78 protein-coding genes, 1 pseudogene and 1 riboswitch (2 of these 80 cut by a window edge) are annotated in these 115,343 nt (G+C 67.3%); of the genes and pseudogenes, 65 read left to right on the forward strand and 14 right to left on the reverse strand.

What is annotated here, in order from left to right; all coding sequences use genetic code 11:
• The 8 genes from HGI30_RS07160 to HGI30_RS07195 all read left to right on the forward strand — a co-directional run.
• On the forward strand, positions 1-9,258 hold the 3' portion of the coding sequence (locus HGI30_RS07160; RefSeq protein ID WP_168906996.1) for a non-ribosomal peptide synthetase. Its footprint begins 3,117 nt before the window's first position; 9,258 of the gene's 12,375 nt are visible here — the last part of the coding sequence; its start codon lies off the left edge, out of view; its stop codon occupies positions 9,256-9,258.
• Between the two features lie 30 nt (positions 9,259-9,288).
• Entirely contained in the window at positions 9,289-10,149 is an 861-nt protein-coding gene (locus tag HGI30_RS07165) for a CPBP family glutamic-type intramembrane protease (RefSeq protein WP_168906997.1), read from the forward strand.
• Positions 10,146-10,952 carry a CPBP family intramembrane glutamic endopeptidase gene (locus HGI30_RS07170; RefSeq protein ID WP_168906998.1) on the forward strand — a complete coding sequence of 269 codons (807 nt, stop codon included), beginning with the start codon at positions 10,146-10,148 and terminating at the stop codon, positions 10,950-10,952. The genes HGI30_RS07165 and HGI30_RS07170 overlap by 4 nt, the downstream gene beginning before the upstream one ends.
• A complete protein-coding gene (locus HGI30_RS07175; RefSeq protein WP_168906999.1) occupies positions 10,949-11,752 on the forward strand; it encodes a CPBP family intramembrane glutamic endopeptidase in 804 nt (267 codons plus the stop codon). Before HGI30_RS07170 ends, HGI30_RS07175 begins: the two co-directional genes overlap by 4 nt.
• A 74-nt stretch (positions 11,753-11,826) precedes the next feature.
• On the forward strand, positions 11,827-22,347 hold the full coding sequence (locus tag HGI30_RS07180) for a non-ribosomal peptide synthetase (protein ID WP_168907000.1): 10,521 nt from the start codon (positions 11,827-11,829) through the stop codon (positions 22,345-22,347).
• The gene (locus tag HGI30_RS07185; protein ID WP_168907001.1) at positions 22,344-23,324 is read left to right on the forward strand and encodes a BtrH N-terminal domain-containing protein; all 981 of its coding nucleotides are present in this window, start codon (positions 22,344-22,346) and stop codon (positions 23,322-23,324) included. Before HGI30_RS07180 ends, HGI30_RS07185 begins: the two co-directional genes overlap by 4 nt.
• On the forward strand, positions 23,297-24,121 hold the full coding sequence (locus HGI30_RS07190) for a thioesterase II family protein (RefSeq protein ID WP_168907002.1): 825 nt from the start codon (positions 23,297-23,299) through the stop codon (positions 24,119-24,121). Before HGI30_RS07185 ends, HGI30_RS07190 begins: the two co-directional genes overlap by 28 nt.
• Entirely contained in the window at positions 24,118-25,368 is a 1,251-nt protein-coding gene (locus HGI30_RS07195) for an ACP S-malonyltransferase (protein ID WP_168907003.1), read from the forward strand. Before HGI30_RS07190 ends, HGI30_RS07195 begins: the two co-directional genes overlap by 4 nt.
• Before the next feature lie 128 nt (positions 25,369-25,496).
• On the opposite strand, the gene HGI30_RS07200 is transcribed toward HGI30_RS07195, so the two are convergent.
• Both HGI30_RS07200 and HGI30_RS07205 read right to left on the reverse strand, forming a co-directional pair.
• The gene (locus tag HGI30_RS07200) at positions 25,497-25,892 is read right to left on the reverse strand and encodes a cupredoxin domain-containing protein (protein ID WP_168907004.1); all 396 of its coding nucleotides are present in this window, start codon (positions 25,890-25,892) and stop codon (positions 25,497-25,499) included.
• Positions 25,893-26,057: 165 nt separating this feature from the next.
• On the reverse strand, positions 26,058-26,414 hold the full coding sequence (locus tag HGI30_RS07205) for a phage holin family protein (protein WP_168907005.1): 357 nt from the start codon (positions 26,412-26,414) through the stop codon (positions 26,058-26,060).
• A gap of 181 nt (positions 26,415-26,595) precedes the next feature.
• On the opposite strand from HGI30_RS07205, the gene HGI30_RS07210 reads away from it, so the two are divergent.
• The 4 genes from HGI30_RS07210 (at position 26,596) to HGI30_RS07225 (ending at position 31,601) form a co-directional block, all read left to right on the forward strand.
• Positions 26,596-28,956, forward strand: a complete 2,361-nt coding sequence (locus tag HGI30_RS07210) for an endonuclease MutS2 (protein ID WP_168907006.1) — start codon at positions 26,596-26,598, stop codon at positions 28,954-28,956.
• Positions 28,957-28,977: 21 nt separating this feature from the next.
• Positions 28,978-29,394 carry a DUF350 domain-containing protein gene (locus HGI30_RS07215; RefSeq protein WP_168907007.1) on the forward strand — a complete coding sequence of 139 codons (417 nt, stop codon included), beginning with the start codon at positions 28,978-28,980 and terminating at the stop codon, positions 29,392-29,394.
• Positions 29,395-29,527: 133 nt separating this feature from the next.
• Positions 29,528-30,115 carry a hypothetical protein gene (locus tag HGI30_RS07220; RefSeq protein WP_168907008.1) on the forward strand — a complete coding sequence of 196 codons (588 nt, stop codon included), beginning with the start codon at positions 29,528-29,530 and terminating at the stop codon, positions 30,113-30,115.
• A gap of 208 nt (positions 30,116-30,323) precedes the next feature.
• Positions 30,324-31,601, forward strand: a complete 1,278-nt coding sequence (locus tag HGI30_RS07225) for an MFS transporter (protein WP_168907009.1) — start codon at positions 30,324-30,326, stop codon at positions 31,599-31,601.
• Here the strand turns inward: HGI30_RS07225 and HGI30_RS07230 are convergent.
• Positions 31,551-32,672 (reverse strand): CotH kinase family protein, encoded by a 1,122-nt coding sequence (locus HGI30_RS07230; protein WP_168907010.1) that lies wholly within the window; start codon positions 32,670-32,672, stop codon positions 31,551-31,553. The two genes, HGI30_RS07225 and HGI30_RS07230, sit on opposite strands and share 51 nt — an antisense overlap.
• A 218-nt stretch (positions 32,673-32,890) precedes the next feature.
• Here HGI30_RS07230 and HGI30_RS07235 point away from each other — a divergent pair, with 218 nt between their 5' ends.
• From HGI30_RS07235 to HGI30_RS07310, 16 genes are all read left to right on the forward strand, one after another.
• Positions 32,891-33,571 carry a hypothetical protein gene (locus HGI30_RS07235; RefSeq protein WP_168907011.1) on the forward strand — a complete coding sequence of 227 codons (681 nt, stop codon included), beginning with the start codon at positions 32,891-32,893 and terminating at the stop codon, positions 33,569-33,571.
• Positions 33,572-33,720: 149 nt separating this feature from the next.
• Positions 33,721-33,945, forward strand: a complete 225-nt coding sequence (locus HGI30_RS07240; protein WP_168907012.1) for a hypothetical protein — start codon at positions 33,721-33,723, stop codon at positions 33,943-33,945.
• A gap of 28 nt (positions 33,946-33,973) precedes the next feature.
• A complete protein-coding gene (locus tag HGI30_RS07245) occupies positions 33,974-34,354 on the forward strand; it encodes a spore coat protein (protein ID WP_235680353.1) in 381 nt (126 codons plus the stop codon).
• Between the two features lie 222 nt (positions 34,355-34,576).
• On the forward strand, positions 34,577-35,068 hold the full coding sequence (locus HGI30_RS07250; RefSeq protein WP_168907013.1) for an Lrp/AsnC family transcriptional regulator: 492 nt from the start codon (positions 34,577-34,579) through the stop codon (positions 35,066-35,068).
• A 15-nt stretch (positions 35,069-35,083) separates the two neighbouring features.
• Positions 35,084-36,304 carry an aminotransferase class I/II-fold pyridoxal phosphate-dependent enzyme gene (locus tag HGI30_RS07255; protein ID WP_168907014.1) on the forward strand — a complete coding sequence of 407 codons (1,221 nt, stop codon included), beginning with the start codon at positions 35,084-35,086 and terminating at the stop codon, positions 36,302-36,304.
• Between the two features lie 144 nt (positions 36,305-36,448).
• Positions 36,449-36,679, forward strand: a complete 231-nt coding sequence (locus HGI30_RS07260) for an aspartyl-phosphate phosphatase Spo0E family protein (protein WP_168907015.1) — start codon at positions 36,449-36,451, stop codon at positions 36,677-36,679.
• Positions 36,680-37,860: 1,181 nt separating this feature from the next.
• Complete coding sequence (locus tag HGI30_RS07265) at positions 37,861-38,433, forward strand: cob(I)yrinic acid a,c-diamide adenosyltransferase (protein ID WP_168907016.1); 573 nt, start codon at positions 37,861-37,863, stop codon at positions 38,431-38,433.
• Positions 38,420-39,427, forward strand: a complete 1,008-nt coding sequence (locus HGI30_RS07270; protein WP_235680354.1) for an RluA family pseudouridine synthase — start codon at positions 38,420-38,422, stop codon at positions 39,425-39,427. The genes HGI30_RS07265 and HGI30_RS07270 overlap by 14 nt, the downstream gene beginning before the upstream one ends.
• A gap of 21 nt (positions 39,428-39,448) precedes the next feature.
• Entirely contained in the window at positions 39,449-39,823 is a 375-nt protein-coding gene (locus HGI30_RS07275; protein WP_168907018.1) for an arsenate reductase family protein, read from the forward strand.
• Entirely contained in the window at positions 39,816-41,027 is a 1,212-nt protein-coding gene (locus tag HGI30_RS07280) for an aminotransferase class I/II-fold pyridoxal phosphate-dependent enzyme (protein ID WP_168907019.1), read from the forward strand. Before HGI30_RS07275 ends, HGI30_RS07280 begins: the two co-directional genes overlap by 8 nt.
• A gap of 4 nt (positions 41,028-41,031) precedes the next feature.
• A complete protein-coding gene (locus HGI30_RS07285) occupies positions 41,032-41,961 on the forward strand; it encodes a 5'-3' exonuclease (RefSeq protein WP_168907020.1) in 930 nt (309 codons plus the stop codon).
• A gap of 45 nt (positions 41,962-42,006) precedes the next feature.
• Positions 42,007-42,504, forward strand: coding sequence for a hypothetical protein (locus HGI30_RS07290; RefSeq protein WP_168907021.1), 498 nt, complete (start codon positions 42,007-42,009; stop codon positions 42,502-42,504).
• A gap of 198 nt (positions 42,505-42,702) precedes the next feature.
• Positions 42,703-43,173: a GNAT family N-acetyltransferase gene (locus HGI30_RS07295; protein ID WP_235680355.1), complete on the forward strand. Its 471-nt coding sequence runs from the start codon at positions 42,703-42,705 to the stop codon at positions 43,171-43,173.
• Entirely contained in the window at positions 43,170-44,090 is a 921-nt protein-coding gene (gene hprK, locus HGI30_RS07300) for an HPr(Ser) kinase/phosphatase (RefSeq protein ID WP_168907022.1), read from the forward strand. The genes HGI30_RS07295 and hprK overlap by 4 nt, the downstream gene beginning before the upstream one ends.
• A gap of 170 nt (positions 44,091-44,260) precedes the next feature.
• Positions 44,261-49,075, forward strand: a complete 4,815-nt coding sequence (locus HGI30_RS07305) for a WIAG-tail domain (RefSeq protein ID WP_168907023.1) — start codon at positions 44,261-44,263, stop codon at positions 49,073-49,075.
• A 191-nt stretch (positions 49,076-49,266) separates the two neighbouring features.
• A complete protein-coding gene (locus tag HGI30_RS07310) occupies positions 49,267-50,514 on the forward strand; it encodes a DUF445 domain-containing protein (RefSeq protein WP_168907024.1) in 1,248 nt (415 codons plus the stop codon).
• Positions 50,515-50,666: 152 nt separating this feature from the next.
• Here HGI30_RS07310 and HGI30_RS07315 read toward each other — a convergent pair whose 3' ends face one another.
• Together HGI30_RS07315 and HGI30_RS07320 are read right to left on the reverse strand one after the other, a co-directional pair.
• Positions 50,667-51,002: a hypothetical protein gene (locus HGI30_RS07315; RefSeq protein ID WP_168909781.1), complete on the reverse strand. Its 336-nt coding sequence runs from the start codon at positions 51,000-51,002 to the stop codon at positions 50,667-50,669.
• A 75-nt stretch (positions 51,003-51,077) separates the two neighbouring features.
• Positions 51,078-51,374: a DUF3055 domain-containing protein gene (locus tag HGI30_RS07320; protein ID WP_168907025.1), complete on the reverse strand. Its 297-nt coding sequence runs from the start codon at positions 51,372-51,374 to the stop codon at positions 51,078-51,080.
• 275 nt (positions 51,375-51,649) lie between these two features.
• Here HGI30_RS07320 and HGI30_RS07325 point away from each other — a divergent pair, with 275 nt between their 5' ends.
• The 6 genes from HGI30_RS07325 (at position 51,650) to HGI30_RS07350 (ending at position 57,831) form a co-directional block, all read left to right on the forward strand.
• Positions 51,650-52,651 (forward strand): HRDC domain-containing protein, encoded by a 1,002-nt coding sequence (locus tag HGI30_RS07325; RefSeq protein WP_168907026.1) that lies wholly within the window; start codon positions 51,650-51,652, stop codon positions 52,649-52,651.
• 165 nt (positions 52,652-52,816) lie between these two features.
• Positions 52,817-53,278, forward strand: a complete 462-nt coding sequence (locus tag HGI30_RS07330) for a chemotaxis protein CheX (RefSeq protein ID WP_168907027.1) — start codon at positions 52,817-52,819, stop codon at positions 53,276-53,278.
• 95 nt (positions 53,279-53,373) lie between these two features.
• The gene (locus tag HGI30_RS07335; RefSeq protein WP_168907028.1) at positions 53,374-54,144 is read left to right on the forward strand and encodes an SDR family NAD(P)-dependent oxidoreductase; all 771 of its coding nucleotides are present in this window, start codon (positions 53,374-53,376) and stop codon (positions 54,142-54,144) included.
• 27 nt (positions 54,145-54,171) lie between these two features.
• Complete coding sequence (locus tag HGI30_RS07340) at positions 54,172-55,791, forward strand: DEAD/DEAH box helicase (protein ID WP_168907029.1); 1,620 nt, start codon at positions 54,172-54,174, stop codon at positions 55,789-55,791.
• 20 nt (positions 55,792-55,811) lie between these two features.
• Entirely contained in the window at positions 55,812-56,588 is a 777-nt protein-coding gene (locus tag HGI30_RS07345; RefSeq protein ID WP_168907030.1) for an ABC transporter ATP-binding protein, read from the forward strand.
• Positions 56,572-57,831 (forward strand): ABC transporter permease, encoded by a 1,260-nt coding sequence (locus HGI30_RS07350; protein ID WP_168907031.1) that lies wholly within the window; start codon positions 56,572-56,574, stop codon positions 57,829-57,831. Before HGI30_RS07345 ends, HGI30_RS07350 begins: the two co-directional genes overlap by 17 nt.
• A gap of 111 nt (positions 57,832-57,942) precedes the next feature.
• Here HGI30_RS07350 and HGI30_RS07355 read toward each other — a convergent pair whose 3' ends face one another.
• Positions 57,943-59,250, reverse strand: a complete 1,308-nt coding sequence (locus HGI30_RS07355) for an aminotransferase class I/II-fold pyridoxal phosphate-dependent enzyme (protein ID WP_168907032.1) — start codon at positions 59,248-59,250, stop codon at positions 57,943-57,945.
• Between the two features lie 200 nt (positions 59,251-59,450).
• Here HGI30_RS07355 and HGI30_RS07360 point away from each other — a divergent pair, with 200 nt between their 5' ends.
• The 3 genes from HGI30_RS07360 to HGI30_RS07370 all read left to right on the forward strand — a co-directional run bounded on the left by HGI30_RS07360 (position 59,451) and on the right by HGI30_RS07370 (position 73,427).
• Positions 59,451-60,236 carry a helix-turn-helix domain-containing protein gene (locus HGI30_RS07360; RefSeq protein WP_168907033.1) on the forward strand — a complete coding sequence of 262 codons (786 nt, stop codon included), beginning with the start codon at positions 59,451-59,453 and terminating at the stop codon, positions 60,234-60,236.
• 79 nt (positions 60,237-60,315) lie between these two features.
• A complete protein-coding gene (locus tag HGI30_RS07365; protein WP_235680356.1) occupies positions 60,316-68,769 on the forward strand; it encodes a glycoside hydrolase family 94 protein in 8,454 nt (2,817 codons plus the stop codon).
• 293 nt (positions 68,770-69,062) lie between these two features.
• The gene (locus tag HGI30_RS07370; protein ID WP_168907034.1) at positions 69,063-73,427 is read left to right on the forward strand and encodes a bifunctional 2',3'-cyclic-nucleotide 2'-phosphodiesterase/3'-nucleotidase; all 4,365 of its coding nucleotides are present in this window, start codon (positions 69,063-69,065) and stop codon (positions 73,425-73,427) included.
• Between the two features lie 452 nt (positions 73,428-73,879).
• On the opposite strand, the gene HGI30_RS07375 is transcribed toward HGI30_RS07370, so the two are convergent.
• Positions 73,880-74,494, reverse strand: coding sequence for a pyridoxamine 5'-phosphate oxidase family protein (locus tag HGI30_RS07375; RefSeq protein WP_168907035.1), 615 nt, complete (start codon positions 74,492-74,494; stop codon positions 73,880-73,882).
• 154 nt (positions 74,495-74,648) lie between these two features.
• On the opposite strand from HGI30_RS07375, the gene HGI30_RS07380 reads away from it, so the two are divergent.
• A complete protein-coding gene (locus tag HGI30_RS07380) occupies positions 74,649-76,352 on the forward strand; it encodes an aminotransferase-like domain-containing protein (protein ID WP_168907036.1) in 1,704 nt (567 codons plus the stop codon).
• Positions 76,353-76,365: 13 nt separating this feature from the next.
• Here the strand turns inward: HGI30_RS07380 and asd are convergent, their stop codons facing one another.
• Together asd and HGI30_RS07390 are read right to left on the reverse strand one after the other, a co-directional pair.
• Positions 76,366-77,151, reverse strand: a complete 786-nt coding sequence (gene asd, locus HGI30_RS07385; protein ID WP_168907037.1) for an archaetidylserine decarboxylase — start codon at positions 77,149-77,151, stop codon at positions 76,366-76,368.
• Between the two features lie 137 nt (positions 77,152-77,288).
• Positions 77,289-78,080 (reverse strand): TspO/MBR family protein, encoded by a 792-nt coding sequence (locus HGI30_RS07390; RefSeq protein WP_168907038.1) that lies wholly within the window; start codon positions 78,078-78,080, stop codon positions 77,289-77,291.
• Between the two features lie 215 nt (positions 78,081-78,295).
• Here HGI30_RS07390 and HGI30_RS07395 point away from each other — a divergent pair, with 215 nt between their 5' ends.
• Entirely contained in the window at positions 78,296-79,459 is a 1,164-nt protein-coding gene (locus tag HGI30_RS07395; protein ID WP_168907039.1) for a glycosyltransferase family 4 protein, read from the forward strand.
• A gap of 194 nt (positions 79,460-79,653) precedes the next feature.
• On the opposite strand, the gene HGI30_RS07400 is transcribed toward HGI30_RS07395, so the two are convergent.
• Positions 79,654-80,259: a DUF1349 domain-containing protein gene (locus tag HGI30_RS07400; RefSeq protein WP_168907040.1), complete on the reverse strand. Its 606-nt coding sequence runs from the start codon at positions 80,257-80,259 to the stop codon at positions 79,654-79,656.
• On the opposite strand from HGI30_RS07400, the gene HGI30_RS07405 reads away from it, so the two are divergent.
• Positions 80,259-80,546 (forward strand): HAD family hydrolase, encoded by a 288-nt coding sequence (locus HGI30_RS07405; protein WP_168907041.1) that lies wholly within the window; start codon positions 80,259-80,261, stop codon positions 80,544-80,546. The genes HGI30_RS07400 and HGI30_RS07405 overlap by 1 nt on opposite strands.
• Before the next feature lie 98 nt (positions 80,547-80,644).
• Here HGI30_RS07405 and HGI30_RS07410 read toward each other — a convergent pair whose 3' ends face one another.
• The 3 genes from HGI30_RS07410 to HGI30_RS07420 all read right to left on the reverse strand — a co-directional run bounded on the left by HGI30_RS07410 (position 80,645) and on the right by HGI30_RS07420 (position 82,858).
• Positions 80,645-81,259, reverse strand: coding sequence for a TetR/AcrR family transcriptional regulator (locus tag HGI30_RS07410; protein WP_168907042.1), 615 nt, complete (start codon positions 81,257-81,259; stop codon positions 80,645-80,647).
• A gap of 39 nt (positions 81,260-81,298) precedes the next feature.
• The gene (locus HGI30_RS07415) at positions 81,299-81,859 is read right to left on the reverse strand and encodes a hypothetical protein (RefSeq protein ID WP_168907043.1); all 561 of its coding nucleotides are present in this window, start codon (positions 81,857-81,859) and stop codon (positions 81,299-81,301) included.
• A gap of 216 nt (positions 81,860-82,075) precedes the next feature.
• On the reverse strand, positions 82,076-82,858 hold the full coding sequence (locus HGI30_RS07420; protein ID WP_168907044.1) for an NAD(P)/FAD-dependent oxidoreductase: 783 nt from the start codon (positions 82,856-82,858) through the stop codon (positions 82,076-82,078).
• A gap of 291 nt (positions 82,859-83,149) precedes the next feature.
• Here HGI30_RS07420 and HGI30_RS07425 point away from each other — a divergent pair, with 291 nt between their 5' ends.
• The 20 genes and pseudogenes from HGI30_RS07425 to HGI30_RS07520 all read left to right on the forward strand — a co-directional run bounded on the left by HGI30_RS07425 (position 83,150) and on the right by HGI30_RS07520 (position 107,854).
• A complete protein-coding gene (locus HGI30_RS07425; protein WP_168907045.1) occupies positions 83,150-83,314 on the forward strand; it encodes a hypothetical protein in 165 nt (54 codons plus the stop codon).
• 94 nt (positions 83,315-83,408) lie between these two features.
• Positions 83,409-83,512: riboswitch (TPP riboswitch) on the forward strand.
• Positions 83,513-83,882: 370 nt separating this feature from the next.
• Positions 83,883-85,643 (forward strand): phosphomethylpyrimidine synthase ThiC, encoded by a 1,761-nt coding sequence (gene thiC / locus HGI30_RS07430; protein ID WP_168907046.1) that lies wholly within the window; start codon positions 83,883-83,885, stop codon positions 85,641-85,643.
• 31 nt (positions 85,644-85,674) lie between these two features.
• Positions 85,675-86,880: a ThiF family adenylyltransferase gene (locus HGI30_RS07435; RefSeq protein ID WP_235680357.1), complete on the forward strand. Its 1,206-nt coding sequence runs from the start codon at positions 85,675-85,677 to the stop codon at positions 86,878-86,880.
• A gap of 157 nt (positions 86,881-87,037) precedes the next feature.
• A complete protein-coding gene (gene thiE, locus HGI30_RS07440) occupies positions 87,038-88,039 on the forward strand; it encodes a thiamine phosphate synthase (RefSeq protein ID WP_206110040.1) in 1,002 nt (333 codons plus the stop codon).
• A 100-nt stretch (positions 88,040-88,139) separates the two neighbouring features.
• Positions 88,140-88,871, forward strand: a pseudogene (locus HGI30_RS07445) (thiazole synthase); the annotation flags it as partial.
• Between the two features lie 323 nt (positions 88,872-89,194).
• Positions 89,195-90,469 carry a glycine oxidase ThiO gene (thiO, locus tag HGI30_RS07450; RefSeq protein ID WP_168907048.1) on the forward strand — a complete coding sequence of 425 codons (1,275 nt, stop codon included), beginning with the start codon at positions 89,195-89,197 and terminating at the stop codon, positions 90,467-90,469.
• Positions 90,466-91,338, forward strand: coding sequence for a bifunctional hydroxymethylpyrimidine kinase/phosphomethylpyrimidine kinase (gene thiD / locus HGI30_RS07455; RefSeq protein ID WP_168907049.1), 873 nt, complete (start codon positions 90,466-90,468; stop codon positions 91,336-91,338). The genes thiO and thiD overlap by 4 nt, the downstream gene beginning before the upstream one ends.
• A gap of 152 nt (positions 91,339-91,490) precedes the next feature.
• Positions 91,491-92,348, forward strand: coding sequence for a WIAG-tail domain (locus tag HGI30_RS07460; RefSeq protein WP_168907050.1), 858 nt, complete (start codon positions 91,491-91,493; stop codon positions 92,346-92,348).
• A gap of 467 nt (positions 92,349-92,815) precedes the next feature.
• On the forward strand, positions 92,816-93,727 hold the full coding sequence (locus HGI30_RS07465; RefSeq protein WP_235680358.1) for a glycosyltransferase family 2 protein: 912 nt from the start codon (positions 92,816-92,818) through the stop codon (positions 93,725-93,727).
• A 917-nt stretch (positions 93,728-94,644) separates the two neighbouring features.
• Complete coding sequence (locus HGI30_RS07470; RefSeq protein WP_168907051.1) at positions 94,645-95,562, forward strand: hypothetical protein; 918 nt, start codon at positions 94,645-94,647, stop codon at positions 95,560-95,562.
• 7 nt (positions 95,563-95,569) lie between these two features.
• Positions 95,570-96,460 (forward strand): sugar phosphate nucleotidyltransferase, encoded by an 891-nt coding sequence (locus tag HGI30_RS07475; RefSeq protein ID WP_168907052.1) that lies wholly within the window; start codon positions 95,570-95,572, stop codon positions 96,458-96,460.
• Between the two features lie 703 nt (positions 96,461-97,163).
• Positions 97,164-98,522 carry a glycosyltransferase family 2 protein gene (locus HGI30_RS07480; RefSeq protein ID WP_168907053.1) on the forward strand — a complete coding sequence of 453 codons (1,359 nt, stop codon included), beginning with the start codon at positions 97,164-97,166 and terminating at the stop codon, positions 98,520-98,522.
• 57 nt (positions 98,523-98,579) lie between these two features.
• The gene (locus tag HGI30_RS07485) at positions 98,580-98,942 is read left to right on the forward strand and encodes a hypothetical protein (protein ID WP_168907054.1); all 363 of its coding nucleotides are present in this window, start codon (positions 98,580-98,582) and stop codon (positions 98,940-98,942) included.
• Between the two features lie 499 nt (positions 98,943-99,441).
• Positions 99,442-100,533, forward strand: a complete 1,092-nt coding sequence (locus tag HGI30_RS07490) for a CgeB family protein (RefSeq protein WP_168907055.1) — start codon at positions 99,442-99,444, stop codon at positions 100,531-100,533.
• A gap of 56 nt (positions 100,534-100,589) precedes the next feature.
• Positions 100,590-101,771 carry a CgeB family protein gene (locus HGI30_RS07495; RefSeq protein ID WP_235680359.1) on the forward strand — a complete coding sequence of 394 codons (1,182 nt, stop codon included), beginning with the start codon at positions 100,590-100,592 and terminating at the stop codon, positions 101,769-101,771.
• A 40-nt stretch (positions 101,772-101,811) separates the two neighbouring features.
• On the forward strand, positions 101,812-103,419 hold the full coding sequence (locus tag HGI30_RS07500; RefSeq protein WP_168907056.1) for a glycosyltransferase family 4 protein: 1,608 nt from the start codon (positions 101,812-101,814) through the stop codon (positions 103,417-103,419).
• Positions 103,420-103,454: 35 nt separating this feature from the next.
• Entirely contained in the window at positions 103,455-104,549 is a 1,095-nt protein-coding gene (gene wecB, locus HGI30_RS07505; RefSeq protein ID WP_168907057.1) for a non-hydrolyzing UDP-N-acetylglucosamine 2-epimerase, read from the forward strand.
• A complete protein-coding gene (locus tag HGI30_RS07510) occupies positions 104,542-105,525 on the forward strand; it encodes a polysaccharide biosynthesis protein (protein ID WP_168907058.1) in 984 nt (327 codons plus the stop codon). Before wecB ends, HGI30_RS07510 begins: the two co-directional genes overlap by 8 nt.
• On the forward strand, positions 105,522-106,352 hold the full coding sequence (locus tag HGI30_RS07515; protein WP_168907059.1) for a dTDP-4-dehydrorhamnose reductase family protein: 831 nt from the start codon (positions 105,522-105,524) through the stop codon (positions 106,350-106,352). The genes HGI30_RS07510 and HGI30_RS07515 overlap by 4 nt, the downstream gene beginning before the upstream one ends.
• 344 nt (positions 106,353-106,696) lie before the next feature.
• Positions 106,697-107,854: an NAD-dependent epimerase/dehydratase family protein gene (locus tag HGI30_RS07520; RefSeq protein ID WP_168907060.1), complete on the forward strand. Its 1,158-nt coding sequence runs from the start codon at positions 106,697-106,699 to the stop codon at positions 107,852-107,854.
• A 584-nt stretch (positions 107,855-108,438) separates the two neighbouring features.
• Here HGI30_RS07520 and HGI30_RS07525 read toward each other — a convergent pair.
• Complete coding sequence (locus tag HGI30_RS07525; protein ID WP_168907061.1) at positions 108,439-109,233, reverse strand: TerC family protein; 795 nt, start codon at positions 109,231-109,233, stop codon at positions 108,439-108,441.
• Between the two features lie 180 nt (positions 109,234-109,413).
• Between HGI30_RS07525 and HGI30_RS07530 the strand changes: the two genes are divergently transcribed.
• The 5 genes from HGI30_RS07530 to HGI30_RS07550 form a co-directional block, all read left to right on the forward strand.
• Positions 109,414-111,231: a cache domain-containing sensor histidine kinase gene (locus HGI30_RS07530; RefSeq protein WP_168907062.1), complete on the forward strand. Its 1,818-nt coding sequence runs from the start codon at positions 109,414-109,416 to the stop codon at positions 111,229-111,231.
• 2 nt (positions 111,232-111,233) lie between these two features.
• Complete coding sequence (locus HGI30_RS07535) at positions 111,234-112,580, forward strand: response regulator (protein WP_168907063.1); 1,347 nt, start codon at positions 111,234-111,236, stop codon at positions 112,578-112,580.
• A 30-nt stretch (positions 112,581-112,610) separates the two neighbouring features.
• Positions 112,611-114,071: an ABC transporter substrate-binding protein gene (locus HGI30_RS07540; protein ID WP_168907064.1), complete on the forward strand. Its 1,461-nt coding sequence runs from the start codon at positions 112,611-112,613 to the stop codon at positions 114,069-114,071.
• 139 nt (positions 114,072-114,210) lie between these two features.
• The gene (locus HGI30_RS07545) at positions 114,211-114,966 is read left to right on the forward strand and encodes a VOC family protein (RefSeq protein ID WP_168907065.1); all 756 of its coding nucleotides are present in this window, start codon (positions 114,211-114,213) and stop codon (positions 114,964-114,966) included.
• A gap of 148 nt (positions 114,967-115,114) precedes the next feature.
• Positions 115,115-115,343: the 5' end (the start) of an AI-2E family transporter gene (locus HGI30_RS07550; RefSeq protein ID WP_168907066.1), read on the forward strand. The gene runs 791 nt beyond the window's last position; only the first 229 of its 1,020 coding nucleotides appear in the window; it begins with the start codon at positions 115,115-115,117; its stop codon lies off the right edge, out of view.

Consider the following 115,343-nt stretch of genomic DNA (forward strand, 5'->3'; position numbering starts at 1 on the left):
GAGGCGATCGCCGAGCTGGCCGGAGCCTCGCGCGAGGCGGGACGCAGCGCGCTGTTCGACACCGCCTTCACCCTTCAGAACCTGGAGCTGCCGCAGTTCCGGACCGACGAGCTGCGCCTGACGCCGGACGCGATTCCGACGGGCTCCTGCAAGTTCGATCTGTTCTGGGAATGCGAAGCGCATCCGGACGGCGTCGCGATCCGGCTCGAATACGCGGACGATCTGTTCGGCCCCGAAACGGCCCGACAGCTGCTCCGCCACTACGAAACGCTGGCCCGTCAAGCGGCCGCCGCTCCGGAACGCGCCGCCGCTTCGCTGGAGACGCTGATCGGCGATGAACGGGAGCAGACGCTGCGGAGCGGCGTGAGCCGATGGCCGGAGCAGGAGGCGGCTCCGCTGCAGGAGCTGATCCGCCGACAGGCGGAGGAAGGACCGGACCGGATCGCGCTCTCGTTCGCCGGCGGCAGCTGGAGCTACGGCGAGCTGTGGGACGCATCGGGCCGCCTGGCCGCCGGACTGGCCGAACTTGGCGCGGCCCGCGGCTCGCGGATTGCGATCGCGATGAAGCGCTCGCCGTTGCAGCTGGCCGCGCTGATCGCGGCGCTGCGGCTCGGCGGGGCGTACGTGCCGATCGACCCGAACTATCCCGCCGAGCGGGCCGCGTTCATGCTGCGCGACGCCGAGGTCGATGCGGCGGTGGCCGACGCGTCGGCGCTGGACCTGCTCGAGCAGGCGGCGGCAGCTTGCGGCCGACCGGTCAAGCGGCTCGACGCGGAGGCATGGATGCGGGAGCGGGGGGCTGCCGCGGAAGCAAGGGCCGAGGCGTTTGACGGGACGGGGGCCGCATCGACGGCTCATGCAGCCGCCGAAGATCAGGCGGAGCGGCGGGACTCTCTGTCCTCGCCGGACGATCTGGCGTACATCTTGTATACTTCAGGCTCCACGGGCACGCCCAAAGGCATCCGCACGACCCATCGCAACGTCGCGCGCGTCGTTTATCGTCCCGGCTATGTCGAGCTCGGCCCGGACGACGCGCTGCTGCAGCTGTCGAGCCTTGCGTTCGACGGATCGACGTTCGACATCTACGGCGCTTTGACCAACGGAGCGCGTCTCGTTCTGGCCGACGGTGACGAGGCGATGGATGCGCCTGCGCTTGTCCGCCGCCTGCGCGAGGATGGCGTGACCGTGCTGTTCGCGACGACCGCGCTGTTCAACACGCTGGCCGCTTACGGGCTGGACGGCCTTCCCCGGCTGAGGCGCGTGCTGTTCGGCGGAGAGCGGGCTTCCGTCCCTCATGCCCGGCTGGCGCTGGCGTCGCTCGGGCCGGGCTCGCTGCTGCACGTGTACGGACCGACCGAAACGACCGTGTTCGCCACCGCCTGGCCGGTGGCGGAGCTGGAGCCGGGAGCTTCGGCGCTGCCGATCGGCCGGCCGATCGACGGCACGGAGACGATGGTGCTCGATGCGTCGGGGCGGCTCGTCCCCGATCTCGTGCCGGGCGAGCTGCATGTCGCGGGCAGCGGCGTCGCCGAAGGATATGTCGGCCTGCCTCGCGAGACGGAGGAGCGCTTCCGCCCCCATCCGTACCGTCCGGGAGCGCGCATGTACCGCACGGGAGATCGGGTAAGAAGGCTGCATGACGGCAGCCTCGTCTTTCTCGACCGGCTGGATCAGCAGGTCAAGCTGCGCGGATTCCGCATCGAGCTCGGCGAGATCGAGGCGCGCGCGCTGGCAAGCGGACAGGTGCGGGAGGCGCATGCCGGCGTGGTCGGCGAAGGCGCGGAGGCGGCGCTGTGCGCCTATGTCGTGCCTTCCGCCGCCGGCCTGGACGAAGCGGCGCTGAGGAGCTGGCTGGCGCAAGGCCTGCCGGCCTTCATGCAGCCGGCGTTCATCGTCAGCCTGGAGCGCCTGCCGCTCGGGCCGACCGGCAAGGTCGACCGCAGGGCGCTGCCGGCCCCGGAGGCGGCTGCTTCGGCGGCTCGCGAGCGGCCTGCGACGGAGACGGAGCGGGAGCTCGCCGGGCTGTGGCAAAAGGTGCTCAAGCGGCCGGAACTAGGCGTGACGGACTCCTTTTTCGAGCTGGGAGGACATTCGCTGACCGCGGCCGCGCTGACCGGCGAGATCCATCGCCGCTTCGGCGTGCCGATGCCCGTCCGCGAGGTGTTCGCGCGGCCGACGGTGCGCGGCCAGGCGTCTTGGCTGGACCAGGCCGAGCGCGCCGGGCGCGAGCGGCTGCGGCCGGCGCCGCCGGCGGAGTCGTATCCGCTCAGTCCCGCTCAGGCGCGCCTCGCGCTGCTGGAGCGGCAGGAGGGCATCGGCCTTGCCTATCACGTGCCGCTGGCGCTGCGGCTTGGCGGCGCTCCTTCCGCAGAGGCGGTCCAGGCTGCGCTGCAAGCGCTGGTCGACCGCCACGAGCCGCTGCGCACGACGGTGCGGCTGAGCGGAGCGGAGCCGCGCGCTGTCGTGGCTCCGGCCGCAAAGGTCGAGCTGGGGCGGATGGACATCGCCGGCCCGGCGGGGCTGGCGGAGGCGATGAGCGCGTTCTTGAGGCCGCTGCCGCTGGACCGGGCTCCGCTGCTGGCTGCGTGCTACGTCGAAACGGAAGCGGAGGACGAGCGTTACCTGCTGCTGAACCTGCACCATATCGCGGCCGACGGCATCTCCGTCGGGCTGCTGCTGGAGGAGCTGGTCCGGCTGCTGGAAGGAGCGGCTCCCGAGCCGATCCCGGACGTCCAGCACAAGGATTACGCAATCTGGCTAGAAGCCGGAGGCGCCGAGCCTTCCGAGGCCGCCCTCGCCTGGTGGCGGGAGCAGCTTGCCGCGCCGCTGCCGCAGCCCGAGCTGCCGCTGGACCGGCCGCGCGGCGACAGGCGCTCGTTCGAGGGGCGCACGCTGGCCTTTGATTTTCCGAACGGCCTGACCGAAGCGCTGGAGAAGCTCGCCGGGAGCTGGAGCGTCACGATGAACAGCCTGCTGTTCACGCTGTACGGAGCGCTGCTCGCTCGCTGGAGCGGCGCCGAAGAGCGGGTGATCGGCACGCTCAGCGCCGGACGCGGCCATCCCGACACGGGGGCGATGGTCGGCATGTTCAACGGCTTCCTTCCGATCCGGACATCGTTCCCGCGCGGCCTGGCGCTGAAGCAGGCGGCGCAGGACATGCAGGAGCGTCTCTTGTCCGCCTACGAGCATCAGGAGGTGCCGTTCGAACGGCTGCTGGAGCTGGCCGGAGGGCCGTTCGATCCGGCGCGTAACGCGCTGTTCGACACGATGCTCATCCTGCACAGCCAGCTCGGCGGCGAGCCGTCCGTCCGTGGAGAGCGGTTCTCGCTCGAGCCCGTGCGGATCGGCGGCAGCCGCACCTCCAAGCTGGACCTCAAGCTGGATCTGTACGGCGACGGCCCGCACGGGCTGAGAGGCGAGCTCGAATACGCCTCCCGGCTGCTGCGGCCGTCTACCGTCCAGCGGCTGGCGGATACGTGGATCGAGCTGCTGCAGCGGGCGGCAGCGGAGCCGCAGGCTACGCTCGATGAGCTGCTGCGGCCGACCGCTGCGGAGCTGGCGCAGCTGGAAGCGTGGAACGGCACTGCGAAGGCTTATCCTGCGGCAAGCACGCTGCACGGCCTGTTCGCGGAGCAGGCGCTGCGGTCTCCGGACCGGCTCGCGGTCCACTCGTCCGAAGGCGGCTGGACGTACCGCGAGCTGGACCGCATCTCGTCGCGCATGGCGGATGCGCTTCGTTCCGCTGGCGCGGGACGCGACGGCATCGTCGCGATCGCGGCCCGCCGCTCCTTGGCGATGATGGCGGGAGTGATGGCGGTGCTGAAAGCCGGAGCCGCGTACTTGCCGCTGGACCCGGATCAGCCCCGGGAGCGGCTGGCGGACATCGTGGACGACAGCGGGTGCCGCCTGCTGCTTGCGGCGCGAGACGCCGACGGGACGCCGGCAGGTCCGGCCGTCGTCCGCCTGGAGCTGGAGGCGCTGGTCGAGCGGGCGCTGGCGGACGAAGCGGCGGCTCCCGGCGAGGCGCTCCCGCTGCCGGCAGGTCCGCAGCAGGCCGATCCGGACTCGCTGGCCTACGTCATCTATACGTCCGGCTCGACCGGCCGTCCGAAGGGCGTGCTCGTCGAGCATCGGGCGATCGTCAACCGGCTGCGGTGGATGCAGGATGCCTATCCGCTGACGGAGGACGATGTCATTTTGCAAAAGACGCCCGTCACGTTCGACGTGTCGGTGTGGGAGCTGTTCTGGTGGAGCCTTGCCGGAGCTTCGGTGCGCCTGCTGGAGCCGGGCGGGGAGAAGGATCCTGCCGCGCTGCTGCGGGTGATCCGCGAAGAAGGCGTGACGACGATGCACTTCGTGCCGTCGATGCTCGGCGCGTTCCTTCCCTATGCCGCCGACAGCGGGATCGACAAGCCGCTTGCCGGGCTGAAGGCGGTGTTCGCGAGCGGCGAGGCGCTGAAGCCGGCGCATGCCGCCCGGTTCGCCGAGCTTCGCGGGGAGGGCCGGGCGCTGCCGCTGCTGGTCAACCTTTACGGGCCGACGGAAGCGGCCGTCGACGTCAGCTATTATGATTGCGCCGGCTACGAGGGCGGTCCGCTGCCGATCGGCCGGCCGATCGCCAACATCGGGCTGCATGTGCTGGACGATCGCCTGCGGCCGCTGCCGCCGGGCGCCTCCGGGGAGCTGTGCATATCCGGGGTCGGACTGGCGCGCGGGTATCTGAACCGTCCGGAGCTGACGGCGGAGAAGTTCGCATCCCTGCCGGACGGCACGCGCCTCTATCGGACGGGAGACGAGGCGCGCTGGAACGCGGACGGCCAGCTGGAGTACCTGGGCCGCTTCGACCATCAGGTCAAGCTCCGCGGCCAGCGCATCGAATGCGGCGAGATCGAGCAGGCGGCGATGGCGGCGGCAGGCGTGCAGGACGCCGTGGCGATGCTCGTGGACGATCCGCTGGGCGAGCCGGCTTTATGCCTGTATGTCGCCAGCGGCTTGCCGGAGGCGCAGCGGACGGAGCTGGCCGCCCGGCTGCCGGGCGCGCTGGCGCGGCGGCTGCCGGACTACATGCTGCCCGCGCGCGTCGTCGCGCTGCCCGCTTTTCCGCTCACGCCGAGCGGCAAGACGGACCGCAAGCGGCTGCCTGCGCCGGACTGGACCGCAGGCGCGGACGCATGCGGCCGCCAGCCCGAGACGGCGTCCGAGCGCAAGCTCGCCGAGCTGTGGTCGGCGCTGCTCGGAGCGTCCGGCTTGACGGCGGAGGCGAATTTCTTCCGCTCCGGCGGCCATTCGCTGCGTGCGGCCCAATTGGCCGCGGCGGTCGAGCGGACGTTCGGGAAGCGCTTTTCGCTGAGGGAGGTGTTCGAGTTCCCTGTCCTGGAGGAGATGGCGGCACGGATCGATGCGGCTCCGTCCGCAGACGGTTCCCCGTCCCTTCCTTCCGCAGGAGAACGGCCGCATTATCCGCTGACGCCGGCCCAGAACCGGCTGTTCATCCTCCATCAGCTCGATCCGCAGAGCACCGCCTACAATCTGCCGCTCGGACTCGCGCTGGAAGGCGAGCTGGACGAGAAGCGCCTGCAGCTGGCGCTGCGGCGGCTGTCCCGTCGGCATGAAGCGCTGCGGACACGGTTCGGGTGGGAGGGCGGCAAGCCGGTTCAGATCATCGAGCCGGACGCCGTCATTCAGGCGGAGACGATGGATGGGCCGAGGGAGGAGGCGGCCGCGAGGTTCGTCCGTCCGTTCGACCTGAGCCGGGCTCCGCTGATGCGCGCCGCTCTCGTCCGCGACGGGCAGGGAGCCGCGCTGCTGCTGGATCTGCATCACATCGTCTCCGACGGCGTCAGCCTGAACGCGCTGGCCGCCGATTTTGCCGCCCTGTACGAAGGGCGGGAGCTGGCGCCGCTGCCGCTGCGGCTCGTCGACGCCGCCGTCTGGCAGGAGCGCTGGCTGGAGGAGCCGGAGCGGCAGCAGCAGGAAGCCTACTGGCGCTCCCGGCTCGCCGGTCCGCTGCCGGCGCTCGACCTGCCGCTCTCCGGACCGCGTCCGGAGCGGCCGGACGGCCGGGGCGGACACGTGCGGCTGCGGCTGCCGGACCCGCTCGTCGGCGCGGTGCGCCGGCTCGCCAGCGCGCTGGAAGCGACGCCCTACCACGTGCTGCTCGCCGCATACGCGGCGCTGCTGCACCGGATGACGCGCGAGGAGGACCTGATCGTCGGCACGCCGGCGAGCGGACGCTTCCATCCCGATCTGGAGCCGGTCGTCGGCATGTTCGTGCAGACGCTCCCGCTCCGCATCTGCGCGCCGGGAGAAGCGAGCTTCGGCCAGCTGGTCGACGAGGCGCGCCGTACCTCCGTCGAGGCGCTGGACCAGGGGCAGCTGCCGTTCGAGCTGCTCGCCGCCTCGCTTGGCGCGGGGCGCGATCCGGGCCGGAACCCGGTGTTCGACACGATGTTCGTCTGGCAGAGCATGGATCCGCCGGCCGGCGAGGCGGGCGGACTGCGCCTGGAGCCGTTCCGCCTGGAGCATCCGGCGTCCAAGCTGGACCTGACCTTCGAGCTGGCCGAGCGCGGCGGCGGCATCGAGCTGACGGTGGAGTACGCCTCCGCGCTGATGGACGCGGAGGCGGCGAGGCGCATGGCCGGCTGGTATGCGACGCTGCTCGATGCGGCGTGCGCCGATGCGGCCGGCCCGATCCGGGAGCTTCCGCTGCTGACGGCGGAGCAGGAGAGGGAGCAGGAGCTTCTTTTCCACCCCGGACGATGGGATCGGGCTTCGTCCCCACGAGAAGAGGCGACGCATCTCGATTCAACTGCCGGCGCTCTCCCGGAGCCCGCTACGCTGGACGCCGAGCTCACGCGGCAAGCCCGGCTGACGCCGGAGGCGGTCGCCGTCCGCAGCCGATCCGGCTCGCTCACCTACCGGGAGCTGGACGAGGCGTCGGAGCGGCTGGCAGGGGAGCTCCGGCAGCGCGGCATCGGGCGGGACTCGCTCGTCGCCGTCTGCATGGAGCGCTGCCCGGAGCTGATCGTGGCGATCTACGGCATCTTCAAGGCCGGAGCCGCCTATGTGCCGTTGGCGCCGTCCCTGCCGCCGGAGCGCCTGTCGTACATGCTGGACGACTGCGGAGCGGCGCTCGTGCTGACCGCTTCGGAGTCCGATCCGGCGCCGGCGGTGCGCGAGCTGCCCCGGCTCGGCGTGGCGGAAGCCGTGCGGAGCCGGCTGGACCGCGCTCCGCAGGCAGCCGGGCATGACGGAAGCAGCCTCGCTTACGTGCTGTACACCTCCGGCTCCACGGGACGGCCCAAGGGCGTCATGATCGAGCATCGCTCCGTCCTCAACCGGCTGCGCTGGATGCAGCGGGCCTATCCGCTTGCCGCGTCCGACGTCATCCTGCACAAAACGCCGATCACCTTCGACGTTTCGGTATGGGAGCTCATGTGGTGGAGCTTCGCCGGCGCGTCCGTCTTCCTGCTGGAGCCGGGCGGCGAGAAGGACCCGGCCGCGATCGCGCGGGCTGTCGCCGAAGCTGGCGTCACGACGATGCACTTCGTGCCGTCCATGCTCCATCTGTTCCTGGAGGACGCCGCCGTCCGCGCGGCGGCCGAGGAGGGCTCCCTCGCTCCGCTGCGCACGGTGTTCGCGAGCGGCGAGGCGCTGGCCGCCAGCCATGCCGACCGGTTCGAGGCGATTGTCGCGGGCCGCTCGGGGGCGGAGCTGGTCAATCTGTACGGTCCGACGGAGGCGACGGTCGACGTCAGCTTCTACAATTGCAGCCGTGAGGGGCGGAGGGGGAAATCCGTGCCGATCGGCCGCCCGATCGACCGGACGGCGCTGTACGTCTTGAGCGACGGCCTGCGGATGCAGCCGCCGGGCGTGCCGGGCGAGCTGTGCATCGCCGGCGTCGGCCTCGCGCGGGGCTATCTCGGCCGCGAAGAGCTGACGCGCCAGGCGTTCGTGCCCAATCCGTACCGGGACGGCGGCCGGCTGTACCGCACCGGCGACCTGGCCCGCTGGCTGCCGGACGGCCAGCTCGAGTACCTCGGTCGGCTGGACCATCAGGTCAAGCTTCGCGGCTACCGGATCGAGTGCGGCGAGATCGAGGCGGCCCTCCGTCGCGACGGCCGCATCGGCGAAGCGGTCGTGCTGAAGCGCAGCCGCTTCGGCGCCGAGGCCGCGGAGTATCTATGCGCTTATTACACGGCAGCCGCGCCGCTGGACGAATCGCAGCTGCGCGAGGCGCTGGCCCGCGAGCTGCCCGATTACATGATCCCGGCCGCCTTCGTCCGGCTGGAAGCGATGCCGCTCTCGCCGAGCGGCAAGACCGACCGCCGGGCGCTGCCTGATCCGCAGCCGGCCGCGCCGGCTTCAGGCCCGCATGCTTCGGCGCGAACGGAGACGGAGCGGCTGGTCGCGTCGCGGCTGAGCTCGCTGCTCGGCGGAGGCGAGGCGGACGCCGAGCGCAGCTTCTTCGAAGCCGGAGCGGACTCGCTGCTGCTGCTGCGGCTTCACCAGCAGCTGGATCAGCGCTGGCCTGGCGCGCTCCAAGTGGCCGATCTGTTCAGCTATCCGACGGTGCGCAAGCTGGCCGCCCGGATCGACAGCGCGGCCGGTCACGAGGAGCGCGTCTGGAGCTGGACCGGCATCCCGCTTCCGGGCGATGCTCCGCCGGCGGTCCGTTCCGGGCCCAGGGAGGGGCGGCTCGACATCGAGCTGGAGCCTTCCGTCGCCCGCGCCTTGGAGGCGATGGCCGCCGAGCGGGGCACCGGGCCCGACAGCGTCCTGCTCGGCCTGTTCCTGCTGGCTTGGAGCCAGGCCTCCGGCGCGAGCGCGGTCTCGGTCGCCTTGGCCGCAGGCGCCGGCCGCATCGCCGAGGCCGCCGTCGATTTCGCGGACGTGCCTGGCATGGAGCAGCTGCTCGATGCCGCCGCCGCAGCGCTATCCGCCGGCGGAGGCTGCCGGCCGGGCAACGTTCGCCGCCAGCGAGCGCCGGAGGCAGGCTGGACCGCCGCCCCGCTGTTCCGGGCCGGCGCCGCAGGCGCTTCGCTGCCGCCGGAGGGCGAGCTGCTGGACCGCTTCGACCACCAGCTGACCGTCTTGGCGACCGCTCCGGGAGAGCCGCTGCGCTGCGTCTGGACCTATGCGGCATGGTCCCATCCGGCGGAGCTTGCCGCCGGATGGGCCGCAGCCTATGCCGAGCTGCTGCGCGGCGCGGCAAGCCTGTATCAGGAAGCGGCGGCAGGACCGGCCGATTCCCACTAGCCACACACCCGAAAGGAGACCGTCTCCTCCATGAGAAAAACCGCGCTTGCGATTGTCCGCATCGCCCTCTATCTAGGCGTGTTCTACGCCATGCTGTACTTGCTCAACCATCTGTACAGGATCGACGCCGCCGCGCCGTTCGTCGAATTCCTCGGCCGCAATCCGGCGATGTTCATGGCGGTGCTGTTCGCCTCCATCACAGCCGTCTATGCGCTCGGCTTCGCAGCCGTCCGCCTCGGGACGCGCGGCCGCTCGCCTTCGCTGGCCGAAGCGGCGGGACTGCGCCGGCTCCCGGCGGGAGCGGCGCTGGCCTGCATCCTGATCGGAGCGCTCGGCTGCCTGTTCAGCATCGGCCTTATCGAGACGGAGGCGGTGGCGTCCCGCTTTCCGTCCATCCCGGCGCTGGTCGACGATCTGCTGCGCGGCGACCACCTGTTGCTCGCCATCCTCGGCGCGGGGCTCATCGCTCCGGCGTACGAGGAGCTGCTGTTCCGGGGCTTGATCCTCCGCGAGCTGAGAGGCTTCCTGCCGCTGGCGGCGGCGCTGCTCCTGCAGGCGCTCGCCTACGCGTATTTCCAGCCGAGCCTGGCGCTTTCGTTCATCGGCTTCGGCTCGGGGCTGCTGTACGGCATCCTGCGGCTCGCCCTGAACTCGCTGTGGGCGCCGATCCTCGTGCAGATCACGGCGATGAGCCTGATCTTCGCCGCGCGGCCGCTCGGCGCCTACGAGGCGGTCGGCGCGCTCGGCGACGCCGGCGCGCTCGGCATCGCCGTCGTCAGCCTGCTGCTGATGGTTGCGGCTGCGGGCTGGCTGTGGCGCCATTATGCCTCGCACCGACTGCCGGATGATTCGCGCCCGGCGGTCCGATCGGAAAGGACGGTCCACGGATGAAGCTCAACTGGAAAAACGGCCTGCTGCGGCCGCTCGTCATCATCGCGGTCTACTTCGCCTGGTTCTTCACGGTCACCAGGCTGTTCTTCGCCTACGTCTATCAGGATACCGAATGGTTCCGGACCAACACGCTCGTCACGATCCTCCTGAACGACATCGTCGGCCTGCCGCTCATGATCGCGGCAATCTGGCTGCTGTTCCGCCAGAACCTGTTCGCCGAGGCCAGGTTCCGCCGCATGCAAGGCCCTTCCGTCGCCATCTGCCTGTGGATCGGGCTCGGCGCGGGGCTGTTCACGGCGGCGTTCTCGCAGCTGCCTTTCATCCGCTCGTCGGACTACCAGTTCCAGACGCTGTTCGACTACATCAACCGCGCCGACTGGTATGTGTTCCTCGGCTTCCTGCTGCTCGGCAACGTCTACAAGGAGACGCTGTTCCGGGGCATGCTGCTGAACAGCTTCCGCCTGCTCATGCCGGTATGGGCCGCGATCGCCCTGCAGGGCGTGCTGTACGGCGCGCTGTTCTTCCTCGGCGACGTCCCGCTGTCGCTGTACGGCTTCCTGGGAGCCGTGCTGTTCGGCCTGCTGTACGTCTGGTTCGACTCGATCTGGGCGCCGATCGCCGCGCAGATCGCTTGCCAGGGGCTGCAATACGCGCTCTGGCGCTATGCGCCTGACCTTGGCGGCGAAGGGACGCTCGCCGCGATCATGGCGGCCGCGCTGGCGATGATCGTCTCCGGCGTGCTGCTCGCCTCCCGCAAGCGGCGCGTACCGCCGGCGCCGGCGGTACGGACGGCACGGGCATGAGGACGCTGCGCGCGCTTGGACTGGCGCTGCTGTACGTCGGGCTGTATGCGGGTATCTTGACCGCCGCCAGCGGGTATCTGTACGGCGAAGGCTCACCGCCTGGGCTGCGCGGGTGGCTGGAGGCCAATCCGAACGGCCTGCTGCTGCTCGTCAACCCCGTCGTGCTGCTTCTCTATCTGGTCCTGCTGCGGCTGCAGCGGGTCAGCGCCCGCGAGCTCGGCCTCGGCGCGCCGCCGAGGGGCTGGCTCGCTCTCGCGCTGGCCGGCGTCTGGCTGGGGCTGTTCATCGCTTCCTTCACGCGCCTGCCGCTCGTGCAGGAGGAGCTGCCCGCGATCGCCGGCCTCGCCTCCTTCGTCGCCGGCGGCAGCCTGCCCGTCTTTTTGCTGGGCAGCCTGCTGCTCGGCTCCCTGCTGGAGGAGCTGCTGTTCCGCGGCATGCTGCTGCGAGCGTTCCGCCTGCGCTTCGGTCCCTCCGTGTCCGTCCTGCTGCAGGCGCTGCTGTTCGGAGCGGTCTTCCTGAATGTGCAGACCGGACTGTTCGCGGCGCTCGGCGCGCTTGTGTACGGCCTGCTGCGGGCGGCGGGCGGATCGCTTTGGATCTCGCTGCTCGCGCATCTGCTCAGCACTTCGGCCGTTTATGCCGGGGGCAAGCTGCTCCAGGACGCGCCGTCCGGCCTGCTGCTTGCCGTCAGCAGCGCCAGCGCCGCAGCACTGGCGCTTCATCTGGCGGCGACGCTCGGCAGGCGCCGTCGCCCCAGCCGGCATCGGAGGGCCGCCGCCGAGGCGCAGGCTCGCGGCTGACGCCGCGCGAGCGCCGCGTCGGCCAGCTTCATTCGACCCAGTGACCGTGAGCCATGGAAAAGGGGGACAACCCGATGTTTCAACTGAGCAAGCTGACCGGCAAGCCGGTGCCGCCTGCGGGCGGACAAGCTCCGGCGCCTGCCGCCCGGGCCGCCGTGACGGATTCTTCCGCCACGCATGAGGTGGCGATCATCGGCTTCGCCGGCCGGATCGGCAGCGCCTCGCAGCCGGCCGAGCTGGCCGAACTGCTTGGCGGGGCGGAGGACCGCATCGGTCCGTTTCCGTCCGGCCGCCGGGACGATGCCGAGCCGTTCCTAAGGCATCTGGGCGTGGACCCGGACGAAGCGGAATTTTTCGAAGGCGCGTTCCTCGACGACATCGCCTCCTTCGATCCGGCGCTTTTCCGCCTGTCGCCGAAGGAGGCCGCCCTGATGAATCCGAACCAGCGGCTGTTCCTGATGGCCGCCTGGCAGGCGATCGAGCATGCGGGTTACGGCGGCGCTGGCCTGGCCGGCTCCCGTACCGGCGTATACGTCGGGTACAACGGCGACGCCCTGCACGACTACAAGCGCATGATCGAGGCGCTGTGCCCGGAGGAGCTCGGCTCCGCCGCGCCCGGCAACCTCAGCTCGATGATCGCCGGCCGCGTCGCCTACCTGCTCGACCTGCACGGCCCCGCCCTGCAGGTCGATACCGCCTGCTCCTCCTCGCTCGTCGCCTTGCACCTGGCCTGTCAGGCCATCCGCTCCGGCGAATGCGACGCCGCGGTCGCGGGCAGCGTCAAGATCAACCTGCTGCCTCTGGACCATGGCGTCCGGCTCGGCATGGAGGCCGGAGACGGACGCGCCAAGCCGTTTGACGACGCGGCCGACGGCACCGGCATGGGCGACGGAGCGGTTGCCCTGCTGCTCAAGCCGCTCGCCAAGGCGAAGCGGGACGGAGATTTCATCCATGGCGTCATCAAAGGCAGCGCGGTCGGACAGGACGGCAGCTCGGCGGGCATCACGGCGCCGAATGCGCTCGCGCAGGAGGACGTCATCGCGCGCGCCTGGCAGGACGCCGACGTCGATCCGGAGACGATCTCCTATATCGAGGCGCACGGCACCGGAACGTCGCTCGGCGATCCGATCGAGATCGACGGGCTGACGAGGGCGTTCCGCCGGCATACCGACAAGCGGCAGTTCTGCGCGATCGGCTCCGCCAAAAGCCAGATCGGCCATCTCGACCATGCCGCAGGTATCGCCGGCGTGCTGAGGGGCCTGCTCGCCCTGAAGCGGGGCATGCTGCCGCCGAACGTGCATTTTCGCCGTCCGAACCGCAGCATCGACTTCATCGGATCGCCGCTGTACGTGAACGTCGAGCCGAGTCCGTGGCCCAAGGGAGCCGGTCCGCGCCGCATGGGCGTCAGCGCCTTCGGCATGAGCGGCACCAACGCGCATGTCGTGCTCGAGGAGGCTCCGGCGCGCGAATCGGCGGCGGCGGAGACGGAGGCTCCGGCCCTGTTCGTGCTGTCGGCCCGCTCGCCGGAAGGCCTGGCCGCGTCCGCGGCCCGCATGCGGGAGTGGCTGAAGACGGACGAGGCGGCCGCGAGCCCGCTCGCGGCGATGTGCGCGACGGCTGCATGCGGGCGGTCCCATGGCCCGCATCGGCTGGCGATCGTCTGCCGGACGCGGCGGGAGCTGGCGCTTGCGCTGGAGGAAGCGCTGCACGCGGGTGCGGTCCCGCTCGGCGAAGCGGCCGCCCTGCAGCCCGGCTCCGCTGCGGCAAGCGAAGCCGCCTGGACGCCGGAGGGGGCTTGCTTCCGGCTGGCGGCAAGGGGACTGGCCGCCGGATCGGCGGCATACGCCGGCCGAGTTCAGCCCAACGCGGCCATGGCGCAGGAAGTTGACGCGGCGGAAGCTTCGCCCAGCCTGGACGCTGCGGCGCGGCTGTACGCGTCCGGCGGAGAGCCGGCCTGGACGAGGCTGCATCCGCCGGGCTCGTTGAAGCGCGCGCCGCTGCCGGGGGCTCCGTTCGAGCTGCGGCGCTGCTGGCTGCAGCCGTCGCGCCCCGCGCCGGGCGCGCACGCCGCTGCGGCCCGGCGGGACATCCCGTCCGCCGTGCCGCCCGAAGCGCTCGCGTCCGCGCTCGAGCTGCTGCCGCCGGAGCTGCGGCAGCAGCTCGAGCCTTTGCTTGGCCGACTGCAGCGTCTCGAAGACGGGGAGGAAGGGAAGCCGAACCGAGCCAGACGGGTTCGGCTGCTGGAAGGGGGCGGCCGCGCGGATTCGGCAGGCTTCGGGGGAATGCCTTTGCAGTCGGCCGAGGAGACCGGGACGTCAAGCACGGCCGAGCCGGACGAGGCGCTGCAGGCGGCCGCCGATGCCTGGGGCGAGGTGCTCGGATACGACGAGCTGAGTCCGGATGCCGGATTTTACGAGCTGGGCGGCGACTCGATCCTGGCGCTGCGCGCGGTCGGCCTGCTGTCCAAGCGGTTCGGCGCGGACATCGCCGTGCATGAGCTGCTGGCCGCGCCGGTGCTGGAGGCGTTCGCTTCCGTGCTGCGGCGGAAGCTGGCGTCGGCGAGCGCGGCGAGCCGCGAAGCGGCGGCAGGGCGAGTCGCCGACGCGTCGCCGCAGGCTGAGGCCGCGGAAGCGGACGTCGCCCCCGGCTTCGAGGCCGGTCGTGATGAGGCCGCCGAAGCGGGCGTCGCCTCCGGCTTCGATGCCGGTCGTGATGCGGACGGCCTCGCGCCGCTCATCCCGCGTACCGCCGAGCAGCCCCATTACGCGGTTTCCTCGTCGCAGCGCCAGATGTACCTGCAGCAGCAGGCGCAGCCGGACGACCGCAGCTACAACCTGCCGGAGCTGCTGCATCTGTCCGGCGATGTCGACGCCGACCGGCTCGAGTCCGCGATCCGCAGCCTGATCCGGCGCCATGAGCCGCTGCGCTCTTCCTTCGCCGTCGTGGACGGCGAGGTCCGGCAGTTCATCCACGGTGACGTTCCGTTCGGGCTTCAGCGGCTGTCATGCGCGGAGGACGAGCTCGACGGGACGCTGCGCTCGCTGTCCATGCCGTTTGCCCTCTCCCGCGCCCCGCAGCTGCGGGCGGCGCTCGTCTCGACCGGTCCGCGCGCTCAGGTGCTGTTCCTCGACCTGCATCACATCGCCTCCGACGGCATGTCCGCCGGCATCCTGCTGCAGGAGCTGCTGACGCTCTATTCCGGCGGCTCGCTGCCGCCGCTCCCGCTCCGCTACCGGGACTATGCCGAGTGGCAGCAGCGCACGCTCGCCTCCGAGCGGATGGACAGGCAGCGGGCCTGGTGGCGGGAAAGGCTGCAGGACGAGTGGCCGGTGCTGGAGCTGCCGGCGGACTTCGCCCGTCCGCCCGTCAAGGACGGCAGGGGAGCGACCTTCGAGCTCGACCTGGATGCCGGCCTGTCCGCCGCCGTCCGGCGGCATGCCGCCGCCAGCGGCTGCACGCCGTTCGTCGTGCTGCTGGCCGCCTATTACGTGCTGCTCGCCAAGCATACCGGCGCGGAGGACATCGCGGTCGGCACGCCTGTCGCCGGGCGTCCGTCGCCGAGGCTCGAGCGCCTTGCCGGGATGTTCGTCGGAACGCACCCGCTGCGCGCCCGGCCCGAGGCGGCCAAGAGCTTCGCGACGTTCGTGCGGGAGGTCAAGGAAACGGTGCTGGACGCCTTCGCGAGCGGCGAGGTGCCGTTCGAGGAGCTCGTACGGATGGAAGGCCGGCGCGATCCGAGCCGCAGCCCGCTGTTCGACACGATGTTCATCATGCAGAACCTGCGCATCCCCGACTTTTCGCAGCTGGGGCTCGCCTATCGCCACCAGCGCTATGAGCACGGCACTTCCAAATACGACCTGATGGTGCAGGCGGTCGAGCGTCCGCACGGACTGCGGCTCGTCGTGGAGTATGCCGTCTCGCTGTTCCGCGAACGGACGGCGCGCTCGCTGATCGACCGGTACGTCCGCCTGATCGGAGCGCTGCTCGCCGAGCCGGAGCGTCCGCTCGGCGAGGCGGACATGCTGTCCTCCGCCGAGCGGGAGCAGCTGGAGCGCTTCGGCCGAGGGCCGTCGCTGGAGCTGCGGCCGGCGCGCGCGGAAGCGCTCGTGGAAGCCTGGGCGGCTGCGCGGCCGGACGCGCTGGCCGTCAGCGGCAAGGACGGCTCATGGACCTACCGCGAGCTGAACGCCAAGGCGGATCAGATCGCCCGCCTGCTGCGCCGCGAAGGCACGGGGGCCGGCTCCGTAGTCGCGGTGCTGGCGGACCGGACGCCGCTGATGCTCGCCGCGATGGTCGGCGCGCTGAAGAGCGGCGCGGCCTACCTGCCGCTCGATCCGGCCGCTCCGCCCGACCGGCTGCGCTACATGCTGGAGGATAGCGGCGCGCTCCTTGCGCTGACGGAGCTCCCGGAGCCTGCTCCGTCGCGGGAGGCGCTGCGGGACGTCCGGGAGCTGCGGCTGGCCGAGCTCGGCCAGCTGCTTGCGGCTGACGATGCGGCTGACGCCGCGCGCGAGCAGGGCGCGGGCCGCCTGTCTGCGGAGGACCCGATGTACGTCATCTATACGTCCGGCTCCACCGGCCGGCCGAAGGGCGTCGTCGTGCCGCATCGGGCGTTCCACTCGTTCGCCGCTTCGATGAGCCGCCTGCTGGGCGGAATCGGGCCGGAGGACCGCTGCCTCAGCCTGACGAACCTCAGCTTCGACGTCAGCGTCTGCGAGCTGTTCCTGCCGCTGCATGCCGGCGCGGCAGCCATCCTTTATCCCGACGACTCGCTGCTCGATCCGCTGCGGATGGCGCAGATCGTCGCCGAAGAGCGGATCACGTTCGCCTACCTGCCGCCGACGCTGCTCGGCGAGGTGGCCTCCGAGCTGGAGCGGCAGGCGGAGCGTGGCGTCGAAGCCGTCCTGTCCAAGCTGCTCGTCGGCGTCGAGCCGATCCGCAGCGGGGCGCTGGAGCGGTTCGCCGCGCTCCTGCCGGGCATCGCGATCGTCAACGGCTACGGGCCGACCGAAGCGGCCGTATGCGCGACCGCCCATGTGTTCCGTCCCGGCGGCCCGGCGGATGCGATCGTGCCGATCGGCAGGCCGATGCACGACACCGAGGTGCTCCTGCTCGGGTACGGCGGCAAGCCGGTTCCGCCCGGCGTCGGCGGCGAGCTGTGCATTGCGGGCAGCCACCTGGCGCTCGGGTATCTCGGACTGCCGGAGCTGACGGCGGAGCGGTTCGCGCCCCATTCCCTGCGTCCGGACCAGCGTCTGTACCGGACCGGCGATCTTGCGCGCTGGCTGCCGGACGGACAGGCGATGTACGCAGGCCGCATCGACCGGCAGCTCAAGATCCGAGGCGTCCGCATCGAGCCCGGCGAAGTCGAGGCGAGGCTGTTGCAGCTGGACGGCGTAGCCGAGGCGGTCGTCGACGCCCGCCTCGGACCGGCGGGGGACCGGGTGCTGTGCGCGTACCTGGTGCTCGGCCGCGAGCGCGGCATGAAGGAGCTGCGGGCCGAGCTGCTGGCGCTGCTGCCCGAGGCGATGGTGCCCGCCTTCCTCCTGCCCGTGCCGGCGATCCCGCTCACGCGCAGCGGCAAGGTCGACCGGCGGGCGCTGCCCGATCCTTCGTTCCCGAGCGCGCAATCTGCGGCCGAGCCGGCTTCGTTGAGTCCAAGCGAGCGGCGGCTGGCGCAGCTATGGCAGGAAGCGCTCGGGCTGGAGCGCGTCGGACCGGAGGACGACTTTTTCGAAAGGGGCGGCCACTCGCTCAAAGCGGCGGCGCTCGCCGGCCGCATCCGGCAGTCGTTCGGCATCGAAGTGCCGCTGCGCGCCGTGTTCGAGCACCCGACCTTGTCTGGCATGGCCGGCTGGCTGGATGCGCAAGGGGCGTCGGCCGGCGAGTCGGACCGGGCCGAGGCCATCCTCCCGGCAACGAGAGCTGGAGCTCGTCCCGTCCTGTCGACGGCAGCGGCGTCCGATGAGGCCGGCAGCATGCCGTCCCTCATGGCCGCCTCGCAAGCCGGCTCCCGAATTCCGCGCGCCGCGGACCGGCCCCATTATCCGATGTCGCGGGCTCAGCGCAGGATGTTTCTGCTGGAGCGCCTCGGCGGAGGGGGGGCGTCGTACCATGTGCCGCTGGCGCTGCTCATCCGGGGCGAGCTGGATGCGGCGCGGCTCGAAGCGGCCTTCCGCTCCGTGATCGAGCGCCACGAATCGCTGCGGACGGCGTTTGTCCACGAGGACGAGTCGTTCCGGCAGCTCATTCTGCCGCAGGCGGAGTTCCATCTGGAGCAAGCAACCTTGAGCGCGGAAGAGACGGAGCTGCTGCTCGCCGACTCGCGGGCGCCGGCCGTGAAGGAGGCGGTCAGCCGCAGGCTGGAGCGCCTGCTGCGGCCGTTCGCGCTTGATGCGCCGCCGCTGCTGAGGGCGCTGCTGCTGGAAGCGGACGCGTCCTGCCGCGTCCTGCTGCTCGATTTCCACCATATGGCGGCGGACGGGCTGTCGATGCCGGTACTCGTGCGCGAGCTGCTCGCCTTTTACGAAGGCAAGGCGCTCGAGCCGCTGCCGATCCGATACCGGGACTATGCGCTCTGGCTGGAGGGGCGGCTGTCGGAGCCGCCTCCCGCACGCTGGCTGGAGCGCTTCGCGGGCGAGCTGCCGCCGCTGGAGCTGCCGACCGACCGTCCGCGTCCGTCGGTCCGGATCGGCGAGGGCCGCCGGCTGGAGTTCGAATTCGACGAGAAGACGACGGCGGACATCGGCCGATTCGCGCGCGGACAAGGCGTGACGCTGTATACGGCGCTTCTCGGCGCCTATATGAGGCTGCTGGCCGCCTACGGCAACGTCCCTGAAGTGCGCGTCGGCTCGCCTGCCGCCGGCAGGTCGCATCCCGATGCGGAGCGCCTCGTCGGACTGTTCGTGAATACGCTGGCGCTGCGAGGGTTTCCGGCTCCGGAGCGCCGCCTGGACGCGTTTCTGCAACAGCTGCAGCAGGAGACGCTGGAGGCGCTGGAGCATCAGGACCGTCCGTTCGAGGACTTGCTGGAGGCGCTGGGCGTGCAGCCGGAGGAAGGGCGGCTGCCGCTGTTCGACTGCATGTTCGTGCTGCAGAACATGGAGCTGCCGGAGCTCGCCGGAGGCGGCCTGACGGCGGTGATGCTGCCGCTGGAAGCGGGCTCCGCCAAGGCGGACCTGACGCTGGAGGCGGCGCGTCGGGACGGACGCCTTGTTTTCCAGCTGGAGTACGACACGGCGCTGTTCGCGGAAGCGACGGCGCGGCGGATCATCCGCCACTATGCGCAGGTATGGAAGGAATGGCTGCAGCCCGGGGCATCCGCGCTGCCGCTGGAGCAGCTGGGCATGATCGACAGCGAGGAGCGCCGCGAGCTGCTGGCGGACGCTCTTCGCGAGAGGAGAGAAGGAACGATGGAGATCAAGGAGATGGCCGATCCGGCATCGCTGCCGGATGGGGCGGAGGAAGCAGGCTGGGTCAGCATGATGGCCGAGTTCGAGCGGCAGGCCCGGTCGGGCCCGGATGCTCCAGCGGTGCATGCGGGGGAGGAGACCTGGTCGTACGGAGAGCTGAACGCCCGGGCGAACCGGATGGCGCATGCGCTTCGCGCCAGAGGAGTCGGCCCCGAGAAGCTGGTCGTCGTCATGGCATCGCGGACGCCGCGGCTGCTCGTCGCGCTGCTCGGCGTGCTGAAGGCGGGCGGGGCGTTCGTCGCCGTCGATCCGTCGTACCCCGAGGAGCGCATCCGCTGGATGCTGGAGGATGCCGGCTCCGCTCCGGCGCTCGTGGAGGCGGCCTATCTCGGCCGTGCCGCCGGCGCGAGCGCGGAGTGGACGCTCGAAGAGCTGGAGGAGGACGGAGCAGGACGCTCGGACCGCGATCCGGTGCCCGTCAGCCGCCCGGAGCATCTCGCCTATGTGCTGTATACGTCCGGCTCGACCGGCCGGCCGAAGGGCGCGATGATCGAGCATCGGGGCTTGGCGAGCTTCCTCAAGCAGTTCCGCGCCCGCTTCCCGCTCGCTGCGGGACAAGCGGTGCTGGCGATGGCGGCCGTCTCGTTCGACATCTTCCTCGTGGAGACGCTGCTGCCGCTGACGATCGGCATGCGCGTCGTGCTTGCTTCCGAGGAAGAAAGGGGCGACGCGGCGTCGCTCGGCCGGCTGGTGGAGCGCCATGAGGTAGACGTGCTGCAGCTGACGCCGAGCCGGTTCCGGTGGTGGGCGGCCCAGGAAGGGCAGACGGCCGCGCTGCGCCGGCTGTCCGTGCTCATGATCGGCGCCGAGCCGCTCGCGCCGTCGCTGCTGGCCAAGCTGCGGGAGGCGACCGACGCCTGCATCTTCAATCTGTACGGTCCGACCGAAACGACGGTGTGGACGTCCGTCCAGGAGGTGACCGCCTTGCCCTCCGGCGAGACGATCACGATCGGCACGCCGATCGGCGGCGCCCACATGCTCGTGCTGAACAACAAGCTGAAACTCGTTCCGACCGGCGTCATCGGCGAAATCTGCATCGGCGGCGAAGGGGTCGGCCGCGGCTACCTCGGCCATCCGGAATGGAACGAAGGCGCCTTTGCCGAGCATCCGCTCCTTCCCGGAGAGCGCTTGTACCGGACGGGCGACCTGGGCCGCCGCCTGGCGAGCGGGCAGTTCGTCTACGCCGGGCGGCGCGACCATCAGGTGAAGATCCGGGGCCACCGGGTGGAGCTCGGCGAGGTGGAGCAGCAGGCGCAGGCCGCGCCGGGCATCCGCGAGGCGGTCGTCACGGTCGTGGACGAGGAGGCGGGCGATCAGGCGCTGTGCCTGTATGCCGTGCCGGAGTCCGGCCGGGAGGACGGAGCGGAGGAGCGGCTGCAGGCCCATCTGGCGGCAAGGCTGCCGGGATACATGATTCCCGCCTATCGGATGCTGCTGGAGCGGATTCCGCTCACGCCGACGGGCAAGGTGGACCGCAAGGCGCTGCCTAGGCCGGAGGCGCGCGGCGCTGCGGCATTCGAGCCGCCGGCCGGAGAGCTGGAGATCCGGCTGGCCGCGCTGTGGAGAGACGTGCTGACGGTGGAGGCCGTCGGCCGCCGCGACGGGTTCTTCGAGCTCGGCGGACACTCCCTCAAGGCGGCGACGCTGGCCAGCCGCATCGCCCGCGAGTTCGGCGCCGACGTGCCGCTGCGGGAGCTGTTCCAGCATTCCACGCTGGCGGCGATGGCGGAGCTGGTCGGACGAAGCGCCGCCCGGCTCGAGCCGATACCGCGCCAGCCGGATTCCGTGCGGGGCTATCCGATGTCGCCCGCCCAGCGCCGTCAATACCTGCTCCAGTGGATGGCCGGCGAGGCGACGATGTACCACGTGCCGTTCGCGGTCGACATCCGCGGGACGCTTGACCCGCAGCGGCTGGAGCAGGCGTTCGGCGAGCTGGCCCGCCGCCAGGAAAGCCTGCGGACGACGTTCCATTACGAGAACGGCGAGTTCCTGCAGCGGGTCCATGCTCCGTCCGGCTTCCGGCTGGAGAGGAGCGCCTCGCTGGAAGCGCAGGCGGCGGACGGGCTGTCCGCGAGCGGGGAGCTGCCCGTACAGCGTCTCGTGCAGGCGTTCGTCCGGCCGTTCTCCTTGGATCGGGAGCCCGCCGTGCGGGCCGCGCTGCTGCGGCTCGGCGCCGAGCGCCACCTGCTGCTGCTCGATCTGCACCATATCGTGACCGACGGCGTCTCCACCGCGCTGCTCATCCGCGAGCTGGGAGCCCTCTACACGGGCGCCCCGCTCCCGGAGCCGCGCATCGGCTACCGCGATTACGCCGTCTGGCAGCTGGAGCGGCTCCAATCGGAAGCGATGCTCGCAAAAGAAGCGTACTGGCTCGCCCTCTTCGAGGAGCAGCCTCCGGCGCTGGAGCTGCCGCTCGACCGTCCGCGGCCGGCCGCGCCTAGCTTCCGCGGCGCGACGCTGGAGCGCCGCCTGGACCGAGGCTTGACGGCAGCCGCCGAGCGGCTCGCGGCGCGGCGCGGCGCGACGCTGTTCGCCGTGCTGCTCGGCGCCTACGGCCTCCTGCTGTCCAAGTATGCCGGAGAAGAGGACCTCGTCATCGGCACGCCGGCGGCAGGGCGGACGCATCCCGACGTGGAGCCGCTGCTCGGCATGTTCGTCCATACGGTCGCGCTGCGGCTTCGTCCGGCGGCAGAACTCGGATCGGGCGCGTACATGCGTCGCATCCAGCAGGATCTCGTCGACGCGCTGGACCGCCAGGACTATCCGTTCGAGCAGCTGGTCGAGCGGCTCGGCATCCAGCCCGAGGCGGGCCGCAATCCACTGTTCGACACGATGTTCATCCTGCAGAACATGGATCAGCCGGCGATCCGGGCGGGGGAGCTGTCGCTGGAGCCGCTCGCGTTCGATCCGGGGGTGAGCAAATTCGACCTGACGCTGGAGGCGGTGCAGCGGGACGGCGTGACCTCGATTACGTTCGAGTATGCCGCCGATCTGTTCGATCCGGATACGATCGAGAGAATGGCCCGCCATTATGAGGAGATCGTGCGTCAGCTCTGCGCCGACGAGGACGGGACTCGCCCGTTGGAAGAATTCGAGCTGGAGACGGAGGAGGCATGGGGATGAAGCTGACGCTGGAACGGAAGCCATTCCGCGATTTCTGGATGAACTGCATGCTGAACCAGGCGTTCAGCATCGCCCAGTCGGTGCATCCGAGCTACCGGGATGCGGCTTATCTGAATCTATACCGCTACTTCCGCTGGCAGGCGGCGACCGACCGCGAGTTCCGCTACCCGACGATCGACACGCTTTATTACATGAGCGATACGGAGTGGGAGAAGTTTCCGCTGACGGGCGTCATCCGCCGGATCGAGCCCCGCCATTTTCGGGACGAGAGCCGCATGCTGGAGGAGCTTCGCGAGGTGCTGCGCAGCGGCCTGAGCCTGAGCCTGAACGTCGACCTGTTCGGCTGGCTGCCGGACAGCATGGCGTGGCAGAAGTTCCACTGGTTCCATTACTCGCTGTTCAACGGCTTTGACGAAGAGAAGGGCGTCTTCTATGTCATCGACGACACGCTCGCCGGTTACGGCGAGCATGAGGTGTCGGAGGCGACGGTGCTGGAGGCGTTCGCGCAGTCGGAGTACAAGATCGATCCGTCCTATGGCGGACCGGCCTACTACGTCTATCATCTGCAGCCCGACGTCCGGCCGTTCGAGCTTGCGCTGGAGGAGGTCGCGGCGCATGCGGACCGGCTGTCGCAGGAGCTCGAATCGTTCGATATGGACGGCATGTGGCTCGTGGAGGAGCAGGACGCGGCCAAAAGGGAGCAGCAGCTGACCTACGGCCTCGTCGGCATCACCATCATCGTCAACCGCCACGAGGCGAACGCGGGCTTGCTGGCCCTGCTGCGGGAGCGACAGCTGCTGGAGGAAGAGCTGCTGGACGAGCTGGACGAGCAGCTCGCCCGCATCCGCGAGGGCTGGGCGACGCTCAAGCAGCGCTTCGCGGACGGCAGCTTCCGCCGCGCCCGCGAGACGGAGCTGGCGGAGCGCCTGCTGGCGCGGGAGCGCGAGCTGTGGAGCCGGCTCGCGGCGGAGGCTTGAGGCCGCTGCGGCTGCTCTGCCTGCCGTATGCGGGCCGATCGGCGCAGGCGTACCGGCGCTGGGCGTCCGCCGCGCCGGCGGGACTGGAGCTCGTCCCGCTGGAGCCGGCGGGGCGGGGCAGCCGGATGGGCGAGCCGTTCTACCGCAGCGTGCAGGAGGCGGCGGACGATCTGCTGCGCGAGGCGCTGGAGCTGCGGGAGGGCGGCCGCTACGCGCTGTTCGGGCACAGCATGGGGGCGCTGATCGCCTATGAGCTGGCCGTGCGGCTGCAGCGCCGGGGCGGGCTTCAGCCGGAGGCGCTGTTTCTCTCGGCCAAGGATGCTCCCCATGTCCCCCGCAAGGAAGAGCCGATCCACGGGCTGCCCGACGAGGCGTTCGCGGAGCGGGTGCGGGCACTCGGAGGCAGCCCGGACGAGCTGTTCGGGCACCCGGAGCTGCTGCGCTTGTTCCTGCCCGTGCTGCGGGCCGATTTCCGCCTCGTGGAGACGTATCGCCAGGACGAGGCGGCCCCGTTGCAGACGCCGGCCGTCGTGCTGAACGGCAGGGAGGACGCGACGCTTTCCGCCGATCCGGAGCAGTGGCGGCGCTGGTTCGCGGCCGACTGCCGATACGAGTGGTTCGACGGCGGGCATTTTTACGCGCAGGACCGCTATCCCGAGCTGCTCCGGCGGATCGGCCGCATCCTGGAGGGAATCGGGACGGACGAGGAGGCCGCCGCCTTGGCTCCGCTGGCTGCGGGCGACGGCGGCGAGAGGCTTGGCATCGGCGGCATGGAGGAAAGGAGGAGCTCGCCATGAATAAACGTTTGGCTCCCGCGCTGCTGTTCCCCGGACAGGGCTCCCAGCATCCCGGCATGGGCCGGCAGCTGATGGAGCATCATCCCGAAGCCCGCGCGGCGATAGAGGAATCCGGCGACGCGATCGGGACGGACCTGGTCCGGCTGCTTCGGGACGGCTCCATGGAGGAGCTGACGCGGACCGAGCTCGCGCAGCCGGCGATCCTTGCCGTATCGGTCGCGGCGTACCGCGTCTACCGAGGCAGCCTCCAAGGCCCGCCGCCCTGCTGGCTGGCGGGGCACAGCCTCGGTGAATTCAGCGCCCTCGCATGCGCCGGCGCGCTCGCGCTCGGCGACGCGGTCCGGCTCGTTCAGGCGCGCGGCCGGCTCATGGCCGAGGCGGCGAGGCGGCAGCCCGGCGGCATGGTCGCCGCGCTCGGAATCGCGCCGGAGCGGGCCGAGGCGATCTGCCGGGAGGTGACGGAGTCGCGCCGCTTCGGCGTCGTCGTTCCGGCCAATTACAACTCGGCCTCGCAGACGGTGCTGTCGGGCCAGCTGCCGGCGCTGGAGGAGGCGGAGCGCCTCGTGCGCGAGGCGGGGGGCAGCGCGGCGCGGCTCGCCGTCGGCGGGGCGTTCCACAGTCCGCTCATGGCGACGGCCCGCGAGGCGTTCGGCGAGGAGCTGAGCGCGGTGCGGCTCGCTCCCCCGCTTCTGCCTGTGCTTTCGAGCGTCACGGGGAAGCGCATGCCCGACACGGAGTCCGGACTGGCGGAGCTGCTGCAGCGTCAGCTGACCGCTCCCGTGCGCTGGACGGCGGTCATGGCGAAGCTCGCGGCGGCCGGAGCGAGCGAGGCGGTCGAGGCCGGTCCGGGCGGCGTACTGAAGCGGCTGGCGGCTGGGACCGTTCTCCGCGTGCTGGCGATGGAGGAAGACGGCGAGCGGGAGGAGCTGGCGCATCGGATTCGCCGCCGCCGCATGCTCTCGTTTCTCGAAGGCTGCCTCGCCGTCGCGGTCGGCACGCGCAACGAGGAGGGGGACGCGCTCGTCTACAGCCGGGAGGTGGAAGCTCCGGCCCGCGAACTGGAGCGGCTGCTGCGGGAGGCCGAGTCGGCGCCGGCCGTCCCGGATGGCGACCGGCTGGAGCAGGCCGAACGCTTGCTCGGCCGGGTGCTGGCGGGCAAAAGGATGCCCGAAGGCGAGCGTCTGGAACGGGTGGCCCGGCTTGCCGCGGCGCATGGCCTCCGGCCGGTTGCGACCGGGGCGCGTTGAAGTCCGCGCGGATGGACGCGGTTGCGCCAAGGCTGCCGGCCCCCTGAGCCGGCAAGAAAAAAGGCCGTCCCCCGGCCGCTGCTCAGGCAGCGGCCGGGGGACGGCCTTCGACTTGCTTCAAGGGAAAGCTAGACGACCTTCAGCACCGAGATCATCTTCTCATGGCCGGGGCCGCAAGGAATGCTGCACTCGATCTGATACTCGCCTGCCTCGCTGAAGGAATAGACCTTCTCTTCGTCTTTGTTCATCTTGACCGACGTGTTGGCGATGCGGATGCCGTGGATGCCGTCGCTCTCCAGCTTGATGCGCAGCGGCTCGCCTTTCTTGATCGTATACGTCTCTTGGTCGAACTTGTAGTTGGTCGCCTTGATGACGAGATCCTGGGTCGGCTCGGACGTCGTCTCGACGGCCGCGGACGGTCCGTTCGAGGCTGGAGCGGAGCTGCTTCCGCATGCAGCGGAGATCAGCAGGAAGCCGGCCGCGGCGGCGATCAGCGGAATGCGGCGGATTTGGGAGCGGTTCATCTATTTCAGTCTCCTTTCGGATGGTCGGTCTAGTCGAGCGGGTCATGCTGTCCTTATCATACCGAATCCCGGCTGCGTTCGAAACGAGGCGGGCGGCGGAAGGTTGAACAAATGATGACAATCTATGTAAGCCGCCAGGCTCGAAAGGGGAGCTTGGCGGCCTTTTCAGTGCTCTTCCTTGCGCTTGGCCGCATCGAACGGAGTCGGGATGAACAGGTCGATGATCCCGATGACGAGCGCGGCGAGAATGGCGCCGAGCCAGGTGACGGCGACGCCGCCGACGATGAACTGGGCGATGTAGATGACGATCACGCTGGCGACGAAGCCGACGATGCCGCGGCCGAACGGCGTGACCCTCTTGCCGAAGATGCCTTCGGCCACCCAGCCGAGCAGCGCGATGACAAGCGCCAGCATCAGCGCGCTCCAGAAGCCGCCGACCGTGAATTGCGGCACGATGAATCCGACGAGCATCAGGACGATCGCCGAGACGATGAAGCGGACGACATGTCCGAGAAAGTTCATGCAGGTTCCCTCCAGTCGAGTTGTTCCCGTCTCCCGTGCGGCAGGAAGGCCGTCGGTTTTGCCGGGTGCACGCCACTAGCATGGCCGGAATCGGGGCATTTTATGTAGGAAGAGTTCTCGCCCCGTGCGCCTGCCGTGCCCATCCGTTATAATGGCCCTAGAGAGGAGCTGTGGACCGTTCGTGGACAGCAAAATTTTAAGCACGCTTGAATACTCCAAAATCATCCATCAATTGATTCAACATACAGCGACTCCGATGGGCCTGCGGATGGCCGAGGAGCTCGCCCCTTCGTCCGCGCTCGACGATGTCGTCCGCTCGCTGCAGGCGACGGTGGAGGCGGCGAACGCCTACCGGCTCAAGGGCAATCCTCCGTTTCGCGGCGTGGCGGACATCCGCGCCCATCTGAAGCGGGCGGCGATCGGCGGCACCCTAAGCCCCGGCGAGCTGCTCGAGGTCGCGCTCACGGCGCGCGGAGCCAGGCGGGTGCGCAGCCATGTGCTGCATCTGCATGACGAGCAGCCGATGCCGCTGCTGGCGCATCTGGCCGAAGGCATGTACCCTCGGCGCGAGCTGGAGGACGACATCTTCGCCTGCATCGACGAAAGCGGGGAGGTGCTCGACGGCGCGAGCGTAGAGCTGGGACGCATCCGCCGCGAGCTGCGTCAAGGCGAAGGCCGCGTGCGCGAGAAGCTCGAGCAGATGCTGCGCTCCTCGTCCGTGCAAAAGATGCTGCAGGACACGCTCGTCACGCTGCGCGGCGACCGGTACGTCATTCCGGTCAAGCAGGAGTACCGCAGCCATTTCGGCGGCATCGTACATGACCAGTCGAACTCCGGCGCGACGCTGTTCATCGAGCCCGAGGCGGTCGTCGCGCTCAACAACAAGCTGCGGGAGGTCAAGGCGGCCGAGGCGCGCGAGATCGAGCGCATCCTCCAGAAGCTGACGGCGCTGGCCGCCGAGGCGGCGGAGGATCTGGCGATCAACCATGACGGCCTCGCCCAGCTCGACTTCGCCTTCGCCAAGGCGCAGCTCGCGCATGCGATGAAAGCCGAGCTGCCGCTCATGAACGACGAGGGCCGGATCGTGCTGAAGCGCGGCTTCCACCCTCTGCTCGACCGGTCCAAGGCCGTGCCGCTGCACCTGGAGCTCGGAGCGTCGCATACCGGCATCATCGTCACCGGCCCGAACACCGGCGGCAAGACGGTCGCGCTCAAGACGGTCGGCCTGCTCAGCCTGATGGCGATGTCCGGCTTGTTCGTGCCCGCGGACGACGGCACGGAGCTGTGCGTGTTCGACGCGATCTATGCGGACATCGGCGACGAGCAGAGCATCGAGCAGAGTCTCAGCACGTTCTCCAGCCATATGACCAACATCATCCGCATCCTGCGCGACATGACCCCGAGCAGCCTCGTGCTGCTCGACGAGCTCGGCGCGGGCACCGATCCGGCCGAGGGCTCGGCGCTGGCGATCGCGATCCTCGACCATATCCACCGCATGGGCTGCCGCCTGCTGGCGACGACCCACTACAGCGAGCTCAAGGCCTACGCCTACAACCGCCCCGGCCTCATCAACGCCAGCATGGAATTCGACGTGGCGACGCTCAGTCCGACGTACCGGCTGCTCGTCGGCGTGCCGGGACGAAGCAACGCGTTCGCGATCGCCGAGCGGCTCGGCCTGGACAAGGCGATCATCCAGCAGGCGCGCGGCGAGGTCAGCGAGGAGGACCTGCGGGTCGAGAACATGATCGAGTCGCTCGAGCGCGACCGCCAGAGCGCGGAGCAGGAGCGCGACAGCGCCGAGCGGCTGCGCCGCGAGCTGGAGGACGAGCGCAGCCTGTACGAGGAGGAGCTTCGCCGCTTCGAGGAGCAGCGCGAGCGCCTGCTCGCCAAGGCGCAGGAGGAAGCGCGCCAAGCGGTGCAGAAGGCCCGCCGCGAAGCCGACGAGATCATCCAGGAGCTGCGGCAGCTGCAGCGCGAGGAAGGCGCGGCGGTCAAGGACCACAAGCTGACCGAGGCGCGCAAGCGGCTGGAGAAGGCTTCCCCGCAGCTGGTCCAGGGCCGTCAAGGCGCGCGTCCGGCGGCCGAGCGGGAGATCGAGGCCGGCGACGAGGTCAAGGTGCACAGCCTCGGCCAGCGCGGCCACGTCGTCGAGCGGTCCGGCTCGGAGGCGACCGTGCAGCTCGGCATTCTCAAGATGAAGGTCAAGCTGGCCGACCTCGAGCTGCTGAAGCCGGCGCCTGCGCCGAAGGCCGCACCCAAGGCCGCGCCGGCGACGTTGAAACGGACACGCGACGACAACGTAAAGATGGAATTGGATCTTCGCGGCTCGAACCTGGACGAATCCATCATCGAGGTGGACCGATTCCTGGACGAATCCTTCCTGGCCGGCATGGGGCAAGTCTACATCATCCACGGCAAGGGGACCGGCGTGCTTCGCGCCGGCATCCAGGACTTCCTTCGCCGCCATTCGCATGTGAAGAGCTATCGGCTCGGCAACTACGGCGAAGGGGGAGCGGGCGTCACGGTCGCGGAGCTCAAGTAATTCCGAGAGGAAGCGATTAGCGTGAGCGGAATCATCGACGGGCTGCTGGACAATGCCTATGCCTCTTCCCTGATTTATGTCGCGGTGACGGTCATGGCCCTCGTCCTGTTCCTGACCGTGTTCGAATGGGTCGCCAAGTACAAGTGCTGGGACGAGATCCGCAAGGGCAACGTGGCGGTCGCGATGGCCACCGGCGGCAAGATTTTCGGCATCTGCAACATATTCCGGTTTTCGGCCAATGCCGGCGATTCCATCTACGGAAGCTTGATCTGGGGGGCGTTCGGCTTCGTCGTGCTGCTGCTCGCCTACTTCCTGTTCGAGTTCATGACGCCCGTATTCCGCATCGACGACGAGATCCAGCGCGACAACCGGGCGGTCGGCCTGATCGCGATGGTGATCTCGGTGTCGATCTCGTATGTCATCGGAGCGACGATCTGACGGCTTGGAGGAGATGGACATGAAGTACTTATGGGGCACGCTGGCCGTTCTGGCCGTCCTGTTCTTTGTGCTCGGCATTTTATATCTGGTATGATCGGGTTCGGACAGCAGGTTGGAGAAAGGAGCTGCAGCGATGGAGCATCAGCAGCAGGAGCGCGCGACGGACATCTGTCCGTGGTGCGACTCCGAACTAGTATGGGACGAGGAAATCGGTCCCGAGGAAGTCTGCCCGCATTGCAGCAATGAGCTGGGCGGGTATCGGACGCTCCGCGTCGGCGGAGCGGAGGGCGATGCGGACGAGCAAGAAGACGGGGACGAGCCGGCCGGCCGTGCGGAGGCTGCCGTTGGAACGACCGGAGCGGCCGCCCCGATCAGCGCGGACGAGGACGCCGACTGGGAGGCGGGCGACGACACCGGCTGGGCCGGAGCGGGCCGCCAGCAGTCGTGGCTGCGCGCCGACGAGAAGGTGCAGCGCATCCTCGACAACCAGGAAGAGGTGCCGGAGTGCCCTTCCTGCCGGGAATTCATGCTGCATGCAGGCACGAACATGCTGGGCGCGGGCTCGTTCTCGCCGGCCGAGCCGCCGTCCCTCCAGCAGCCGCTGCTTCCGGAGACGATCCGGCTGCAGCTGTACGTCTGCCCGAACTGCCATGAGGTGTCCACGAAGCTGGACCTCGGCTCGCGCTCCTACCTGGCGGAAGTGCTGGATCAGGAAAGCTGATCCGGCCGAAGCCAGCGGCGTCCTGCCGCTGGACAGGCTCCGCCTTCAAGCTCCGCGCTTATGCGCGGGGCTTTTTCGGTTTTCATGCCCTCGGACGACGGAGCGAGAAGCGGCATCGAAAAGAGAGGTTCGTTCCCGGCGCGGCATGCGGCCTCACGCATCATCTCCTGCCGGGGAGGGAACCCTCTCCCGAATGGAGGTGATGTCCGTGAAAAGCGAAAGCGCGCTCCGTCCCGCGCGCGAGGGGGCGCTGCACGGCCAGCCGCTGCTGCTGCTCGCCGTATTGACGCTGTACAACTGCGCGAACGCGCTGTCGGGCGTTTTCGTGCCGGTCTATCTGTTCAAAGCCAACCAGTCCTACGCGCTCGTCGGCTTGTTCTCGCTGCTCCAATATGCGGCGGGCGGACTGTGCGCGTACCTCGCCGGATCGTGGGCGAAGCGCAAAGGTCTCGTAGCCTCCCTGCGGACGGGAATCGCCGTCTCCGGCGCCTTTTACCTGGCCGTGCTGCTGCTCGGAAGCAAGGCGGCCTCCTGGGCGGCTCCGCTCGGCCTGCTGAGCGGGACGGCGGGCGGCTTCTTCTGGCTCGCCTACAACGTCCTCTACTTCGAGATTACCGAAAGGGACAACCGGGATGCGTACAACGGCATGGCCGGCCTGCTCGGCTCCGCGGTCGCCATGGCGGCTCCGTTCCTGTCGGGGCTCGTCATCTCCGGCAGCGGAGGAAACGCGGGCTATACGCTCATCTTCAGCGTGTCGCTCGCGCTGTTCGGCGCGGCCGCGCTGCTCAGCGCCAAAATCAAGAAGCGGCCGCCGCAGGGGCGCTACCGCTGGAGCTTCCCGGCGGCCGAGCTGCGCCAGCCGGAAAGCCCTTGGCGCCGCTTCGCTCCGGCCATCGCGCTGCAAGGGCTGCGCGACGGCGTGTTCCTGTTCGTGCTCGGACTGGCGATCTATGCCTCCACGGGGGCCGAGCAGAAGGTCGGCACCTATTACCTCGTCACGTCGCTCGTCGGCATGGCCGCTTTCTGGCTATGCGGCCGCAAGCTCGGACCGGAACGCCGCCGGACGGCCATGCTTGCCGGCACGCTCGCGCTCGCCGCAGCGCTGCTGCCGCTGCTCGGCGGCATGAGCTACGCCAGCCTGCTGCTCGTCGGCATCGGCACGGCGCTGTTCTCGCCGCTATATCTCATCCCGATCACCTCGTCGGTGTTCGATCTGATGGGACGCAGCGAAGAAGCGGCGTCGAGCCGCGTCGAGCTGACCGTGCTGCGGGAGCTCGCGCTGACGACGGGCCGGCTGGCCGGCGTGCTGGCCTTCATCGCCGTCGCCGGCCGCTCCGCTCCCGACTCGCCGTCGTTCGCCTGGCTGCTGCTGGCGCTCGGCTCGGCTCCGATCGCCGGCTGGTTCATCATCCGCAACCGGCTCCGCCCGCCGGGCTCAGCCATCCGTGCCGCGGACGCGGACCCGGACGGCAGCGGGAGCGGCTGAAGCCCGGACCCAGCGCCGGAGCTCCTTGCCCGCGCTTGCGCGGCGCTGCCGGACGTACTGGCGGATGACCTCGGGCTCTCCGCCGAACAGTCCCCGAGTGGCGGCCCGGCTCGCGTCGAGCCGGACTGCGGCAGCGATGCTTCCGTGCAGCTCCCCGACCAGCCGGTCGATCCGCTCCTCGGTGAAGTCCTCCTCGAGGAGCCGTTCGAACCCTTCGGCGTACGCCCTCTTCCAATCGTCGAACTGCATCAGCCGGCGCGTCAAGCCGTTGTAGCCCTGCACGCGGACCAGGCCGGCCGGACAGAGCTTGCCGTAGCAGTTGCGGCCCCAGGTGCCCTCGTAATCCCAAGGCAGGATGCCGTACCGCTGCCGGGACGCCTCCTCGTACAAGGCGTAATTCTGCTCGAAGCCGTCGAAGTTGCCGGTCAGCACCGCACCCGACAGCCAGCGCAAATAAGCGGGGACGTCGACGCGCTCCTCGATCAGCTCGCGCAGCTTGCCGTTTTTCAGGCGGTGGATGCCGCGAATGAAGGAGCAGAGGCGGGGGAGCGTATCGCCGTCGCCCTCGATGAACTCGTAGCCCTCCGCCAGATCGCGCTTGCGGCGCCCGCTCTCGGAGAGCGCGCGCTCGAAGTTGGCGGAGTCGTTGGCGGCGTACAGCAGCGACCGGTAAGGGATGCCGCGCAGGGCGAAGAAGCGGGAGTTGACCGCCTCGATCTCGAGGTACAAGCCCCGGCATTCTCCGTTGACGTCCAGCCACACATGCCGGGTGCGCGGCGCCGGCACGCCGATGCCTTCCATGAACCGGAACGAGAGGGCGTTGCGGATCATCGACGGATCGTCCGCCTCCGCGTTCCAGTGCAGCACGAGACCGCTGTCGAGCCTGATCTCGTACGACTTTTTCGGATACTCTCTCGTATGCCCTCCCCGATAGCGGAGCCTGGCGCCGTCCGTCCTGCCTCCCGCCGTCAGCTGGACCGGCACATGCCGCCGGCTCCATACGTCGCTGGCGAGTTCCGCTTGCGCCTGGGCGCTGATCCGAATGGATCGAACCGCCAATCCGGCTCTCATCGCGCACCGCCTCCTTTTTGTTTCCCCCGTCTCCGCTCCTGCCCACGCCATACCGTATTCCGATCGCGCCGGGTTGGTTCTAGGGCGGCTTTCGGGCGGGACGGCCCGGCAAGTCCCCATGCGCAAGGCAGACAGGCCGCATAGGATGCAGCAGAGCGGAAGGCGGACGCGCTGGACGCGCTCCGCTGCGGGAGGGGATCGAGCTGGAACGAAGCAGGATGACGACGGTGCAGCTGGAGGACGGCGCGATCGAGGCGGTCGTGCGGGCGAGGCGGAGGGATCTGCTCGTCGCGGACGATCCGCTGCGGAGCAGGCGGATCTACATTCCGCTGCATCAGGTGAAAGGGTTCAAGGGAAGTTTCGCGGCCGAGCCGGACGGAGCGCATGAACGCGACGGGGAGTCGGCGGAACGGACGATCGGCAGCGAGCCCCGCGACGAAGCCGGTATAGGCGCGACCGTGCTGCCGACGGGCTACAGGGCGATGCTGCTCGAGGCGAAGGGAACGTTCGCCGAGCTGAGGCTGTCGGCCCGGCATGTGCTGCACGGCTACCTCGCCGGCGTGATGAACGATTTCGCGCTGTTCTGCACGCCGCTGCATGGAGCCGTGCTGCTGCCGCTGGAGCATGTGCAGGCGCTCTCTCCTTATCCGGCGGGGCTTTCCCCGTACCGGCTGAAGCCGGAGCAGTTTCCGATCCGTCCGCTCTCGCTCGGCCTGTCGCGCCATTTCGAGCAGCAGCTGGAACGGCTCGAGGGCGAGATGACCGTCCTTTGCCGGGGAGGCTATCCGGATGTGGCGGGAGTGCTCGGCCCGGTCAAGGACGGCTTCGTGCCGATCACCGAAGCGGACGGAGGCAAGCTGCTGCTGCCGGTCCGCGCGCTGAAAGCGGTCTTTCTGTAGCGACGCCGCGGGAAGGGAGGCGGGTTGCGGAACGGCTTTCCTCGAGAAGCCTGGGCGGAACGATCCGCCTTCGCTTCGCATACATAACTCGTCCGGCAAAGGGCATTCTACTCCAAGGCAACTCATCCTTTCACCGATGGAGGTATCCGATGCAGCCGATTTCCGGAAAGGAACTGGAATACATCGCCGATTCCATGTCCAATGAAGACCTGCTGGCCAAGCAATGCGCTTGCGCCTCGACGAGCATCAGCGTGCCGGGCGTAAGCCAGGTGCTGGGCCGCATGACGTCCGTCCACCAGCAAAACTATGCGACGCTGCTCAGCTCGCTGCAGCAGCATCAGCAGCTGGCTCCTACGAGCCCGCAGACGAACTGAGCCCAATCCGAACAGGGAGGTCTAGACGATGAACCAGCAGAACCAGATGCAGCAGCCCAAGCTGCCCGACGCCGATTGGGCGTATACGGTGCTTGCCGACCTGAAGCGCGTCGTGCGCGAATACGCGACGGCCGCCACGGAATCGACCTGCCCGGAGATCCGCAAGCTGTTCACGGATCTGACGAACAGCACCCTGCAGATGCAGGGCGAGCTGTACAACGCGATGCAGGCGGCGAACATGTACGATACGTCCTCGCCGGCGCTGCGCCAGGATATCCAGAAGCAGCTGCAGACGTACCAGCAGACGCAGCAGCAGACGCAGCAGTTCATCCAGCAGCGGACGGCCGGCCAGGCCGCTCCGTTCATGCAGCAGTCCCAGCAGCAGCAGGGCGCGCCTGCCTACAACTGATTCGCTCCGCTGTGCTTCCCCAAAGGCCGGATGCCTTCATCCGGCCTTTTCGCCGTTCCCTTCGGCGGTCCGCCTTCGCGGCCGTCTCCTGGAAAATGCCGGGAAGCGGCCGCGCCTTCTTTTTTCCGAAAGGGAGACGATTCCCCTTTTTCCTTTCCAAACGCCTTGTTTACGTTGTAAAATGTTCTTCATACCGCTTCAGGAAGGGAGTTAAAAACGACGATGGATGATAGGAAACTCAAAGTGCTCGAGCTGCTCAAGGAAGACGCCCGCAGGAGCCCGCAGCTGATCGCGACGATGCTTGGACAACCGCTGAACGAGGTGGAGCAGGCGATCGCGGAGATGGAAAAGGAGCACGTCATCGTCAAATACGCGCCCGTCATCAACTGGAGCAAAGTGGACGACCAGAAAGTGACCGCCCTGATCGAAGTGCAGATCACGCCGGAGCGCGGGCGCGGCTTCGAGGGGATCGCCGAGCGCATCTACCTCTATCCGGAAGTCAAGACGGTGTACCTGATGTCGGGCGCCTACGACCTGCTCGTCGAGGTGGAGGGCCGGACGCTGAACGATGTCGCCTCGTTCGTCTCGAGCAAGCTGTCGACGATCGACTCGGTGCTCTCGACCAAGACGTTCTTCATTCTCAAGAAATACAAGCAGGACGGCATTATCTTTGAAGAAAACGAAGGCGATCAGCGGCTGCTGGTCACGCCGTGACGAGGGTGGTCCTAGATGAGCGTATCCAAGGAATCCGTTAAGCCCGAACGAACGGCTGTCCGCAGCATGGCGGACTATCTCTCGCCGCAGGCGAGGGCGATCAAGCCTTCCGGCATCCGCCGCTTCTTCGATCTGGCGAGCAGCCGCAAGGACGTCATCACGCTTGGCGTCGGCGAGCCCGACTTCGTCACGCCGTGGCATGTGCGCGACGCCTGCGTGGCGGCCCTGGAGGCCGGCAAGACGCAGTATACGTCCAACGCGGGCACGATCGAGCTGCGCGGCGCGATCGGACAGTACCTGAGCGACGGCTTCGGCGTCGACTACGATCCCGGCCGCGAGATTCTGGTGACGGTCGGCGGCAGCGAGGCGATCGACCTGGCGCTGCGGGCGCTCATCAGCCCCGGCGACGAGATTCTGATCCCGGAGCCGAGCTACATTTCATATTCGCCGATCACGGCGCTCTCCGGCGGCGTCCCCGTCGGCATCGAGACGTTCGCCCGCGACGCCTTCAAGCTCAAGGCGGAGTCGCTGCGGGCCGTGCTCACGCCCCGCTCCAAGGTGCTCGTGCTCAGCTACCCGAGCAATCCGACCGGCGGCATCATGACCTACGAGGACTGGCTGCCGATCGCCAAGCTCGTCGAGGAGCGCGATCTGATCGTCATCTCCGACGAGATTTACGCCGAGCTGACGTATGGCAGCCGTCATGTGAGCTTCGCCTCGCTGCCGGGCATGAAGGACCGGACGATCCTCGTGAGCGGCTTTTCCAAGGCGTTCGCCATGACCGGCTGGCGCATCGGCTACGCATGCGGCCATCACGAGCTGATCGGCGCCATGCTCAAGATTCACCAGTACACGGTCATGTGCGCCTCCAACATGGCGCAGGTAGCGGCTTACGAGGCGTTGACCAGCGGGATGGACGAGATGCACCGCATGATGGAGTCGTACAACCAGCGCCGCCGGCTTGTCGTCAGCGGCCTGCGCGAGATCGGGCTCGATTGCCATGAGCCGCAGGGCGCGTTCTACGCGTTTCCTTCGATCGCTTCGACCGGCCTGTCTTCGGAGGCGTTCGCCGAGCGGCTCGTTCAGGAGCATGGCGTCGCCGCCGTGCCGGGCAACGTGTTCGGCCTAGGCGGAGAGGGCCATCTCCGCTGCTCGTACGCGACGAGCGTCGCCCAGCTGACGGAGGCGATCGAGCGCATGGGAGCGTTCGTGCACAAGCTGGACGCGCAGGGATAGTCCGGACGAAATGGCATTTCTTGTAGGCAATGACGTCATGCTTTGGTATAATGAGCTGAACGGATGGCCATTACGGGGTGGCATTTTCCTGCAAGATCAGGTTCCGAAGACGGCTGCAGCCGAGTTGAACGGGAGGGATGCCGTATGACGACAGGAACGGATATCGGCGCATGGTCCCCGTCACGCCCAAAGCCATTGCCGGCCGGCAGCTGGACCCCGATGCTGCGAGAGCTTGCGGACGAGATCGATGCCTTGCGCCGCGAGATGGAGCAGACCTACGAGCAGGGGATCGGCTTCCAGTCGGAGCATCTTCTTGCGATCAGCCAGAAGCTTGACGTCAAGATCAATGAATTCCTGCATCGCCGGCTGAGCTGAGCGCTCGGACAGGGATGATGCGATGCGCATTGCGCACAAGGCTTCCGGACCGTTTCCGCCTTCCTGGCGGAGACGGGTCGGAAGCCTTTTTCGACTTTAGAGTTTTTCGTCTTCGGACCGAGCCGGAGAAGCGCTGTTGTGGGACAAGGAGCCCGTAGCGCGAGCCGAGCCTTTCTGGGCGGAGAAGCGCTTTTACTGGACAAGGAGCTCGCTGCGCGAGCCGAGCCTTTCTCCGATTCCACTGGAAGCCGGATGCCCGGATCGCCTAGCCTCCTATTCGGTGGCCATCCGTCTTCCAAGAGGACCGCTGCCGCTTCTCCGAAAGGCATCGGCTCGCTCCGCTTTGCCTTGTCTCTGCTTTCTCCTCCCTCTTTTTATGGAGGGTGGACGTCTCCCATATGACGGGGAGACGGCAGTGCTGCGTACGGTCGATACATATCGACTGCAGGCAGGGAGTGAGCAAGCAGACCGACCACCAAGCAGGCTAGCAGGCAACACAAACGGCCCCCTCCAGCCTAGACGATACCGCCATTTCCACCAGTCCCCTATTAATTCTTCATCCATGGGAAAGGCGTCGCAGCCAAGATGCCCCCGACTCCTAAGAACGAGATCCGTTTTTACCCCTTGATTGCGGAACGGCTGGCAAATCGAGAGGTTCCGGAGTCGCGTGGCCAAGCAGCGAGCATGAAGTTCACGATTAAAAGAGACGAGTCTACTTCTTTTGGAGCGTAAATTCGTTTCCGGCCGCGAAGCGACGGTGCGGCCTGAGTTGCCGGCGAAGCGGCGCTTCATGCAGGGACCAGAAGCGAAGCGGGGCGGGGAACTCGTGGAGAAGCGGCAGCGGTTCCCTTGGAGGCCGGATTCCACCTCTGCTGAGGAATGGAATCAAAGGAATCTGGGCTCCAGGGAGATCGGAACGAGTCCCCGCCATGCGAAGCGGTCCGGTCCCGCCGCCATGCGAAGCGGTTGGTCCCGGCGTTTCTCGCCTCGCGAAGTAATTCTCTGGTCCGCGAAACAAGTACCGGGTTCAGTTTCAGCACCCATTCCACGAGGAGGTGCCGGTCCATGCCGGGGCAAATCGGTCCCGGTTTTTTTGCTTCGGCGGCAGGAGAAAGGAATCGGCGGCGGGTCGCGATATGGTATAATGGAGCCTATCGACAAGAGAAGAAGGGAACGATCGGATGAAGCTGTATACGAGGACCGGAGATGACGGTTCGACATCGCTGATCGGCGGCCGCGTCGGCAAGGACGACGCGCAGGTGGAGGCGTACGGAACGATCGATGAGCTGAATGCCTTCGCGGGAGCCGCGCGCGCGGCCGCTCTCGCCGAGCCCGGCATGCAGCGGCTCGCGGACATGCTGGAGGAGATCCAGCAGGAGCTGTTCGACTGCGGCTCTGATCTGAGCTACGCCAGTCCGCGCCCGGAGCAGCTCAAGACGAACGGGGAGATGGCCGAGCGGCTGGAGCGGTGGATCGACGAGCTGGATGCAGAGTGCCCGCCGCTGCGGCGCTTCATCCTGCCGGGCGGCACGCCCCTCGCGGCGGCGCTGCACGTGTGCCGCACCGTCTGCCGGAGGGCGGAGCGGCGCGTCGTGACGCTGGCGGGAGAGAGGCAGATTCATCCGCCGGTGCGGGCTTACTTGAACCGCCTCTCGGATTACTTTTTCGCGGCCGCCCGAGCGGCCAACTTCCGTGCCGGGCAGCCGGATACGGAATATGCGAGGGGAGCGGACGTATTTCGTGGCGACCGCTAGAACCGATCCGCGCTACGTGCAGGGGTCCGTCCCTCCGCACGGCTACTATGAGCCGATCGCCGTCATCGCCGGCGAGTCCGAGCACGGCTGGCGCCTGTCCAAGCTGCTGGAGCGCCGCCTCGGCGTCTCGCGCAAGCTGCTCTCCCGGCTCAAGCTGACCGAAAAGGGACTGACGATCAATGGCGCGCGGGCTTACTCCGGTGATCCCGTCGCGACAGGCGACGTCTGCGAGATCCGCATGGAGCAAGAGCGTTCCGAGGACATCCTGCCCCAGCCGCTGCCGCTCGAGATCGTCTTTGAAGACGACTGGCTGCTGCTCGCTTCCAAGCCGGCCGGCATGGTCGTGCATCCGACGCACGGGCATTACACCGGCACGCTCGCCAACGCGGCGGTCCACCACTGGCAGCAGCGGGGAGAGAACGTGCGCTTCCGTCCCGTGCACCGGCTCGACGAGGATACGTCGGGGCTCGTGCTGATCGCCAAAAATCCGTACGTGCACCAGCAGCTCTCGGAGCAGCACGGAGACGGCCGCATCCGCAAAGGCTATGTCGCCTTCGCGTATGGCAGCCCCGCCATCGCATCCGGCCGGATCGACGCGCCGATCGACCGCGATCCGTCGGCTCCGCATGTCCGGATCGTCACGCCTGCGGGATATGCCTCGGCCACCCGCTACGAGACGGAGCGGACGTATGGAGGCGGGCGCGCCAGCAAGCTGCGGCTGCGGCTGGAGACCGGCCGGACCCATCAGATCCGCGTCCACGCGGGCTGGATCGGCTGTCCGCTGATCGGCGACCGGATGTACGGGCCGGCCGCGGCCGGGGGCGGAGAGGCCGCCTGGGAGCTTGCGGCCGGACGGCAGGCGCTGCATGCGGCGGAGCTGAGCTTCCACCACCCGATGACGGGCCGGGAGCTGAGCTTCGCAGCTCCGCTTCCGCCGGAGCTGCGGGCGCTGGAGCAGGCGCTCGTGCAGGCGACTGGATGGATGGATGAATGACGAAAGGCGTGAAGCGAACGGATGGACAACAAGAAGAAGCTGACAATCTATGAATATAGCAAATGCGGCACCTGCCGGATGGCGGTCAAGGCGCTGGAGCAAGCGGGCTGGGAGCTCGAGCGGGTGCCGATCCGCGAGCAGCCGCCGACGGCGGACGAGCTGGCCGAGCTCGTGCAGCGCAGCGGACTGCCGCTGAAGAAGTTCTTCAACACCTCCGGCGAGGTGTACAAGGAGCTTGGGCTGAAGGACAAGCTCGGCAGCATGGGCGAGCGCGAGCAGCTGGAGCTGCTCGCCTCGAACGGCATGCTGCTCAAGCGGCCGATCGTCACCGACGGCAGTCGCGCCACCGTCGGCTACAAGCCGGACGATTACAAGGCGGCCTGGCCGCATGGCTAAGCCGGTCGGAGCGGCCAAGCTCGGCCGCCTCGGCTCCTCGGTATTCGCCGAGGTCGCCTCGTGGCGCAGCCGTGCGGAGGCGGCCGGCCTCGACGTCATCGACCTGAGCATCGGCAGCCCGGACCTGCCTCCGAGCGAGCGGGTCATGCGGAAGCTGAGCGAGGCGGCACTCGATCCGGCCTCGTACCGCTACCCTTCCTCGCAGGGGAGTGAGCTGTTTCGCCGCAAGGCGGCCGAATGGATGAAGCATCGGTTCGGCGTCGAGCTCGACCCGGACGAGGAGCTGCTGGCGCTCATGGGCTCGCAGGACGGCCTCGCGCATCTGGCGCTGGCACTGTGCGAGCCGGGAGACGCCGCGATCGTGCCGGATCCGGGCTATCCGGTCTATGCCGCTTCGCTCGCGCTGGCGGGCGCGGACCCGATTCTGCTGCCGCTGAAGGCGGAGAACGGCTTTCTGCCCGATCCGGAGCTCGTGCCGGAAGAGGACTGGGAGCGGGCGCGCTTCGTCCTGCTCGGCCTTCCCGGCAATCCGATCGGCGCGGCTTCGAGCCGGGAGCTGCTGGAGGCGCTCGTCGCCAAGTGCCGGCGGCACGGCGTCGTGCTCGTGCATGATCTGGCCTACTCGGAGATGGGCTACGGCTCCTATCGGCCGATGAGCGTGCTGGCGATACCCGGCGCTCTTGACGTGGCGGTCGAGTTCCACTCCATGTCCAAAAGCTTCCATATGGCCGGCTGCCGCCTCGGCTTCCTTGCAGGGAGCCGCGAAGCGGTCGGAGCGCTGCGCCGCCTCAAGGCGAACATCGACTACGGCGTGTTCGGCGCGGTGCAGCGAGCGGCGGCGGAAGCGCTGGACGAGGCGATGGGGCCCGGTTATGCCGGCTTCCGCCACATCTATGAAAGCCGCCGTGACGCGCTCGTGCGGGCGCTCGCCGAGGCAGGCTGGCCGGTCGAGGCGCCGGCGGCCACGATGTTCCTGTGGGCGGCCGTGCCGCAGCCGGCTGACGGCGGGCGGACGAGCAGCCGCCGGTTCGCCGAGCGGCTGCTGGCCGAGACCGGCGTCGCCGTCGTGCCGGGCGACGCGTTCGGCAGCGAGGGCGAAGGCTACGTCCGCATCGCGCTCGTCGAGGACGAGGCTCGGCTCATCGAGGCGGCGGCGCGCATCGCGCGCTGGCTGCCGGACTATTTGCAAAGAGGAGGAGGCTGAAACGATGGACCTGTTCACCTGGAACGAGGACAAGCCGCTGCCGGAGGCGGCGGGAGAAGCGGAGCTGCCGAAGCGCTCGCGGCTGCTGCTCGTCGACGGCATGGCGATCCTGTTCCGCGCCTACTTCGCGACCGCCTACGGCGGCAGCGTGCGGCGGACGAGCTCGGGGCTGCCGGTCAACGCGGTGCACGGCTTCGTGCGCTACTTCATGGACGCGGTGCGGCGCTTCGAGCCGAGTCATGTGGCGGTCTGCTGGGATCTCGGGAGCAGCACGTTCCGCACGCAGGAGTTCACCCTGTACAAGGCGAACCGCCCCGACGCGCCGGATGACCTGATCCCGCAGTTCGACCTCGTCAAGGAGGTCGTCGCCAGCTTCGGCGTGCCGAACATCGGCGCGCCGGGCTACGAGGCGGACGACTGCATCGGCACGCTGGCGCGGCTGCATGGCCAGGAGCATGAGGTGCTCGTGCTGACGGGCGACCATGACCTGCTGCAGCTCGTCGACGAGCGCGTCTCCGTCATCATCATGAAGAAGGGCCACGGCAACTACATGGTGTACACGCCGGAGAGCCTGATGGAGGAGCGCGGGCTGACGCCGCCGCAGATCATCGACGTCAAAGGCCTGATGGGCGACGCGAGCGACAACTATCCCGGCGTCAAGGGCATCGGCGAGAAGACGGCGCTGAAGCTCGTGCAGGAGCACGGCTCGATCGACGGCATCCTCGCCAATCTCGGCTCGTTGTCCGGATCGGTGCGGTCCAAGATCGAGGCTGATCTCGACATGCTGCATCTGTCCCGCCGCCTGGCGACGATCCACTGCGAGGCGCCGGTGCTGCTCGCGATGCACGAATGCTGCTGGGCGGTCGACCGCCACGCGGTCGAGCGCAAGTTCGAGGAGCTCGAATTCCGCAGTTTGATGAGCCTGATCGGCTGAGCGGATCACTATTGACGCGGCAACGCGACCGAGACGGAGGATGTTATGCTATCGTTTGAAGAAAAGCTGGAGCTGTTCCAGAGCTTTCCCCAGCTGACGCGCAGCGACGTATCGATGGGGCGGGTCAACTTTCAGTTCGAGGGCAGCCTGCATGAGAAGAAAAACGTCGTCTTCCGCCTGCACCCCAACGGCGGGGGATATGTTTATGCGGGGCTGCTGGACGGGTACGAAACGGATGAGAAAGGCTACGCGAGCATCCGCGACCTGGACGCCGAGGAGCTGCGGCAGCTGACGGCGGCCTCGATCGCCTCGCTCTCCCGCCCGCCGTCGGCGCCGGCGGCCCAGCCGGGCCAAAGCCGGGCGGCGCGCCGCCGCCGGATGGCCAAGAGCCGCTGGGTCGACGGCGACGGCAATGCGCTCGAGCTGCGCAGCGAGGATGACCTGTGGTATCTGTACGCCGGCCTCAATCTGGAGATGGCGTTCGAGTCGTTCGACGAGGCGGAGGAATACCTCCGCGAGGAAGGCTTCCGTCCGGAAGGCTGATTCCTCCAGATGCCGTCCCGCTAGCGGGACGGCATTTTCGTCGAGGGAGTCGCTTCTCCGGCTGGGGGATCGCGCGTCCGGGCCGGGCCGCAGTCCATGCTTTCCGGCGGATTGTCCATGGAGCATAGGCTTCGGGCGCGCTAGACTCTCTGTATCGGACGATCACGGAAGACGAAAGGAGAATGGGCGATCGATATCGTGCAAGCAAGTCCCGCCATGGCGCGGGAGCTGAGCGGGCTGTTCCACCGCTACCGTCTTTTTTACGGCTATCCCGACAGCGAGGCGGAGCTCGCCCGCGCCGAGGCTTTTCTGACGGAGCGGCTCAGCCGGAACGAATCCGTCGTAGCTGCCGCCATGGAGGAGGGAACTCCTGTCGGCTTCATGCAGCTGTATCCCTCCTTCTCTTCGCTCTCGCTGAGACCGGCCTGGATCTTGAACGATCTGTTCGTCGATCCCGCCTGGAGAGGCAGAGGCGTCGCGCGCGAGCTGCTGCGGGAGGCGGAGCGTCTCGGCGCGGAGACCGGCGCGGCGTACATCCAGCTGTCCACCGCGCATGGCAACGCGGCGGCGCGCAGGCTGTACGAGTCCGAGGGCTACGAGGAGGAGCGGCATTTCGCCGTCTATGAGCGCATCATCGGCAAGCAGCCGGGAGAGGAGGACGGACCATGAGCAAGGGAGCGGTGTCGGTCCGCGCGCTGGCCGAGCATTTCAAGCTCGAGGTGCTGGCGGCCGAGGAGCGGCTGGATCGTCAGGTGACCAAGCCGGGCGGCCATCGGCCGGGACTTGAGTTCGTCGGCTATTTCGATTATTTCCCGATGGAACGGGTGCAGGTGCTCGGCATCAAGGAAATCACGTACCTGCACAAGCTGACCGATCTGGAGCGCAACCTCCACATCGGCAACATCGTCAAGTATCATCCTCCTTGCTTCATCGTCACGTCGGGCCAGCAGGAGGAAGGGCTCAAGTACCTGATGCGCTACTGCGAGGAGGAGGGCATCCCGCTGCTGCGCACGCCGCTGCCGACGACGGAATTCATCGCCGTCATGGACGCCTTCCTCGTCAAGGAGCTGGCGGAGCAGATCGCCATCCACGGCGTATGCGTCAACGTCTCCGGCATCGGCATCCTGCTGCGCGGTTCGTCCGGAGCCGGCAAGAGCGAGACGGCGCACTCGCTCATCCGCCGGGGGCACCGGCTCGTCGCCGACGACGTGATCGTGCTCAAGAAGCTGAGCCCGCGCACGCTGCTCGGCACGCATAACGGCAAGACCAAGGAGTTCCTGGCGCTGCGCAGCATCGGCCTCATCAACGTCGTGCGGCTGTATGGACGCAAGGCCTTTCAGGAGGAGACGCGCATCGCGCTCGACATCGAGCTGACCAAGTGGCGCGACAACGAGCTCAACAACGAGCTGGAGGTCGAGGAGCGGTACACCGACTACATGGGCGTCCGCATCCCGCATATCCAGATCCAGCTGCAGCCGGGCCGCGACGTGGCAAGCCTCGTCGAGGCCGCCGCCAACAACTGGTACTTGCAGCAGCAAGGCTACAGCGCGGTCGAGGAGTTCATGAGCCGGCTGCAGGAAGGCTAAGCGCGCCGGTCTCTCCGGCACATGCCCGAGACGTTCAGGCTAGGTCCGTTTCCCGTGCTTTTCGCGCGGGGACGGGCTTTTTTTGTCGAGCGGCTGTCCCGAAACCGGTCAGTTCGCCCAAGGTTCCGCATATAGTGGATCGGATGATGTCGGAACCAAAGGAGAGGGCGATGGCAAACAACCGGAAGGGAAGACTGTCCAAGCCGCGCAGGAAGGTGCTGCAGGTGGAGGATTCGGCATTTTCGGAGATCGGCTGGATCGATGAGCTGCATAGCGACGATAAGCAGCTGCAGGTGAGCGCGGTAGAGGCTCCGGATCGGCCGGAAGCGCTGATGGAGGTTCAAGCGGACGCGGATGCGGAGGATCTCCAGGAGGCTGCGGATGGAGAGGAGGTCCGGGAAGGCGCCGATGCGGAGGACGTGCAGGCTGCGGCTCCATCCGAGTCCGCCTCTGTGCCCGATGAAAGCGCGGAGGATCGGCTCCGTCAGCTGCTGGAGGAAAGGCGCGGGCCAGAAGCGGCAGCGCCGTCGGTTTACGGGTCCGATCTGGCGGAGGGCTCCGTATCGGAAGCGAAGCTCGCGCCCGGAAGCGTCTCGGCCGGCAAGCTGGCCGACGAAGCGGTGACCGAAAGGGCGCTTGCGGACGGATCGGTAACCGGAATCAAGCTGCGGGACGGGACGGTCGGCTCCGGAAAGCTCGCGCCCGGCGCGGTGCTGGAGGAGCATCTGGCGGACAGCTCCGTCGGCTCCGGAAAGCTTCGCGATGGGGCGGTCTCGTCGTCGAAGCTCCAGGACGGCAGCGTCACGCCGGAGAAGCTGGCGGCTCGGAGCCTGCCGGGGTCGCTGCTGGAGGACGGCGCGATTGAGAGTCGGCATATCCGTCCGGGCACGATCTCGTCCGAGGCGCTGACGGACGGCAGCCTGACGAGCCGCTTGTACGGTCCGGAATCGGTCGGCTCGCCGGCGCTGGCAGCGGGAAGCGTCGACAATGCCAAGCTCGGGGAGCAGGCGGTCACCTCCGCCAAGCTGCGCGACGGCTCCGTCACTTCAGCCAAGCTCGCCAGCGGCGCCGTCGAGCAAGGCCATCTGGCGGAAGGCTCGGTCGGATCCGGCCAGCTGCAGGAAGGAGTCGTGGCGTCCCGCCATCTTCAGGACGGTTGCGTCGGGTCGCAGCAGCTGGCGGAGCATGCGGTCGGCAGCCGCGAGCTGGCGCCGGACAGCGTCGGTCCGGAGGCCTTGCTGCCGGAGTCGGTCGGCAGCGGGCAGATTGCCCCCGGCAGCGTGGAGAGCCGCCACCTGGCGGACGGCGCGGTCGGCAACCGCCAGCTGGCGGATGGCAGCGTCAGCTCGGAGAAGCTGCAGGCCGACGCCGTCACGAGCATGCAGCTGTCGGATCATGCCGTCACCTCCGCCAAGCTGGCGGACGGCAGCATCGCCTCCTCCAAGCTCGGACACGAATCGGTGCAAGCTCGCCATCTTGCGCCGGGCAGCGTCGGCCCGGAAGCCTTGCAGCTGAATTCGGTCGGCAGCGGACAGCTCGCTCCCGGCAGCGTGGAGAGCCGCCATCTCGCGGACGGCTCGCTGGGCAACCGCCATCTGGCCGATGGCAGCGTGAGCTCGGATAAGCTCCGTCCCGACGCCGTGACGACGATGCAGCTGTCGGATCATGCCGTCACCTCCGCCAAGCTGGCCGACGGCAGCGTCGGCTCCTCCAAGCTGGGATTCGAAACGGTGCAAGCCCGTCATCTCGCGCCGGGCAGCGTGGACGGCTCCAAGATCGGCGCCGCCTCCATCCGCCAGTTCCATCTGGGCGAGGGGGTTGTCGGAGCCGGCCAGCTGCAGGCCGGCAGCATCCGGCAGGAGCATCTTCGGGAAGGCAGCGTCGGCTTTTCGAGCTTGCAGGCCGGAGCGGTAGGGAGTGTCCACTACGCGGCAGGCTCGATCGCCGAGGATAAGCTGGCGGACCGCGCGGTGTCGCGCAGCAAGCTTGCGGCGGAGGCGGTCGGTCCGGACGAACTGGGCGTGGAAGCCGTAGAGAGCCGCCATCTGGCGGACGGCAGCGTCGGTCCGGAGCAGCTCGCTCCGGGCGCGGTGGGCCGCAGCCACTTGGCGGATCAAGCCGTCTGCCTCCGGCATGTCGCGGAAAAAGCGATCGACGCCTCCCGGCTCGCCGATGATGCGGTCGAGGCACGCCATCTGGCTCCCGGCTCGGTCGAGCTGGAGGCGCTGGCCGAGCGTTCGGTCGCAAGCCTTCAGCTTAGGGACGGGGCGGTCGACGGCAGGGTGCTGGCCGAACGCTCGGTGACGGCCCGGCACTTGGCCGATTATATGGTCAGCTCGCTGAAGCTGTCGCCCGAGTCGGTATCGACGGATAAGCTTGTTGCCGGAGCCGTGACGGCCGACAAGCTGGCCGAGCAGAGCGTCGTCGCTTCCAAGCTGGCCCCGGAATCGGTCGGACGGCTGCAGCTGCAGCGAGCAGCCGTCGGACCGGAGCAGCTGGCGGCCGGCGCGGTGGAGCGGAGCCGATTGGCGGCCGGAGCGGTCGGGACCGATCAGCTGGAAGCGGGCAGCGTGGGGACGGAGCAGCTGGCGGCTGGCGCGGTGGACCGGAGCCGATTGGCGGCCGGAGCGGTCGGGACCGATCAGCTGGAAGCGGGCAGCGTGGGGACGGAGCAGCTGGCGGCCGGCGCGGTGGACCGGAGCCGGCTGGCGGCCGGAGCGGTCGGAGCCGACCAGCTGGAAGCGGGCAGCGTCGGGACGGAGCAGCTGGCGGCCGGAGCGGTGGACCGGAGCCGGCTGGCGTCCGGAGCGGTCGGGACCGACCAGCTGGAGGAGGGCAGCGTCGGGACGGAGCAGCTGGCGTCCGGAGCGGTGGACCGGAGCCGGCTGGCGTCCGGATCGGTCGGAGCCGACCAGCTGGAGCCGGGGAGCGTCGGGACGGAGCAGCTGGCAGCCGGAGCGGTGGACCGGAGCCGGCTGGCGTCCGGATCGGTCGGAGCCGACCAGCTGGAGCCGGGGAGCGTGGGGACGGAGCAGCTGGCGGCCGGGGCCGTCGACCGGAGCCGGCTGGCAGCCGGATCGGTCGGAGCCGACCAGTTGGAGGCTGGCTGCGTCGGAACGGAGCAGCTGGCGGCCGGCGCGGTGGACCGGAGCCGGCTGGCAGCCGGAGCGGTCGGAGCCGACCAGCTGGAGGCGGGCAGCGTCGGGACGGCGCAGCTGGCGGCCGGGGCCGTCGACCGGAGCCGGCTGGCAGCCGGATCGGTCGGAGCCGACCAGTTGGAGGCTGGCTGCGTCGGAACGGAGCAGCTGGCGGCCGGCGCGGTGGACCGGAGCCGGCTGGCAGCCGGATCGGTCGGAACGGAGCAGCTGGAGGCGTGCGCCGTCGGGACGGAGCAGCTGGCCGCCGGTGCGGTAGACCGGAGCCGGCTGGCCGAAGGGGCGGTCGGATCGGAGCAGCTGGAGGCGTGCGCCGTCGGGACGGAGCAGCTGGCGGAAGGAGCGGTGGACCGGAGCCGGCTGGCTGCCGGATCGGTCGGAGCCGATCAGCTGGAAGCGGGCAGCGTGGGGACGGAGCAGCTGGCGCCCGGAGCGGTGGACCGGAGCCGACTGGCGGCCGGAGCAGTCGGACCGAAGCAGCTGGAAGCGGGCAGCGTGGGGACGGAGCAGCTGGCGGTCGGCGCGGTGGACCGAAGCCGGCTGGCCGCCGGAGCGGTGGACCGGAGCCGACTGGCAGAAGGATCGGTCGGAGCCGACCAGTTGGAAACAGGCAGCGTCGGAACGGAGCAGCTGGCCGAAGGAGCGGTGGACCGGAGCCGATTGGCTCCCGGATCGGTCGGAGCCGACCAGCTGGAAGCCGGCAGCGTCGGGACGGAGAAGCTGGCCGCCGGGGCGGTGGACCGCAGCCGACTGGCTCCCGGAGCGGTCGGAGCCGGTCAGCTGGAGGCTGGCTGCGTCGGACTGGAGCAGCTGGCGGCCGGAGCGGTGGACCGGAGCCGGCTGGCGGCCGGATCGGTCGGAGCCGATCAGCTGGAGGCGGGCAGCGTCGGAACGGCGCAGCTGGCCGCCGGGGCGGTGGACCGGAGCCGACTGGCCGCCGGATCGGTCGGAGCCGATCAGCTGGAGGCGGGCAGCGTCGGAACGGCGCAGTTGGCCGCCGGGGCGGTGGACCGGAGCCGGCTGGCGTCCGGATCGGTCGGACCCGATCAGCTGGAGGCGGGCAGCGTCGGAACGGAGCAGCTTGCCGCCGGGGCGGTGGACCGGAGCCGGCTGGCGTCCGGAGCGGTCGGACCCGATCAGCTGGAGGCGGGCAGCGTCGGAACGGCGCAGTTGGCCGCCGGGGCGGTGGACCGGAGCCGACTGGCGTCCGGATCGGTCGGTCCCGATCAGCTGGAGGCTGGCTGTGTCGGACTGGAGCAGCTGGCGGCCGGGGCAGTGGACCGGAGCCGGCTGGCGTCCGGAGCGGTCGGACCCGATCAGCTCGCGGCCGGGGCGGTGGACGGCCGTCATGTTCAGCCGGGCTCGATCAAGCTCGCGAGCCTGAACGAGGACGTGCTGGACCATTTTCGGAAGCTGGCGGAAGCAGGAAGACAGGAGCTGGCGCTTGAGCTGGAAGCCTGGAAAACCCGCTGCCAGACGACGGAGAACATGCTCGCCCGGAACGAGGCTCTCTGCCAGAAGCTGCAGGTGGACGTCCAGGATGCGGCGGCAGCTCTGTCCCATGCGCAGGCAAGACTGGCCGCCTGTCCGCAAACGAAGCACGGAATCGTGCCCTTCGCCTTTGGCGAGACGGACGCCGAAATCGAACTGCGCATCGCCTTCGACCAAAGCTTCGACGAAGCGACCTACTCGCTTGCCGCCAGCTGCGACCATCCATCCTGCTCCGTCATCATTCGCAGGAAAGAGACGGGCGAAGCGGTGCTGGCTGTCGTCCGCACCCGGTTCGGACCTGCTCCGAGCGGCACGGTCGACTGGATCGCGGCGGGCTGAAAAAGGAAGTGAAGGCCGCGGATGGACCCTCGTCCATAGCCTGCAGGACGCAATCTCGGAAAGCGGCATCGCGCCGCTTCCCGAGGCTGCGTTTTTTTTCATCGGCCTGATTTCCGGACGCGCTATTTTCGCATCGCCGACAACTTGGTTATAATCTATAGAGTAGCTTACTGCCGAATCGGGGGATCATCATGAAAACGAGATATGCGGCAACCGCCTCGCTGGGCGTCATGGCGGCGGGATTCGCGGTCACGACGGCGCTTGCCGACGGTGGCGGGCGCGCAGTCGAGCTGCTGCAGGGCGGCTTCGAGGCCGGCCTCGTCGGCGGCATCGCCGACTGGTTCGCGGTGTCGGCGCTGTTCCGCCATCCGCTGGGGCTGAAAATTCCCCACACGAACCTGCTGCTCAAGAACAAGCCGAAGCTGATCAACGCGCTCGTCTCCTCGCTGGAGAACGAGCTGCTCAACAAAGAGAGCATCAGCGCCCGGCTGCGCAAGCTGAACCTGATCCAGAGCGCCGGCCGGCAGGCCGTCCGCATGCTGGCGAAGCGGAAAAACCGCGAGGCGGTGCTGACTGCCCTTCAAGGCGTCGTCCAGAGACTGCCTGTGGAGAAGCTGTCCTCCTCGCTCCTGCATGGAGCGGCGGGATATGCGAGGGGGGCGGAGCTGCAGCCGCTGGCGGAGCGGGCTGCGGGCGCCGTCATCCGCGAGGGCTGGGACGAGAAGGCGCTGGATTACGCGCTGGATCAGGCGATCGACTGGATCTCCAAGCCGTCCACCGGCAAGATGCTCGGCGAGCTGGCGCAGGCCAAGCTGCAGGAGCTCCAGGTCGGCGGCTTCATGGGCTTCGCCGTGCAGGCGTTCGCCGGCTTCATGAACGAGGACAAGATGGGGGCGATGCTCCAGCATATGCTCCTCTCCGGCGTGAAGGATCTGACGACGCCGGGCAGTCGCCAGCGCGACGCGCTGCTGCTGGAGCTGCGCTCGCGGCTCATCGGCCTGGCCGAGGACGGCGAGAGCCTCGGCAAAGCCAAGGAATGGGCGGCGCTCAAGCTGGAGTCGGCCGAGGCGGCCGAATTCGTCTCCGCCAAGGCGGAGGAGCTGCGCGGCAAGCTGCTGGATTGGCTGGAGGAGGACAAGCGCCGCGGCGGCCGCCTCGTCCTGACGGCGATGAAGGCCGTCCGCGACCGGCTGTCGAGCGAGCCGGAGCTCGTGCGCGGCTGGGAGGAGCGGCTGTCGTCCCTGCTCGTGCAGGCGATCGAGGGCAACCATTACCGCATCGGCCTGCTCGTCCGCGACAACCTCAACAAGCTCGACGACAAGCAGCTCGTCGACATGCTCGAGTCCAAGGTCGGCAGCGACCTGCAGTGGATCCGCGTCAACGGCGCGGTATGCGGCTTCCTGATCGGCCTCGTGCTGACGATGATCGGCTGGATCTAGCTCCAGCCGCCTCTTCTCCCCGACAATTCCCGCCACGTTGAAAAGGGACTGCTTCCTCCATCCGGCTCAAGGCCGAATGGCAGGAACAGTCCCTTTTGCTTGCCTCCGCGGCCAAGCCCCGAGCCTCCTGGCAGCGGCCGCGAGGGCGTCGGTCAAGCCTGCTGCGTATCGTCCGGCACGGAGCCGTTGCCGGCGCCGCTGCGGTCGTCGCCGGGATAGTCGCGCTCCTGCTCGCCATGCAGGCGGCGGTTCTCGTAGCCGAAGCGGTTGGGCTGGCGCTGCTCCGGCCGCCAAGGCTCCTCCTTGACGGGCTCCTCGGGGTGAAGCGTCGCGCCGTAAGGGCCTTCGGGGAACTCCTCGAAGGTCAGATCGTTGCGGCTGGACTCTACGGTCGAAAGATCCGTGTACTTCTCGCGGCGGGACTCTTCCGTCGCGTCGTCGGTGTCGGGACGGCCGACAAAGCGTCCGTCCTCGGGCTGGTCTGGCATCATGCGGCGGCCTCCTTGGATGGGACCGGCTGGGCAAGCCTGTCTCCGTATGGGTGCCGTAGTAGCTTTTCCCGCTCAGTCGGTAAAATTCACTTCGCCCACGACGAGCGACAAAAACGCGCTCAGCTCGGACGCCTCCTCCTCGGTCAGCTTGAACACATGCTCGAGGTAGCCTTCCTCCTCCAGGTCGTCCTGCCCGATGATCGCGGTGCGGCCGCCCTGCAGGTCGGTGACGAGCTTCTTGCCGTAAAAGCGGCTGGTCGCCAGGATTGCCAGATCGAACCGCTTGAGTCCGGGCGTAATCATCGTGACGAAGCGGGTCGACGTCTCCTCGGTCGAGTCCGACATGAAATCGTAGTCTTTGAGCTCCATGATGCGTTCCTCCCCTTGCGCCTGGCTCGGCTGCCTGCTTGAACCGGCGGCGTCCGGCGCGGATGGAGCTAGTATAGCATGGAAGGGGGCTGCACGCCTCGCGGCTCGGCGGAAAAAGCGATTGCCGAGTCCTCGTCCCTATGGTAGGATGGATTTACCAGATAAGGATGGACCGGGAGGAAGCACCTCTCTTGCTTGCAGACGCGAGCGGGAGAGGTGCTTTTTTTGTCTTTTCCGTCCCTTATCGGCCTTATTTTATGGAGGTGCGAGCCATCATGCAGATCGTTTTCTTGAATTCATTCGAAAAACCGCTCGGAGACGGAAGGCTGGACACGGCGCAGCTGACCATCTGCGAGCAGCAGGGAACGTGGTCGGTCGTCTGGAACGGCAGCCGGCACGGAAGCTCGGAGTCGACCGATCTGTGGTACGAGGGAGCGAGCTGGGAGGAGATGATGAACGCGTTCCGGCACGGCGTGGCGGTGCGCATGGGAGAAGGATTCGCTCCGCTTGTGGACGGCATGCTGGACGAGCGGCCGTCGGCTCGGGGCGGCGCGGTGAGCCTCCTGCAGTGCTACGGGGAGCTCCATGCCGACGCCGCGCTGTACGAGGAGCTGCGGGACTGGCGCAGGCTGCGGGCGACATCCGACCGCAAGTCGGCCTACCTCGTGGCGACGAACCGGACGCTGCTCATGATCGCGGCGTTCGTGCCCCGGACCGCGGAGGAGCTGGCGGCGATTCCCGGCTGGGGTCCCGGCAAGGGAGCTTCCTATTCCGCCGAGGTGCTGGCCTTGACGGAAAAGGCGGCCCAACCGAGGCCGTTCCCGCTCGATTGGGTCGAGGAGGCGCTCGACTCCAAGGCGTACGTCCAGTGGCTGTACAAGCAGAAGGAGCACAAGTACAAGAACCGCCTCGACCGCCAGCAGGCGAGCCGGCTGATCTTGGAGGGCGTGCGCGCGGACAAGACGCTCGAGGAGCTGCAAGCCGCCACCGGGCTGCCCCGCCGGGAGCTGATGGAGCGCCTCGAGCAGCTCGACCAGGAGGGCTACGATCTCGAGCCGCTCATCGCGCGCGAGCTGGAGGGCGTGCCGACGGAGGAGCTGTCGCGCATCCGGCAGGCGCTCGCTCAGGAGGGAGACAAGTACCTCAAGCCGATCCTGCACAAGGTATACGGTCCCGAGCCTTCGTCCGGCTTGAAGATCGAGCTTGCCTACGACCGGCTGCGGCTCGTCCGGATGCGCTGCAAGCGGGAGAACGCGGCGGGACTGACCGCTGGCTGACCGGGATGAATCTGATTCAAAATGAGACCTTCCATAGGGTTGACAATATAGGACAATAGTCGCGGATATGCAAGAATTGGTATACTTGTCCTAGGATCTTTAGTATAATGGCTCCTATATACTCAAGGTGAAGATACTTGACGGATAAGGGGCGTATTGACGCGGATGAAAGCTGAATTTATCAATCCTTTCCTGGAATCTGCGGTCATGGTTTTGGAGCAGGTCGTCCAGATCAAGCCGCAGACGGGACCGATCGGTCTTAAGGAGCTGCGAGGTCAATCGGATTTCATTTGGATTCAGATTCAGCTGTTCGGTCAGGTGAGCGGAGATATCGTGTTCGGCATGAGCGAGGTCTCGGCCCTGCGGATCGTGTCCGCGATGATGGGCGGATTCCAGCTCTCGGCTCTCGACGACATGGGCAAGAGCGCCATCTCCGAGCTCAGCAACATGATCAGCGGCAATGCGACCACCAAGCTGTCCAGCCAGGGCGTTCATGTGGACATCACGCCTCCTGCGCTGCTCCAGGGCTCCCAGCTCCAGCTGCTGGAGTCGCGCAAGGCGCTGACGGTACCCGTCATTTTGGACGGCATCGGGCAGATGGATATACAGGTGCTGCTGGCGTCCTAGCATGAAGAAGCTCCCTTCGGGGAGCTTTTTTCGTGGGGCAAGCCGCTTTTTGCCAACCGTCCGCGGATGCAGTACACTTGGGGCAGGTGATGACCATGGTAAAAGATAAGATTGTCGTGCTGACCGGAGCGTCCAGCGGCATCGGAGCGCTGACGGCGGGCCATCTCGCCCGCGCGGGAGCGCTGCCGGTGCTCTGCGGCCGCAACGAGGAGCGGCTGCGGCAGGCCGCCGCCGCCGGGGGCGGCAGCGCGGTGCGGGTGCTCGACGTGACGGACGATCGCTCCGTCGAAGAGGCGTTCCGCTCCGTGCTCGAGGAGTTCGGCCGGATCGACGTGCTGATCAACAACGCCGGATTCGGCCTCTTCAAGCGGTTCGACGAGACTCCGCTCGAGGAATTCCGTTCCATGATGGAGACAAACTATATGGGCATCGTGCGCTGCACGCAAGCCGCGCTGCCCGCGATGAAAAAGCAGGGTCGCGGCCATATCATTAATGTCGCGTCGATCGCCGGGAAGCTGGCTACCCCGAAGTCGAGCGGCTACTCGGCCAGCAAGCATGCCGTGCTGGGGCTGACGAACGCGCTTCGTCAGGAGCTGGCGGGCAGCGGCATCGCCGTGTCTGCGGTCAATCCGGGGCCGATCAACACGCCCTTTTTCGACCAGGCGGATCCGGACGGCGACTATGCGCGCAACATCGGCTGGATCATGATGAAGCCCGACCGGGTCGCCCGCCGCATCGCGGGGCTGGTCGAGCGTCCTCGCGACGAGCTGGACCTGCCTTGGCTGCTTGCCGCAGGCACCCGGCTCTACCAGCTGTTCCCCGGAATCGCCAGCCGGATCGCCGGTCCGATGCTGAACAAAAAATAGCGGCATACCTGAAGGAGTACGAACGAAATGACTTATGAAAGCTGGAGTCGCCTCGGCCTGTCCGAGGCGGCTTTCGAACGGTTCGAAGCAAACGGGATCGGGGAGCCGACCCCGATCCAGCAGCAGGCGATTCCGCCTCTGCTCGCAGGCAAGGACGTGTCGGCAGGCTCGCAGACCGGCACCGGCAAAACGCTCGCCTATCTGCTTCCGCTGCTGCAGCGCATCGACGCCTCCAGCAAGGCGATTCAAGCCGTCATCCTGTCGCCGACGCAGGAGCTGGCGATGCAGATCATGCGCGTCGCCCAGGAGTACGGAGAGCCGCTCGGCATCCGCGCCCAGCAGCTGATCGGCGGCGCGGCGATGAAGCGCCAGCTGGAGAAGCTCAAGCTGAACCCGCAGCTGGTCGTCGGCACGCCGGGGCGCATCCACGAGCTCGTCAAGGCCAAGAAGCTCAAGCTGACGCAAGTCGCGACGGTCATCGTCGACGAAGCGGACCAGGTGTTCGCGCTCGGCTCGACGAGCGACGTGGAGACGATCCTGTGGGCGACGCCGAAGAACCGTCAGCTCGCCTTTTTCAGCGCCACGCATCCCGACGTCATGAAGACGCTGGAGAAGCGATGGATGAAGGAGCCGCTGCGCGTCGACATCGAGCCGGCGCAGCGCGTGTCGGAGACGATCTCCCACTATTATGTCGTCTGCGACTGGCGCGACAAGACCGATACCGCCCGCCGCCTGCTGCGGCTGCTGGAGCCGGAGTCCGCGTTGATCTTCATCAACAATACGGACCTGATCGCGAACTATGAGGCCAAGCTGTCGTTCGAGGGGTTCGACGTGGAATCGATCTACGGCGATGCCGACAAGCAGAAGCGCGCCGCCACGCTCGCCCGTTTCCGCGAGGGGCGCACGAAGCTGCTGCTCGCCACCGATGTGGCCGCACGCGGCCTCGACATCCCGGGGCTCCCGCTCGTCATGAACCTGGAGCCGCCTGCGGACGCGGACCAGTACGTGCACCGCTCCGGCCGGACGGGCCGGATGGGGCGCGAGGGCGTCGTGCTGACGCTGGCCGCTCCGAACGAGACGTACCTGATCGAGAAATACGAGCGCAAGCTGGGCATCAAGCTGCAGGAGAAAGCGCTCTACAAAGGCAAGCTGTGGGATCCGCATGAAGTTCCCCGCGGCAAAAGCGGCGGCGCGCCGGCGCGCGTCAAGCCGTCTGCGGGAGCGACGGCGGACCGCCGCGCGGGCGCAGCGGCTGCGGCCGGCGGCAACGGCACGGCGGACACGCGGAAGGCGTCTGCGGCCAAGCAAGCCGCCGTGAAGCCGCAAGAGGCGTCGTTCCGGCAAGCGAAGCCAAGCTCGGATGCGGGACGCGAGCCGGCGGCCGGGGCTGGTCCTGACAAGCTGTCCCATCCCGTGCGGCCGTCGAGTTTGGCCAAGCCGGCCGCCCAGGTTCAGCCGTCAGGCTTCGTCCAGCCGACCCTTCCCGCCAAGGCAGCGAGTCCTGCCAAGGCAGCGAGTCCTGCCAAGGGAGCCAGCCCCGCCAAGCCGGTCAAATCCAAGGCGCGCGCGGCGAAGGCGGACAAGAACAAAGGCGCGCCGAAATGGCTTAAAGCCAAGCGCGAGCAAGGCGATACGCCGAAGAACTGATCGAAGGGGGGCGGCGCTCGATGAGCGAGCTTCAGGCTGGAGCGGAGGTGCTCCAGGTGAAAGGACTGACCGGCGGCTACAGCCCGCGCCGGCCGGTGCTGCATGAGCTGGACTTTACGGTCCGGGCAGGCGAGATGATGGGCTTGATCGGCCTCAACGGCGCGGGCAAGAGCACGACGGTCAAGCATCTGCTCGGGCTGATGGCTCCTCATCGCGGCGAGATCCGCATCGCCGGAACGACGCTGGAGGCCGATCCCGACCGCTACCGCAGCTCCTACGCCTATGTGCCGGAGGCGCCGGTGCTGTTCGAGGAGCTGACGGTGGAGGAGCATCTGCGTCTGACCGCGATGGCCTATGGCCTGGACGAGAAGCAATATGCCGAAGGCCGCGACCGCTTGCTGGAGGAGTTCCGCATGGGGCCGAAGCGAGGGGCGCGGGCGGCCCATCTGTCCAAGGGAATGAAGCAGAAGGTGATGCTCATGAACGCGCTGCTGGCCCGGCCGGCTCTGTACATCATCGACGAGCCGTTCCTCGGCCTGGATCCGCTCGGCATCCGTTCCCTGCTCGACCGGCTCGTGGAGGAGCGCGCCAAGGGTGCGGCGATCCTGATGAGCACGCATATCCTGTCGACGGTGGAGACGTACTGCGACCGCTTCATGCTGCTGCACGGAGGGCGCATCCGGGAAATGGGCACGATGGACGAGGTCCGGAGTTCGCGCGGGGCGGAAGGAGAATCGCTCGAGGACATCTTCTACCGCGTCGTGGAGGAGAGTGACGCCGATGGACGAGGCGCTTGACCGCGAATGGCGCCGGCGGGCGCTGGCGTTCTACAAGGACTGCCTGCCGTTCCTGGGCGACATGGCCCGGAGCGGCCTGCCGCTGGCGCTGTTCGCGCTGATTATCGTCGGATCGGCTTCCTATGCCGGGCTGCTCGAGCGCATCCCCGCCGACTTTCCCGCGGCCGCGCTCGGCACGCTGCTGCTGGCGCCGGTACTGTACTGGAGCCCGATGCGCACGTGGCTGCAGCCGGCCGACCTCGTCTTTCTCCTCCCCCGCGAAGCCGGGATGAAAAGCTATCTCCGCCGCTCCTGGCTGCATACGCTGCCGGGCGGACTCGTGCTCGCCGCCGCTGTGCTGCTGCTGTACTGGCCGATCCGCGCCCATGTGCCGGCGGACCGGCTGACCGGCTGGACGCCGGAGCTGCTGCCGGCTCTGGCGGCCGTGCTCGCGCTCAAGGCGCTGGCGAGCGCCGCCGCCTGGCGGGAGCGCCAGATCGCCTGGAGAGCGAGCCGCTCCGCCCTAAAGCTGCTGCGGCTGGCGATCACGGCCTGGCTGCTCTACGTCTGGTTCACGCAGCCGGCGGGGACGGCGGCGCTCGTGTCCGCGCCGGCGGCGCTGCTCTGGTGGGCGGCCTCCCGTTTGCCGAAGCGGCTTCCGCTTCCTTGGGAGCGGCTGATCGAAGAGGAGAGGCGGACCGCGAGCCGCTATATCCGCTTTTTCGGCTGGTTCACGGAGGTGCCCTCGCTGCAGCCGAGCGTGCATTCGCGTCCGTGGCTGTCTTGGATCGCGTCCGCGATCCCGCTGCGCAAGCGCAGCACCTACACCTACCTGTACAGCCTGAGCATCGCCCGCACGGAGCTGGGCGGCATGCTGCTGCGGATGACGCTGCTCGGCATGCTCTGCTGCTACTGGCTCGGCGACAGCGGCTGGCTGGAAGGCTGGGCGGCCGCCGCCTGCGTGCTGCTGTTCCTGCTGATCGCGGGCTTGCAGTCGGCGGCGCTGACGGGCTGGCATCGCCATGTCGTCTGGCGGCATGTCTATCCGCTTCCGGAGAGCGGGCGCCTGCGCTCGGCGGCGGCCGTCGACCGGAGCGCCCTGACGGCGGTCGCGGCGCTGCTATGGCTCGCCGCCAGCGTGCCGCTGCTTGCAGCGGGCCACGTCTTTGCGCCGGCCACGGCGGCCTTGCTGGCGGCCGTCTACGTGGGGCTTCGTCCCCGGCGGCTGCTCAAGCGGCAGCAGCGCGAGGAAGAGGAGGAGTGAACGAGAAAAGGCTGTCCCCGATTCCAAGGGGACAGCCTTTTCTCATTTGCCGAGCTGAACTTGCCGCCAGCTGATCCCTATCGCGGTCCGGCTGACGCTTCCCGGCTCCGATCAGGTCGTGATGCCTTGACGGATGTCCTGGACTGCCTGATGGATCGAGTCGAACAGCTCTTCGAGGTTGGATTCCTCGGTGCAGGAGAACGCGACGCGCAGGTCCGTCTCGCCGAGCGCGATCGTGCCGATCTCGTAGGCGTTGAGCAGGCGCTGGCGCACGGCCTCGGCGCTGACGTCCTCGAGCCGCAGGCACATGAAGTAGCCGGAGTTGAACGGATAGTAGCTCCAGGCGCCGTCGTAGCGGCCGCTGTCGAGCAGCTCCTTGACGCGGTTGGCGCGGCTTTTCATGATGGCGTACTTCTCGGCCTTCTGGGCTTCGAAGTCGGGATGCCGAAGCGCGTGCAGGATGAACGTCTGCGACGGATGCGGTCCGCTGGAGATGGTGGAGCGGATGATGCCGAGCGTCTTTTGCTCGAGGGCGGCCAGCACGTCCGCGGAGTCGGAAGCATAGGTGATGAAGCCGACGCGGAAGCCCCAGACGTACTCTTCCTTGGTCGCGCCGTCGATCTTGACCGGCAGGATGCGCTCATGCAGCCCTGCCAAGCGGCCGAACAGCGACTCGTGGACGGAGTCCTCGAAGAAGAGGCCGAAATAGGCGTCGTCGGTGACGGCGACGATGCGGATGCCCGCCTCTGCCGCGGCCAGAAGCGCGGCTGTGATCGCCTCGCTCTCCTCGCGGTCCGGCGTGTAGCCGGTCGGATTGTTCGGGAAGTTGAGGATGACGATCGCCTTGCCCTTGTCCCGCTGCGCGAGCAGCGCCTCGCGCAGGCCGTCGGCGTTGAAGCGGCCGCCCTCGGCATACAGCGGATATTCTACGATCTCGGCGCCGCGGCGGACGCCGAAGGTCAGCTCGTAGTTCTCCCAGTTCTTGTCCGGAATGACGACGGCGTCGCCGTCGTCCGCGAACAGGTCCGCGACGATGCTCAGCCCGTGCGTCAGCGCGTTCGTCGCGATCGGGCTGCCGAACGAGCGGCCCTGGAGCGAGGGATTCTCGACGAGCATCTTCTCGCGCCAGGCGGAGCGCAGCTCGGGCTTGCCTGCAGGAGGAGCATATTCGTAAAGATCCTTCGGCTCGTAGGCGGACAGCGTGTCCTGAATCAGCTTCAGATGCATCGGGACGCCGTTTTCCGTGGCGATGCCGATCGTAGCGTTGAACTTCCGGGCCTTGGTCTTGGCCTCGGCGGACTGGCTCAGGATGCCCTCCTTGGGGAAATACAGCTGCCGTCCAAGACCGGACAGCATGGCGTAGACATGGGCGTTGCCTTTTTCCAGCGCGGCGTTCAACTGCTGGGCAAGTGGATTCATGATTCCTCTTCCGTCCTTCCGGGGTCGATGTGTCCGGGCCGCGTCGGCGCAGTCCCGGCAGGCATTGGCGTTCGGGTGTCATTATACCATTATTTGACCTTGCCGGGGAGGGACAAAAACCATTCTTTCTGCTTCTTGCCGCAGGTCGCTCCGGTAAGGTATGATGACGAAAAACGTACCGTGAAACCCGGGAGGTCTACATGCTGCACGTACCGCCCTCATCGTTCGTCCTGCTTCCTTCCTTCGCCAAGATCGTCTGCGAGCCGAACTGGAAATGGCCTCGCCGGGACAAGCCGATGGCGAACTACGACCTGTTCTACGTGTGGAGCGGGGAAGGCGAGCTGCTGCTCAACAACGAGCCGTATCCGCTCGAAGCCGGCAGCTGCTTCCTGTTCCGCCCCGGCGACTACACGAGCGCCGTCCACAATCCCCAAAAGCCGCTCGTGCTGACGTACATCCACTTCGACGTCGAGGGCGATGCCGGCGAGGTGCCGGCGCGGCATCGCGTCCTGGGCGACACGGTCGAGTTCGAATACCTGCTCTCGCGCTACGTCCGGCTGTTCCTCGTCCAGCTGTTCGCCGCCGAGGAGGAGGCGAGGCTGCTGCTCAAGCAGCTCATGATCCATCTGCTTCGATACGACCGGCAGGCGCCGGTGGAGCGCAAGGCGAGCAACCAGCTGACGGAGGCGATCCAGGAGATCGCCAACTACATCCGCCAAAATCCCGGCATCTCTCATCGGGTCGAGGACTTGGCGGGCCGCGCCGGCCTTTCGCCGAGGTATTTCAGCATCAAGTTCAAGGAGATCATCGGCATCCCCGTCCAGACGTACATGATCCGCACCCGCATCGAGCGCGCGCAGCATCTGCTCATGCACGGCGGCATGAACGTGACCGAGGTGGCCGACGCGCTCGGCTACCGCGACATCTTCTTCTTCAGCCGCCAGTTCAAGCAGTACACGGGCAAAAGTCCGTCCGAGATCCGGTAGCCGCCGGATCTTTTTTTATAAAATCGTCCCCCCTTGGGAATATTTAGTGGAGTACACTTCAGGCTACCCAGGGGGAATCATGACGACTATGGATTTGATAATCAAGGCGGCCCGGGAGCTTGCTTTGACCCACGACACGGCGAGAGGGCGCTCGCCCGTCCGCCAGAGGAAGGCGCTCGGGCGGCAGCTCGCCTCGATGACCGGCTTCGCGGACCGTCTCCGCGCGAGCGGGGAGGACGGCTGCGTCCAGCCTGCGGCGGAATGGCTACTCGACCATGCCGAATTCATCCAGGAGCAGGGCTATCATGCCGAGCAGGAGCTCCGGCAAGGGGGACTGAGCCGGCTGCCCTGGATCCGGCGATCGGGCCATACGCGAGCCGAAGCCGTCTGCGACGGCTATCTGGACGCCGTCTCGGGCCAGTACGATCCCGCTTCTTTTCGGACTTATCTCGATGCCTATCAGGATGCATCCGTGCTGTCGATCGCCGAGACGTGGGCGCTGCCGCTCGCGCTGCGCTGCTGCCTGTTCCGCCGCCTCTCGGAGGTGTTCCGCGAGGTCGAGCAGCGGCATGACGCCTGCATGGCGGCCGAACGCATCCTGCGCGCCGCCCTCTCCGCCACAGGCCGGCCCGATCCGCTGACTGTGACCGAGGCGCTCGACCGGGCCGGGCGCGACATCGCGCTGTCCGGGGCCGTCGTCGCGCAGCTCGTATCCCGGCTGCGGGAGTGGGCGGACGATTCTGAGGAGGTGCGGCGCTGGCTACTGCTTCGGCTCGACAACGGCAGCGACAGCCTTGCCCGCCTGAACGCCTTCGAGACGCGCCTGCAAGCGAGCTACCAGATGCAGGCGGGCCGTCTCATCGGCAGCCTGCGTGCGGCCGAGCGCACGCCTTGGGAGCGGCTGCTCGAGGAGCTCAGCGTGACCGAGCGCGTGCTGCGCGGCGAGGCGAGCGGCATGTATCCGCGGCTCGACGCCGAGAGCCGCGCGACGCTGCGCGGCGCGGCCGCCCGGACGGCGGCGAGGCTCGGCCTGCCGGAGAAGCTCGTGGCCGAGCATGCCGTGCGGCTCGCGGGCGAGGCGCTGGCGCAGGCTCAGGAGCAGCCGGCGGGAGCGGGCCTCGAGCTTCAGGCGCTTGGCCGGCCGGCCGGCCGCGACGGCGCGGGTCCGGCGACGGCGGGCGGCGGCAGGCTGCCGGCGGACGACGCGCCGCATGAGCCGTCCGGCGCAGAGGCGCCGCCCGCTTCGGCGGCGCAGCTCGGGCGGCAGGAGGACCCGGCCGCCGGCCTGCCGCCGCGTGCGGCCTATTCCGCCTACTACTTGCTCGAGCCGGAAGGCCGGCATCGGCTGTGCAGCGAAATCTGCAGCTCCGTCCGCTCGCGGCGCTTGCCGGAGACGGGCCTGCTGCGCCGCCGCAGCGCGGTCTACCTGGCGCTTCTGGCCGGCTTGTTCGCCGTCTGCGCGGCGGTGCTGCTGCTGCTCGTCCGCGGAGCTTCGATGGAGGCTTGGACGGCATGGACATGGCTGGGAGCGGCGCTGCTGCTCCTGCTGCCCGCATCGGAATGGGCAGTCACCCTGCTGCACGGCACGATCGGCCGGACGATGCCGACCCGGCCGCTGCTGCGCTACGATTTTGCCGAGGGGGTGGCGGAAGGGGCGTCCACGCTCATCGTCATCCCGGTCATCTGGTCGACCCGCGAGGAGGTGCGCCAGCTTGCCCGCAGGCTGGAGCTGCACTATCTCGCCAATCGGGACGACCGGTTCCACTTCGCGCTGCTGGGCGACTTTCCCGATGCCGGCGAGGAGCATGCGGACGAGGATGCCGGTCTTGTCGAGCTCGCCGCCGGGGAGATCCGGCGGCTGAACCGCAAGTACGGCAGAGCCGGCGGCACGACGTTCCATCTGCTGCAGCGCCGGCGCGTGTGGAACGAGGCGGAGGGCGTCTGGATGGGCTGGGAGCGCAAGCGCGGCAAAGTCGTCGAGCTCGCCCGCCTGCTCGCGGGCGAAGACGGGACGACGTACGCTTATCGCGAGTCCGACGCGTCCGTCTATGGACGCATCGCCTACGTCATCACGCTCGACGCGGACACGCAGCTGCCGATCGGCAGCGCGCAGCGCATGGTCGGCACGATGCATCTGCCGTACAACGCGCCGCGCCTGAACGCGGCCGGAACCCGCGTCAAGGAAGGCTATGCCGTGCTGCAGCCACGCGTCGCGATCAGCAGCGACAGCGCTTCGTCCTCGCGGCTGGCCGCGCTCTGGGCGGGCACGCCGGGCATCGATCCGTACGCCTTCGCCGTGTCGGACCCGTACCAGGACGGCGTGGGCGAGGGCATCTTCACCGGCAAAGGCATCTTCCATGCCGGGCTGTTCCGCCGCCTGCTGAGCGACCGCATCCCCGACAATACCGTGCTCAGCCACGACCTGCTGGAGGGCGGCTTCCTGCGGGGAGGGCTGCTGTCCGACATCGAGCTCGTCGACAGCCATCCGGCGAGCCTGCGCGCCTGGCAGCTGCGCCTGCACCGCTGGGTGCGCGGCGACTGGCAGCTGCTCTGCTGGCTGAAGCGACAGGTGCGCGACTGCGCGGGCACGCCGCGCCCGGTCGACCTCGGCCCGATCACGCGCTGGCAGATCGTCGACAACCTGCGCCGCAGTCTCGCGCCGCCCGCGCTGTACCTGATCGCGCTGCTCGCTCCGCTGCTGTCGGCAGGCTCCCGCGCGGCGCTGCTCGCCGCAGCGCTGCTGACGGCGCTGCTGCCCGTGCTGCAGGCGCTCGCCGCTCCGGCGTACGTGCTGCGCCATCCGGGCCGGCTCGGAGCGGCGGTGCTCCAGTCCGCGCTGCTGCTCGTCCTGCTTCCGTACCAGACGGCGCTGATGGCCGATGCGATCGCGCGCACGCTCTACCGGACCGGCATCAGCCGCCGCCGGCTGCTCGAGTGGAAAAGCGCCGCCGACATCGAGCGCGCGTCCGACCGCCGGCTGCTGGCGTTCCGCGCGTCCGGCTCGCTGCTGGCGCTGCTCGTGCCGGCAGTTGCATGGCTGGCCGCCGCTCCGGCGGGCCTGCTCGCGCTGAGCGCGGCTCTGGCCGCCGCATGGCTCGCCGCGCCGCTTGCCGCGCTGCTGCTGAACGGCCGTCCGTCCGAGCAGCAGCCGAGGCTGCAGGCGGAGGACCGCCAGGAGCTGCGGGCGCTCGCGGCCTCGATCTGGAGCTATTACGCCGACTTCGCCGGCGAGGAGGACCACTGGCTGCCGCCGGACAACGTGCAGCTCGAGCCGGATCGGGGAGTCGCGCGGCGCACGTCGCCGACGAACATCGGGCTCATGCTTGCCTGCACGGTGACGGCACGCGATTTCGGCTTCATCTCCAGCGGCGAGATGGTCGAGCGCATGAGCCGCACGATGGATTCGCTGGAACGGATGGAGCGCTGGCACGGGCATTTGTTCAACTGGTACGATACGTCGACGCTGCAGCCGCTCCATCCGCGCTACGTCTCGACGGTCGATTCGGGCAACCTCGTCGCCTATCTGATCGCGGCCAAGGCCGGCGTCGAGGAGTACGCTTCCCGTGAAAGCGGACCGTGGACGGAGCAGGGGGCCCGTCTGGCGGAACGGCTCGACGCCTTTGCCGCGCAGACGGACTTCCGGCCGCTCTACAACAGCGAGGCGCAGCTGCTCGCGCTCGGCTACCATGCCGATCAGGATCGCCGGGACGATATCCTGTACGATCTGCTGGCCTCGGAGGCGCGCCAGGCGAGCTTCCTGGCGATCGCGCAGGGCCAGCTGCCCGCGTCGCACTGGTTCCGCCTCGGCCGCTCGCTCACGGTGGTCGGACGCCGGCCGGCGCTGCTCAGCTGGTCCGGCACGATGTTCGAGTATTTGATGCCGGCGCTGCTCATGCGCACGTACCGCGGCTCGCTGTGGGACAGCACGTACCGGGCGGTCGTGCAGCGGCAAAAGGACTATGCCCGGGCCAAGGACGTGCCGTACGGCATTTCCGAATCGGGCTACTACGCCTTCGACTATGACATGAACTATCAGTACCGCGCGTTCGGCGTGCCGGGCCTCGGCTTCCAGCGCGGCCTGGACAAGGAGCTCGTGCTCGCCCCGTACGCGGCGGTCATGGCGCTGCCTTGGGACCCCGTCGAAGGGATGGACAACCTGAAGCGCTTCGAACGCATGGGAGCCAGGGGCAAGTACGGCTTCTACGAGGCGGTCGACCTGCAGCCGTCGCGGCTGCCGGACGGCGACGGCTTCCGGGTCGTGCACAGCTTCATGGCGCATCATCAAGGCATGAGCCTGATGACGCTCGGCAACCTGCTGCTGGACGATTCGATGGTCGACCGGTTCCATGCCGATCCGCGCGTTCAGGCGGCGGAGCTGCTGCTGCAGGAGCGGCTGCCGGACAAGGCGACGGTCATCGCGCCGCAGGCGCTTCGCTCCGGAGCTTCCCGCACGGCCCCGGCCGAGGAGAGCCGAGGCGCGCGGACGTTCGAGCATCCGGTGACGGCCGTGCCGGAGGTCTGCGTGCTCTCCAACGGCTCGTTCACGTCCTTCGTGACGGCGGACGGCTCGGGCCAGCTGCGGAGCGACGGCTTGTCCTTCACGCGCTGGCGGGAGGACGCGCTGGAGCCGGCCTACGGTCCGGCCGTCTACATCCGCGACCTCAGCGGCGGCCTGTTCTGGTCGCCGAGCTTCTATCCGGTCGGCAGCGAAGGGAGCGGAGCGAGCGCGAGCTTCCGGCTCGACCGGGCGGAGTTCAAGCGGAGCGAGGGCGGGGTCAGCTGCGAGATGGCGATCGTCGTCGCTCCGGAGCATGCGGCTGAGATCCGGACGCTGACGCTGGAAAATGCAAGCCGCGAAACGCGTCTGCTCGAGGTGACCACGTACGTGGAGCTGGCGCTCGCGCCGCCCTCCGTCGACGACGCGCATCCGGCGTTCAGCAAGCTGTTCGTGCAGACGTCCCGGGACGACGCGAGCGGAGCGCTGCTCGCTTGGCGGCGTCCTCGCTCGCAGGAAGAAAAGCCGCTCTGGGCCGTGCATCTGCTGCATGCCGGACCGGAGGCGGTCGGACCGGGGGAATACGAGACGGACCGCGCCAAGTTCATCGGCCGCGGCCACTCGCTCGCCGATCCGCGATGCGCCGACGAGAAGCTGGGCGGATCGACCGGCGCGGTGCTTGACCCCGCGTTCGTCATGCGCCGCAAGCTGCGGCTGGAGCCGGGAGGACGGACCGTGCTGACCGCAGTGAGCGGACTCGCCTCCTCCCGCGGCGAAGCGCTGCAGCTCGTGCGGGAGCTGCTCGCTCCCGGCAAGCCGGAAGCCGCGTTCGAGCTTGCCTGGACGCTCAGCGCCATCGCGCTGCGGCAGCATCGGCTGGACGGGGCCGAAGCGGCGGCGATGCAGCAGCTGGCCGGGCGGATCCTGTACGCCCCGCCGCATGCCAAGGAGCGCGCCGAAGCGATCCGCCGCAATCGCCTCGGCCAGCCGGGCCTATGGCCGCTCGGCCTGTCCGGCGACTTGCCGATCGTGTTGCTGCGCATCGAGGACGTCGCGGACATGCCGTTCGCGACGAGGCTCGTGAACGGACACGGGTACTTGCGCCGGCTCGGCATCGCCTTCGACCTCGTGCTGTTGAACGAGAGCGGCGAAGGCTACCAGCAGGAGCTGCAGGACGCCTTGCAGCTGGCGGTGCAGGCGGCGGTCTCGTATCCGCCGTACACGGTGGGAGGAGGCTTGTTCCCGATCGCCTCGTCGCGTCTGGCGGAGGAGCAGCTGCTGCTGCTCGAGACGGCGGCGCGCGTCCGGCTGCGAGCGGACGGGCCGAGCCTCGGCGCTCAGCTGCGGGTCGTCCTTTCGGAAGCGGAACGAAAGAATGATTCGAATCGCGACCTTTTAATGGAAGGGACCGGACAGGCTTCATCCTCGGAGATCGAGCGGGACGTCGTCGGCCTGCCGCCTGACGCGTTCGCGCTGCAGCTCGTCGACTGGGACAAATCCGCGCTGGCGACCCGCAAGCGGACGGGCATCGCGGCGCAGCCGCTGGAGCCGGAGGAGGAGCTGCTGTTCTTCAACGGCTGGGGCGGGTTCCGTCCGGACGGCGGGAACTACGTCATCCGGCTCCGTCCGGGGCAGCCGCTGCCGGTGCCGTGGAGCAACGTCATCGCCAATCCGCGCTTCGGCACGCTCGTCACGGAGCGGGGAACCGGCTACAGCTGGTTCAGCAACAGCCGGGAGTTCAAGCTCACGCCGTGGTCCAACGATCCGGTCGTCGATCCGGCCGGAGAGCTCGTCTACGTGCGCGACGAAGACAGCGGAAAGTTCTGGACCGCCTCCCCGGCCCCGGGCGAGGAGCGCGAGTTCCGCATCGAGCATGGACGCGGCTATACCCGCCTGCTGACCCGCATGGAGGGGCTGACGCAGGAGGCGAGCGTCGCCGTGCATCCGCAGGACCCGGTCAAGGTGACGGAGCTGCGGCTGCGCAACGACTCGGATCGGCCGCGCCGGCTGTCGGCGACCGCCTATTGCGCCTGGGTGCTCGGCGTCAGCGCGGACGGCGTCCGGGCGGTGGCGACGGAGTGGGATGCGGAGGCGGAGGCGCTGCTCGCCCGCAACGCCTACCAGGAAACGTTCCGCGAGGCGGAGGCTTTCCTCATGGTGACGGCGGACGAGGCGCGGTCCGGCGCCATGCAAGCGAGCCATGCCTCGGACCGACGCGAGTTCATCGGCCGCGGACACGGCCCGTATTGCCCCGCCGGGATGGGCCAGCCGTCACTCGGGGGGCGGTCCGGCACGGCGGCGGACAGCTGCGGCGTCGTCCGGAGGGAGCTTGTGCTCGCTCCGGGCGAGGAGCGGCGGTTGTACGTCGTGCTCGGCGCGGGCGGGACGCGGGAAGAAGCGCTCGCCTTGGCGCGCAAGTATGCTTCGCCCGAAGCCTGCGCGTCCGTGCTGCCGGCTTCGGAGGCGCACTGGCAGGAGCTGCTCGGCGGCATCGAGGTGAAGACGCCGGACAAGGAGATGGACCTGCTGCTGAACGGCTGGCTGCTGTACCAGGCGCTGAGCTGCCGCGTCTGGGCGCGGACCGCCTTTTTCCAGGCCGGCGGCGCTTACGGCTTCCGCGACCAGCTGCAAGACTCGCTCTCCTTGCTCCACGCTCGGCCCGACCTGACCCGCCGGCAGCTGCTGCTCAACGCCTCGCATCAGTATCAGGAGGGCGACGTGCAGCACTGGTGGCATGAAGAGACGCATAAGGGCATCCGCACCAAGTACACCGACGACCTGCTCTGGCTCCCTTACGCGTCAGCCCGCTACGCGGTCTTCACCGACGACTGGGATGTCTTCGGCGAGAAGGCTCCCTACCTGACGAGCGCTCCGCTGACCGCGGAGGAGCATGAGCGCTACGAGGCGACCGTGCTGTCGGGCGAGGAGGGAACGCTGTACGAGCACTGCGTGCGGTCGATCGAGAAAGGGCTGACCGCGGGCCGCCACGGCATCCCGCTCATGGGCATCGGCGACTGGAACGACGGCATGAACTCGATCGGCGACGAGGGCAGGGGCGAGAGCGTCTGGCTCGGCTGGTTCCTGTGCGTCGTGCTGGAGAAGTTCGCGCCGGTCTGCCTGCGGATGGGCGACGAGGTTCGCGCGGCCCACTACCGCAAGGAGCGCGAGCGGATCATGGCGGCGATCAACGAGCATGCGTGGGACGGGGAATGGTATCGCCGGGCCTGCACCGACGAAGGCGTCTGGATCGGCACGAACGAAGCCCGGGAATGCCGGATCGACGCGATCGCGCAGTCCTGGTCGGTCATCTCGGGCGGCGCTCCGCCGGAGCGCGCCCGCAAGGCGATGGGCTCGTTCGACCGGGAGCTCGTCGACCGCGGCCTCATGCTGGCGCGGCTGCTGACGCCGGCCTTCGACAAGACCGAGCCGACGCCGGGCTACATCCAAGGCTATCCTCCCGGCCTGCGCGAGAACGGCGCCCAGTATACGCACGGCGTCATCTGGAGCATCGTCGCCTGGAGCGAGCTCGGGGAAGGCGGCAAGGCGGCGGAGCTGTTCCGCCTGCTGAACCCGGTCCACCATGCCAAGTCGACCGGCGACGTGCTCCGCTACGGCGGCGAGCCGTACGTCATGGCGGCGGATGTCTATACGACCGATACCTACGGCGGCAAGGCCGGCTGGACCTGGTACACCGGAGCTTCCGGATGGATGTACCAGGCCGGGCTGGAGTGGATCCTCGGCCTCAGCCGCGAAGGCGGCGAGCTGATCGTGCGCCCGCGCATTCCGGCGGAATGGCCTTCGTACGCGATCCGCTACCGCAACGGTTCTACGCAGCTGGAGATTCGCGTGCTCAACCCGCATCGGCTCCGCGCTTCGGAGGCGGTCGTCGTCCGCAGCGGAGGATCGCCTGGCGAGGCCGCCGGCGAGGGCGAGGCGGCGCGGATTCCGCTGCCGGAGGACGGCGGCGTTCACCGCGTCACCTTGGTGCTGGAGCGTCGCGTGACGGAATCTGACATGGCAACGGTGCATAAAAATTGAACATCGGTTCAAAGGCGATTGAACGGCCTTGCAACGCTTTGAAGCGTTGCAAGGCTGTTTTTTTCTTGAATTGATGCGATTTGATTGCTTTCTGAATGTGAAATCAGAGGTTTTCATCACTATTTATTCCTTGTATGAAAATGGATTTTTATTCACTTTCGACTTATTTCTTAGCAGTATGATATTTTTCTTTACATAACCTCAACCAATATTTTATGATTTCTATGATTTTCTATTTTCTGCTGTTGGTATAATGTCGAAGCAAGAAACAAAAAGGGAGGACTCATCACTTTATGAGATGGAAGCCGAATTGGAACAAACCGACCGCTTCCGTGCTGGCGGCATCCGTGCTGTCCGCGCAGGTTCTAGGCGGAGCCGTGCTGTTCACGGGAACGGCGGAGGCCGCTGCGGACGCGACGATCGACCTGCGCGTCCTGAGCACGACCGATGTCCATACGAACGTATACGGCTGGGACTATTTCAAGAACGCAGCCTCGATTACGGTCGGCATGGACCGGGCCGCGACGCTGATTCAAGAGAACCGCAACGGCAATACGCTCCTCGTCGACAACGGCGACCTCATCCAAGGCACTCCGCTCGGCACGTACATGGCCAAGAAGTCTGACCTGATGAGCAATGCCGAAGCGATGCATCCGATGATGGCCGTCATGAATTACCTCAAGTACGATGCAGCCACGTTCGGCAACCATGAGTTCAATTATGGCCTCGACTTCCTCGACCGCACTATCGCGGAAGGCGTCTACAAGAACCTGCCCGGCGCAGCCTTCCCTTATGTCAACGCCAACATCTACAAGGTTGACGGCGACACCGACAAATCCAACGATGAAAATGCGTTTAAACCTTATGTCATCCTTGAAAAGAAAGTCCTCGACTCCAACCAGAACGAGCAGACGATCAAGGTCGGCCTGATCGGCCTCGTCACGCCGCAGATCATGGAGTGGGACAAGGTCAATCTCGAAGGCAAGGTCTACACGGAGGACATCAGCACGACCGCCGCCAAATTCGCTCCGATCGTACGTGCGGAAGGCGCGGACGTCGTCATCGCCCTGGCGCATTCCGGCTTCGACGCGACGTCTCCGGAAGGCGTAGGCGAAGAGAACGCGATCAATGCCCTGACCAAGGTAGAGGGCATCGATGCGGTGACGTTCTCCCACTCCCATAAAGTCTTCCCTGCGGCGACAGAGGATGCCCTCGACGCAAGCTTCAAGGATCCTTCGACCAAGGCTCCATACAACACGGCGAGCGTCAAGGTCGACAATGTCAACGGCCGCATCAACGGCACGCCTGCCGTGCAAGCCGGCTACGGCGGCAACAATATCGGTCTGATCGACCTCAAGATCGTGCAAAGCGGCAGCGAGTGGACGGTGGACAAGTCCGCTTCCAAAGCCTCGACGAAGTCGATCTTCAAAACGGTCGACAAGGCGAACTCCTCGACGGTCGCTCCTGATCCTCAGGTACAGCAGCTCGCTGCAGCTGCCCACAACGCGACGATTAATTATACGAGCGAGAAGCTCGGCTCGACGAGCGCTCCGATGAACAGCTTCTTCGCGATGGTGCAGGACGATCCGACGGTGCAAGCCGTGACGGACGCTCAAAAGTGGTTCGTCCAGAAAGCCGTAAGCGACACGGTCTACAAGGATCTTCCGATCCTGAGCGTCGGCGCGCCGTTCAAGGCGGGACGCAACGGTCCGGAGGAGTATACGGACATCGCCGCCGGCGATCTCACGATCCGCAGCGCGAGCGACCTGTACCTGTACGACAATACGCTCAAGGCGATCAAGGTCAAGGGCTCCGTCGTCAAGGAATGGCTGGAGATGAGCGCCGGCGCGTTCAACACGATCAGCCCTCGCAAGACCACGGAACAGCCCATCCTCAACCCGGCGTTCCAAGTGTACAATTTTGACATCATCGACGGCGTCAACTATGAATACGACTTGACGAAACCTGCGAAATACGATCCGAACGGCAAGCTGATCAACGAGAATTCAAGCCGCGTCAGCGAGCTGACCTACAACGATCAGCCGCTTGATCTGAACCAGGACTTCATCGTCGTGACGAACAACTACCGCGCGAGCGGCGGCGGCAGCTTCCCGGGCGTCAAAGGCGCGCAGATGATCGTCGACTCCCAGGAAGAGAACCGTCAAGTATTGATGGATTACATCAAGGAGAACGGCACGATCAACCCGACGGCAGACCAGAACTGGTCGCTGAAGCCGATCGAAGGCAATATCAACGTGACGTTCACGTCGACGCCGAAAGCGGCGACCGTTCTCCCGGCGGGCATCACCTATACCGGCGCGAACAATGCAAAGGGCTTCGGCATCTTCAAGCTCGGCAAGCTGAAGAAGGAATTCGTGCCGGCCACTTCCGACGTGGAAGTCCACCTGCTCGGCATCAATGATTTCCATGGACAGCTGGACACCGTCTCTACGGTCAGCAGCAAGCCGGCAGGCACGGCAGCCATCCTGGCGACCTATCTGAAGGAAGCCCGCGCGAAATATGCGGCGGAAGGCAAGCCGACCATCCTGTTCCATAACGGCGACTCCGTCGGCGCATCCGCTCCGGTCTCGTCGCTGGAGCGCGACAAGCCGACATTGGAATGGCTGAACATGATGCAGTTCGACATCGGCTCCCTGGGCAACCATGAGTTCGACCAAGGCATCGACGCCCTGAAGGCGCAGCTGTACGGCGGCGCGGATCCGAAGAACAAAACCATCGTGCATGGCGGCGTCGACTTCGACTACGTCAATGCGAATGTAATCGAGGAAAGCACGAAAAAACCGCTGATCCAACCTTACGTCATCAAGGAAGTCGGCGGCGTGAAGATCGGCTTTATCGGCCTCGTCACGAAAGCCACTCCAAGCAAGGTATCTCCGGCTGGGACGGCAGGCGTAAGCTTCCTGAGCGCTGCCGATGAAGTCGCGGCTGTCAGCGGCTATGCGAAAGAACTGCAAGAAAAAGGCGTTCAAACCATCATCGTGCTGGCGCATGATCCGGCCAAGACATCCGGCGGCACGACGGTAGGCGAAGCGGTCGATCTGGCCAATGCTCTTCCGGCTGATTCTCCGATCGACGTCATCGTCGCGGGCGACGACCATGCTCTCGCCAACCAGGAAGTCAACGGCAAGCTGATCGTCCAAGCCTACTCCTACGGCTCGGCTTACGAAGACATCAAGCTCGTCATCGACGCTGCGACGGGTGACGTAAAAGAAAAGTCCGCCATCGTAACGTCGACCTTCCACGAAGGCAAGACGCCGGATGCGGATACGGTCGCTCTCGTCAACAAATATCTGGCGCTGCATCCGGAGCTGACCCAGCCGGTCGGCACGACGGACGGTTCGGTCGTCCGCACGGACGCCTACAACAACGAGGCGCCGCTCGGCAACCTGATCGCCGATGCGATGCGCTTCACGAACTTCGAGGACGGACAAGCTTCCGCCGACTTCGCCTTCATGAATCCGGGCGGCATCCGTGCCGATCTGCCGAAAGGCAACGTCACTTATGGCGATCTGGCCAAAGTCCAGCCGTTCGGCAACCAGCTGATGAAGCTGACGCTGACAGGCAAGCAAGTCAAGACGCTCCTGGAGCAGCAATGGGGAATGAAAGACGGCAAGCCGGATACGAAGACGCTGCAAATCTCCGGACTCAAGTACACCGCTCTGATGTACAAGCCGGTCGCAGAGCGCGTCACGAAGCTTACGCTGACGGACGGCACGCCGATCGAAGACGGCAAGACGTACACGGCAGTGGTGAACAACTTCATGGCCGCTGGCGGCGACAACTACAAGGTGCTGACCGAAGCGAGCAAGGTCGTGCCGGGTCCGATCGATCTGGATTCCTTCATCGACTATGTCGTCAAGACGTTCGGCGGCAAGCAAATCACCGCCAAGATCGAAGGACGCATCACGAACGTGAAAGAAGAAGGCACGGTGCCGACACCGACACCGACGACTCCGGTCGAAACGCCGACGCCATGGACTCCGTCGCCGACGCCTTCGGCAAGCCCGTCCGCTTCGCCAAGCGCGACGCCTGCGCCGAGCGCGACACCGGCTCCGACGGTTACGCCTGCGCCAAGCGCCGCTCCTGACTTCAGCGACATCGCCAAGTACGCTTGGGCTTCCGCTGCGATCCAGAAGCTGGCCGCTCTCGGCATCCTCAACGGCATGGGCGACGGCAAGTTCGCTCCGGCCGAAGAAGTGACGCGCGCTCAATTCATCGCGATGATCGCTCGCGCTCTGCAGCTGGACCTGACCGCCTCCTCGACTTCCTTCAAGGATGTCAAGGTGGATGCCTGGTTCAGCAGCTACGTCGCTGCCGCCGTCAAGGCCGGCCTCGTGCAAGGCAGCGGCAACGGCAAATTCGAGCCGAGCCGCGAAGTGACCCGCGAGGAGATGGCGATCATGATCGCCAACGCCATGAAGTACGCGGGCAAGGATCAAGCTGTCGACAAGAATGAGGCGCTGGCCGAGTTCAAGGACAAGGCGAAAATCGGCTCCTACGCTCAAAACGCTGTCGCTCAGCTGGTTCAATCCGGCGTGCTGAACGGCATGGGCGACGGAACGTTCGCGCCGAAAGGCTTGGCGACCCGCGCTCAAGCGGCGGTCATCCTCGACCGCATGCTCGGCCAAGTCTCCTAAGCGAGCATGATCCGCAAGCAGAAAAAGCTCCGTTTCCCCTTCGGGGGACGGAGCTTTTTCGCGTTTTCGGGGACTGGCTGCGAGGGGCAGGAGCGGAACAGCCGAAACGGATGCCGGGGCATCCGCAATTCATCAGCCGGGCACGGTCGCCTCCAACCATCTAACGAAACAGAGAAGCGCTATCGACTCCAAAAAGATAGGGTCAGAAATCTAACGAAACGGAGAGACGCTATCGGACTCAAATCCAGGCCGAAAGGCCGCTTTTTCACCCCATAGAGTTCCTGAGTTTCGTTAGAATTCTAATAACCGTTTATTTGGCTGAATAGCGCTTCTGAGTTTCGTTAGCCGGTTGCATCCCGCCCGCCGCATCCCGCCCGCCGCATCCCGCTGCGCCTCGCCTTCCTTTGCCCCCTGAGGGAGGACTGGAATAAGCTGCTGCTCCTGAGGAGCCCCTAAGTCTCCGGAGCATATCGCCGCATCAGCGAAGCGGTCTCCGGGTCGAACGGACAGCCGCGCCTCTCCAGCTTGGCGGCTATGTCCTCCCGGCTCTCCTCGGTCAAGTTCTGGCCGAACTTGAACTTGGCGCTGATCTCCTCGACGGTCAGCCGGATGACCGCGACGCCTTTCAGATTGCCCCGGTACCGCTCGTCGTCCGCTCGGATCGGCTCATGGCCGCCCTCCGGCTGGAGCTTGGCCATCATCGCCTGCAGCGCGTCCGCCTTTTCCTCCAGATCCTCGACAAGCGATGTTGTTCCCCGCAGCAGCACCGATTTGAAAAAAGCCGTCGCCGGGCAGGCAAGCTCCGGGTCCTTGAAGTAGGACGGAATCAGCGCATATTCGCGGGCGACGCAGAAGGAGACCTGCCCGCCTGCCTTCACGCTCTTGATCTTCTCGCCCGCGCGGCTGCCGTGAAAGTAGACCTTTCCCTTCCAGTAGACGAAGTTGAGCGGGGTGATGCCGGGCGTCCCGTCGGGACGGACCGCCGCCAGGAAGCCGAAGCTCATTTCCTGCAGAAAGGCCTCCAGCTCGGCATGGTCGCCGCTTTGATCGAACTCTTTTCTTCTCATAAGCTCTCTTCCTCTCTAGGCTTCGTCTCAAGGGTTGGATCCTCTGCTGCTAAAGATAGAGGAAAAGTGGAGAATCGAAAAGATCCGATTTATAGTGTTATTATTGGACCACTTGATGAAGTTCATCTGGATCGGATGAGGGGAGCGGGAGAGAATGGAGCCGAGGCTGGCTTATGAGAGGCTTCTGGAAGAAGGAAGGAGCAAGCGCGAAGCGATGTACGAGTCGCTGAAGGCGCAGATGTGGAAGGGAGGCTTGACCCGGGGAGAACGTCTGCCCAGCACGCGCCGGATGGCGGAGCTGTACGGCATCTCCCGGGGCACCGTGAGTCAGGTGTACGACATGCTGCAGGCGGAAGGGTATGTGGACGCCGAGCAAGGCAGCGGCACCTATGTCGCGTACGAGCCTGCCGGCGGCCTGCACAGGGAGAAGCGCGACGACTCCAATAGGATTGCGAAAGAACGGTCCGGGACAAGCAATCTGACGCCGAGCGCGAGCGGCCTGTCCAGTATCAGCGGCCAGACGCCGAGCGCGAGCGGCCTGTCCGGGCCCAGCTTCCTACTGCCGAGCGGGAGCGGATCTCCCGAGCCTGACAGCCCGCTGCCCGACATCAGCGAGCCATCTGCGCCAAGCAGCCTTCTGCCCCGTGCCCCGTTGCCCCGTGCGATCGGCCAGCCTCAGCCGCTGAAGCCTCCCGCCGAGCCGGGCCCGGTCGATCACGGCTCGAGGCTGCCGTCCGGCGGCATCCTCGCCAGCCCATGGTTCCAGCGGCTCGAGGCCGCCGCTCCGACAGGCGCAGAGGAGCAAGCGATTCGCGGCCGCTCGGCATCCTCGCAGCGCTTCGCTTCGGGTCAGACCGACTTCCGTCTGTTCCCCGCGGCCGAGTGGAAGCAGGCGCTGCATGCCGCGGTCCGGCAGTCGATGGAGCGGCCGCTGGCGGACGGCTACCGGGAGCTGGAGGCCGCGGGCAGCCTGGAGCTGAGGACCGCGATCGCGGCGCTGCTGAGGCGCGAGCGGGGCATCCAAGCGGTGCCGGAAGAGATCGTCGTGACGAGCGGCTCCAAGCAGGCGCTGGCGCTGCTGCTGCAGACGCTGGCCGGCCCTGGAGACCGCTTCGTCATGGAGAATCCCGGCTATGGCGGCATCCGGGAAGCAGCGCTGGCGGCCGGCGCGCAGGTGCTGGGCGCGGAAGTCGACGAGCACGGGATCGTGCCGGAAGACTGGGACGGCCGGCTGGCCGCCGTGACGCCGAACCGCCAGTTCCCGACCGGCGCGGTGCTGCCCGCCTCCCGGCGGGCGGAGCTGCTGGCGTGGGCCGAGAGGCGCGGGGCGCTGCTGGTTGAGGACGACTATGACGGCGAGTTCCGCTACACCGGCAGGCCGGGCGAGCCGCTCAAGGCGATGGACGCGCATGGGCGCGTCGTCTATCTCGGCAGCTTTTCCCGCACGATGTACAGCGGGCTGCGGATCGGCTATGCGGTCGCGCCTCCGTGGCTCGCGTCCCGGCTCGTCCGCGCCAAGTCGTTTTACGAGCCGTATTCGTCCGGACAGCTGTCCGCTCTGCATCGCGGGCTGGCTTCGCTGCCCGGCCAGCCGTTCCGCTGGTCGCCCGCGCATGCCGGACTGCATCAATACGCCGTATGGAAGGCGGGCGAAGAGAGCTACGAGCGTCTGCTGATGCGGGCCCAAGAGCTCGGCGTCGGCTGGAGCGACGGCCGCAAGTACCGGGTTGCGGAGCCGGCGGAGGCGAGGCGTCCCGAGCCGGGGGCGTTGTTCGGCTTTGCGCATTTGACGGAGGAGGAGATCGCGGCAGGCATGGAGCGGCTGGCGGAGGCATGGCGGTCGGCGAGGAAGGAATGAAAAAACAGCCGGCTCAAGGAGCCAGCTGTCCGAGACGTTCGCCCATGCGGACCTTCAGGCCGACGGCCAGGTCCTCGCGCGGGAGGAAGCTGTCGTCCTGGAACAGCAGGACGACGGTGGAGCCGAACTCGAAGTAGGCGAGCTCGTCTCCTTTGGCCGCTTGGGAGCGCTGGGGCTCCGCATAGCGGATGCTGCTGACGTTGAGCGCGCCGACTTTGACGAGGGCGAGCTCCTGCGAGCCATGCTTCATGTACGTGACGAGGCGCTCGTTGCGGCTGAGCACTCTCGTCATGCGGGTGAGGCCGAACTCGTTGACCGGATACACGCGCCCGGGCAGATGCTCGCGCTCGATGATCGAGCCGTCCACCGGCACGTGGATCCGGTGATAGTCGGTCGGGCTGAGATAGAGCACGATGTAGTAGCCGTCGCGGTAGTTCTCGATTCGCGGAGAGCCGCCGAGCAGCTCCTCGACCGTGTAGTCCTGGCCCTTGATGCCGAGCATCGTGCCGTCCTCGATCGGGCCGGCCCCCGTCACGAGGGCATCGACGGGACTGGCGACGGCGTCGGCCGCCGGATCGATCGTCCGCATGCCGGGCTTGAGGCGGCGGGTAAAGAACTCGTTGAGCGTCGCGTAGTCGTGAAGAGCCTTTTCGGCTTCTTCGACGCGTATGCCGTACGTGCGGGCAAAGCGGGGGATGAAGCCCCGGCTGGCTCGGGATTTGGCAAGCCTGCCCGTCGTGCGGGAGAGCCATTTGCGAGAGCCAAGCTCCGTCAAATGTCGGAAGAACCAGGTCCACATGCCTCCGAAGTCACGTCCTTTCGCGGCCTTTCGCTGCGGAGAGAAATCGGATCGCTTCTCTCTCGCATAGGCCATCCCGACTAGTTTGCCATAATTGAAGAGAAGAATCAATGAGCGGCCGGCCGGGACAGCGGCCTTCAGCGCCTCGAGCTTCCCCACCTTCTCCAGGCCTGCAGCAGGGAGGAGAGGACGAGCGCGCCCGCGAGCGTCCAGGCGAGCGTCGACGAGGAGGAGGCGAGCTCGCTTTTGGTCGCGATGCCGCTCAGCGCCCAGGCTTGGACGAGGCCGAAGAACGGGTCGCGGTACAGGAAGCCGATGCCGAGGCCGACGATGGCCGCGACGATCATCCCGATCGTCAGCCACGCGGTGTCGCCGAGCCCGAAGCCTTCCCAGCCCGAGTCGTAGAGCAGCACGGTCACGTTGACGATCGTCGCGACCGAGATCCAGCCGAGGTAGAGGCTGAACGGCAGCTGGACGAGCAGCGTCTCTCCGGCAGGAGCGTTCAGGCCGCCGGCGCGCTGCGTGCGGTGATAGAGGACGATCAGCGTCGCCAGCAGCACGAGCATGATGACGACGCTGAGGCCGAGCTGCTCGTAGTGCCAGGCGACGATCCAGGCGGAGTTGGCCAGCGCGTTCAGCACGAACCAGAGGCCGACGCTCCGCGTTGATTGGCGCGAAGCCCCCCTGGAAGTCCACTGATAGACGATGAAGCCGGCGAGCAGCGCGTAGATGACGCTCCAGATCGAGAACACGTAGCCCGGAGGCGTGAGCAGCACGGGATATTGGTCGGACAGCTCGCCGGTCGTCTTGCCGCCGAGCGGCAGCAGCGTCGCCAGCGCGTTCATGACGATCATCAGGACGAAGGCGGCTGTGTTCACGGCGCGCTGCCAGACGGGGAGGGCGGCGCTGCGGGCAGAGATGGCGTTCATGGACATCCTCCTTGGAGACGATGCTTCCATCGGCATCGTTTTTTTATACTGTCGGGTATATATTCACCGAAGCGGACCGGCATCAACCACGGCGGCTGCAGCCGGCGAGGCGGCTGTCCCTCCATGACGCTTGACCCTTACGTGTCCGCCTCTTGCCGAATAGCATAATCTAGCTGACATCCAACGAGTGAGAGTTCGAGCAAGGAGAGAGGTTCGTGGCGAAGCAGAGAGTCGCGTTCGTGACGCCGGGATCGTTCCCGATCCCCTCGACGGGCAGCAGCTCGGTCGAGCGCGTCGTGGAAAAGATGGTGCCGTGGCTCGCCGCCGACGTCGAGCCGGTCATCTATGGCCGCAGCGCCAAAGGACTGTCGCGGGTCGGAAAGGTAGGCGGCGTCCGCTGCGTCCGCTATCCGGCCAGGGACAAGAGCGCTTACGTGCGGGCTGTAAGTGCCTCGGCGCGCCGGCTCGGGCCGGATCTGATCGAAGTCGAGAACAGACCCGGCTACGTGCTGACGCTAGGCCGTCGCCATCCGGGCACGCGCATCTGGCTGAACCTGCATTCGACCTCGTTCATCGGAGCGGGAGCGATTCGTCGGGACCGGCTGCGAGCGAGCTTGCGCAGGGCGGAGCGCGTCATCGTCAACAGCGAGTTCCTGCGCGACGAGGTCGTGCGCCGCGTGCCGGAGGCGGCCGCCAAGGTGCGCGTCGTGCCGATCGGCGTCGACGCGGAGCGGTTCCTGTCCCGGTGGGAGCCGGAAGGAGCGGCGAGGCGCGAGCGGCTGCGGCAGGCCCGAGGCTGGCAAGGCCGGGACGTCGTGCTGTTCATGGGGCGGGTCATCCCGCTCAAAGGGGTCCATCATCTGCTGAGCGTGCTGCCGCGCCTCGCCGCCGAGCATCCGAGCGTGCTGCTCGTCGTCGTCGGCAGCCCCTTCTACGGCTCGCACCGCACGACGCGCTACAGCAGGATGCTGCAGCGGATCGGACGCCGGCTGCGCGGGCAAGTGCAGTTCGTGCCTTACGTGCCGCATGACGCCGTGCCCGACTGGTTCCTGGCGGCGGACATCGCCGCTGTTCCTTCGGGCGCGCGCGAGGCGTTCGGCCTCGTCAACGTCGAGGCGATGGCGAGCGGCATCCCGGTCGTCGCCTCCCGCGCGGGCGGCATGCGCGAGATCATCGTCGACGGCGAGACCGGATATCTGGCCGATCCGAGGCGGCTCGAGCAGGAGCTCGGCGACCGGCTGCTCGCGCTGCTGCGCGATGCGGAGCTGCGGGAGCGGATGGGGCGCGCCAGCCGCGAGCGGGTGGAGCAGTGCTACACCTGGCAGGCGACGGCCCGGCGCTGGCTGGAGGTATGGGCGGAAGCGGCGGAGCACCCCTGAGCGAGCGCGAAGAGGGCTGGAGGAGCCGTCGCAGTTGCGGCAGCCGACCGCAGCCGTGACGGCCGACGGCCGAGCCAAAACAGGTCGGAACGGGCTGTACCAGTACCGCATACCGCCGGCATTGCAAAAAAAGACCGCATCCCCTTTTTTCGGGGTTGCGGTCTTTGCCGTTCCAGCCCTAGCTCGTGCAGCCGTCATTTCCCTGCGCGGATGTTCTTCAGCGTTCGATGTTCAAGGGAGAAGTTCGAATAAAACCGATCTCCGCCAGATCCGGTCGGGCATTGAGGCAGCAGGCCGACCTTCACGGTCTCCTGGGCGGGCAGGGTAAAATACCGCATCATGAAAAAGTGGATGCCGTCGGTCGAATAATGAAACGCGAAGGAAGGGCCGGTGCGGGCCGCCTGCAGCCAGACGGAATTCCCCTCGATGTCGCAGCCGTTCGCATCGTCCGAGACCGAGTTGGTGACGACGCTGACGACGGCATGCGTGCCGAAGTCCGTCAGCTCGAAGCAGGCCTTCGCCCAGACGTCCAGATCCTGCATGACCATGATGGAGGCGGAGTCGTATAGGCTCGTGAACGCATGCTCGACCTTGACGCGCATGACGAAATCTCCTGTGACCTCCGTGTAGTAGAAGGGCGCGTTGAGAAGACTCTCGGGTAGCGTCCCTTCTTCGGACTCCGTGCCATGGGGACAAAAGAAATCGGTTTTTTCCGGCGCATGCAGGATGATCCGGTCCGGCTCGAATCGAACGCGGCTTTCATTCAGCCAGCGGAACGTCTCAAAAGCGGAGTGATTCAATGGAATTCCTCCTTGTATTCTCCTTGTATAGATTTATCCTAACAGGAATTTTGATCTGGGACGATGGGGACCCGATCCTGAAGTGGCTGGAGCGTTCCGGTGCTGACCCCAAAGAAACGATCTACATCGGCGATACGACGTACGATATGGAATGCGCGCAGGCAGCGGGAGTCGATTTCGGACTGGCGGTCTGGGGATGTCGGAACCACGCCGAAATTCAATGTCTCCGCAGGCTGGAACGGCCGCAGGAGATTCTTGCCCTGCTGGAGGAAGATGAAGAGGCTTGAGCAAAAGGATGGGCGTTGATAAGAATTACAAAAGCCGCTAGGGACGATGAAGGTCGTCTTTAGCGGCTCATAAGGCTTGGTGTTGTCAGATAAAGGCATCAGAGCGGGCGGACATGCTCCGGAGCCAGCACCAGGCGCAGCAGATGGTCGGGGTGGATCAGCGGAATGTTCTTCTCGTCGCTTGCATGGAGGATCATCGAGCCGCTCATCGCCGTCAGCAAGCCTGCGATCAGCAGGTCCGCATCGTCCTTGGCGATCTCGCCGGTGCGCTGGCCTTCAAAGAACAGCGGCTTGAGCTTGGAGGCGAACCAGTCCATCGAATAATCCTTGATGATCTCGCGCGCCTCCTCCGGCACGCCCTCCGATGCCCGCGCCTGATGGATCAGCAGGAACGACAGCCGGGCTTCCTCGCTCATCGCTTCATGGAGGAAGTGCCGCAGCTTGTCGATGACGGTGCCGGGATGGCCCAGCATCTCCTCGACGCCGCCGCCTGCGCCGAGCATCGCCTCGCGCACGAGAGCGATGAACAGCTCATCCTTGGACTTGAAGTAATGGTACAGCAAGCCGTGGCTGATGCCGGCGGCCGCCGCGATCATGCTCATCTTGGTGAGGACGGGGCCGCGGCGGGCGAAGACGCCCAGAGCGGCGTCTATGATCTGCTCCCTGCGCTCGTCGCGGATGGCATGCAGCTGGTCTTCGTTGAGTGGAGCCATGGCATTCGACCTCGAATCTGTATAAGGACATCTTTTTCCCTACGATACCTCATTCGGAGCGCGGGAGCAATCGGGCGCGAAGGGAAGGTTCCGTTCCAGGAACATGCGGAGGCTCTCGCCGGGCTCAAGAATCTCCTCCAGCCAATCCTCGCGCCCGCAGCGGATCAGGATCGAACGGACCGCTTCTTCGCCGAACAGCGCGGATGGAGGCAAGTCGAGTCCCTGGACGCCCAGGATGGGCCCGAACAGCTCCATGTCCCCGCCTTGCAGCGCCTGCTTGCGAGCGATGTCCAGATAGGACTGGCAGAACGCGATGCCGCGTCTCGACAACGGACCCTCGTAGGCGACTCCCGGCCACTTCATGTCCGCAACGACGATCGTCCACCAGGCCGGGAGCACGATGGACGCGAAACGGCGAAGCAGCTTCCGTTCCCAGCCTGGGGGTGAAGCATCCGCCTGTGCAGAGGCAGCTTGATCCGCCAGCGCTTTCCCCAGCTCTGCCGCTTCGGCCGCCGCGACCGTGATGCCCTGCCCGTAGATCGGATCGAAGCTGCAGATCGCATCCCCGATGACGAGCAGGCCGGAAGGCCAAAGAGGCATGGATTCGTAATGCGTCCAGCGGCATTCCGGAACGCGGAAGGCTTGCGGGTCGCCGGCCGGCTCAAGCTGCGCGAGGATTTCGGCGAGCAGCGGATGGACGAGCTCGGCGGCAGCCGGCTCATATCGGTTCGGATCGACCGGCGGATGGATTCCGCCTGCGCTGTAGAGCGTCGTTTCGGCAAGGCCGTTCTCGATCGGGCTGAAGACGCCGGAGCCTTACGAGAGCGCTGGATCGCCGTCGATCACCACCGTGGCGTACTTGTCGCGCAGAGACTCGGAAATGCGGTAATACCGGGTACTGTAGGCGAGACGTGCATGAAGGCTTTCCTTGTCCGGCTTGCCAAGTCCGAGCTGTTCAAGCCAAGCGGGCAGCTTGGAGTAGCGGCCGGAGGCGTCGACGACCAGATCCGCTTCGAGATCGAACGGAGATTCGCCTTGGCTTCCGCGGGATTCTTTGAGACGCACGCCGGTGACGGCGAGCCGTTCGCCCGCTGTCTCGGTCAACAGGGAGGCCGCTTCGCGCTGTTGAAGCAGGCGGATGCGCGGCTCCTCCAGCACGCGGCAGCGGATGACCCACTCCAGCAGGGGACGGGAGCAGCCTTCGTCCTTCTCGTAAGGGAAGTTCAACGCTCCGAGCGGGGAGATGAAATGCATTTCCTTTCCCCCGCGCTCGTAGGCTCCGGCCGCGATCAAGTCGTCGGTCCAGCCGGGGAACAGCTCGGTGAGGATGTTCTTGCCCAAATTCTGAAGCCGGTGCGGATGCCGGTCCTGAGGCGTGCCCGGCCGATTCGCCGGATGATCGGGGAGCGCATCCCGCTCGAGGAGCACGACCTCTTCATAATGGGCGGCAAGGGTATTGGCTGCAAGCAGGCCGGCCATGCTGCCTCCGATGACGACGGCTCGGGAACGGGGAAGGGCGGCTGGAGTCGGGCTTGCGGCGGAATGGGCCTGCTTGTCGTGCTCGGCGTTGGTATGGGGAATCAGGCGGTCGGTCGTCATGGTTTCATCGCTCCTAAATTTTGATTGATTTGTTCAGTCAATGATTAGCGTGATGAGGCTGGATGAGGTGTTGGCGGTGGGAAATGAAACGAACGGCATCTCCATTAAATAAATTGACTGAATGAGTCAATCAAAATATAGTCGCGTAGAATCGTCCTGTCAATAGGTGACGAGCAAAAAGTCCAAGTGTTGCGGGAGAGGGGGGATGGTGGAGATAATGAAATATAGTAATCAATTATAGTAATCAATTATAGTAATCAAATATGGTCGTTTAAAGAAGATATATTACAAGTGAGAGATCATGATGAGTGGATTGTGTTGGATTTAGGCTGGTATCCTGAATTTAATCTAGATGATGGTTCATTTAAATTAGTTGTAGTTAAAAGCAATGATTGGTTGAATCCATTGTATGAAAACAGAACCAAAGATATTGAAATTGTAATTGAATATATTTAAAAAAAGCGATTGATTTTGCGGAAAACTGTTCGCCTTAGATTAATATCGTATAAACTTGACACCCCCTCCTCTCCCGTCGTATAGTCAGAACCAAGATATCCACTAGGGGCGCCCGCGAGGGCTGAGATAAAGCGAAGCTTTGGTCCCTTCGAACCTGATCTGGGTCATGCCAGCGTAGGAAAGTGGTCGAATCGCGCAACGTTTGTATCGGTCTGCGTCCGTTCGCCGCTTCCTGTCCGGGGAGGCGGCTTTTTTGCGCCCTGCCAAGCGGATGGGGAGGAGGCGAGGACGTTCGGATAAGAAGGATAGAGGCTGAAAAGACAAGGGCGGCCCGGTCGGAATGCTTCGCCGGCTGCCTTGCGTCGAAGGCGCGGGAAGCACTCCCGTGCAGACTGCTCCCTCCTGAACCCTTCTCCGAAGCTCCCCCAACCTGGCGGCTGGCGCAGACCGAGCCAAGCCCCGCCGTCCCGGCTCGCAATGAGCCGTCACGGAACGATGCGCAGCCCGACTTCTTTGCTCTCTAGCCTCCTAGCGGATATTCCACAACCGCGAGGAGGTTTTTTTTGATATGCCCATCTTGACGAAGCCGCTGCCGGGAAGTCGCAAGGCGTACATAGAAGGAACGACGCCGGGCGTGCGCGTGCCGGTGCGCGAGATCGCGCTGACGGACAGCGACGTGCGCGGACGGCAGGTGCCGAACGAGCCGGTGCGCGTATACGATTCCAGCGGGCCGTATACGGACGAGAGCTATGTCGCGGACATCCGGCGCGGTCTGCCCGCCCAGAGAGAGAGCTGGATCGAGGAGCGGGGCGACACGGAAGCCTACGAGGGCCGCGAGGTGCGGCCGGAGGACAACGGCTTCCTCGATGCGGAAAAGGCGGCGGCGAAAGGAGCGGAGCTGTTCCCGCCGACCGGCCGCCAGCCGCTGCGGGCCAAGCCCGGCCGCAACGTGACGCAGCTGCATTACGCGCGGCGCGGCATCGTGACGCCGGAGATGGAATTCATCGCCCTCCGCGAGGGGATGGAGCCGGAGTTCGTGCGCAGCGAGGTGGCCGCCGGCCGCGCGATCATCCCCGCCAACATCAACCACCCGGAGATCGAGCCGATGATTATCGGGCGGAACTTTCATGTGAAGATCAACGCCAACATCGGCAACTCCGCCGTCGCCTCCTCGATCGAGGAGGAGGTCGAGAAGATGACGTGGGCGACGCGCTGGGGCGCGGACACGATCATGGACCTGTCCACCGGCAAGAACATCCACACGACGCGCGAATGGATCGTCCGCAACTCGCCCGTCCCGGTCGGCACGGTGCCGATCTACCAGGCGCTGGAGAAGGTGAACGGCAAGGCGGAGGACCTGAGCTGGGAGGTGTTCCGCGATACGCTCATCGAGCAGGCGGAGCAGGGCGTCGACTATTTCACGATCCATGCGGGCGTGCTGCTGCGCTACGTGCCGCTGACGGCGAAGCGCGTGACGGGCATCGTCAGCCGGGGCGGCTCGATTCTGGCGGCGTGGTGCCTCGCCCATCATCGGGAGAACTTCCTGTACACGCATTTCGAGGAAATCTGCGAGATCATGAAAGCGTACGACGTCAGCTTCTCGCTCGGCGACGGCCTCCGTCCCGGCTCGATCGCCGACGCCAACGACGAGGCGCAGTTCGCGGAGCTGGACACGCTCGGCGAGCTGACGAAGATCGCCTGGAAGCACGACGTGCAGGTGATGATCGAAGGCCCCGGCCACGTGCCGATGCATCTCATCAAGGAGAACATGGACCGCCAGCTCGCGGTGTGCGACGAGGCGCCTTTCTACACGCTCGGTCCGCTGACGACGGACATCGCGCCGGGCTACGACCATATCACGAGCGCGATAGGGGCGGCGATGATCGGCTGGTTCGGGACGGCGATGCTGTGCTACGTGACGCCGAAGGAGCATCTGGGCCTGCCGAACAAGGAGGATGTGAAGGAAGGCGTCATCACCTACAAGATCGCCGCCCATGCGGCCGATCTGGCCAAGGGCCATCCGCGCGCGAGGCTGCGGGACGACGCGCTGTCCAAGGCGCGCTTCGAGTTCCGCTGGCGCGACCAGTTCCATCTGTCGCTCGATCCCGAGCGGGCGATGAGCTATCACGACGAGACGCTGCCTGCCGAGGGGGCGAAGACGGCCCATTTCTGCTCCATGTGCGGGCCGAAGTTCTGCAGCATGCGCATCACGCAGGACATCCGCGACTATGCGGAGCGCGAAGGGCTGGAGACAACGGAGGCGATCGAGGCAGGCATGAAGGAGCAGGCGGACGCGTTCAAGGCGGGCGGCGGCAAGATTTATGCTTGAGGAGAACTCGACGGGGGCTGAGGAGGCTGGAGTGCCGGCCCAAGGGCTGAGCGCGGAGAGGCGCGAGCGCTTCTCGCGGCAGATGCGTTTCGCGCCGATCGGCGAAAACGGCCAGCTGGCGCTTGTCCGCTCCCGCGTGCTGATCGCCGGCGTCGGCTCGCTCGGCTGCGCGCTGGCGCAGCATATGGCGCGGGCGGGCGTCGGCTCGATCGTGCTCGCCGACCGCGACTATGTCGAGTGGAGCAACCTGCAGCGGCAGATGCTGTTCGACGAGGACGACGCGCGGCAGAGCCTGCCCAAGGCGGTCGCGGCTGCGGAAAAGCTGCGGCGCATCGACAGCGGGCTGGCGGTGGAGGCGGTCGTCGCCGACCTGACGGCGCCGGGCGTGCTGGAGCAGGCTGCGGCGGGCTGCGACCTCGTGCTCGACGGCACGGACAACGCGGCGGTGCGGCTGCGGCTGAGCGATTGGTGCTTCGCGCATGGCGTGCCGCTGCTCTACGGCGGAGTCGCCGGAGCCTCCGGCATGAGCGCGCCGCTCGTGCCCGGCGCGACCTGCTGCCTCCGCTGCCTGATCGGCGGCGAGGAGGAGCAGAAGAGCGGCGACACCTGCGATACGGTCGGCATGCTGTCGCCGGCGGTCGAGCTGGTCGCGGCGCTGCAGGCGGCGGAGGCGCTCAAGTGGCTGGGCGGCAGACGCAGCGAGATACGGCGCACGCTTGTCACGGCAAGCGTCTGGCCGCTGTCGATGCGCGAGCTGAAGTTGCCGGGTCCGAGCCGATTATGCCCGGCATGCGGCAAGGCGGAGCAGGCGCGGGGAAGCGGCATTGGCGAGGGAACGCTCGCGCGGAGCGGCTCGAAAATGGCGGTAGCGGCGATAGGATCGAGAAGTTCGGCCGAGGAGGAGGCGTCAGGTGCAGGTAGCGGGTCGCCGGCTGCGGCAACGGCCGACGCTGCCCGCAAGCCGCGGAGGACGGCCGTCGTGTCGGCTGTCCTGTGCGGGCGGGACACGGTGCAGGTGGAGCTGAGCGAGCCGCGGCCGCTGGAGGGATATCGCCGAGAGCTGGAGGCGGCCGGCTGCGCGGTCATGCGGAATCCGTACCTGCTGCGGGCCGACCTGCCGCACGGGGGGACGCGGCTCGTCGTTTTTCCGGATGGGAGGGTGCTCGTGCAAGGGGCGGCAGATGCCGTCGAGGCACTGAGGTTGTGCGAGTGCTATCTAGTAGGGAGTAGCAGCTAGGAACAGGCGAACGAGGGGCAAAAATGGACTTGGATCGGTGTGCTGGAGATGAACCGGGTGAACGAGGGGCAGAAACGGACTTGGATCGGAAGGCCGCGACGAGATGCGGTAGGGAAGAAGCAGCGCGAATGAGGCTGCATCAGGGGGGAGTCGGCGGATGAAGAAGCTGGATTTTAGCCTTTACGTCATCACCGGGGAGAACTACCATCCCGGGCGGACGCTGGAGGAGGTCATGCGCGAGGCGCTTCACGGCGGGGCGGATATCGTGCAGTTGAGGCACAAGACGGCGAAGGAGGGCGAGCTGCTGGAAAAAGCCCGGCTGCTGCGCCGGCTGACGCGCGAGTACGGCGTGCCGCTCCTCATCAACGATTATCCGGAGCTGGCGCTGGAGGCGGAGGCCGACGGCGTCCATCTCGGCCAGGAGGACGGAGGCTGGCGCGAGGCGAGGGAGCGGCTCGGCCCGAACGCGATCATCGGCATCAGCACGCACAGCCTCGAGCAGGCGCTGGCGGCGGAAGACGCCGGCGCCGACTATATCGGCGTCGGCCCGGTGTTTCCGACCGCGACGAAGCCGGGGCGCGCCGCCGTAACGCTGGAGTACGTCCGTCAAGCGTCGCGCCACGTGCGCATCCCGTGGGTCGCGATCGGCGGCATCGGGCTGCATAACGCGCAGCAGGTGCTCGACGCCGGCGCGACGCGGCTGTGCGCCGTGTCCGCGATCGTCGGCAGCGAGTCGCCCGCCCACGCCTGCCACGAGCTCAAGGCGATGATCGCGGCGGCGCGGGGGAGGCGGAACGGCCAGGCGTACGAGGCGGGCCGGGAGCTCGCGGCCGCTCGGGCCGAAGGCTTGGCGAACGCTGCGGCCGCTGTCGAGCCGGCGGTGGTTGCGTCGAGGGCAGGGCATGGCGGTGCGGCGCGGCAAGCGTCTGGCGTTGCCGCCGAAGCTGGGGCAGGAACGGCCGTCGACATCGTGCTGAACGGCGGCCCGCACCGGACGGCGGCGGGTACGCTGGAGAGGCTCGTAGAGGAGCGCGGCCTGACCGGCCGTCGCATCGTCGCCGAAGCGGACGGGCAGATCGTGCCGCGCGAGGAGTGGGGCCGCTGCCGGCTGCGGAGCGGCATGACGGTCGAGCTGGTGCATTTTGTAGGAGGGGGCTGAGCGGATGCGGTTCGAATCGAAGGCTGCGGATGCGGCGAAGACAGGCAGCGCCAATAGCGAGCTTGCGGGAGGCGCAGAAAATGGGACGGACGTCTGGACGATCGGCGGCAAGTCGCTGCGGTCGCGGTTTTTCCTCGGGACGGGACGGTTCCCGAGCCCGGCGGTCATGCTGCAGGCGCTGCGGGCGAGCGGGGCGGAGGTGGTGACGTTCGCCGTGCGGCGGGTGAACCTCGACGAGGTGGCCGACGACTCGATCCTGCAGCATCTGGAGGAGGGCGCGCTGACGTACCTGCCCAACACTTCCGGAGCGAGCAATGCGGACGAGGCGGTCCGCATCGCGCGGCTGGCCCGGGCGGCCGGACTCGGCGACTGGATCAAGGTGGAGATCAGCGCGGACGCGCGCACGCTGCTGCCGGATCCGATCGAGACGCTGCGCGCGACCGAGCGGCTCGCGGCGGAGGGCTTCACGGTGCTGCCGTACACGTCGGACGACCCGATCCTGTGCCGCCGGCTGGCCGAAGCCGGCGCGGCCGCGGTCATGCCCGGCGGAGCGCCGATCGGCACGGGCCTCGGCATCCTGAATCCGTATCTGCTCGGTCTCATCGCGGAGCAGTCGCCGGTGCCGGTCATCGTCGACGCCGGCCTCGGCTCCGCCAAAGACGCTGTGCTCGCGATGGAGCTCGGCGCCTCGGGCGTGCTCGCCAACACGCCGGTCGCCAAAGCCGGCGATCCGGTCGCGATGGCAGAAGCGATGGCGCTCGCGATCCGCGCGGGTCGCCTCGCCCGGCTGGCCGGCCGGATTCCGGAGCTGCCGTTCGCTTCGGCGAGCAGCGCCGAGGCGGGCAAGCTGTTCCGTCTCCGGGACGGGACGGGGGCTAGCCGGGAGGAATCTGCCGCGAGGACGGCCGGTGCAGGTCAGGCCGGATCGACGGTCGGCCGGGCCGTCAACTCGACCGTCAGCTCGGCTTCAGCGGAACCGGCTGCGCTCCCGACAGAGGCGGCGGTCTTGTCGAGCCGAACCGAGTCCGCTGTCCGTTCCGCCTCAGCGGTTTTGGCTGTTCGCTCGTCAAAGCCATCTGCTGCTTCGGTCCCGTCGGAAGCGGCATCCGGGGCTAGCCTGGCCAGGGCCGTGTCCACAGCGAAGGAGGCCGGCCGATGAAGGAGCGCGTGCTCATCCTCGGCGGCGGCATCATCGGGCTCGCCTGCGCGCTCGAGGCGGCGCGGGACGGCTCGCGAGAGGTAACGGTCGTGGAGCGCGGCGGCTTCGGCGGCCAGGCGACGGGAGCGGCTGCCGGCATGCTGGCTCCTTTTTCCGAGAATGTCGAGCAACCGGATGCGTTCTTCGAGCTGTGCCTGGACAGCCTGCGCCGCTACCCGGAGTGGGTGGAGCGCATCGAGGAGCAGAGCGGGATGGAAGCGGGCTTGCGCCGCACGGGCAGCATCGGGGTGGCGCTGCACGAGGCGGACCTGCTGCCGCTGCAGTCGCGGCTGCGCTGGCAGCGCGCCGCCGGCAGCGGGGCGGAGCTGCTGTCGGCGGCGCAGACGGCGCGGCTCGAGCCGATGCTCGCGGCCTGCGCCGGAGGCCTCTACACGCCGGACGAGGCGCATGTGGACGCGCCCCGGCTCGCCGCCGCGCTGGAGCAGGCTTGCCGAAGCATCGGCGTCCGGCTCATGGCCGGCCAAGGCGGGCTGGCCTCGCTGGAGCTGCGCCCCGAGGATGCCCCGGAGCGGCCGGTCGCTTTGACGACGGAGGCAGGCAGCCGCCTGGAGGCGGACCGGCTCGTGCTCTGCGCCGGCGCATGGAGCGGGGAATTCGAGCGGCTGTTCGGCCTGCCTGAGACGATCCATCCGATCCGGGGGCAGATCTGCGCGTACGGCGTGCCGGACGGAGAGGTCCGCCACATGGTGTTCACGAGCCAAGCCTACTGGGTCGGCAAGTCGGGCGGCAGGCTCGTCTGCGGGGCATCGGAGGACGTGGCCGGATTCTGCACGGACGTGACGGACAAAGGCATCGGACGGCTGGAGCGCTGGAGCGCCCGGGCGTTTCCGATGCTGGCCGGCCTGCGTCCGAGCACGCGCTGGGCCGGCCTGCGTCCGGCGACCCGCGACGGCCGTCCGCTCATCGGCCGGCTGAGCGGCTACCCCCAGGTGCTGTTCGCGGCGGGCCATTACCGCAACGGCATCCTGCTCGCGCCGGCGACGGCCGCAGCCGTGCTTGGCCTGCTGGACGGAGACGAGCTGGCGGCGAGTCCGGCGTTCCACCCGGAGCGCTTCCGGCACGCAAGCGGGGCGTTCCCGTCCCGATCCGCTGCTTCGAGTCCGCCTGGGGACCCGCATGCGCCTGCGGCGCGGACGAGCGAGCCGGCGGGACGTACGGCCGCCGCTCCGCACGAAGGAGTCCTTTCCGGGGATAGGAGGGGACCGGCATGAAGCGATTCCCGAAAGCGCTGACGATCGCCGGCTCCGACTCCGGCGGCGGCGCGGGCATCCAAGCGGATTTGAAGACGTTCCAGGAGCTGGGGACGTTCGGCATGAGCGTGCTGACGGCGGCGACGGCGCAGAACTCGGTCGGCGTGCAGGGCGTGTACCCGCTGCCGGCGGATGCGGTGGCGCGGCAGCTCGACTCCGTGCTGGACGACATCGGAGCGGATGCGGTGAAGACCGGCATGCTGTTCTCCGCCGACATCATCGGCATCGTCGCCGGCAAGCTGGAGCGCTGCGGAGCGGGACCGATCGTCGTCGATCCGGTCATGATCTCGAAGCACGGCTCGCGCCTCCTGGAGGAAGCGGCGGCCGAGGCGCTGCGCGACCGGCTGATGCCGCTGGCGGAGGTCGTCACGCCGAATCTGCCCGAAGCGTGCGCGCTGCTCGGCTGGGACGAAAGCGAGCTCGCGACCGAAGCCGCGATGGAAGCGGCCGCTCGGGAGCTGCTGCGCTTCGGCAGCCGCCATGTGCTGCTGAAGGGCGGGCATCTGCCCGGCAGCGCCGAGGCGGTCGATCTGCTGCTGTCCGCCGATCGGCCGCACCGGCCGATCCGGTTCGCGGCCGCCCGCGTGCCGACGCCGCATACGCATGGCACCGGCTGCACGACGGCCTCGGCGATCGCGGCGCTGCTGGCGCTCGGCCATGAGCTGCCGGAGGCGGCGCGCCGGGCCAAGGCGTTCACGCTGGAGGCGATTCGGGCGGCGGGCCCGACCGGCGCCGGCACGGGCTCGCTCTGGCATGCCGCCTGGCGGCAGGAGCCGCTGTCCGTGGCGGAAGCGGCCGCGCCAAGAGCAGTCGCGCCGCCGCGGGCGTGAGCGGAGCGCCGGCAGTCCGAGGCCGCTTTTTGCGCAAGCATGGAGGCATCCGGATCGTCCGCGGGGCGGGCGGCAGGCATCCTTCGGCAGGGCAAGCGCATAGAGTAGAACAGCAGAAGAATGGCCAACGGTGCCGGTGAAGGAGCATGGACATGAAAACGAACGGAAAACCGGGCAAGGCGAGCCGGCCTTTCGTGCCGAGCGGCGCGCCCGCAGCCAAAGGAAAGGCCGCCTCGGACAGCCGTCCGCGGCCGAAGCGAGCTTCGCGGCCGATGTATCAGGTCGATCATCCGGACTACTCTGAATTGGAAGGACTGGGAGAATCGCCGGCGGAGGAGAGCCAGGGTCCTGCCGCCGAAGGGGCCAGGCCGGGCGGCATCCGCACGGTCAAGCTGCACGGCTTCGCCGCAGCGGCGATCCCGACGGATGAACGGCTCGTAGGGGAGCAAGGGCTCGGGGCGGGCAAAGCCGAAGACGAGCCGGAGTTCCTGGCGTCGAGCGGGGACGGAGCGGCGTCGGAATGGGCGCGCTTGAAGGAAATCCGTTTCAGCCCGGCGCTGAAGATCCGCACCTCTCCGACCGTACGCCTGCTGCCGCAGGAGGCTCCTAGTCAAGAAACGCCGGACTCAGGCGCAGGAGCGCCGAGTGCCAAGGAGGAAGCCGACGGAGCTTCGGCAGCCGAGCTTCTTTCCGTCGAGCTGGACGCGGAGCGGGCGGGAACGCAGGCAAGCGGGCGGCTCGCGGAACCGGCGGCGGACGGCAGCGAGCTGCAGTTCGGCACCGTCTCCTTCGACTTCAAGGAGCGCAGCCGCCTCGACCTCATCCTGCCGCTGAAGCAGCCGTTCCGCGATACGGGCTACTCCATCGCCTGCTCGCTCGACGTGCCGTTCTGCCATGCCGTCGTGCGCGCGAAGCTGGGAGCGGAGGCGGTCGTGACGCTCATCCGCACCCAGGAGGAAGGCAACTCGCGCGGCCGGCTGGACTGGATCGCCGCCGGCCGCAAGGGGTGACCGCAGACCCGCCCAAGCCGCGCGCCGGGGAGGAACGGATCGCGGCGCGGAAAAAGCGCCGGTGCAAAGCCGGAGCAGCCCTGCCTTGAGCGCGGGCGTTATCGCATGGTGAACTGAATGGGAAAAAAGCAGGGCCGCTTCCTCGTCGTCGCGACGAGGAAGCGGCTCTTTTTGCGTTTGCTGCCGAAGGGAGCGGCCTGCTCGGCCGCGCCAGCCGGCGTCGAGGCGTCCGTCCTGGGAAGGCAGATGTCCAACCTGTACAAATGCCGTTTCCCCCGGCTCGCGACTCTCATAAGCTGGCTATCAGAGAGGTGAGGCAAGTGAGAGACTCGCAGTCCGGCCGTCCGGGCGGAAAGCCATCCGGGGCAAAAGCGGCGCGCCTCGGGAAATCCCGATCGAAAGGCGCAGCCACCTCCCGCCCTCGCGCCGGAAACGGAACGAAGGCGGGGAAGGGCGGACCGACAAGCATGAAAGTCGAACGCGGCAGTGCCGCGCATCGCGCGGGAGCGGCGAAGCGCCCGACGTCCCGTTCAATGGCGGGGAGTGAGGGAGACGACCATTCCTTCCCGTCCCTGCCGTCTCGGCTGGATGACGACAGCTCTCCCGCCGTATCGGTCATCGTGCCGGTCATGAATGAGCGCCGAACGATCGGCGCGGTGCTCGCTCAGGCGAAGCGGGTCCACCCGAGCACGGAGCTGATCGTCGTCTCCAACGGTACGACGGACGGCTCCGATCGGATCGCCGCCCGGATGGGGGCGAAAGTGCTGCGCTGCGCTCATGCGCTCGGACATGATGTCGGGCGCAGCGTCGGGGCCCGCGCTGCCCGAGGCGAGGCGCTGCTGTTCCTCGACGGAGACATCGTGCTCCCGGCGGCCAAGCTGCGTCCGTTCGTGCAGGCGGTGCTGAGCGGCGCAGCCGATGTGTCGCTGAACGACTATTCGGGACCGACTCGCCGCAGCCGTGTCCACCCGGTCGTGCTCGCCAAGCATGCGTTGAACGCCATGGCGGGGCGCGACGATTTGCGGGGCGCGTCTCTGACGGCCGTCCCGCATGCGATGTCCCGAGCGGCGGCGGAACGGATCGGCTTGGAGGCGCTGGCCGTGCCGCCGCTCGCGCAAATGAAGGCGCTGGATGCCGGGCTCGCGGTCCAGCGGACCGCGCATGTCGACGTCGGCAGACGCAACCGCCGCAGGCGGAAGCGCGAGCGCGCCAATCCGCTGCATCGCCTCATCACAGGCGACCATCTGGAAGCGGCGGTCTGGCTGGCCGAGGCGCAGGAGCCGCGGAACCGAGCCGGAGCGTTTCCTTCGCCCGCTGCGGCAGGCATGCAGGAGGAGCGGCCCGTCGGAGCGACGGAGGAAAGGAGCGGCTCAACATGACGAAGATACGTTTTCCCGGCGGCTTCTGCAGCTTGTACGGGAGCCGCTCGCAAGGGGTCTTGGGCATCGGCGCGCCATCGCTGCCGAACGCGCCGGGCCGAGCGCCGGATTCGGCGAGCAAGAGAACCAATCGAGCCGGCGCATCCCGCAATGTAGCGGCAGCCGTTCGGAGCGGTCGGAAGAAGCGGCCGACGCCGTCGGCCGGCCGGCGCTCGACGGGGCATTCCGCCGATGGCCGGCAGGCCGTGGAAAGGAGCGCTGCCGATCGGCCCGCCGTGGACCGGACTTCTGGTGATCGGCCCGCCGTGGATCGGGCGCCCGTCGAACGGACCGCTAGTGAACGGCCCGCCGTGGATCGGGCGCCCGTCAACCGGTCCGCTGGTGATCGGCCCGCCGTGGATCGGGCGCCCGTCAACCGGTCCGCCGCTGGTCGGACCGCCGTCCATCGGCAGGCCGTGAATCGAACCGCCGCTGGTCGGCAGGCCGTCAAACGGTCCGCCGTTGGTCGGAAGGCCGTCGATCGAAACGTCGTCAACCGTGCCGCCGACCATCGGCAGGCCGTCGATCGGAACTCTGTCAAACGGAATGCCGACCATCGGCAGGAAGCCGATCGGCCCGCCGTCAAACGGTCCGCCGTTGGTCAGCAAGCCGTCGATCGGAACGCTGTCAACCGGAGTGCCGACCATCGGCAGGAAGCCGATCGGCCCGCCGTCAAACGGTCCGCCGTTGGTCAGCAGGCTGTCGATCAGCCCGCCGTCAATCGCAGTGCCGACCATTGGCAGGCCGTCGATCGGAACGCTGTCAACCGAACGAACGTCAACCGGAGTTCCGTCGGCAAACCCGCTGCCGGCCCGTCTCCCGCCCATCGCTCCTCCGTCGTCCGTTCTTCCCCTGAGCTCCGCCATTCGGCGCGACGCATGGATGCCGAGCCTTCGGGCTCGCTCGACCGCGGGCCCGTCGCTGCGGCTCGAATGAAGCCCGAGCCGGCGCTTTCTCAATCCGTCCCGCGGATCATCCGGGCGAAAGGCACCGCCGTCAACGGCTGGAGCTTCCCGGCGGAAGCCGCTGCGGTGCTCTGCTCCTCCAGCGACGAGGCGCTGGAAACGGCCGCGGCTGCGCTGGAGGCGATCGGCTGCCGCAAGCTCGTGCTCATGCGCTCCGGCTTATCCGATCCACCGGGAGCGGTCGCTGCGCCGACGGTGGAGAGCGCTGGAGGAGCGGCCGGCTCCGAAGCGGCATCGACGCGCATCCGGCTGCGGCATCCGCAGGGCGGCGCGGCGGCTTGGGCGGCCGGCATCTACGCCGCGCTGCGGCTGCAGCCGCGCGCCGTGCTCGTCGCGGATGCCGACGAGGCGCTGCAGCCGCCCAGCCGGGCGATGCTGCTGGCCGCCTTGCGCGCCGCTCCGGAGCGGCCGGCGGCCGCGCTCGCGGAGGACGGCGCCTGCGGCAGGCCTTTTTCGGAGTGGAGTCCGCGCACGCGGTTCAACGCCTTCCTGCACTGGTCGCTTGGCGGCGAGCGCAGGACGGCGATGTCGCTGGAGCGCACGCCGTTCGCGCTCAACGCCGAGGCGCTCCGCCGCCTGGCGGACGGCACGCTGCTCGCGCAGCCGCCGCGCGCGCTCGCCGCGCTGCTCGCCGGAGGAGGCATCGCGCTGCCGGTCTCGGTGCGACCGGGCAAGACGCCCGCCGAGCCGCTGCCTGCGCTAGCCTACGCCGACGCGATCCGGCTGGCCGGAGCCCGGCCCCGCTTCGCTTATCCCGACCATAGCCGCGATCGGGCGGCGGCGGCGGGGCGAGGAGAGGCCGGCACGAACCTGTATTCCACGAAGGAGTGAAGCTGAAGTGAAAGCCATTTTGCTGGCCGGGGGGACCGGTACCCGCCTCCGTCCGCTCACCGGGCTGATGAACAAGCATATGCTGCCCGTCTACAAGTATCCGATGATCCATTACGCGATCCATACGCTGGCGGAGGCGGGCGCGGACGAAATCCTGCTCGTCACCGGACGGCAGTCCGCGGGACTGTTCATCGACTATCTCGGCAGCGGCGAGGCGTTCGGAGCGCGGCTCACCTACCTGATCCAGGAGCAGGCCGGCGGCATCGCCCAGGCGCTCGATCTGGCGAAGCCTTTCATCGCTCCTCAGGAAAAGTTCCTCATGCTGCTCGGCGACAATCTGGTGGAGGACTCGCTGAAGCCCTACGTCGACGCCTATAGCGCCCAGGAGCCGGGCACGGCGATGGTGCTGCTCAAGGAGGTGCCGGACCCGCACCGCTACGGCGTGCCGGTGTTCGACGGACAGGGCGGCATCGCCGCGATCGAGGAGAAGCCGGCCCATCCGGCGACGAGCTACAGCGTCACGGGCATCTATCTGTACGACGGCAGCGTCTTCGACATCGTCGCCGTGACGCAGCCCTCGGGACGAGGCGAGCTGGAGATCACGGACGTCAACAACGCTTATGCGAGGCAGGGCAAGCTGCGATACGAGGTGCTGCCGGGCTGGTGGACCGACGCCGGCACGTTCGACTCGCTGCACGAGGCGGCGGGCTGGATGAAGGAGCGCACGGCGACGGCCGAGTCGGATGCGACGGCCGGGGCAGATGGGGATGGCGCTTCGAAAAGCGGGACGGAAGAAGCCGGCCCGCCGGATGACGCGCAGGCGCCGACAGCGACGGGAGGACCGGCGGAGAAGACGGACGCTTCGCCCGCAGACGACGATTCTGCTCCTCGAGGCTGACCGGAACCGGAGCGCTGGAGCGCGAATCAGAAGCTGCAGCCTAAAAAACGGGAGCCGGGGCAGCAGAAGGGGCGCTAACTCGATTAAATCGAGTTAAAGCCGCCCGGGGCCGCTGCAGGCGAGGTACTAACTCGATTAAATCGAGTTAAAGCCGCCCGGGGCTGCTGCTGGCGGAGCAATAACTCGACTAAATCGAGTTAAAGCCGCCCGGGGCTGCTGCAGGCGAGGCAATAACTCGACAAAATCGAGTTAAAGCCGCCCGGGGTTCCTGCGGGCGAGGCACTAACTCGATTAAATCGAGTTAAAGCCGCCCGGAGCCGCTGCAGACGAGGCACTAACTCGATTAAATCGAGTTAAAGCCGCCCGGGACCGCTGCAGGCGAGGCAATAACTCGATTAAATCGAGTTAAAGCCGTTCGGGACCGCTGCAGGCTAGGCACTAACTCGATTAAATCGAGTTAAAGCCGCCTGGGGCTGCTGCAGGCGAGGCAATAACTCGATTAAATCGAGTTAAAGCCGCCCGGGGCTGCTGCAGGCGAGGCAATAACTCGATTAAATCGAGTTAAAGCGGCCCTGGGCCGCTGCGGGCGAGGCGCTAACTCGATTAAATCGAGTTAAAGCCGCCCGGGGCCGCTGTAAGCGAGGCCTTGCCCTTATCAAAAGAGCTAGCGGCTCAATTTCCGCACAAAAGGAGGAGGCCGACCATGAGCAAGCCACAGCGCCGCGAGGCTGTCCCGGAAAGCGAAACGCTCCATGCGCAGGGCCGCGAGGAGGGCTACCGGCAAGGACTGGAGGCGGGGCGCCAGGCATTCGGCGTGCCTTGGCCCGGCACGAGCATCATCATCCCCACGTTCAACAAGCGCGGCTACCTGGAAGCCTGCCTGGACAGCATCCTCGCCCACACGCCGGAGCCGTACGAAATCATCGTCGTCGACAACGGCTCCTCCGACGGGACGGCGGAGATGCTGGAGCGCCGGGCCGCGGAGCTCGGCTTCGGGCGCCTGCGCTGGCGGCGCATGGGTCTCAACGCCGGCTTCGCCGCCGCGGTCAACCGCGGGCTCATGATGGCTCGCGGGGAAAAGCTGCTGCTGCTGAACAACGACACGCTCGTCGCGCCGCGCTGGCTCGACAACCTGACGGCGTGCCTCGAAGGCGTCCCGGATGCCGGCATCGTCGGCCCGGTGACGAACTTCATCAGCGGCGAGCAGCGGATCGATGTCCCGTACCGGACGATTCCGGCGATGAAGGCGTGGGCCGCCTCGTTCAACGAGCCGGACCCCGGCCGCTGGCGGGAGACGGCGCGGCTGACCGGCTTCTGCATGCTGATGCGGCGCGGCCTGCTGGGCGAGATCGGCTATTTCGACGAAGGCTACGAGGTCGGCAATTACGAGGACGACGACTTCAGCCTCCGCGCCCGCCTCGCCGGCTACCGGCTGGCGATCGCGGGGGACGCCTTCATCCATCACTACGGCAACGTCAGCATCCGGTCGATCGGCCGGCGGATGGAGGCGGTCACGGTGCGCAACCGGCGGTATTTCCATGCGAAATGGGAGGGCGCCGACTCCTTGCCGCAGGCCGCAAGGCCGCAGGCAGCGGAAGCCGCGCCGGGCGAGCTCGCGCTCTATCCCGGCGGCATCGCCGCCGAAGCTGCGGACGGCACGCTCTGGTGGCTGGAGAGCGGCCGCCGCTGGCGGATCGAAGGCGAGTGGACGCTGCCGTCGGCGAGGCTCGCGATGCCGGTGCTGCGCCGCCTGCCGATCTCGGCGGAGCCGGTGCCGGCCGAGCTGGCCGCTGTCCGCTGGCACGGGCTGCCGGAAGCGCCGCCGCTGCCGGACGTACCGGTCGATGAAGCCGTTCCGCCGCCGGAGGCCGTGCTGCTGCCGGATGGAAGCGTCGGCCTCGTCGAGGAAGGGCGGCTGCGCCGGCCGCTGAACCGATTCGTCGCCGCCGGCTGGTCGTTGGAGCGGAGGCCGGTCCGCCGGAGGCTGTCGTCGGCGGAGGCGGAAGCGATCCCCGCCGGCGCCGCCATCGCGGCCGCTCCGCAGCTGCGCCAGCGGCTGTAGCCTGAAGCAAGCAAGCTTGGTCCATCACTCATGAACCCATTCAAGGAGGAATCCATCATGGCGATACTGCTGCTCGCGGCTTCCAAGCCGTCTGTCCGGCGCAAGAAGCCCAAGTCCGCCGCCGGTGCCACCAAGACGACCCGCGCAGGCGGCAAGCGCAAGAAGGCGTCCGGAACGACCCGTCGGAAAGCGAGGTCCGCTGCGGGCGGGAAAGGAACGCGGCTCAGGAAGCGCTCCGCTGTCGCAAGGCCGCGCCGCGTCCGCCGCGTCCACAGCGCCCCGCTCCAGGCCGTGCCGCAGATGGCCGGCAGTCCGAGCTATGTGGCCGGCTTCCAGCAGACGTACAACGAAGGTTATCAGGTCGGCTTCGGCCAAGGCTACGAGGAAGGGCTGCAGCTGGCGTACGAGACGCAGCCTTAGCGTCGCCGCTGCCGCCCCGGCATGACGGGTGCTGAAATCGCGCCGCGCGGCTCTGCGGGCTCCGTGCCCGCACTGCGCCTGAGGTCGCGCCGCGCGGCCCTGCGGGCTCCGTGCCCGCCGCGCGCCTGAAATCGCGCTACGCGCCTCTGCGGGTTCCGTGCCCGCACTGCGCCTGAGGTCGCACCGCGCGCCTCTGCGGGCTCCGTGCCCGCCGCGCGCCTGAGGTCGCGCCGCGCGGCTCTGCGGGCTCCGTGCCCCGCGCGCCTGAGGTCGCGCCGCGCGGCCCTGCGGGCTCCGTGCCCCGCGCGCCTGAGGTCGCGCCACGCGCCTCTGCGGGCTTCCGTGCCCGCACTGCGCCTGAGGTCGGGCCAAGCGGCCCTGCGGCCTCCGCGCCGCGCGGCTAGGATATCCGCCGCTTTTGACAAACGGCGGACAAGAGGCCAAGAGGGCTCTGCGCCGCCGGAATACAGTAAGCAGAAGGAGAAGGGAGGCAGATGGCATGGCATCACAGGAGCAGCTGCTGGCAGCGGGGCGGGAGGCGGGACGCCTCGCGGGGGAGGCGCACGGGCGCCGGGACGGCGCTTGCCGGAGCGCCGCGCAGACGGTCGCTCCCGCTGCGTACCCGCTGCGGCCGCTGACCGTCCTCTTCGTGCCGCAAGGCTTCCCCGCCATCGATGAGGGGGTGGCGGACGCTCTCCGGCAGCATGCGCAGACGGTCCACGTCGGCCATTCCTCGACGATGCTCGCCCAGGCTGCCGAGCTGAGGCCGCAGCTGGTGCTCGTCATGAACGGCCTGCACGTGTTCCCGCCGGACCATGCCGAGCAGATCGCGGCGATCCGCGCGCTCGGCATCCGCACGGCGATCTGGTTCGCGGACGATCCGTACTTCACCCGCGAGACGGCTCGGCTCGCGCCGCTCTACGACGTCGTCTTCACGCATGAGCTCGAGGCGGTGCCGTTCTACCGGGCGAGCGGAGCGGCGAACGCGCATTACCTGCCGCTCGGAGCGAACCCGGCGGTATTCCACGCGAAGCCGGTCGGCCAGGAGTACCGCAGCGACGTCTTTTTCGTCGGCACGGGCTTCTGGAACCGGATCCGGCTGCTCAACGAGGTGCTGCCGGCGCTGGAAGGCCGCAAGGTCGTCCTCGCGGGCGGCGAGTGGGAGCGGCTCGCCCGCTACTCTCGCTACAAGCCGTTCATCCGGCCCGGCTTCATGCCGGTCGAGGAGACGGTGAACTTTTACAACGGGGCGAAGATCGTCCTGAACATCCACCGCACGACCGAGCCGGGCTCCGACAACCATAACGATGCCGGACTCCGGGGAGCGTCGATCAACCCGCGGACGTACGAGATTTCGGCCTGCGGCACGCTGCAGCTGACCGACATCCGGGACGATCTGTCCCAGTATTACGAGCCGGGCCGGGAGCTGGACGTGTTCCGCACGCCGGCCGAGCTGACCGCCAAGATCCTCCACTACCTCGACCGAGAGGACGAGAGGCGGCGGATCGCCGTGCTCGGCATGCTCCGCACGATGCGGGACCATGCCTACGCCGGCAGGGTCGGCACGCTGCTCGACCTTGCCGGATGCTGAAGCGCAAGGCAGCCGCGGGCGACCGCCGGGCTGGCCAAGAAGAAGGAGGAACCATAGTGGCTGTAACATCCATGCGCGGCAAGCGCGCCCGTCCAAGCCGACCGGCGCGTCCGGGAGCCGCTGCCGTCCGGAGGAGCCGGCCGCCGCTCCTGGACGCCGAAGTCCAGAGCGGACGGGAAGCAGGCTTCGCGGCCGGAGTGGAGCACGGAAGATGGCAGGGCAAGTGCGAGGCTGCCTTGAGCCAGCTGCCGTACGCGCCTCCGGTCTTTCCGATCCACGTCCTGTTCGTCGCGACGGCGAAAGGCTACCCCTACTCGCCGCTCGATTCGGCGATCGCCGATACGCTCCGCTCGATGACCGCGAGGCTGAGCATCACCGACACGCAGCAGCCGGTCGTGCAGCTGGCCAAGGAGCTGCGGCCGGACGCGGTCATCGTGCTCGACGGGCTGCAATATCCGACCGAGCAGGTGGACGCGATCCGCGCGCTCGGCATCCGCACCGCCGTCTGGTTCACGGACGATCCGTACTACTCCGACATCACCCGCAAGCTCGCCCCCCATTACGACTTCGTATTCACGCTCGAGAGCAACACGGTCGAATTCTACCGGCAACTCGGCTGCCCGAACGTCACCTACCTGCCGCTCGGCGTCAATCCCGCCGAGTTCCGCCCCCGCAATCCGGACCTGTCGCTGCGCCGCGAGATCAGCTTCGTCGGCTCGGCCTACCACAAGCGCGTCGACTTCTTCAATCAGATCACGCCTTACCTCGCGACCCGAGACATCGCCATCTCCGGCCTCTGGTGGGAGCGTCTGCGGGATTACCGGCTGCTCCAGCCGAAAATCCGCGCCGGCCACTGGATGGACCCGCTGGAGACGGCCGCCACGTACAACGGGGCGAAAATCGTCATCAACATGCACCGCGCGCATGACGACGAGACGTTCAACAGCAACAGCGCGCAGCTGACGGCCGTATCGCCGAACCCGCGCACGTTCGAAATCTCGGCCTGCGGCACGCTGCAGCTGACGGACGTGCGGGACGATCTCGCCCGCTTCTACGAGCCGGGCGTGGAGATCGCGACCTATGCCTCGCCGCAGGAGCTCGTCGAGAAGATCGACTACTACCTGAACCACGAGGAAGAGCGGCAGGCGATCGCCTTGCGCGGCTTGTGCCGGACGATGAAGGAGCACACCTATGCCCACCGGCTGACGACGATGCTCTCCGTCATGTTCCCGTCATGACGGCGCGGACGGCCCGCGCCGGGCAAGGAGGGCGATGAGCATGGAGTTCCGGCCGAGGCTGCTGTTCTTCTCCCATATCGGCAGTCCCGAGGCGATCACCGGGGCGGAGAAGCTGCTGCTGTCCACCGTCCTTGAGCTGTCGTCCGTCGCCGACTGCACGCTTGCCGTGCCCGAAGAAGGCATCCTGTCCGGCCGCGCCGCCGCCGCGGGCATCCCGGTCCGCGTGACGGGGCATGTGCCGATCTACTACTCGATGTACATGGGGCTGCCGAGCGTCCCGGACGAGGTCGAGGAGGGGACGGGGAGCGCCGCGATGGAAGGAGTGTACCGGCTTCTGCTGGATGTCCGTCCGCACGCGGTCTGGGTGAACACCTGCGTCCACCCGCTGCCGGCGATCGCTGCCAAGCGGCTCGGCATCCCGGTCGTCTGGTGCCTCACCGAGACGATGCGTCCGGCCGCGGGCGGCGGGCCGACGATGAAGCTGATCGAGCAGCATGCCGACCGCGTCATCGGCATCTCCGCCTCGACGCTGCGGCCGCTCGCCTCGCCGCTTGCGGCATCCCGCTCGGAAGTGCTGCTGCCCGGCGTGGACACGGCTTCGTTCAAGCCGTGGACCTGGGCCGCCAGCCGCAGCGTCCGGCGAGCCGAGCTCGGCCTGCAGGAGCGGCATGTGCTCGTGGGGTTCATCGCCTCGCATCTGTACGAGAACAAGGGGCTGGAGCACTTCCTGGCCGCTGCCGGTCTGGCGGCCGCCTCGCGGCCCGACCTGCGCTTCGTCGTCATCGGCAACCCGGTCGACGCGGAGTACGCCGCCCGCTGCTCGCGCATCGCGGATGCGTCGGGACTGTCGGCCCGCCTTGCGTGGCTGCCCTTCGAGCCGGACGTGTCGCGCGCCTACCCGGCGATGGACGTCCTGGTCGTGCCGAGCATCGTGGAGGAAGGCTTCGGCATGACGGCGCTGGAGGGTCTGCTGTTCGGCAAGCCGGTCGTCGCGTACGCCTCCGGCGGACTCGCGGAAATTCTGCATGCGACCGGCAACGCCGACTGGCTCGCGCCGATGGCCGATTATGCCGGCCTCGCGGAGCGGATCGGCCGGCTCGCGGACAACGCTCCGCTGCGGCTCGCGGCCGGAGCGCACAGCGGCGCGGCGGCGCTCGCCGTGTTCGGCATGCCCGCCTATCGCGGGCGGCTGCTGGCCAGCCTCGAGCGGCTGCGGCTGCCCCGGCTGCCGGAGCCCCGGCTCGTGCACGGCTCCGGGCCGGAGCGCGGCCTGCTCGCCGGCTGGACGCTGCGGCCGATCGCGAACCCGGAGGCGGAGGCGGCAGCCGGCCTCGGCGGCTTGGCGCGAGCCGCGCTGCCGGACGGCGTGCTGGCGCTGCTGCCCCGAGGCGAGCCGATCGGCTCGCCGCCGCCGCAGCCGCAGCCGGAGCTGGAGCCGCCGGCCGCGGAGCCGCCCGCTGCGGCCGGCGATCGCGCCGCCGGCGGCCGCAGGCGGGCCCGGCTGCGGCGCGGCAAGGCCGGCCGCGCGCGGCGGCGAGCCCGCCCCGGCCGCCGCAGCCGCGCGGCTCGGCGCGGCCGTGCCGGCGGCGCTCCGCGCCGCCGCAAGTCCGGCTCCGCCGGCCGTCGGGCCGGCGGGAAGAAGCGGTAGCGCATCTATTTTCAATCGAAAGGCGGAATGAACGAATGCGAGTGATGACCGTGCTCGGCACGCGGCCGGAAATCATCCGGCTCAGCCTCATCATCGGCAAGCTCGACCGGCTGGCGGACCGGCACATCCTCGTGCACACGGGACAGAACTACACCGATTCGCTGAACGACGTGTTCTTCCGCGAGATGGGAGTGCGCCGCCCCGACCATGTGATGAAGGGCGGCAGCTCGACGCTCGGCGGCCAGCTGGCCGGCATGTTCGGCGAGATGGAGCGGCTGCTGCGCGAGGAGCGGCCCGACGTCGTGCTGCTGCTCGGCGATACGAACAGCGCGCTGTGCGCGATCCTGGCGGAGCGGATGGGCATCCCGGTCGTCCACATGGAGGCCGGCAACCGCTGCTACGACCTGACCGTGCCGGAGGAGAAGAACCGCCGCATCATCGACGCCGTGTCGACGATCAATATGCCGTATACCGAGTACAGCAAGCAGAACCTGCTGCGCGAGGGATTTCCGGCCAACCGCATCATCCGCACCGGCAATCCGATCGGCGAGGTGATGGCGCATTACAAGGACCGCATCGACGCGAGCGGCGTGCTGCAGCGGCTCGGCCTGCAGGAGCGGGACTACGTGCTCGTCACGACGCACCGCGCCGAGAACGTCGACGTGCCGGCCCATCTGGACGGCATCCTCGGCGGCTTGAACCGCATCGCGGAGCGGCACGGCAAGCGGATCATCTGCAGCATCCACCCGCGCACCCGCTCGCGCATCGACGCCGGCGGCACGGCGGTGCGGCCGCATCCGCTGGTCGAGTTCCATGAGCCGTTCGGCTTCTTCGACTTCGTGCGGCTGGAGCGGGACGCCTGGTGCGCGGTCAGCGACAGCGGCACGGTGCAGGAGGAGTGCTGCCTGCTCGGCGTGCCGACGGTGACGATCCGGAGCACGACCGAGCGCCCCGAGACGGTCGATTGCGGCAGCAATGTCGTGAGCGGCCTGCGGGCGGACCGGATCGCGGACGCCGTCGACGTGATGACGGCGCTCCCGGCGGGATGGAGCATCCCGGCGGGGTACGAGGCGCTGGACGTTTCGGACATCGTAGTGAAATATGTGCTTGGAGGGAAATGGAATGTTTGAACACTCTCGCATCCTCGTCACCGGTGGAACCGGCTCCTGGGGGTATGAGCTGATCCGGCAGCTGCTGCCGCAAAATCCGAAGGAAATCATCGTCTTCTCCCGCAGCGAATCGGCGCAGGTGACGATGAGCCGCACGTTCGAGGATGCGCGGCTGACGTTCCGCATCGGCGACATCCGCGACCTGGAGGCGCTGACGAAGGCGACGCAGGGCGTCGACTACGTGTTCCACCTCGCCGCGCTCAAGCATGTGCCGGTGTGCGAGGAGCATCCGTACGAGGCGCTCAAGACGAACGTGCTCGGCACGCAGAACGTCATCGAAGCCGCCAACCTGAACAAGGTGAAGCGCGTCATCTATATCTCCACCGACAAGGCGGCCAATCCGTCGAACTTCTACGGCATGACCAAGGCGATCGGCGAGAAGCTGATCGTGTACGCGAACCTCGTCAGCACGGACACGAAGTTCGTCTGCGTGCGCGGCGGCAACGTGCTCGGCACGAACGGCAGCGTCATCCATCTGTTCACGAACCAGATCAAGACGAAAGGCCAGGTGCGCCTGACGGACCGCGGCATGACGCGCTTCTTCCTGACGCTGCATGACGCGATCAGCCTGCTGTTCAAGGCGTCGGAGGAAAGCCTCGGCGGCGAAATCTTCGTCATGACGATGCCGACCTGCCGCATCGAGGATCTGGCCGAGGTGCTCATGGAGGACATCGGCGTGCAGGCCGAGGTCGTCGAGACGGGCATCCGCCCCGGCGAGAAGCTGCATGAGATCCTGCTGACCGAGTTCGAGAGCAAGAGCACGGTCATCTACGACAAGGAATACCTGGTCATCCTGCCGCCGCTCGACATCCCGGGGCTCAAGGAGCAGTACAGCACGTATGACGCGGTCGACTTCGACAGCTTCTGCTCGAGCGAGAACCTGATGGACAAAGAGCAGATCCGCGACATGCTGAGGAGGGGCGGGTTCCTGCAATGAGGCTGCTCGTCCTCGGAGGCGGCGGCATGGCCGGCTCCATGATGGTCGATTACTTCCGCGGCCGGGACGGGTTCGAGCTCAGCTGGACGACGCGCGGCGGCGGGGACGGGTCCCTGCCGCTCGACGCCTCCGACCTGGAGGCGGTGCGGCGGACGGTGGCGGCGGTCCGTCCCGAGCTGATCGTCAACTGCATCGGCAAGCTCAACGCCGACGCCGAGGCGCATCCGCTGGAGGCGTACACGGTCAACGGCCTGCTGCCGCACTGGCTGGCGTTCGCCGCCGGCGAGATCGGCGCGCGGCTCATCCACGTCAGCTCCGACTGCGTCTTCCTCGGCGACCGCGGCGGCTATACGGAGCTCGACCAGCCGGACGGCACGACCGTCTACGCCCGCTCCAAGGCGCTCGGCGAGGTGCGCGATCCTCGGCATCTGACGATCCGCACGTCGATCATCGGTCCCGACGCCAGCCCCAAGGGCATCGGCCTGCTGCGCTGGTTCCTTGCCCAGACGGGAGAGGTGTCCGGCTACAGCCGCGTCTACTGGAACGGCGTCACGACGCTGGAGCTGGCCAAGGCGGTCGAGCATGCGGCCGCGCGTCCGGAGATCGGCGGGCTCGTGCATCTGCTGGCGGCGGCTCCGGCGAGCAAGCGGGAAATGCTGGAATGGTTCAAGGAGGCGTACGGCCGCGGCGACGTCACGGTCGTACCGGCGGCGGAGCCGGAGATCGACCGCACGCTGAGCGCGGTGCGGACCGATTGGGACTACCTGGCGCCGAGCATTCCGGACATGGTCCGCGAGCTGGCGGCATGGGAGCGCCGCCGGGGCTGAGCGGCCGGGCCGCCGCCCGGTCTTGGCGGCGGGCAGCGGCAGACAAGCGAGGCGCAAGGCGGCGGGCAGCGGCAGGCAGGCGAGGCGCAAGGCGGCGGGCAGCGGCAGGCAAGCCGGGCGCAAGGCGGCCCCTGCCGCTGGCCCCCCGCCGCTTGGCTGGACCGGCGGAGGGTTGGACCGGCTTCGGCGTATGGCCGCAGCCGGTTTTTGCCTTGATGCTTTTTTGGAGAGGGGAAGCATGTTTTCGCCGTTTCCTGCATGGTTATGTAAACGTCGGTTGATTCGCGGTTCTGGAGCAGGCTGTCGCTGAGGGAAATGCCCAGGCCGGTAGGGAGGAAGCCAGGATGGATGAGAACGGAGCAGTCGAGCGGGATGGAGCGGACCGGCTCGGATGCGATTTTGAAAGGAGCGAGAAAGGCGAGCCGTTCGGCGAAGAGGTGGAGTCTGGCCGAAAGCGGCTGCTCGTCACCGGCGCGGGCGGGTTTTGCGGCTCCCATGCCGTGCGGCATTTCGCGCAGGCGGGCTGGGAGGTCATCGCCGGCACGCGTCCGGGATCGCCGCCGTTCTGGGCCGATCCGGCGCGGCGTCCGGAGTGGTTCGCTCCCTCCGGCGGCGAACCGGAGTGGCTGTCCGTCGTGGCGGTCGAAGCGCTCGACCTGTCGGAGCAGGGGACGGCCAGCCTGGCCGGGCTGCTGCGGCGGACGCGTCCGGACGCCGTCCTGCATCTCGCCGGGCTCAACGCCGCGGGGCCTTCGTGGACCGATCCCTTCGCATATATGGACACGAACCTGATGGGCACCGTCCGGCTGCTCGAAGCGATCCGCGCCAGCGGCCATCCCTGCCGGATCGTCGTGGCCGGCTCGATGCTGAGCGGGCCGGCGGACGGCCCGCTGCCCGCGAAGCCGCTCCACCCGTACGCGCTGAGCAAAGGCATGCAGGCTCAAGCGGCTCTCGCCTGGCACGCGCTCTACGGACTCGACGCGCTCGTCGCCGTTCCGTCGAACCTCGTCGGTCCCGGCCCTTCCGCCGGGCTGAGCCGGCTGCTCGCCCGCTACGCCGCCGCTTGCGAGCACGCTGCGGCCTCGCAGAAGTGCGGATCGGCGACAGCCGACTCGTCCGCCGACTCGTCCGCAAGTGCTCCGAACGTGGAAGCCGAGTCGTCCACGCCGCCGCTCTTCCGCCTTTCCTCGGCTGCCGAAACGCGTGATTTTCTCGACGTGCGCGACGCCATGCGCGGGTACGAGACGCTGCTGGAGCGGGGAGCCGCCGGAAGCAGCTATGCCATGGCGAGCGGCGTCATGACGCCGCTCGGGCAGCTCGCCGAGCTGTACCGCGAGCTGGCCCATGTGCCGCTGCCGATGGACATCGGCGGCAGCCTCGCCGCTTCGCCGGACCCGGCCGACGCCTCCGCGCTGCGCGCGCTCGGCTGGTCGCCGCGAATTCCGCTTCGCGAGTCCGCGCGCGATACGCTGGAGGATAGCCGCGCGGCCGGCCGCTCCTGAAGCGGATGGCTCGGCAGCGCTGCCTGAACTCCGTCGGTTACGAAGGTGTCCACATTCTTGACAGAGGTCCAGATCATGCGTTGAAGGGGTCCGGACTACCTTCGTGCGGCATGCGGGAAAGTGGATCATGCGTTGAAGGGGTCCGGACTACCTTCATGCGGCATGTGGGAGAGTGGATCGTAGGTTGAAGGGGTCCGGACTACCTTCATGCGGCATGCGGGGGAGTGGACCGTGAGCTGAAGGGGTCCGGACTACCTTCATGCGGCATGTGGGAAAGTGGAACATGCGTTGAAGGGGTCCGGACTACCTTCATGCGGCATGTGGGAGAGTGGATCGTAGGTTGAAGGGGTCCGGACTACCTTCATGCGGCGTATGGTAGAGTAGACCGTGGGTTGAAGGGGTTCGGACTACCTTCATGCGGCATGTGGGAGAGTGGATCATGCGTTGAAGGGGTCCGGACTGCCTTCATGCGTCGAGAGGAAACCGAGTCGGGTCCAACCTTCCAAGGCACAAAACTGCCTTGAAACAAAAGACCAGGTCAAATCAAAACATCCAAGGCATAAATCTGCCTTGGATGCTTGCTTTCAAACCGGCTCCGCGCCAGCCGCTCCCGCCTCCGGATTGCTTGGAGGCTTCTTCTCCTTGGACAGGAACCAGCCGCCGAGCGCGATCAGGATCAGGACGCCCCAGAACACGATTTTCCAGCCGGCGCTTTTGGGGAACTTCTCGGACAGCACGCCGACGTCGGGATGGGACAGCGTATACACGGCCAGCTTGATGCCGACCCAGCCGACGATGGCGAACGCCGCGGTCTCGAGGCCGGGCCTGCGCTCCAGCAGCCGGCCGAAGTACGTAGCCGCGAAACGCATGATGACGAGGCCGATGATGCCGCCTGCGAGGATGACGCCGAACTGGCCGCCATCGAGGCCGCCGATGCGGGGCAGCGTGGTCGCTGGCAGCGTGATCGCCAGCGCCACCGCGGCGAGGATGGCGTCGATCGCGAACGCGATGTCCGCCAGCTCGACCTTGAGCACGGTCACCCAGAAATTCTCCTGCTTCTTCTCGGCTTCCTTCTTGTGCTGCTTCTGCTTGACGAACAGCCGCTTGGCCATGTGGCTGATCGAGATGTACAGCAGGTACGCGGCCCCGATCGCCTGCACGTACCAGACGTCGGCGAGGAACGAGATGAGGAACAGCGAGGCGAAGCGGAAGACGAAGGCACCAGCCAGGCCGTAGAAAAGCGCCTTCTTGCGCTGCTTTTCCGGAAGATGCTTGACCATGATGGAGATGACCAGCGCGTTGTCCGCGGCGAGGATGCCTTCGAGGCCGATCAGCACCACGAGCACCCACAGATATTCGAGTAGCACAGCCGAGCTCATGCGTGCAGCTCCTTCCGCCGCGCGCGATGCGCAGCTTTTTCCGTTACCTTTCTCCATGCAGGGACTTCTTATGCGAAGGATTGCCCGGGAAATGATTCTCGACTGGCGGCAAAGGGATTGAAATCCGCTTCGTTCCGGTCCATAATCGGGATACTTGACCGCGCACGGAGGGCTCGTCACATGTTGAATCCGCTTACGAGGCTGAGCGTCAGGCTGCAGCTCATCCTGCTCTTCCTCTTCATGGCGCTGCCGATCCTAGGGCTGTTCGCCTATGGCAACATGAAGGCCGAAACGATCATGAAGGACAACGTCACCGGCGCCTACGCCGAGCTCAACAAGCAGAACCTGCTCATGATCAACAAGGAAATGGATGGCATCAACCGCATCACGACGACGATCATTCAAAATCCGGTGACGCAGCGCATCGTGCCGGGAAGGCGGGAGCCGGTTCTCGACCGGGTCAAGAAGTACGCCGAGATGGACAAGCTGCTGCGCGCCTACTCCACCGGCACGGACGGCGAGACTCCGGTCTACTACTCCCTCTATGTCTACGATCCGACGGATGAATTCTATTTCGCTCCTTCCATCCAGATGACGAACAACGGCGTCTATTTCCTGACGAGCCGGACGAAGCCGGCTTGGTTCGAGAAGGCGGTGCGCCTCAAAGGCGTCGGCTTCGTCGAGATGACCGCGACCAATACCGCGTTCGACAAGAGCCCGACGCTCGCCTACATCCGCGCCGTCAACAACATCGGCGAGGGCAGCGGCGTCATCGGCGTGCTCGTCGCCTACCAGCTGGAGCACAAGATCGCCGACACGATGCGCTCGGTCAATCTGCCGGGAGGCGACATCAGCCTCGTCGACGAGGCCGGCACGGTCATGAGCAGCACGCTGCCGGACCGCCTCGGCACGCGGCTGGAGCTCCCGGCCGTACTGGCCGAGCGGGTGGCGCAGGCCCGCTCCGACCTTCCCTTCCATCTCATCGAAGGGGACTGGATCTACGTGGCGAGCGGCAAGAACAGCCTCCATCTGCGCCTCATCTACGAGATCCCCGTGCAGGCGATGCTGCAGCAGCAGAGCGAGCTCAAGAACGTCATCCTGCTCATCTCCGCCGTCTATGTCGCCGTCGGCTGCATCGTCATGATCTACTTCTGGCGCTCGCTCATGACGCCGCTGCAGCGGCTGTCGCTGTTCGTCCGCAAGTACGAGCCGGGCAAGCTGGTGCCGGAGACGCCGGGCCAGTCGCGGCGAGACGAGGTCGGCGTGCTCATCTCCGCGGTGTACGGGATGGCTCGGCGGCTCAACAGCCTGATCGCCGACAAGTACCAGGCGGACATCCGGCAGAAGGAAGCGCAGCTGCAGATCCTGTACCACCAGATCAACCCGCATCTGCTGTACAACACGCTGGAGAGCATCTACTGGAAAAGCTCGCTCGAAGGCCATTCCGAATCCGCGGAAATGATCAAAGACCTGTCCAAGCTGATGAAAATCAGCCTGAGCCGAGGGCGCGAGCTGATTACGCTCGCGGAGGAGAGCGAGCATGCGGCCGCTTACGTGGCGCTGCAGCGCCGGCGCTACGAGGCGGAGCTGCGCGTGCTCTGGGACATCCCGGAAGAGCTCGGGGCGGCGCTCATCCCCAAGATCACGCTGCAGCCGCTGATCGAGAACGCGATCATCCATGGCATCAAGCACATGGGAGAGGACGGCGAGATCGTCGTCGCGGCGAGAGCGGCCGAAGGGGGCGACCTGCTCGTGACCGTCGGCGACAACGGCTACAAGTCGGTCGACTACGCCGCCATCCAGCGCTGGCTGGCCGAGCCGGACCGCTCGCCGTCGATCGGCTACGGCATCCGCAACATCGACCAGCGCATCCGGCTCCAGTTCGGTCCAAGATACGGACTGGGCATCGGCCCGAGGGAGGGCGGAGGCACCGAGGTGAGGCTGCTGCTGCCGCTGCTGGACGACGCCTCCAACCCAGGACAACCGAGAGGAGAATGACGATGCACCGCATCCTGATCGTGGACGACGAGCCGCTCATCGGCAAAGGACTGTCGAGCCTGCTGGCCGGAGCCGGACTCGGCATCGAGGACATCCATACCGCCAGCAACGGCTTCGAGGCGCTCGACTACCTCCGCTTGGAGGAGGTCGACCTCATGATTACCGACATCGGCATGCCGGGAATGAACGGCATCGAGCTGATGCATCAAGCCCGCCTCATCAAGCCGTGGGTGCAGACGATCGTCGTCTCCGCGCATGAGACGTTCCACTACGCGCAGATGGCGATGCGCCTCGGCGCGCGCGACTATCTCATCAAGCCGCTGGACGCGGCGCAGCTGCTCGACAGCGTGCGCAACGCGCTGCTGCAGGCGGAGCGCCCGGCGGCAAGCGAGCCGGACTACGCGGCGAGCCTAGGCGGCCGGTTCGCGCTGCAAGCGCCGGGCGGCGAGCCGCGCCGGGCGCTCGAGCGGCTGCTCGCCCAGCCGTCCGCCTCCACGGAGCAGGCCGGAGAGCTGGCCGCCGCCGCCGGACTGCGGGATACGGGACCTTATTTCGCGGTCATCCGCATCCTTCCGGAGTTCGACGCCCGCCCGGATCTGTCGCCGAAGGACAAGGACCTGCTCGCCTACGCCGTCATGAACCTGTCCACGGAGCTGCTCGGCAAGGACTGGAATCCGGTCCCGATCGCGCTGCCGGACGGCGAGGTCGGACTCATCATCGGCTGGAGCGAGGAGCGCTACGACGACTCGACGGTCAGCAAGATCAACCAGCTCGACATGATCGGCCGCAGCCTGCATCATCATGCCGACTCGTTCCTGCGGCTGCCGGCGCTCGTCGGCATCAGCCAGATCGCACGCGGGCCGGAATTCCTCCATCTGCTGGCGGATCAGGCGAGGCGGGCGCTGGAGTGGCGGCACCGGCATCCGGGGCAAAAGGTGTTCTATTATGGAGACTTCAGCTGGAGCGCGGCGGAGGGCGGGGCGGCGGAGCAGCCCGGCGAGGAGGAGGCTTCCGCCCAGACGAACCGGATCGTGGAGCGCTCCCTGCGGTACATCGAGGAGAACTACGCGCAGAAGGGGCTGACGCTGCACGAGGTGTCCCAGCGCGGGCATGTCAGTCCCAACTATCTCAGCTATCTGTTCAAGAAGAACACCGGCTACAACCTGTGGGAATACGTCATCAAGCTGCGGATGGAGGAAGGCCGCCGGCTGCTGCTGACGACCGACCTGAGGCGCTACGAGGTGGCGGAGCGGGTCGGCTACGAATCGCCGGAGCATTTCAGCAAGATCTTCAAGAAGTACTACGGCTACAGCCCGAGCGAGCTCAAGAAAGAAAGCCAGGGCAAGTAAGGCCGCACCCGGTGAAAAGGGGAGCTTCCCATGCGCAAGCCGACTGCACTCGTCAGCTGCCTGATGGCGATGGCGCTGCTGCTGGCCGCCTGCTTCGGCGGCGAGGTCCGCTCCGGCGATGCCGGAGCGGGCGACCAAGGAAGGACGGAGGCGGACGGACCGTCCGCGAGCCAGGGCGGCGCCGCGGCGCCGGCCGCGGAGGACATTCGGGACAAGAAGATCGCGATCAGCATCTACTATCCGCTGCCGGATCAAGTGGAGAAGCGCAAGGCCGAGGATGACAAGATCGCGCGCTTTCAGCAGGACTATCCGAACGTCACGATTACCAAAAGCGACTGGCACTACAATGTCGACGAAATCGGCGTGAAGATGGCGGCCAACGAGGCGCCGACGTTCTTCAACTCGTTCGCGACCGAAGCGGGCTTCCTCGTGCAGCGCGGCTGGGCGGCGGACATTACCGAGCTGTGGAACGGCTATGAGCGCAAAAACGACATCAATCCGACGCTGCAGAGCCAGTTCGTCCAGGACGGGAGGGTATACGGCGTCGTGCAGAACGGATATGTGACCTCGACGGTCGTGAACAAGAAGCTGCTCGCGTCCAGGCATGTCCCGGCTCCGTCGTACGACTGGACCTGGGACGACATGCTGAGCGCCGCCAAAGGCGTCGCCGATCCGCAACAAGGCGTCGCGGGCATCTCGCCGATGGGCAAGGGCAATGAGTCCGGGTGGAACTGGACCAACTTCCTGTTCGAAGCGGGCGGCGACATCCAGAAGGCGGATGGGGGCAAGGTGACGGCCGCCTTCCACTCCGACGCAGCCGTGAAGGCGCTGCAGTTCTACCAGAAGCTGCGCTGGGAAGCGAACGCCATCTCGAAGGACTGGGCGCTCGGCTGGGACGACGCGGTCGGCGCGTTCGCGCAGGGACGAACCGCGATGGTCATCGCCGGCGCGGAGGGCGTGCTCGACCAGGCGCTCAACCAGGGCGGGCTCAAGCCGGGCGACGTGGCCACCTACCCGATGCCGGCGGCCCAGCCCGGAGGCAAGCATACGGGCGTCATGGGCGGCGACTATCTGGTCATCAACCCCAACGCCAGCAAGGACGAGCAGGAGATGGCGTTCCGCTACATCACGTTCGACTATTTCTCCGACAACTATCTGACCGCCGTCGAGAAGGACATCCAGGCGCGCCGGGCGGAAGGCAAGTACTACATTCCTCCGCAGATGAGCTACTACAAGAACGATTCCGAATACGGCCGGAAGCTCAAGTCGATCTACGACAACTACGACAACGTGTACAAGTACGATCCGGAGTCGACGAAGCGGATGGATGGCAAGCCGGAAGCCCAGTACAACACGCAGGAATACTACGGCGCGATGACCGGCATCATCCAGGAGGTGTTCTCCCAAAAGGACGTCGACCTGAAGGCGAAGCTGGACGAGGCGGCCGCGATGATGCAGGCCAAGTATTACGACGCCATCCAGGCGCGATGAGGAACAGCCGGAGCGGCCAGGCGCAGCTCCGGTTTTTCAGTGCGCCCGGGAAGCACATGGAATCTTCATTTGTCTCTTTTGAAAGAAACCTATATACTAAAGGAAAATCTTTAGAAATGTAGAGATGGAGGCTGCTTCCATGATTACCCACTATGACCACATCATGCTTCCGACGGTATCTCGACAAGGCGTCCGCGAATTTTACGTGAATCGCTTGGGCTTCGAAATCGATCATGAAACGGACGAAGAGATTTCCCTGCGGGCCGGCAGCCATTGCCGGCTGACGTTTAAAGAGGCGTTTGAGGCCATCTCGCCTGTCCATATCGCATTCGAGGTTCCTTACGGGCTATTGGATTCGATTGTCGGGCAAGCCGATCAAAAAGCCGTTCCGTTTCTCCATGGGATGGATGGAAACGTCATCGAGGATTTCGGCACAGGAAAAAATGCGTATTTCCGGGATGGCGACGGCCATCTGCTGGAGATCATCGCCCATCCGTCGAATGAAGGAGAATCGGCGGCAACAGGCTCTTGGATGCCGGTGCTGTATGTTCGGGAAGTCGGCTTCCCTGTCCCTTCCGTAGCGGACTTTCGGGAAAAGCTCGTCCAGCTGCTGGAGTTCAGGCTGGAACAAGCCTCGGAACAGTTTACGTTCGCAATCGGAGGGACGGCTCACGCGGTCGTCGTCTCCGACCAGCGCCGCTGGTTTCCGATCGATATGATTGCATTGCCGCATCGAGCCTCCGTTTCTCTCGCTGCGGAACGTCCTTCGGACTGGGCGGCGATCCGTTCCCGGCTGACGGCAGCCGGAATTCCTTTTCAGGATGTGGAGGAGCAAGGCGGCAGCTTCGAGCTCGAAGGCTATCGGTTCCATATTGCTCCTAAGCCTGCCGGATAGGACGTCATGGTCCGGGAACGGCCGAATCCGCATCGACAGAGCGGCCCTCATCGGGGATAATGAAGGGAGGCTTGCCGTTCCGGCTCGCGAGAGGACGTCCTCCCGTCGGCCGACGGCCCGAATCAATCACCGATAAGAGAGGGAAGTCATGGAATCGCTGCGCATTTTCTTTGCTACGCCCGCTGTCCGCAGGATCGTCGTCCTGCTGCTGCTCGTCGGGCTGCTCTACAGCCTGCGGCATATGCTCAATCTGATCCTACTGCTGTTCCTCGTCACGTATGTGATGAACCGGCTGCAAGGACTCGTCACCCGATGGATCAACAGGGCCGTGCCCGTCCATCCGATCGTCGTCGCGGTGCTGCTGTACGTGCTGCTGC

Origin of the sequence: Paenibacillus albicereus (genome assembly GCF_012676905.1) — a bacterium.
Classification (GTDB): Bacteria; Bacillota; Bacilli; order Paenibacillales; family Paenibacillaceae; genus Paenibacillus_O; species Paenibacillus_O albicereus.

Coding starts and splice junctions, on each gene's coding strand:
- HGI30_RS07465 (WP_235680358.1), top strand. CDS start 92,816: ATGAAAGTCGAACGCGGCAGTGCCGCGCATCGCGCGGGAGCGGCGAAG.
- HGI30_RS07485 (WP_168907054.1), top strand. CDS start 98,580: ATGGCGATACTGCTGCTCGCGGCTTCCAAGCCGTCTGTCCGGCGCAAG.
- thiC (WP_168907046.1), top strand. CDS start 83,883: ATGCCCATCTTGACGAAGCCGCTGCCGGGAAGTCGCAAGGCGTACATA.
- HGI30_RS07470 (WP_168907051.1), top strand. CDS start 94,645: ATGGATGCCGAGCCTTCGGGCTCGCTCGACCGCGGGCCCGTCGCTGCG.
- thiE (WP_206110040.1), top strand. CDS start 87,038: ATGAAGAAGCTGGATTTTAGCCTTTACGTCATCACCGGGGAGAACTAC.
- HGI30_RS07250 (WP_168907013.1), top strand. CDS start 34,577: ATGGATGATAGGAAACTCAAAGTGCTCGAGCTGCTCAAGGAAGACGCC.
- HGI30_RS07520 (WP_168907060.1), top strand. CDS start 106,697: ATGGATGAGAACGGAGCAGTCGAGCGGGATGGAGCGGACCGGCTCGGA.
- thiD (WP_168907049.1), top strand. CDS start 90,466: ATGAAGCGATTCCCGAAAGCGCTGACGATCGCCGGCTCCGACTCCGGC.
- HGI30_RS07315 (WP_168909781.1), bottom strand. CDS start 51,002: ATGCCAGACCAGCCCGAGGACGGACGCTTTGTCGGCCGTCCCGACACC.
- HGI30_RS07375 (WP_168907035.1), bottom strand. CDS start 74,494: ATGAGAAGAAAAGAGTTCGATCAAAGCGGCGACCATGCCGAGCTGGAG.
- HGI30_RS07180 (WP_168907000.1), top strand. CDS start 11,827: ATGTTTCAACTGAGCAAGCTGACCGGCAAGCCGGTGCCGCCTGCGGGC.
- HGI30_RS07245 (WP_235680353.1), top strand. CDS start 33,974: ATGAACCAGCAGAACCAGATGCAGCAGCCCAAGCTGCCCGACGCCGAT.
- HGI30_RS07390 (WP_168907038.1), bottom strand. CDS start 78,080: ATGAACGCCATCTCTGCCCGCAGCGCCGCCCTCCCCGTCTGGCAGCGC.
- HGI30_RS07410 (WP_168907042.1), bottom strand. CDS start 81,259: ATGGCTCCACTCAACGAAGACCAGCTGCATGCCATCCGCGACGAGCGC.
- HGI30_RS07350 (WP_168907031.1), top strand. CDS start 56,572: ATGGACGAGGCGCTTGACCGCGAATGGCGCCGGCGGGCGCTGGCGTTC.
- HGI30_RS07345 (WP_168907030.1), top strand. CDS start 55,812: ATGAGCGAGCTTCAGGCTGGAGCGGAGGTGCTCCAGGTGAAAGGACTG.
- HGI30_RS07525 (WP_168907061.1), bottom strand. CDS start 109,233: ATGAGCTCGGCTGTGCTACTCGAATATCTGTGGGTGCTCGTGGTGCTG.
- HGI30_RS07240 (WP_168907012.1), top strand. CDS start 33,721: ATGCAGCCGATTTCCGGAAAGGAACTGGAATACATCGCCGATTCCATG.
- HGI30_RS07285 (WP_168907020.1), top strand. CDS start 41,032: ATGGACCTGTTCACCTGGAACGAGGACAAGCCGCTGCCGGAGGCGGCG.
- HGI30_RS07230 (WP_168907010.1), bottom strand. CDS start 32,672: ATGAGAGCCGGATTGGCGGTTCGATCCATTCGGATCAGCGCCCAGGCG.
- HGI30_RS07510 (WP_168907058.1), top strand. CDS start 104,542: ATGTTTGAACACTCTCGCATCCTCGTCACCGGTGGAACCGGCTCCTGG.
- asd (WP_168907037.1), bottom strand. CDS start 77,151: ATGTGGACCTGGTTCTTCCGACATTTGACGGAGCTTGGCTCTCGCAAA.
- HGI30_RS07280 (WP_168907019.1), top strand. CDS start 39,816: ATGGCTAAGCCGGTCGGAGCGGCCAAGCTCGGCCGCCTCGGCTCCTCG.
- HGI30_RS07340 (WP_168907029.1), top strand. CDS start 54,172: ATGACTTATGAAAGCTGGAGTCGCCTCGGCCTGTCCGAGGCGGCTTTC.
- HGI30_RS07290 (WP_168907021.1), top strand. CDS start 42,007: ATGCTATCGTTTGAAGAAAAGCTGGAGCTGTTCCAGAGCTTTCCCCAG.
- HGI30_RS07415 (WP_168907043.1), bottom strand. CDS start 81,859: ATGCCTCTTTGGCCTTCCGGCCTGCTCGTCATCGGGGATGCGATCTGC.
- HGI30_RS07335 (WP_168907028.1), top strand. CDS start 53,374: ATGGTAAAAGATAAGATTGTCGTGCTGACCGGAGCGTCCAGCGGCATC.
- HGI30_RS07195 (WP_168907003.1), top strand. CDS start 24,118: ATGAATAAACGTTTGGCTCCCGCGCTGCTGTTCCCCGGACAGGGCTCC.
- HGI30_RS07355 (WP_168907032.1), bottom strand. CDS start 59,250: ATGAATCCACTTGCCCAGCAGTTGAACGCCGCGCTGGAAAAAGGCAAC.
- HGI30_RS07370 (WP_168907034.1), top strand. CDS start 69,063: ATGAGATGGAAGCCGAATTGGAACAAACCGACCGCTTCCGTGCTGGCG.
- HGI30_RS07545 (WP_168907065.1), top strand. CDS start 114,211: ATGATTACCCACTATGACCACATCATGCTTCCGACGGTATCTCGACAA.
- HGI30_RS07205 (WP_168907005.1), bottom strand. CDS start 26,414: ATGAACTTTCTCGGACATGTCGTCCGCTTCATCGTCTCGGCGATCGTC.
- HGI30_RS07175 (WP_168906999.1), top strand. CDS start 10,949: ATGAGGACGCTGCGCGCGCTTGGACTGGCGCTGCTGTACGTCGGGCTG.
- HGI30_RS07360 (WP_168907033.1), top strand. CDS start 59,451: ATGCTGCACGTACCGCCCTCATCGTTCGTCCTGCTTCCTTCCTTCGCC.
- HGI30_RS07365 (WP_235680356.1), top strand. CDS start 60,316: ATGACGACTATGGATTTGATAATCAAGGCGGCCCGGGAGCTTGCTTTG.
- HGI30_RS07405 (WP_168907041.1), top strand. CDS start 80,259: ATGGAATTCCTCCTTGTATTCTCCTTGTATAGATTTATCCTAACAGGA.
- thiO (WP_168907048.1), top strand. CDS start 89,195: ATGAAGGAGCGCGTGCTCATCCTCGGCGGCGGCATCATCGGGCTCGCC.
- HGI30_RS07275 (WP_168907018.1), top strand. CDS start 39,449: ATGGACAACAAGAAGAAGCTGACAATCTATGAATATAGCAAATGCGGC.
- HGI30_RS07480 (WP_168907053.1), top strand. CDS start 97,164: ATGAGCAAGCCACAGCGCCGCGAGGCTGTCCCGGAAAGCGAAACGCTC.
- hprK (WP_168907022.1), top strand. CDS start 43,170: ATGAGCAAGGGAGCGGTGTCGGTCCGCGCGCTGGCCGAGCATTTCAAG.
- HGI30_RS07255 (WP_168907014.1), top strand. CDS start 35,084: ATGAGCGTATCCAAGGAATCCGTTAAGCCCGAACGAACGGCTGTCCGC.
- HGI30_RS07515 (WP_168907059.1), top strand. CDS start 105,522: ATGAGGCTGCTCGTCCTCGGAGGCGGCGGCATGGCCGGCTCCATGATG.
- HGI30_RS07325 (WP_168907026.1), top strand. CDS start 51,650: ATGCAGATCGTTTTCTTGAATTCATTCGAAAAACCGCTCGGAGACGGA.
- HGI30_RS07490 (WP_168907055.1), top strand. CDS start 99,442: ATGGCATCACAGGAGCAGCTGCTGGCAGCGGGGCGGGAGGCGGGACGC.
- HGI30_RS07535 (WP_168907063.1), top strand. CDS start 111,234: ATGCACCGCATCCTGATCGTGGACGACGAGCCGCTCATCGGCAAAGGA.
- HGI30_RS07170 (WP_168906998.1), top strand. CDS start 10,146: ATGAAGCTCAACTGGAAAAACGGCCTGCTGCGGCCGCTCGTCATCATC.
- HGI30_RS07380 (WP_168907036.1), top strand. CDS start 74,649: ATGGAGCCGAGGCTGGCTTATGAGAGGCTTCTGGAAGAAGGAAGGAGC.
- HGI30_RS07200 (WP_168907004.1), bottom strand. CDS start 25,892: ATGAACCGCTCCCAAATCCGCCGCATTCCGCTGATCGCCGCCGCGGCC.
- HGI30_RS07220 (WP_168907008.1), top strand. CDS start 29,528: ATGGAGCATCAGCAGCAGGAGCGCGCGACGGACATCTGTCCGTGGTGC.
- HGI30_RS07235 (WP_168907011.1), top strand. CDS start 32,891: ATGACGACGGTGCAGCTGGAGGACGGCGCGATCGAGGCGGTCGTGCGG.
- wecB (WP_168907057.1), top strand. CDS start 103,455: ATGCGAGTGATGACCGTGCTCGGCACGCGGCCGGAAATCATCCGGCTC.
- HGI30_RS07460 (WP_168907050.1), top strand. CDS start 91,491: ATGAAAACGAACGGAAAACCGGGCAAGGCGAGCCGGCCTTTCGTGCCG.
- HGI30_RS07320 (WP_168907025.1), bottom strand. CDS start 51,374: ATGGAGCTCAAAGACTACGATTTCATGTCGGACTCGACCGAGGAGACG.
- HGI30_RS07185 (WP_168907001.1), top strand. CDS start 22,344: ATGAAGCTGACGCTGGAACGGAAGCCATTCCGCGATTTCTGGATGAAC.
- HGI30_RS07540 (WP_168907064.1), top strand. CDS start 112,611: ATGCGCAAGCCGACTGCACTCGTCAGCTGCCTGATGGCGATGGCGCTG.
- HGI30_RS07165 (WP_168906997.1), top strand. CDS start 9,289: ATGAGAAAAACCGCGCTTGCGATTGTCCGCATCGCCCTCTATCTAGGC.
- HGI30_RS07310 (WP_168907024.1), top strand. CDS start 49,267: ATGAAAACGAGATATGCGGCAACCGCCTCGCTGGGCGTCATGGCGGCG.
- HGI30_RS07330 (WP_168907027.1), top strand. CDS start 52,817: ATGAAAGCTGAATTTATCAATCCTTTCCTGGAATCTGCGGTCATGGTT.
- HGI30_RS07305 (WP_168907023.1), top strand. CDS start 44,261: ATGGCAAACAACCGGAAGGGAAGACTGTCCAAGCCGCGCAGGAAGGTG.
- HGI30_RS07265 (WP_168907016.1), top strand. CDS start 37,861: ATGAAGCTGTATACGAGGACCGGAGATGACGGTTCGACATCGCTGATC.
- HGI30_RS07530 (WP_168907062.1), top strand. CDS start 109,414: ATGTTGAATCCGCTTACGAGGCTGAGCGTCAGGCTGCAGCTCATCCTG.
- HGI30_RS07500 (WP_168907056.1), top strand. CDS start 101,812: ATGGAGTTCCGGCCGAGGCTGCTGTTCTTCTCCCATATCGGCAGTCCC.
- HGI30_RS07420 (WP_168907044.1), bottom strand. CDS start 82,858: ATGACGACCGACCGCCTGATTCCCCATACCAACGCCGAGCACGACAAG.
- HGI30_RS07260 (WP_168907015.1), top strand. CDS start 36,449: ATGACGACAGGAACGGATATCGGCGCATGGTCCCCGTCACGCCCAAAG.